This window comes from Allobosea sp. Root381, assembly GCF_001429395.1.
Lineage (GTDB): Bacteria > Pseudomonadota > Alphaproteobacteria > Rhizobiales > Beijerinckiaceae > Allobosea.
In genome coordinates this window covers 1-110751 of the sequence record NZ_LMJT01000043.1, presented here as the reverse complement: position 1 = coordinate 110751, position 110751 = coordinate 1, and the positions used below count along the sequence as shown (strand labels likewise).

Annotated in this window: 110 protein-coding genes, 2 pseudogenes and 1 riboswitch (1 of these 113 only partly in view); of the genes and pseudogenes, 62 read left to right on the top strand and 50 right to left on the bottom strand. The window is 68.4% G+C overall.

Annotation, left to right across the window (positions count from 1 at the left end):
• The 9 genes from ASE63_RS24800 to minE all read left to right on the top strand — a co-directional run.
• On the top strand, positions 1-1159 hold the 3' portion of the coding sequence (locus ASE63_RS24800) for a type I secretion system permease/ATPase (RefSeq protein ID WP_082610278.1). It extends 647 nt beyond the left edge of the window; the window shows 1159 of its 1806 coding nt (coding positions 648-1806); the start codon falls outside the window, past its left edge; its stop codon occupies positions 1157-1159.
• Positions 1159-2559 carry an HlyD family type I secretion periplasmic adaptor subunit gene (locus ASE63_RS24795; protein WP_056808072.1) on the top strand — a complete coding sequence of 467 codons (1401 nt, stop codon included), beginning with the start codon at positions 1159-1161 and terminating at the stop codon, positions 2557-2559. The genes ASE63_RS24800 and ASE63_RS24795 overlap by 1 nt, the downstream gene beginning before the upstream one ends.
• A 64-nt stretch (positions 2560-2623) precedes the next feature.
• Entirely contained in the window at positions 2624-3766 is a 1143-nt protein-coding gene (locus ASE63_RS24790; protein WP_056808070.1) for a helix-turn-helix transcriptional regulator, read from the top strand.
• 2 nt (positions 3767-3768) lie between these two features.
• Positions 3769-4770: a M23 family metallopeptidase gene (locus tag ASE63_RS24785; protein ID WP_056808068.1), complete on the top strand. Its 1002-nt coding sequence runs from the start codon at positions 3769-3771 to the stop codon at positions 4768-4770.
• 144 nt (positions 4771-4914) lie between these two features.
• Positions 4915-6324, top strand: a complete 1410-nt coding sequence (locus ASE63_RS24780; protein WP_082610287.1) for a cytochrome ubiquinol oxidase subunit I — start codon at positions 4915-4917, stop codon at positions 6322-6324.
• Positions 6314-7318 (top strand): cytochrome d ubiquinol oxidase subunit II, encoded by a 1005-nt coding sequence (gene cydB / locus ASE63_RS24775; protein ID WP_056808058.1) that lies wholly within the window; start codon positions 6314-6316, stop codon positions 7316-7318. The genes ASE63_RS24780 and cydB overlap by 11 nt, the downstream gene beginning before the upstream one ends.
• Before the next feature lie 414 nt (positions 7319-7732).
• On the top strand, positions 7733-8494 hold the full coding sequence (gene minC, locus ASE63_RS24770) for a septum site-determining protein MinC (protein ID WP_056808056.1): 762 nt from the start codon (positions 7733-7735) through the stop codon (positions 8492-8494).
• A 34-nt stretch (positions 8495-8528) separates the two neighbouring features.
• Positions 8529-9344 carry a septum site-determining protein MinD gene (gene minD / locus ASE63_RS24765; RefSeq protein WP_056808054.1) on the top strand — a complete coding sequence of 272 codons (816 nt, stop codon included), beginning with the start codon at positions 8529-8531 and terminating at the stop codon, positions 9342-9344.
• Positions 9341-9604, top strand: a complete 264-nt coding sequence (minE, locus tag ASE63_RS24760) for a cell division topological specificity factor MinE (RefSeq protein ID WP_056808052.1) — start codon at positions 9341-9343, stop codon at positions 9602-9604. The genes minD and minE overlap by 4 nt, the downstream gene beginning before the upstream one ends.
• Positions 9605-9650: 46 nt before the next feature.
• Here the strand turns inward: minE and ASE63_RS24755 are convergent, their stop codons facing one another.
• The 7 genes from ASE63_RS24755 to ASE63_RS24725 are packed head-to-tail and all read right to left on the bottom strand — an operon-like array spanning position 9651 to position 18040.
• Positions 9651-10583, bottom strand: a complete 933-nt coding sequence (locus ASE63_RS24755; RefSeq protein WP_082610276.1) for an ABC transporter permease — start codon at positions 10581-10583, stop codon at positions 9651-9653.
• Position 10584: 1 nt separating this feature from the next.
• The gene (locus ASE63_RS24750; protein ID WP_056808050.1) at positions 10585-11553 is read right to left on the bottom strand and encodes an ABC transporter permease; all 969 of its coding nucleotides are present in this window, start codon (positions 11551-11553) and stop codon (positions 10585-10587) included.
• A 49-nt stretch (positions 11554-11602) separates the two neighbouring features.
• Complete coding sequence (locus tag ASE63_RS24745) at positions 11603-13195, bottom strand: ABC transporter substrate-binding protein (protein ID WP_056808049.1); 1593 nt, start codon at positions 13193-13195, stop codon at positions 11603-11605.
• 58 nt (positions 13196-13253) lie between these two features.
• Positions 13254-14861 carry a gamma-glutamyltransferase gene (ggt, locus tag ASE63_RS24740; RefSeq protein WP_056808046.1) on the bottom strand — a complete coding sequence of 536 codons (1608 nt, stop codon included), beginning with the start codon at positions 14859-14861 and terminating at the stop codon, positions 13254-13256.
• A 22-nt stretch (positions 14862-14883) separates the two neighbouring features.
• Positions 14884-16287, bottom strand: coding sequence for a dipeptidase (locus ASE63_RS24735; RefSeq protein ID WP_056808044.1), 1404 nt, complete (start codon positions 16285-16287; stop codon positions 14884-14886).
• Positions 16284-16661: a hypothetical protein gene (locus tag ASE63_RS24730; protein ID WP_056808042.1), complete on the bottom strand. Its 378-nt coding sequence runs from the start codon at positions 16659-16661 to the stop codon at positions 16284-16286. The genes ASE63_RS24735 and ASE63_RS24730 overlap by 4 nt, the downstream gene beginning before the upstream one ends.
• On the bottom strand, positions 16661-18040 hold the full coding sequence (locus ASE63_RS24725) for an acyclic terpene utilization AtuA family protein (RefSeq protein ID WP_056808160.1): 1380 nt from the start codon (positions 18038-18040) through the stop codon (positions 16661-16663). The genes ASE63_RS24730 and ASE63_RS24725 overlap by 1 nt, the downstream gene beginning before the upstream one ends.
• A 134-nt stretch (positions 18041-18174) precedes the next feature.
• On the opposite strand from ASE63_RS24725, the gene ASE63_RS24720 reads away from it, so the two are divergent.
• Together ASE63_RS24720 and ASE63_RS24715 are read left to right on the top strand one after the other, a co-directional pair.
• The gene (locus ASE63_RS24720) at positions 18175-19077 is read left to right on the top strand and encodes a LysR family transcriptional regulator (protein WP_056808040.1); all 903 of its coding nucleotides are present in this window, start codon (positions 18175-18177) and stop codon (positions 19075-19077) included.
• A gap of 122 nt (positions 19078-19199) precedes the next feature.
• Positions 19200-20837 (top strand): FAD-dependent monooxygenase, encoded by a 1638-nt coding sequence (locus tag ASE63_RS24715; RefSeq protein WP_056808037.1) that lies wholly within the window; start codon positions 19200-19202, stop codon positions 20835-20837.
• Here the strand turns inward: ASE63_RS24715 and ASE63_RS24710 are convergent.
• Positions 20809-21123, bottom strand: a complete 315-nt coding sequence (locus ASE63_RS24710) for a hypothetical protein (protein WP_056808035.1) — start codon at positions 21121-21123, stop codon at positions 20809-20811. The genes ASE63_RS24715 and ASE63_RS24710 overlap by 29 nt on opposite strands.
• 389 nt (positions 21124-21512) lie before the next feature.
• Between ASE63_RS24710 and ASE63_RS24705 the strand changes: the two genes are divergently transcribed.
• Complete coding sequence (locus tag ASE63_RS24705; RefSeq protein ID WP_056808033.1) at positions 21513-22658, top strand: amidohydrolase; 1146 nt, start codon at positions 21513-21515, stop codon at positions 22656-22658.
• Between the two features lie 111 nt (positions 22659-22769).
• Positions 22770-23549, top strand: a complete 780-nt coding sequence (locus tag ASE63_RS24700) for an SDR family NAD(P)-dependent oxidoreductase (RefSeq protein ID WP_056808031.1) — start codon at positions 22770-22772, stop codon at positions 23547-23549.
• Between the two features lie 24 nt (positions 23550-23573).
• On the opposite strand, the gene ASE63_RS24695 is transcribed toward ASE63_RS24700, so the two are convergent.
• The 4 genes from ASE63_RS24695 to ASE63_RS24680 are packed head-to-tail and all read right to left on the bottom strand — an operon-like array spanning position 23574 to position 27855.
• Positions 23574-24497 (bottom strand): serine hydrolase, encoded by a 924-nt coding sequence (locus tag ASE63_RS24695; protein WP_056808028.1) that lies wholly within the window; start codon positions 24495-24497, stop codon positions 23574-23576.
• A gap of 35 nt (positions 24498-24532) precedes the next feature.
• On the bottom strand, positions 24533-25345 hold the full coding sequence (locus ASE63_RS24690; RefSeq protein WP_056808159.1) for an ABC transporter permease: 813 nt from the start codon (positions 25343-25345) through the stop codon (positions 24533-24535).
• 4 nt (positions 25346-25349) lie between these two features.
• A complete protein-coding gene (locus tag ASE63_RS24685; protein WP_056808026.1) occupies positions 25350-26285 on the bottom strand; it encodes an ABC transporter permease in 936 nt (311 codons plus the stop codon).
• Positions 26286-26328: 43 nt separating this feature from the next.
• On the bottom strand, positions 26329-27855 hold the full coding sequence (locus ASE63_RS24680) for an ABC transporter substrate-binding protein (RefSeq protein WP_056808024.1): 1527 nt from the start codon (positions 27853-27855) through the stop codon (positions 26329-26331).
• Between the two features lie 117 nt (positions 27856-27972).
• Between ASE63_RS24680 and ASE63_RS24675 the strand changes: the two genes are divergently transcribed.
• The 3 genes from ASE63_RS24675 to pgm all read left to right on the top strand — a co-directional run bounded on the left by ASE63_RS24675 (position 27973) and on the right by pgm (position 31524).
• Positions 27973-28848, top strand: a complete 876-nt coding sequence (locus ASE63_RS24675; protein ID WP_056808022.1) for a LysR family transcriptional regulator — start codon at positions 27973-27975, stop codon at positions 28846-28848.
• Entirely contained in the window at positions 28845-29720 is an 876-nt protein-coding gene (locus ASE63_RS24670) for a LysR family transcriptional regulator (protein ID WP_056808020.1), read from the top strand. Before ASE63_RS24675 ends, ASE63_RS24670 begins: the two co-directional genes overlap by 4 nt.
• A gap of 154 nt (positions 29721-29874) precedes the next feature.
• Positions 29875-31524 (top strand): phosphoglucomutase (alpha-D-glucose-1,6-bisphosphate-dependent), encoded by a 1650-nt coding sequence (gene pgm, locus ASE63_RS24665; protein WP_056808018.1) that lies wholly within the window; start codon positions 29875-29877, stop codon positions 31522-31524.
• 276 nt (positions 31525-31800) lie between these two features.
• On the opposite strand, the gene ASE63_RS24660 is transcribed toward pgm, so the two are convergent.
• The 4 genes from ASE63_RS24660 to ASE63_RS24645 form a co-directional block, all read right to left on the bottom strand.
• Positions 31801-32856, bottom strand: coding sequence for a hypothetical protein (locus tag ASE63_RS24660; protein ID WP_156410593.1), 1056 nt, complete (start codon positions 32854-32856; stop codon positions 31801-31803).
• Between the two features lie 328 nt (positions 32857-33184).
• Positions 33185-33625, bottom strand: a complete 441-nt coding sequence (locus tag ASE63_RS24655) for a hypothetical protein (RefSeq protein ID WP_156410592.1) — start codon at positions 33623-33625, stop codon at positions 33185-33187.
• A gap of 13 nt (positions 33626-33638) precedes the next feature.
• Positions 33639-34136, bottom strand: coding sequence for a hypothetical protein (locus ASE63_RS24650; protein ID WP_056808011.1), 498 nt, complete (start codon positions 34134-34136; stop codon positions 33639-33641).
• Positions 34120-34866 carry a hypothetical protein gene (locus ASE63_RS24645; protein ID WP_056808009.1) on the bottom strand — a complete coding sequence of 249 codons (747 nt, stop codon included), beginning with the start codon at positions 34864-34866 and terminating at the stop codon, positions 34120-34122. Before ASE63_RS24645 ends, ASE63_RS24650 begins: the two co-directional genes overlap by 17 nt.
• A 239-nt stretch (positions 34867-35105) precedes the next feature.
• Here ASE63_RS24645 and ASE63_RS24640 point away from each other — a divergent pair, with 239 nt between their 5' ends.
• The 6 genes from ASE63_RS24640 to ASE63_RS24615 all read left to right on the top strand — a co-directional run bounded on the left by ASE63_RS24640 (position 35106) and on the right by ASE63_RS24615 (position 39304).
• The gene (locus tag ASE63_RS24640; RefSeq protein ID WP_056808007.1) at positions 35106-36092 is read left to right on the top strand and encodes a TRAP transporter substrate-binding protein; all 987 of its coding nucleotides are present in this window, start codon (positions 35106-35108) and stop codon (positions 36090-36092) included.
• A 53-nt stretch (positions 36093-36145) separates the two neighbouring features.
• Complete coding sequence (locus tag ASE63_RS24635; RefSeq protein WP_056808004.1) at positions 36146-36928, top strand: VOC family protein; 783 nt, start codon at positions 36146-36148, stop codon at positions 36926-36928.
• 130 nt (positions 36929-37058) lie between these two features.
• On the top strand, positions 37059-37316 hold the full coding sequence (locus ASE63_RS24630; protein WP_156410591.1) for a hypothetical protein: 258 nt from the start codon (positions 37059-37061) through the stop codon (positions 37314-37316).
• Positions 37306-37617, top strand: a complete 312-nt coding sequence (locus ASE63_RS24625; RefSeq protein WP_056808000.1) for a hypothetical protein — start codon at positions 37306-37308, stop codon at positions 37615-37617. The genes ASE63_RS24630 and ASE63_RS24625 overlap by 11 nt, the downstream gene beginning before the upstream one ends.
• Before the next feature lie 167 nt (positions 37618-37784).
• Positions 37785-38540: a precorrin-6A synthase (deacetylating) gene (gene cobF / locus ASE63_RS24620; RefSeq protein WP_056807998.1), complete on the top strand. Its 756-nt coding sequence runs from the start codon at positions 37785-37787 to the stop codon at positions 38538-38540.
• A gap of 245 nt (positions 38541-38785) precedes the next feature.
• Positions 38786-39304 carry a MarR family winged helix-turn-helix transcriptional regulator gene (locus tag ASE63_RS24615; protein WP_056807996.1) on the top strand — a complete coding sequence of 173 codons (519 nt, stop codon included), beginning with the start codon at positions 38786-38788 and terminating at the stop codon, positions 39302-39304.
• Positions 39305-39316: 12 nt separating this feature from the next.
• On the opposite strand, the gene ASE63_RS24610 is transcribed toward ASE63_RS24615, so the two are convergent.
• Complete coding sequence (locus ASE63_RS24610) at positions 39317-39568, bottom strand: hypothetical protein (protein WP_056808157.1); 252 nt, start codon at positions 39566-39568, stop codon at positions 39317-39319.
• A 104-nt stretch (positions 39569-39672) separates the two neighbouring features.
• On the bottom strand, positions 39673-39957 hold the full coding sequence (locus tag ASE63_RS24605) for a hypothetical protein (protein WP_056807993.1): 285 nt from the start codon (positions 39955-39957) through the stop codon (positions 39673-39675).
• Positions 39958-40123: 166 nt separating this feature from the next.
• On the opposite strand from ASE63_RS24605, the gene dapD reads away from it, so the two are divergent.
• Positions 40124-40966, top strand: a complete 843-nt coding sequence (gene dapD, locus ASE63_RS24600; RefSeq protein WP_056807991.1) for a 2,3,4,5-tetrahydropyridine-2,6-dicarboxylate N-succinyltransferase — start codon at positions 40124-40126, stop codon at positions 40964-40966.
• Positions 40967-41087: 121 nt separating this feature from the next.
• Here dapD and ASE63_RS24595 read toward each other — a convergent pair whose 3' ends face one another.
• A complete protein-coding gene (locus ASE63_RS24595; protein WP_056807989.1) occupies positions 41088-41642 on the bottom strand; it encodes a DUF1269 domain-containing protein in 555 nt (184 codons plus the stop codon).
• A gap of 115 nt (positions 41643-41757) precedes the next feature.
• The gene (locus tag ASE63_RS24590; protein WP_056807987.1) at positions 41758-43266 is read right to left on the bottom strand and encodes an MDR family MFS transporter; all 1509 of its coding nucleotides are present in this window, start codon (positions 43264-43266) and stop codon (positions 41758-41760) included.
• Between the two features lie 126 nt (positions 43267-43392).
• Here ASE63_RS24590 and ASE63_RS24585 point away from each other — a divergent pair, with 126 nt between their 5' ends.
• Positions 43393-43656, top strand: coding sequence for a hypothetical protein (locus tag ASE63_RS24585; protein WP_056807985.1), 264 nt, complete (start codon positions 43393-43395; stop codon positions 43654-43656).
• 15 nt (positions 43657-43671) lie between these two features.
• Here ASE63_RS24585 and ASE63_RS24580 read toward each other — a convergent pair whose 3' ends face one another.
• The 3 genes from ASE63_RS24580 to ASE63_RS24570 form a co-directional block, all read right to left on the bottom strand.
• Complete coding sequence (locus ASE63_RS24580; RefSeq protein WP_056807982.1) at positions 43672-44127, bottom strand: RbsD/FucU domain-containing protein; 456 nt, start codon at positions 44125-44127, stop codon at positions 43672-43674.
• A gap of 126 nt (positions 44128-44253) precedes the next feature.
• Positions 44254-45093, bottom strand: a complete 840-nt coding sequence (locus tag ASE63_RS24575) for an amidohydrolase family protein (RefSeq protein WP_056808155.1) — start codon at positions 45091-45093, stop codon at positions 44254-44256.
• Positions 45094-45098: 5 nt separating this feature from the next.
• Positions 45099-46124 (bottom strand): aldo/keto reductase, encoded by a 1026-nt coding sequence (locus ASE63_RS24570; RefSeq protein WP_056807981.1) that lies wholly within the window; start codon positions 46122-46124, stop codon positions 45099-45101.
• A 185-nt stretch (positions 46125-46309) separates the two neighbouring features.
• Here ASE63_RS24570 and ASE63_RS24565 point away from each other — a divergent pair, with 185 nt between their 5' ends.
• The 12 genes from ASE63_RS24565 (at position 46310) to phoB (ending at position 58204) form a co-directional block, all read left to right on the top strand.
• A complete protein-coding gene (locus tag ASE63_RS24565) occupies positions 46310-47662 on the top strand; it encodes a sugar ABC transporter substrate-binding protein (protein ID WP_056807979.1) in 1353 nt (450 codons plus the stop codon).
• 156 nt (positions 47663-47818) lie between these two features.
• Positions 47819-48751 carry a sugar ABC transporter permease gene (locus ASE63_RS24560; RefSeq protein WP_056807977.1) on the top strand — a complete coding sequence of 311 codons (933 nt, stop codon included), beginning with the start codon at positions 47819-47821 and terminating at the stop codon, positions 48749-48751.
• A complete protein-coding gene (locus ASE63_RS24555) occupies positions 48751-49569 on the top strand; it encodes a carbohydrate ABC transporter permease (protein WP_056807975.1) in 819 nt (272 codons plus the stop codon). The genes ASE63_RS24560 and ASE63_RS24555 overlap by 1 nt, the downstream gene beginning before the upstream one ends.
• A gap of 177 nt (positions 49570-49746) precedes the next feature.
• A complete protein-coding gene (locus ASE63_RS24550; protein ID WP_056807974.1) occupies positions 49747-50643 on the top strand; it encodes a dihydrodipicolinate synthase family protein in 897 nt (298 codons plus the stop codon).
• Positions 50644-50668: 25 nt separating this feature from the next.
• Positions 50669-51346, top strand: a complete 678-nt coding sequence (locus ASE63_RS24545; protein ID WP_244491587.1) for a GntR family transcriptional regulator — start codon at positions 50669-50671, stop codon at positions 51344-51346.
• A 141-nt stretch (positions 51347-51487) separates the two neighbouring features.
• Positions 51488-52543, top strand: coding sequence for an ATP-binding protein (locus ASE63_RS24540; protein ID WP_056807972.1), 1056 nt, complete (start codon positions 51488-51490; stop codon positions 52541-52543).
• A 173-nt stretch (positions 52544-52716) separates the two neighbouring features.
• On the top strand, positions 52717-53742 hold the full coding sequence (gene pstS / locus ASE63_RS24535) for a phosphate ABC transporter substrate-binding protein PstS (RefSeq protein WP_056807970.1): 1026 nt from the start codon (positions 52717-52719) through the stop codon (positions 53740-53742).
• 157 nt (positions 53743-53899) lie between these two features.
• Positions 53900-54871, top strand: a complete 972-nt coding sequence (gene pstC / locus ASE63_RS24530; RefSeq protein WP_056807968.1) for a phosphate ABC transporter permease subunit PstC — start codon at positions 53900-53902, stop codon at positions 54869-54871.
• A 16-nt stretch (positions 54872-54887) separates the two neighbouring features.
• Positions 54888-55775 carry a phosphate ABC transporter permease PstA gene (gene pstA, locus ASE63_RS24525; protein WP_056807965.1) on the top strand — a complete coding sequence of 296 codons (888 nt, stop codon included), beginning with the start codon at positions 54888-54890 and terminating at the stop codon, positions 55773-55775.
• A 58-nt stretch (positions 55776-55833) separates the two neighbouring features.
• Positions 55834-56634, top strand: coding sequence for a phosphate ABC transporter ATP-binding protein PstB (pstB, locus tag ASE63_RS24520; protein ID WP_056807963.1), 801 nt, complete (start codon positions 55834-55836; stop codon positions 56632-56634).
• A gap of 27 nt (positions 56635-56661) precedes the next feature.
• The gene (gene phoU, locus ASE63_RS24515; RefSeq protein ID WP_056807961.1) at positions 56662-57381 is read left to right on the top strand and encodes a phosphate signaling complex protein PhoU; all 720 of its coding nucleotides are present in this window, start codon (positions 56662-56664) and stop codon (positions 57379-57381) included.
• 124 nt (positions 57382-57505) lie between these two features.
• Positions 57506-58204, top strand: a complete 699-nt coding sequence (phoB, locus tag ASE63_RS24510) for a phosphate regulon transcriptional regulator PhoB (protein ID WP_056807959.1) — start codon at positions 57506-57508, stop codon at positions 58202-58204.
• A 90-nt stretch (positions 58205-58294) separates the two neighbouring features.
• On the opposite strand, the gene ASE63_RS24505 is transcribed toward phoB, so the two are convergent.
• Positions 58295-58615 (bottom strand): YnfA family protein, encoded by a 321-nt coding sequence (locus tag ASE63_RS24505; RefSeq protein WP_056807957.1) that lies wholly within the window; start codon positions 58613-58615, stop codon positions 58295-58297.
• A gap of 179 nt (positions 58616-58794) precedes the next feature.
• Between ASE63_RS24505 and ASE63_RS24500 the strand changes: the two genes are divergently transcribed.
• From ASE63_RS24500 to ASE63_RS24490, 3 genes are all read left to right on the top strand, one after another.
• Positions 58795-60033, top strand: coding sequence for a TIGR03862 family flavoprotein (locus ASE63_RS24500; RefSeq protein WP_056807955.1), 1239 nt, complete (start codon positions 58795-58797; stop codon positions 60031-60033).
• A 63-nt stretch (positions 60034-60096) separates the two neighbouring features.
• Positions 60097-60318, top strand: coding sequence for a DUF2945 domain-containing protein (locus ASE63_RS24495; protein WP_056807953.1), 222 nt, complete (start codon positions 60097-60099; stop codon positions 60316-60318).
• Positions 60315-60659 carry a hypothetical protein gene (locus tag ASE63_RS24490; protein ID WP_056807951.1) on the top strand — a complete coding sequence of 115 codons (345 nt, stop codon included), beginning with the start codon at positions 60315-60317 and terminating at the stop codon, positions 60657-60659. Before ASE63_RS24495 ends, ASE63_RS24490 begins: the two co-directional genes overlap by 4 nt.
• 13 nt (positions 60660-60672) lie before the next feature.
• Here ASE63_RS24490 and ASE63_RS24485 read toward each other — a convergent pair whose 3' ends face one another.
• A complete protein-coding gene (locus ASE63_RS24485; protein ID WP_056807950.1) occupies positions 60673-63093 on the bottom strand; it encodes a type IIL restriction-modification enzyme MmeI in 2421 nt (806 codons plus the stop codon).
• Positions 63094-63233: 140 nt separating this feature from the next.
• Here ASE63_RS24485 and uvrB point away from each other — a divergent pair, with 140 nt between their 5' ends.
• Positions 63234-65930: an excinuclease ABC subunit UvrB gene (gene uvrB / locus ASE63_RS24480; RefSeq protein WP_056807947.1), complete on the top strand. Its 2697-nt coding sequence runs from the start codon at positions 63234-63236 to the stop codon at positions 65928-65930.
• A 33-nt stretch (positions 65931-65963) separates the two neighbouring features.
• Here the strand turns inward: uvrB and ASE63_RS27015 are convergent, their stop codons facing one another.
• A complete protein-coding gene (locus ASE63_RS27015) occupies positions 65964-66524 on the bottom strand; it encodes an ImmA/IrrE family metallo-endopeptidase (protein WP_200962619.1) in 561 nt (186 codons plus the stop codon).
• A gap of 2 nt (positions 66525-66526) precedes the next feature.
• Complete coding sequence (locus ASE63_RS27010; protein ID WP_082610271.1) at positions 66527-66871, bottom strand: helix-turn-helix transcriptional regulator; 345 nt, start codon at positions 66869-66871, stop codon at positions 66527-66529.
• 179 nt (positions 66872-67050) lie between these two features.
• On the opposite strand from ASE63_RS27010, the gene ASE63_RS24475 reads away from it, so the two are divergent.
• The 4 genes from ASE63_RS24475 to ASE63_RS24460 all read left to right on the top strand — a co-directional run bounded on the left by ASE63_RS24475 (position 67051) and on the right by ASE63_RS24460 (position 69743).
• Entirely contained in the window at positions 67051-67275 is a 225-nt protein-coding gene (locus tag ASE63_RS24475; protein ID WP_056807945.1) for a DUF2188 domain-containing protein, read from the top strand.
• A 259-nt stretch (positions 67276-67534) separates the two neighbouring features.
• Positions 67535-67957: a DUF2267 domain-containing protein gene (locus ASE63_RS24470; protein ID WP_056807943.1), complete on the top strand. Its 423-nt coding sequence runs from the start codon at positions 67535-67537 to the stop codon at positions 67955-67957.
• Between the two features lie 891 nt (positions 67958-68848).
• On the top strand, positions 68849-69235 hold the full coding sequence (locus tag ASE63_RS24465; protein WP_056807941.1) for a DUF6152 family protein: 387 nt from the start codon (positions 68849-68851) through the stop codon (positions 69233-69235).
• 16 nt (positions 69236-69251) lie between these two features.
• Positions 69252-69743 carry a DUF6644 family protein gene (locus ASE63_RS24460; RefSeq protein WP_056807939.1) on the top strand — a complete coding sequence of 164 codons (492 nt, stop codon included), beginning with the start codon at positions 69252-69254 and terminating at the stop codon, positions 69741-69743.
• Positions 69744-69752: 9 nt separating this feature from the next.
• Here the strand turns inward: ASE63_RS24460 and ASE63_RS24455 are convergent, their stop codons facing one another.
• The 5 genes from ASE63_RS24455 to ASE63_RS24435 form a co-directional block, all read right to left on the bottom strand.
• Positions 69753-70742, bottom strand: coding sequence for a branched-chain amino acid ABC transporter permease (locus tag ASE63_RS24455; RefSeq protein ID WP_056807938.1), 990 nt, complete (start codon positions 70740-70742; stop codon positions 69753-69755).
• Between the two features lie 34 nt (positions 70743-70776).
• Positions 70777-71664 carry a branched-chain amino acid ABC transporter permease gene (locus ASE63_RS24450; protein ID WP_056807935.1) on the bottom strand — a complete coding sequence of 296 codons (888 nt, stop codon included), beginning with the start codon at positions 71662-71664 and terminating at the stop codon, positions 70777-70779.
• A gap of 127 nt (positions 71665-71791) precedes the next feature.
• Positions 71792-72997 carry an ABC transporter substrate-binding protein gene (locus tag ASE63_RS24445; protein ID WP_056807933.1) on the bottom strand — a complete coding sequence of 402 codons (1206 nt, stop codon included), beginning with the start codon at positions 72995-72997 and terminating at the stop codon, positions 71792-71794.
• Positions 72998-73081: 84 nt separating this feature from the next.
• Positions 73082-73825: an ABC transporter ATP-binding protein gene (locus ASE63_RS24440; RefSeq protein WP_056807931.1), complete on the bottom strand. Its 744-nt coding sequence runs from the start codon at positions 73823-73825 to the stop codon at positions 73082-73084.
• The gene (locus ASE63_RS24435) at positions 73815-74579 is read right to left on the bottom strand and encodes an ABC transporter ATP-binding protein (RefSeq protein ID WP_056807930.1); all 765 of its coding nucleotides are present in this window, start codon (positions 74577-74579) and stop codon (positions 73815-73817) included. The genes ASE63_RS24440 and ASE63_RS24435 overlap by 11 nt, the downstream gene beginning before the upstream one ends.
• Positions 74580-75022: 443 nt before the next feature.
• On the opposite strand from ASE63_RS24435, the gene ASE63_RS24430 reads away from it, so the two are divergent.
• The 3 genes from ASE63_RS24430 to ASE63_RS24420 all read left to right on the top strand — a co-directional run bounded on the left by ASE63_RS24430 (position 75023) and on the right by ASE63_RS24420 (position 78188).
• On the top strand, positions 75023-76663 hold the full coding sequence (locus ASE63_RS24430) for a caspase family protein (RefSeq protein ID WP_162261828.1): 1641 nt from the start codon (positions 75023-75025) through the stop codon (positions 76661-76663).
• Positions 76664-76816: 153 nt separating this feature from the next.
• A complete protein-coding gene (locus ASE63_RS24425) occupies positions 76817-77521 on the top strand; it encodes a CoA transferase subunit A (RefSeq protein WP_056807926.1) in 705 nt (234 codons plus the stop codon).
• 13 nt (positions 77522-77534) lie between these two features.
• A complete protein-coding gene (locus tag ASE63_RS24420; protein WP_056808150.1) occupies positions 77535-78188 on the top strand; it encodes a 3-oxoacid CoA-transferase subunit B in 654 nt (217 codons plus the stop codon).
• A 109-nt stretch (positions 78189-78297) separates the two neighbouring features.
• On the opposite strand, the gene bluB is transcribed toward ASE63_RS24420, so the two are convergent.
• The 5 genes from bluB to ASE63_RS24395 all read right to left on the bottom strand — a co-directional run bounded on the left by bluB (position 78298) and on the right by ASE63_RS24395 (position 82782).
• Positions 78298-78918 (bottom strand): 5,6-dimethylbenzimidazole synthase, encoded by a 621-nt coding sequence (gene bluB, locus ASE63_RS24415; protein WP_082610269.1) that lies wholly within the window; start codon positions 78916-78918, stop codon positions 78298-78300.
• Positions 78915-80234, bottom strand: a complete 1320-nt coding sequence (locus ASE63_RS24410; protein ID WP_056807924.1) for a cobyrinate a,c-diamide synthase — start codon at positions 80232-80234, stop codon at positions 78915-78917. Before ASE63_RS24410 ends, bluB begins: the two co-directional genes overlap by 4 nt.
• Before the next feature lie 118 nt (positions 80235-80352).
• Positions 80353-81117, bottom strand: a complete 765-nt coding sequence (gene cobM, locus ASE63_RS24405; RefSeq protein ID WP_056807922.1) for a precorrin-4 C(11)-methyltransferase — start codon at positions 81115-81117, stop codon at positions 80353-80355.
• Positions 81118-81127: 10 nt separating this feature from the next.
• Entirely contained in the window at positions 81128-81517 is a 390-nt protein-coding gene (locus ASE63_RS24400) for a cobalamin biosynthesis protein (protein WP_056807919.1), read from the bottom strand.
• Complete coding sequence (locus ASE63_RS24395) at positions 81514-82782, bottom strand: bifunctional cobalt-precorrin-7 (C(5))-methyltransferase/cobalt-precorrin-6B (C(15))-methyltransferase (protein ID WP_056807917.1); 1269 nt, start codon at positions 82780-82782, stop codon at positions 81514-81516. The genes ASE63_RS24400 and ASE63_RS24395 overlap by 4 nt, the downstream gene beginning before the upstream one ends.
• Between ASE63_RS24395 and ASE63_RS24390 the strand changes: the two genes are divergently transcribed.
• Positions 82781-83545, top strand: coding sequence for a cobalt-precorrin-6A reductase (locus ASE63_RS24390; RefSeq protein ID WP_056807916.1), 765 nt, complete (start codon positions 82781-82783; stop codon positions 83543-83545). The two genes, ASE63_RS24395 and ASE63_RS24390, sit on opposite strands and share 2 nt — an antisense overlap.
• Here the strand turns inward: ASE63_RS24390 and cobJ are convergent.
• Genes cobJ through ASE63_RS24345 form a run of 9 tightly spaced genes read right to left on the bottom strand, consistent with a single transcriptional unit; the run spans position 83488 to position 92924 of the window.
• The gene (gene cobJ, locus ASE63_RS24385; RefSeq protein ID WP_056807914.1) at positions 83488-84279 is read right to left on the bottom strand and encodes a precorrin-3B C(17)-methyltransferase; all 792 of its coding nucleotides are present in this window, start codon (positions 84277-84279) and stop codon (positions 83488-83490) included. The two genes, ASE63_RS24390 and cobJ, sit on opposite strands and share 58 nt — an antisense overlap.
• The gene (locus ASE63_RS24380) at positions 84276-85025 is read right to left on the bottom strand and encodes a precorrin-2 C(20)-methyltransferase (protein ID WP_056807912.1); all 750 of its coding nucleotides are present in this window, start codon (positions 85023-85025) and stop codon (positions 84276-84278) included. Before ASE63_RS24380 ends, cobJ begins: the two co-directional genes overlap by 4 nt.
• 4 nt (positions 85026-85029) lie before the next feature.
• Positions 85030-85662: a precorrin-8X methylmutase gene (locus tag ASE63_RS24375; protein WP_056807910.1), complete on the bottom strand. Its 633-nt coding sequence runs from the start codon at positions 85660-85662 to the stop codon at positions 85030-85032.
• Positions 85659-86933, bottom strand: a complete 1275-nt coding sequence (cobG, locus tag ASE63_RS24370; RefSeq protein ID WP_056807908.1) for a precorrin-3B synthase — start codon at positions 86931-86933, stop codon at positions 85659-85661. Before cobG ends, ASE63_RS24375 begins: the two co-directional genes overlap by 4 nt.
• Positions 86930-90496, bottom strand: a complete 3567-nt coding sequence (locus ASE63_RS24365) for a cobaltochelatase subunit CobN (RefSeq protein WP_056807905.1) — start codon at positions 90494-90496, stop codon at positions 86930-86932. The genes cobG and ASE63_RS24365 overlap by 4 nt, the downstream gene beginning before the upstream one ends.
• A 26-nt stretch (positions 90497-90522) precedes the next feature.
• Positions 90523-91578: a cobalamin biosynthesis protein CobW gene (gene cobW / locus ASE63_RS24360; protein WP_056807903.1), complete on the bottom strand. Its 1056-nt coding sequence runs from the start codon at positions 91576-91578 to the stop codon at positions 90523-90525.
• Positions 91579-91582: 4 nt separating this feature from the next.
• Positions 91583-91969: a DUF1636 domain-containing protein gene (locus tag ASE63_RS24355; protein ID WP_056808146.1), complete on the bottom strand. Its 387-nt coding sequence runs from the start codon at positions 91967-91969 to the stop codon at positions 91583-91585.
• A 19-nt stretch (positions 91970-91988) separates the two neighbouring features.
• Positions 91989-92735, bottom strand: coding sequence for a CbtA family protein (locus ASE63_RS24350; RefSeq protein WP_056807900.1), 747 nt, complete (start codon positions 92733-92735; stop codon positions 91989-91991).
• A 12-nt stretch (positions 92736-92747) separates the two neighbouring features.
• The gene (locus ASE63_RS24345) at positions 92748-92924 is read right to left on the bottom strand and encodes a CbtB domain-containing protein (protein WP_056808143.1); all 177 of its coding nucleotides are present in this window, start codon (positions 92922-92924) and stop codon (positions 92748-92750) included.
• Positions 92925-92960: 36 nt separating this feature from the next.
• Positions 92961-93147: riboswitch (cobalamin riboswitch) on the bottom strand.
• A gap of 120 nt (positions 93148-93267) precedes the next feature.
• Between ASE63_RS24345 and cobU the strand changes: the two genes are divergently transcribed.
• Both cobU and cobO read left to right on the top strand, forming a co-directional pair.
• Positions 93268-93786 carry a bifunctional adenosylcobinamide kinase/adenosylcobinamide-phosphate guanylyltransferase gene (gene cobU / locus ASE63_RS24340; protein ID WP_082610265.1) on the top strand — a complete coding sequence of 173 codons (519 nt, stop codon included), beginning with the start codon at positions 93268-93270 and terminating at the stop codon, positions 93784-93786.
• A 7-nt stretch (positions 93787-93793) separates the two neighbouring features.
• On the top strand, positions 93794-94405 hold the full coding sequence (gene cobO / locus ASE63_RS24335; RefSeq protein WP_056807898.1) for a cob(I)yrinic acid a,c-diamide adenosyltransferase: 612 nt from the start codon (positions 93794-93796) through the stop codon (positions 94403-94405).
• Between the two features lie 4 nt (positions 94406-94409).
• Here cobO and cbiB read toward each other — a convergent pair whose 3' ends face one another.
• On the bottom strand, positions 94410-95390 hold the full coding sequence (gene cbiB / locus ASE63_RS24330) for an adenosylcobinamide-phosphate synthase CbiB (protein WP_056807897.1): 981 nt from the start codon (positions 95388-95390) through the stop codon (positions 94410-94412).
• Between the two features lie 18 nt (positions 95391-95408).
• On the opposite strand from cbiB, the gene cobD reads away from it, so the two are divergent.
• The gene (gene cobD / locus ASE63_RS24325; protein WP_056807895.1) at positions 95409-96431 is read left to right on the top strand and encodes a threonine-phosphate decarboxylase CobD; all 1023 of its coding nucleotides are present in this window, start codon (positions 95409-95411) and stop codon (positions 96429-96431) included.
• A 115-nt stretch (positions 96432-96546) separates the two neighbouring features.
• On the top strand, positions 96547-97518 hold the full coding sequence (locus ASE63_RS24320; protein WP_056807893.1) for a D-2-hydroxyacid dehydrogenase: 972 nt from the start codon (positions 96547-96549) through the stop codon (positions 97516-97518).
• 8 nt (positions 97519-97526) lie between these two features.
• On the opposite strand, the gene ASE63_RS24315 is transcribed toward ASE63_RS24320, so the two are convergent.
• Positions 97527-98033: a hypothetical protein gene (locus ASE63_RS24315; RefSeq protein WP_082610263.1), complete on the bottom strand. Its 507-nt coding sequence runs from the start codon at positions 98031-98033 to the stop codon at positions 97527-97529.
• Between the two features lie 121 nt (positions 98034-98154).
• Here ASE63_RS24315 and ASE63_RS24310 point away from each other — a divergent pair, with 121 nt between their 5' ends.
• Positions 98155-98625: an aminoacyl-tRNA deacylase gene (locus tag ASE63_RS24310; RefSeq protein WP_056807891.1), complete on the top strand. Its 471-nt coding sequence runs from the start codon at positions 98155-98157 to the stop codon at positions 98623-98625.
• Between the two features lie 29 nt (positions 98626-98654).
• Here the strand turns inward: ASE63_RS24310 and ASE63_RS24305 are convergent, their stop codons facing one another.
• A complete protein-coding gene (locus tag ASE63_RS24305; RefSeq protein WP_056807889.1) occupies positions 98655-100304 on the bottom strand; it encodes a GMC family oxidoreductase in 1650 nt (549 codons plus the stop codon).
• 102 nt (positions 100305-100406) lie between these two features.
• Positions 100407-100982 (bottom strand): DUF924 family protein, encoded by a 576-nt coding sequence (locus tag ASE63_RS24300; protein WP_082610262.1) that lies wholly within the window; start codon positions 100980-100982, stop codon positions 100407-100409.
• A 255-nt stretch (positions 100983-101237) separates the two neighbouring features.
• Between ASE63_RS24300 and hemC the strand changes: the two genes are divergently transcribed.
• The 9 genes and pseudogenes from hemC to ASE63_RS24260 all read left to right on the top strand — a co-directional run.
• Entirely contained in the window at positions 101238-102182 is a 945-nt protein-coding gene (gene hemC, locus ASE63_RS24295) for a hydroxymethylbilane synthase (RefSeq protein WP_056807887.1), read from the top strand.
• A gap of 64 nt (positions 102183-102246) precedes the next feature.
• Complete coding sequence (locus ASE63_RS24290) at positions 102247-103254, top strand: helix-turn-helix domain-containing protein (RefSeq protein WP_056807885.1); 1008 nt, start codon at positions 102247-102249, stop codon at positions 103252-103254.
• Positions 103255-103508: 254 nt separating this feature from the next.
• Entirely contained in the window at positions 103509-103832 is a 324-nt protein-coding gene (locus ASE63_RS24285; protein ID WP_156410590.1) for an STAS domain-containing protein, read from the top strand.
• 2 nt (positions 103833-103834) lie between these two features.
• On the top strand, positions 103835-104200 hold the full coding sequence (locus tag ASE63_RS24280) for a response regulator (protein ID WP_056807881.1): 366 nt from the start codon (positions 103835-103837) through the stop codon (positions 104198-104200).
• Positions 104200-106248 (top strand): chemotaxis protein CheA, encoded by a 2049-nt coding sequence (locus tag ASE63_RS24275; RefSeq protein ID WP_056807879.1) that lies wholly within the window; start codon positions 104200-104202, stop codon positions 106246-106248. The genes ASE63_RS24280 and ASE63_RS24275 overlap by 1 nt, the downstream gene beginning before the upstream one ends.
• Entirely contained in the window at positions 106248-106733 is a 486-nt protein-coding gene (locus ASE63_RS24270; RefSeq protein WP_082610260.1) for a chemotaxis protein CheW, read from the top strand. Before ASE63_RS24275 ends, ASE63_RS24270 begins: the two co-directional genes overlap by 1 nt.
• 27 nt (positions 106734-106760) lie before the next feature.
• A pseudogene (locus tag ASE63_RS28850) lies at positions 106761-108125 on the top strand (methyl-accepting chemotaxis protein); the annotation flags it as partial.
• Between the two features lies 1 nt (position 108126).
• Positions 108127-108736 (top strand): annotated as a pseudogene (locus tag ASE63_RS28655) (methyl-accepting chemotaxis protein); the annotation flags it as partial.
• Positions 108737-109270: 534 nt separating this feature from the next.
• Positions 109271-110751: HAMP domain-containing protein (locus ASE63_RS24260; protein ID WP_056807875.1), on the top strand; the 1481-nt coding region annotated here is incomplete at its 3' end.

Genomic DNA, 110751 nt, shown 5'->3' with positions numbered 1-110751 from the left:
CGTCCGGCACGGCAATTTGGTCCGGGCGATGGGCTGGACGCATGGCGCGATCCGCGAATTCGTGCAGCTCAACAACCGGGCCCTGGCGCCAGTGGTACGGGCCAATGACCGCGTCGCGCTGATCGCCTCCGTCGCGCGGCTGATCAGGATCGTGCTCCAGATCGCGGCGGTGGGCACCGGTGCCTGGCTCGTCCTGCATGACGAGGTCCTGGTCGGTAGCATGATGGCGAGCTCGATCATCATCAGCCGTACGCTCGCCCCGGTCGAGCATCTGGTGGCGAGTCTGCGCGTGCTGAGTTCGGCGCGCGATGCCTGGGCCCAGGTCCGTGTCGCGGCTGCCGCGGCCGCGCTCGACCAGCGCAAGACTCTGCTGCCCCCGCCGCTCGGGGCGCTCGAGGTCAGCGGTGTCATCTATCGCAACCAGAATGCCAGGCGCCCGGCCCTTGCGGGCGTTTCCTTCCGCTGCCCGCCGGCCAGCGTGGTCGTCGTGATCGGGCCGACGGGCGCCGGCAAATCGACGCTGCTGCGGCTGATCGCGGCGCTCGACAGGCCGTCGGGAGGGACGATCCGCCTCGACGGCGCCTCGCTCGACAACTGGGACCCCGACCAGCTCGGGCGCTATGTCGGTTACCTGCCCCAGGATGTCGAGCTGCTCGGCGGCACGGTCGCCGAAGCGATCGCCGGTTTCGACGAGGGCGCGACCGACGCGGATGTGGTGGCGGCCGCCCGGCAGGCGAACGCGCATGAGATGATCCTCGGCCTGCCCGGCGGCTACGAGACCGAGATCGGCCAGGACGGCTGCAGGCTCTCCGGCGGCCAGCGGCAGCGCATCGGCCTGGCGCGGGCGCTCTTCGGCAAGCGCAAGCTGATCCTCCTCGACGAGCCCAACTCGAACCTCGATCCGGACGGCGAGGAAGCGCTTTGCGCGGCGATCAGGCAGGCCAAGAAACGCGGCACGACGCTGGTCATCGTTACGCACCGCCCGCGCATCTTCACGGTCGCGGATCTGGTCCTGTTCCTGCGGGACGGCGTCGCGGTCGCCTTCGGCGCGCCGGACGAGGTGCTGCCGCAGACCATGGCCGGTGCCACGCCGATGCGGACCCGGTCGTCGGCCGGGCCCGCCAAGGCCAAGCGCAACAGCATCGACAGGAGGCCGTGATGACCGGGGCCGACCTCACGACCCGGCAGCCGGAGCCACCCGATGTGGCGGGTTCCGCGCTCGCCCAGCCGCTCCGCACGGCGCTCGCGCGCTGGGATGCGGCCGAGGAGCCGCTCCGGACCGATCCCGGGGTGTTCGTATACTGGGGCTGCATTTGCCTGGCGCTGCTGATCGGTGTCTTCGGCGCCTGGGCCGCGACCGTGCCGCTGGCCAGTGCCGTGATCGCGCCCGGCGTCGTGAAGGTGCTGTCGCAGCGGCGCGCCGTGCAGCATCTGGAAGGCGGGATCGTCAAGGCGATCCTGGTTCGCGAGGGCGAGAGGGTCGAGCGCGGCCAGCTTCTCGCGCGGCTCGACACGACGCAGAGCGAAGCGGCGCTGGGCGTGCTCGAGACCAACCTGTTCGCCACGCTCGCCTCGGAGGCCCGCCTGCAGGCGGAGCAAGCGGGGGCGACCGCCATTTCGTTCCCCGAGGAACTGGAGGTCCAGAGTGCCCGGCCGGAGGCGCAGACCGCGATGGAAAGCCAGCTCGCCGAGTTCACCGCCCGCGCGGCCGCCCTGCAGGGACAGCGCAATCGCGTCGATCAGCAGGTTCAGCAGCTCGCCGACACGGTCCGCGGGACCGAGAGCAGCAATGCCGGGCTGACACGCCAGCTCGCCTTCCTCCGGGAGGAGATCAAGGATTCCGAGTTCCTGCTGAAGAAGGGCCTCGCCCGCAAGCCGAAGATCCTCGCTCTCAAGCGGGCCGAAGCCGAGGCCGAGGCGCAATTCGCCACGAACGAGGCTTCCATCGCCCAGGCGCGGGGCAAGCTCGCCGAGCTGGAGGAACAGCGCCGGCAGCTGCTCTATGACCGCCTCCAGGAGATCGCCAAGCAGCGCCACGGCAGCCGCGAGCAGATCGCCGATCTCAGGCACCGCATCGCGGCCGCGCGGGACACGCTGCTGCGCAGCGAGATCAGGGCGCCGGAGAGCGGTGTCGTCGTCGGGCTCGATACCCGCAGCCTCAACGCCGTGCTCCCGCCGCGCGAGACGTTGCTCGGTATCGTCCCGGTGCAGGATCGCCTCGTCGTCGAGGGGGAAGTCAAGCCGATCGACCGCAGCGAGGTTCGGATCGGCCAGCACGCACGCGTTCGCGTCCTCGCCTTCAACTCCCGGCGCACGCCGATGCTCGCCGGCTCCGTCACCATGGTCACGCCCGATGCGCTGGTCGAGGCGAGGACGGGCAGATCCTTCTACAAGGCCGAGGTCGACCTCCGTCAGGCGCCGGAACTCAGCCATTTTTTCGTCTCGCTTCAGCCCGGAATGCCGGTCGAGATATTCATCGAGACCGGCGAGCGGACCTTTGCGGAATATCTGCTCCAGCCGCTGGCGATACGCCTTCATCGTGCTTTCAGGGAGAGTTGAGCGGGCCTGCTCGGCGTTTTGATCACGGCTGCTGGCGCTCGATGCCAGAGGGGAGGGACCGACGATGCGGGACGACGCCATGATGCCGGCGAACGGGGATGAGCCGGCAGCGCCCGCCTTGAAGGGGCTCGAGTCCTTCGGCCGGGCGATCCTCGGTCTGCTGGAATGCAGCCGCTGCTTCGTCTTCGCGCTCTCGCAGGCGAGCGGTTTCGCGGTGCAGGCCGTCCGGGTCGGCTTCGACAGCAGCGTGCAGCCCTCGGCGGACGTGATCACGCGGCTGGCACAGCGGGCGGAATGGCAGACGGCCAGCCTGTTCGCCCTCGATCCCGCCGACACACTCGCTACGGAGTTGCTCGGCAGGGAGCGCGACGAGCCCGAACATGCGCTTGTCGGGCGCCTGCCCGCGGGCGACGGGGGCGATATCGTCTTCCTGGCAGGCTGGCGGGCGGAACCGTTCTCCGCGACGGAGAAGGACTGCGTCTCGCGCGCGGCGGGCATCATCTGGGCGACGATGCAGAGCTTCACGCCGACGCCCTCGGACGATCTGAGCCCGGACCGGCTCGTCGAGGAACTCGCCTTTCCCGCTTTCTCGGTCGACCACAAATGGCGGGTCGTCGAGATGAACGAGGCAGGCCGGCAGCTCCTGCTGGCGAAGACCCCGGTGCATCTCGACCATGGCACGCTCGCCGGCTCGAACACCCTCGTGAACAACACGATGCAGCAGGCCCTGCGCGACACGATCGCGTCCCGTGTCGAGCGGGCCTGGGCGAACACGATCATTCCCCTCTCGACCGACCATCGCGCCTTCGCCTTCGCCTGGATCGGGGCCGCGCCGGCCGAGCGGCACCAGATGGACCGGCTGCTCGTCATCATCCCGCAGATCGATCCGGCGGCCGGCGCGAAGCGGATCGCGACGGCTTTCGGCCTGCCCTGGGCCGAGGAGAGGATCGTGCTATTGCTGTTGCGCGGCGAGCCGCCGGTACGCATCGGCCGCCATCTTGACCTGACCGAGGCGACCGTGCGGACCTACATCAAGCGGATCATGCTCAAGCTCGGCATCAATCGACAGATCGAGTTCTTCCTGCTCTACATCCTGACGCTTTCGCCCTTCGTCGAAATCTGCCGCGACCAGGCGCTGGCGGAGGAGCTCGAAAGCCGCGCCTCGTCCTTCATCCGATTGGACCGGCTGCGGCAGGAGGGTGCCTGAGCATGGCCTTTCGCGACCGGCTTCGCGCCGCATCCCTCGCCTTGCTTCTCGCGGGCGCAACGGGCGCATCGGCCGACGAGCCGCCCCGTCTCGAACTGCCCATCGCCTGTGAGATCGGTCAGAGCTGCTTCGTCCAGAACTATGTCGATGCCGATCCGGGCCCCGCGTCGCGGGACCATCAATGCGGCAGCCTGTCCTATGACGACCATAACGGCACGGATTTTCGTCTGCCGACCATGGCCGCGCAGCGGGCAGGCGTCGATGTGCTGGCGGCGGCTCCCGGCCGAGTGCTGCGGCGCCGCGACGGCGTGGCGGATGTTTCCGTGAACGAGATCGGCCGCGCGGCCGTGAAGGGCTCGGAATGCGGCAATGCGGTCGTGATCGAGCATGCCGATGGCTGGGAAACGCAGTACTGCCACATGGCGCGCGGCAGCCTGCGCGTCGACGTTGGAGACCGCGTCGAGGCGCGCCAGCCGATCGGCCGGGTCGGCCTCTCCGGCCTCACCGAATATCCGCATCTGCATTTCATCCTCCGCCATCGCGGCAGGATCGTCGATCCCTTCGCCCATGAGGCGCCGCCGAATGCCTGCGGGGCCGGCCACATGCTGTGGCAGCCGGCGCTGCAGGCCGGGCTCGCCTACCAGCCGCGCGCGGTCCTGAATACCGGCTTTGCCACCGCCCCCGTGACGATGGCGACGCTGGAGGCCGGCGATGCCGGGCAGCAGCAGCCGACCGGCGATTCGCCGGCGCTGCTCGCCTATGTCCGCGGCATCGGCCTCAGGGCCGGCGATATCCAGTCGCTCGCCCTGACAGCGCCGTCCGGCAAGGTCCTGACCGATCATCGCGCCAAGCCTCTGGAGCGGAATCAGGCCCAGAACCTTGTCTTCGCGGGGGTGAAACGGCCTGCTGCCGGGTGGGAACGCGGCGTCTACCAGGCCCGGTATCAGGTGCTCAGCGAGGGCAAGGTCGTCCTGGAGCGCCGCTTCGACATCGATCTACGCTGACGTCGTCGCGCCATGACGCGCCTGCGTCGCCGTGGCGGCCGGGCACCGGTTCCCTTGTGCCGGTCGTTGATCCACAATCGCTCATTCGGCCGCCGTGGGCCCCCGGGCCCGCATGCGTTGCCGATCCCGATGGGGGAGCCGGCCATGTTGGGAATGAGCGCAGAGCTTCTCGCTCGCATACAGTTCGCCTTTACTGTCTCGTTCCATTTCCTGTTCCCGGCCTTCTCCATCGGCCTCGCCAGCTTCCTGGCCGTGCTCAATGCCCTGTGGCTGACCACCCGGAACCAGACCTATCTGCGCCTCTTCGAGTATTGGAAGGTCATCTTCGCGGTCACCTTCGGCATGGGCGTCGTGTCCGGCATCGTGATGAGCTACCAGTTCGGCACGAACTGGGCGCGCTTCTCCGACAAGGCGGGGCCCGTGATCGGCCCTCTCATGGGCTACGAGGTCTTGACCGCCTTCTTCCTCGAGGCCGGCTTCCTGGGCATCGCCCTGTTCGGGCGAAAGCGCGTCGGCGATGGCCTCCACATGTTCGCCGTCGCGATGGTGGCTCTGGGCACGTTGATCTCGGCGACCTGGATCCTTGCCGCCAACAGCTGGATGCACACCCCTGCCGGTTTCGCGATCGCCGAGAACGGCCAGTTCGTCCCGACCGACTGGTGGCAGATCATCTTCAATCCGTCCTTCCCCTACCGGCTGGTCCACACGGTGTTGGCCGCCTTCCTGACCACGGCCTTCGCCGTCGGCGCGGTTGGCGGCTTCCATCTGCTGCGCGACGGCACGAACCCGTCCGCCCGGACGATGTTCTCCATGGCGATGTGGATGGCAGCCCTGGTGACGCCGCTGCAGGTCGTCGCCGGCGACCTGCACGGGCTCAACACGCTGCAGCACCAGCCGGCCAAGATCGCAGCGATGGAAGGCCATTACGAGACGCAGCGTGGCGCTCCGCTGATCCTGTTCGGCATTCCCGACGACGAGGCGGAGAAGACCCGCTACGCGCTCGAGATCCCGAAGCTCGGCTCGCTGATCCTCAAGCACGAGCTGGACGGCGAGATCCTCGGCCTCAAGGCCTTTCCCAAGGACCGGCGCCCGCCGGCCATGATCCCCTTCGTCGGCTTCCGCATCATGGTCGGGCTCGGCATGTTGATGCTGGCGGTCGGATTGTGGTCGCTCTGGGCGCGGTACCGCGGCACGCTTTTCAGCAGCCGGGCGCTGCACCGCGCCGCGGTCGCGATGGGCCCCTCGGGCTTCGTCGCCGTGCTGGCAGGGTGGTTCGTGACGGAGGTCGGCCGGCAGCCCTTCACCGTCTACGGGGTGCTCCGTACCTCCGACAGCCTTTCCAACATCGATGCCGCGGCGGTGGGGACATCGCTGGTCGCCTTCATCATCGTCTACTTCCTCGTCTTCGGCGCCGGCACCTTCTACATCCTGCGGCTAATGTGGATGTCGCCGGGCGGGGACGGGGACCGGGGCGGGCTGGACGAAGGGCCCGTCCGCGCCGCGGGCATCACGCCGGCCTTCCAGCTCGGCTCGGAGGCTCGCCATGGCCATTGAGCTGAGCTTCATCTGGGCCGGGCTGATCGCCTTCGCCGTCCTCGCCTATGTCATCCTCGACGGCTTCGATCTCGGCGTCGGCATCCTGTTCCCGCTCTTTCCGGAGGCGCGGGACCGCAATGTGATGACGAACTCGATCGCGCCGGTCTGGGACGGCAACGAGACCTGGCTGGTGCTCGGCGGCGGTGGCCTGATGGCCGTGTTCCCGCTCGCCTATGCCACCGTGCTCCCGGCCCTTTACATGCCGATCATCCTGATGCTGCTCGGCCTGATCTTCCGGGGCGTCGCCTTCGAGTATCGTTTCCGCACGGTTCGCTGGCGCCCGCTCTGGGATTGGGGCTTCGCCCTCGGCTCGGCGGTGGCCGCAGCCATGCAGGGCATTGCGCTCGGCGCCCTGGTCCAGGGCATCCGCATCGCGGACCGGCAATATGCCGGCGGCTGGTGGGACTGGCTCACGCCCTTCAGCCTGACCACCGGCGCGGCGGTGGTGATCGGCTATGCGCTTCTCGGCGCGACCTGGCTGAACCTCAAGACCACCGGCGCCCTGCAGGAGAAGGCGCGCCGCATCGCGCTGGCCAGCGGCATCGGCACGCTCGCCCTGATCGGCATCGTCAGCCTGTGGACGCCCTTTCTCGATCCCCTATATTTCGAGCGCTGGTTCGCCTGGCCGACGGCGTTCTTCTCGGCCTTCGTGCCGTTGCTGCTGGCGCTCTGCGCCGCCGGCCTCTGGCACGGGCTGACGCATGACAAACACCTGCAGCCGTTCCTCTGCGCGCTCGGGCTCTTCGTGCTGAGCTTCGCGGGCCTCGGCATCAGCTTCTATCCCTATATCGTGCCGGGCGCCCTCACCATCCGGGAGGCGGCGGCGCCCGACACCTCGCTGTTCTTCCTGCTGGTGGGGGCCGTCGTGCTGATCCCGCTGATTCTCTGCTACACCGGCTACGCCTATTGGGTTTTCCGCGGCAAGGTCGATCCCGAAGAGGGCTATCATTGAGAGGCGCGGCCGCCACGCGCCTGCTCTGGTTCGTTGCGCTCTGGCTCGCCGGAGTGCTGTTGGTCGGTGCCGTCGCCTGGCTGATCCGGCTGGTCCTGGTTTAAAGCTTTCCGATTTTGCGTTGGGCCAGGCCGCCATCCTGGCGACCGGAGGTCGTCCCGGGGAGAGCGCGACGGACGCGTTTCTAACTGACTTCAGCAGGCTTTAGTTTCGGCTGTCGCGACGGGAATGAAACCGTTGTCATCCCCGGATATTCGCCTCGCGAGTGATGGTCGCGCCGCTCCAAGAAAACACAGCACGCTCAGGGCTTGCATTGGCCCTCATGCCGTCTCGCCGCGCTGTGCAGAGGCGGCGGCGATTTACCGACTGTTAACCATTTCGTCGCTAGATCGGGGCAACCGAAAATTTACCAAGATGACCGACGTGTTAACAAAACCCCGGCCCATCCGCCTCAAGGGGCGGAGCTTCCTTGCGCTCGCGCTGACCCCGGAGCTGCCCTTCGCGGATTGGCTGATGAGTCTCGACGATCTCGCCTCCCGCTCGACCGGCTTCTTCATGCGGCGGCCGGTCGTGCTCGATATCGCGGGCCTCGAGGTTGATCGCGCGCAGCTGCGCGAGCTCGTCGACCAGCTCGCCGCCCGGCATGTGCGGATCATGGGCATCGAAGGCGCACGGCCCTCGATGCTCGATGCGAGCCTGCCGCCCGCCATGGCCGATGGCCGCCCGACGGCGGATATCGAGCCGCCGGCGGCCGAACAGGCCGCAACGTCGGAAAAGGCCGAGGCGCCGGAACAGCCCGCGATCGCCGAGAGCGCCGCGCCCGCCATTCCGCAGCTGCCCAAGGCGGTGCCTTCGCTGGTGGTGACCCAGCCGGTGCGCTCGGGCCAGTCGATCATCTTCACCGAAGGCGACGTCACCGTCGTTGGGTCGGTGGCCTCGGGCGCCGAGATCGTCGCCGGCGGCTCGATCCATGTCTACGGCACGCTGCGCGGGCGGGCCCTGGCGGGCACGATGGGCAACGCCACGGCGCGCATCTTCTGCCGCAAGCTCGAAGCCGAGCTCGTCGCCATCGACGGCTACTACAAGACGGCGGAGGACCTGGAGGCCGAGCTGCGCGGCAAGGCCGTCCAGTTCTGGCTGGAAGGCGACACATTCAAGGTTGGGTCACTCGCCTGAGACGACGGCGCGTCCACACAAGCAGGAGAGGTCAATGGGCAAGGTCATCGTGGTCACATCAGGCAAGGGCGGCGTCGGCAAGACGACGTCCTCCGCCGCACTGGGCGCCGCCCTGGCGCAGAACGGCGAGAAGGTCGTGGTCGTCGATTTCGACGTCGGCCTGCGCAATCTCGATCTCGTCATGGGCGCGGAGAGGCGCGTCGTCTACGACCTGGTCAACGTGATCCAGGGCGAGGCCAAGCTGACGCAGGCGCTGATCCGCGACAAGCGGCTGGAATCGCTCTACCTGCTGCCGGCCTCGCAGACCCGCGACAAGGACAACCTCACGTCGGACGGCGTCGAGAAGGTCATCGCGGCGCTGAAGAAGTCCTTCGACTGGGTCATCTGCGACAGCCCGGCCGGCATCGAGCGCGGCGCCACGCTCGCCATGCGCCATGCCGACGTCGCCATCGTCGTGACCAATCCGGAAGTCTCCTCGGTACGCGATTCCGACCGCATCATCGGCCTGCTCGATTCCAAGACGGTCAAGGCCGAGAACGGCGAGCGCATGGAGAAACACCTGCTGCTCACCCGCTACGATCCCGTCCGGGCCGAGCGCGGCGACATGCTCAAGGTCGACGACGTGCTCGAGATCCTCTCGATCCCGCTGCTCGGCATCATCCCCGAGAGCATGGACGTGCTGCGCGCCTCCAATCTCGGCTCGCCGGTCACCCTGGCGGATGGCCGCAGTGCCCCGGCCGTGGCCTATTTCGATGCGGTGCGCCGGCTCAGGGGCGAGACCCTGCCGGTCGCCGTTCCCGGGGAGAAGCGCGGCTTCTTCGGCAAGTTCTTCGGAAGGAAAGCGGCATGAACCTGCGTCGTTTTTTTTCCCGCTCCCAGTCGGCGCCCGCCGCCCGCGAGCGGCTTCAGGTCCTGCTGGCGCATGAGCGTGCCTCGGCCGGCGGCTCGGACCTCGTGACCAAGCTGCGCGACGAGATCCTGCGCGTCATCTCCAAGCACATGCAGATCGACGACGACAAGGTCACGGTCAGGATGGAGCGTGGTCCCCAGGTCTCGACGCTCGCCGTTGACGTGGAGATTCCGTTCGACGCTGGCAAGAAGGCGGCCTGAGGGCCGCCTTGAACGATGGGCCGGGCGCGCTCCGCGGCCGGCCGCCTCAGTCCGCGTTGCGCGGGTTCAGCACGTCGCGCAGGCGATCGCCGATCAGGTTGATCGCAACCACGGTCACGAGCAGCGCGATGCCGGGGTAGAAGCTGATCCAGAACTTGCCCGACAGCATGAACTGATAGCCGTTGGCGATCAGCAGCCCGAGGCTCGGCTCGGTCACCGGCACGCCGAGGCCGAGGAAGGACAGCGTGGCCTCGAGCGCGATCGCGCGCGCGACCTGCACCGTCGCGATCACCATCAGCGGCGGCAGGCAGTTCGGCAGCAGATGGCGGAACAGCACGCGCAGGCCGGACGAGCCGTAGGATAGTGCCGCCTCGACATATTCCTTGCGGCGCTGCACCAGCGCGCTGGCCCGGGCGGTGCGCGCATAGACCGCCCACTCCACGATCACCAGCGCGAGAATGACGTTCCCGACGCCCTTGCCGAGAAAGGCCAGGATCATCAGCGCGACGAGGATGGTCGGGAAGGACAGCTGCAGGTCGACGATGCGCATGATCGCATTGTCGGTACGGCCTCCGGAATAGGCCGCGACCAGCCCCAGCGTCGTGCCGATGGCCGCCGCCGCGATCGCCGAGACGAACCCGACGAGCAGCGAGATGCGCAGCCCGTAGAGGATGGCGGAGAGCATATCCCGTCCCTGCTCGTCGGTGCCGAGCCAGTAGGTCATGCCGGTCGCCGCGGTCGAGCCGGGCGGAAGCTGGCCGTCCATGATGTCGAGCTGCATCAGGTCGTAGGGATTCTGCGGTGCGATCCAGGGCGCCGCGATCGCCAGCGCGACGATGGCGGCCAGCGCGATCAGCCCCAGCATGGCGAGGCGCGAGCCGGCGAAGGCGCGCAGCGCACGCTGCAGCGGTGTACGGTGGAGCGCCCCGGCGCTGCTCTGGGTTGGCGCGGCAGGGGGCATCGGTTGCGTGCTCGCCATCTCAGTTCTCCAGCCGCACGCGCGGATCGAGGACCGTGTAGAGCAGGTCGACGATCAGGTTGATAAGGACGAAGAGCACGACGATGACCATCAGATAGGCCACGATCATCGGCCGATCGAGCAGGTGGATGCTGTCGATGATCAGCTTGCCCATGCCGGGCCAGGAGAAGATCGTCTCGGTCACGACCGAGAAGGCGATCACCGAGCCGAATTCGAGGCCGACGATCGTCACCACCGGGATCAGCGTGTTCTTCAGGACATGGTGGCGGATCACCGCGCCTTCGGCGAGACCCTTGGCGCGCGCGGTCCGGATGTAGTCCTGCGGCACGACCTCGCGGGTCTCCGCCCGCACCAGCCGCATCACCAGGGAGATCTTGAACAGCGCCAGATTGAGCGCGGGCAGGGCGAGATGGCGCAGCCCGTCCGCCGTCAGCAAGGACCACTGCATCCCGAACAGCTCTGCCGTCTGGCCGCGGCCGCCGGCCGGCAGCCAGCCGAGCTGGACCGAGAAGACCATGATCATGACGAGGCCGACCCAGAAGGTCGGCAGCGAGAAGCCGAGGATCGAGCCTGCCATCAGCGCCTTCGCGCCTCTGGAATTTGGCCTGACGCCGGCATAGAGGCCGAGCGGGACGCCGATCAGCACGGCCAGCAGCATGGCGGCGATCGCGAGTTCCAGCGTCGCCGGCATGCGCTGGAGGATGACCGTCAGGGCGGGTTCGTTGAAGACGAAACTCCGGCCGAGGTCGCCACGCAGGGCGCCGCCGAGAAAAGAGAAATACTGCTCCCAGAGCGGCCGGTCGAGCCCGAAGGCCGCGATCACGCGCAGCCGCTCGTCCTCGCCGGCGTCGGGCGGCAGGAGCACCGCGACGGGGTCGCCGATCACGTTCACGCCGATGAAGACGATCACGGTCATGGCAAGCACGACCGCCACGGCCTGGATCAAACGCCTGGCAAGCCAGCTGATCATGACATGGTTCCTTCGCGGCGGGCCAGGGCCCGCCGCGTGCTGCTGGTCTTCACTTCGCGGGACGGGCGTCCACAGCGAGCGTGCGCTCGTCGCGCCGCGGCTCGATGGTGATGCCCTTGCGCGTCACCCAGGCATTGTCGAGGGTGTAGAGCGGGATGATCGGCAGCGTCTTCGCGAAAATCTCGATCGCCGAGACGAAGAGCTTCTCGCGCTTGTCGTCATCGATCGTCGCGAGCGCCTCGACGATCTGCTTGTCGAGCTCCGGATTGCTGTAGCGCCCGTAGTTGAACACGCCGAGCCCGCGCGCGGCATCGTTGGTGGCGGCGACGTTGGAGAGCAGGTACCCCGCCTCGCCGGTCGGGCTGCCCCAGCCCCAGAGGCCGATGCCGAATTCCTGCTTGCCGCCGCGCCCGGTATAGGCGCTCCAGGGCAGGGTCTCCACCGCGGTCTTGACGCCGGCGCGGGTCCACATCTGGGCGATCGCCTGCGCGGTGGCCGCATCGTTGGGGTAGCGGTCGCTCGGCGAGAACAGCGTCACCTTGAAGCCGTCCGGGAAGCCGGCCTCGGCGAGGAGCGCCTTGGCCTTGTTCGTGTCGAAGGCCGGAACGGCGACGCTCGTCGCGTAGGAATAGGTGCCGGGCGGCAGCCACTGGCCCGTCGCCCGTGCCGTCTTGTGCATGATCCGGTCGGCGAGGCCCTCGCGGTTGATGGCGATCGAGAGCGCCTGCCGGACCTTGACGTCGAGAAGCGGATTCTTGGCCAGCGGCTTGCCGTCATTGGCGGTGATGGTGGCGGGCACCGGCTCCTGCGAATGCAAAGCGAGATAGATCACGCGCAGGCCTTCGGTCGAGGCGACCCGGACCCGGTCGTCGGCCCGCAGCTTGGCGAGATCTCCGGCGGGCGGCGTGTCGATCACGTCGACATCGCCCGCCAGGATCGAGGCGACGCGCGCGCCGGGATTGGTGATCATGCGCAGCGTGACCTTGTCCCAGGGCTGCTTCGCCCCCCACCAGGCATCGTTGCGCGTAAGCTCGACGCGGTCGCCCGGCGTATAGCTGACGAACTTGTAGGGGCCGGTGCCGATCGCGGCCTTACCGGAATTGTAGTCCTCGGTCGCCGCCGTCTCGCCGACATGGCGCGAGATGATCGGCACGAAGGCGAGCTCCCGCGGCAGGTTCGGAGCCGGAACGCCGGTGTCGATGCGCAGGGTCAACGGGTCGACGACCTCGACCTTCTTTACCGCGCGCAGGAAGCCGCCGAAGCCGCCGGGGCTGTTCGGCACGTTGCGGGCGCGCTCATAGGTGAAGGCGACGTCGTCGGCCGTGAAGGGCTTGCCGTCGTGCCAGGTCACGCCCGGGCGCAGCTTGAACTCCCAGACCGTGTCCGACAGCGTCTTCCAGCTCAGGGCGAGGCCGGGCTTCAGGCTGACATCCGGGGCGCGGTCGACGAGGCGGTCGAAGATGTGCATCGACACCGAATGGTTCGGCGTCGCGTTGTAGAAATGCGGGTCGATCGAGGTGAAGGCGCCGCCGATGCCGATCCGCAACGGCTCGGCCCGCGCGGAAGTCAGGCTGGCGGCTGTCAGGCTGGCGCCGGTCAGCACGAGGCCTGCGACGAGCAGGCTCTTGAAGGCTTGTTTCATGGTCTCTCCCCGGGTTTTCGGTTGATTTGGCGATCCGTCTGTTCGGCGATTCCTGGGTTCAGCCGCGCAGCCACATGCCGTCGCGCTGCGGATCGGCGCCTGCGGACAGGGTTCCGCCATCGTTCAGGACGGCGTGCAGCGCCGCGAAGGCGAAGCCCTGATAGGAGCGCGCGACCCGGTAGCCCTCGCTCTCCAGAGCGGCGGCGACATAGCGGGGCACGCGGTTCGACACGTCGATGGTGTTGCTGGTCACGCTGATGCGCGGTGCGGCCACGGCATCGAAGATCGGCATGCCGAAGTCGATGACGTTGCTGATTCCCTGCGCCATCGCGGGCAGGATGGCCGTGCCGCCCGGCGCGCCGATCACGATGAAGGGCTGCTCGTCGCGGAAGACGATGCTCGGCATCTGCGAGCTCGTCCGGCCCTTGTTCGGCGCGAGCGATCCGGGCCGGCCCGGCCGCGGATCGAAGGCGCTCATCAGGCCGTTATACATGAAGCCGAGCCCGTCGGTGATGACGCCGCTGGGAATGTTCAGCGTATGCGTGAGGGTGACGGCGTTGCCCTCGCCGTCGACGACGCAGACCTGGGTGGTGTCGTTCGGCTCCGGCTTGAGCTTCATCCGCTCGATCGAGGCCTTTTCACCACGCCCGATGCTGTCGGCGAGGCTGGCGGCGTAGTCCTTCGACAGCAGCCGGTCGACCGGCACCTCGACGAATTCCGGATCGCCGATATGGGTATCCTTGTCCGAGGTGACGCGTTTCAGCGCCTCGGTGAGGAGGCGCAGATGCTCCGGCCCGTTATGCTCCATCTCCCCGAGCGGGAAGCTTTCCAGCACATGCAGGAGCTGGATCAGCGAGACGCCGCCTCCGGGCGGGCGCACGCTGGCGATCCGGTGGCCGCGATAGCTGCCCCAGACGGGAGCGGAGCGGCGCAGCTCGTAATCGGCGAGGTCCTCATAGGCGAGCAGGCCGCCATGGGCCTGCATGTCGGCGGCGATCTGCTGCGCGATCTCGCCGCGATAGAAGATGTCCGGCCCGGAAGCCGCGATGCGCTCGAGCGTGCGCGCGAGGTCCGGATTGGCGACGATGTCGCCCGGCCGCTTGAGGCTGCCGTCGCCGCGGCAATAGACCTGCCGCCCGGTGGCGCTGAAGCGCAGCAGAGTCTCGATCGGTACGCGGCCGAGCGCCGACTGATCGAGCGTCATGTAATAGTGCATGTAGGGGCGGATCATGAACCCGTCCCTGGCATGGCCGATGGCCGGGGCCATGATGTCGGCCAGCTCCATCGTGCCGTAATCGGCGAGCGCGGTGGTGTAGCCCTTGAGGTTGCCGGGCGATCCGACCGCCTGGTGACCGATCTCGTTGACCTGCCCCTCGACGACGAAGGAGAAGCCGTCCGGCGCCTCGCCGATGATCTTGTCCGCCCACATCTCGTCCCGGACGGCGCGGGGACTGCGGGCGTAGAATTCCAGCACCTCGTGCACGCCGCGGCGCGGCATATAGACCTGCATCGAGCCGTAGCCGGCGATGCCGGTCATCTGCGGATCGACCACACCCTGCACGAAGGCGCAGGCGATGGCCGCATCGACGGCGTTGCCGCCGCGCCGCAGCACGAGCGCGCCGGCCTCCACGGCCTCGGGCTGGGCCGCGACGATCATCCCATTCATGTCGGCTCTCCCCGGCATGGCTTCAGCGCCCGTCCTGCCGGAAGGCGGACGGCGGGAACTGCGCCAGCTCCTGCAGGAGCAACGGCCAGGCCCGCAGCCCGAGCGCGATCGAGGGGATGTGGAAGAACTCGTTGGGGGCGTGCACGTCCTCGTCCGGCAGGTTGAAGCCGAACATCAGCGTGTCGAGGTCGAGCATCTCCTTGAAGATCGCGGTGATCGGCACGGTGGCGCCGAGGCGCACATGCACCGGCTCCTGGCCGGAGGTCGCCTGCAGCACGCTCGTCGCCGCCTGGACCAGCGGGTGGTCGGCGGCGAGCGTCGAGGCCGGCGAGCCGCCGCCGATCGTCTCGAAGCGGACAGCGACGCCGGGGCGTGCCGCCGCCAGGATATGATCTTTCAGCGCCTGTGCAACCTGCTCCGGGTCCTGCCCGGGGGCGAGCCGGATCGTGATCTTGGCGCGTGCCTCGTCGGGGATCACGGTCTTGCTGCCGGCGCCGGTATAGCCGCCCCACATGCCGTTGACGTCGATCGCCGGGCGCAGCGTCAGGCGCTCGCGAATGGTGAAGCCCGGCTCGCCTGCGGCGATGCCTCCGACATCGGCGACGAAGGCAACCTCGTCGAAGGGCAGGGCGGCCGTGTCGCGGCGGTCCCGCTCGCCGAGCGGGGCGACCGCATCCATCAGCGCCGGGATGGCGATGGCGCCCTCGCTGTCGTGCAGGCTGGCGACGATCGCGGCGAGCTCATGCAGCGCGTTGCGGACCGAGCCGCCATAGCGGCCGGAATGAAGCTCCTTTGCGGCGGTGCGGACGACGAGCTCCAGCTTGGTCAGGCCGCGCGCCCCGACATTGATCGTCGGCACGGTCGGGCTGGCGCGGCCGCCATCCGCCGAGATCATCGCATCGGCCTTGAGCAGGTCGCCATACCGGCGGACGATCTCGTGCAGGCTCGGGCTGCCGGTCTCCTCCTCGCCCTCGATGAACAGCTTGATGTTGACCGGGCAGCGACCCTGGACCGCGAGGAAGGCGGCTACCGTCTCGATCGCGATGGTGGTCGAGCCCTTCACGTCCGAGGCGCCGCGGGCATAGAGCCGGCCGTCGCGCACCGTCGGCTCGAAGGGCGGCGTCTTCCACAGCGCCAGCGGGTCCGGCGGCTGCACGTCGTAATGGCCGTAGACGATGATGGTGGGTGCGCCCGGCGCGCCGAGCCAGGCGCCATAGACCGCCGGCTGGCCGCCGCCGTCGAGCAGCTGCACGTCGTTGAGCCCGATCCGCTTCAGCCAGTCGACGAGGAAGGCGCGCGTATCGGCCATGCCCTGCGCATAGGCGGGGTCGGTGCTGACGCTCGGCAGGCGCAGGAACGCGTTCAGCCGTTCGAAGACGGCATCGTGCTGCTCGCGCAGGTGCTGGACGACGGGTTCGGCGCTCATCGCGGCTCTCCGGGCATGGGTTGCGGCTGGGGCGGCTCTTCCGCGCCGAGCATGCCGGCTGGCAGCGCGATGCTGGCGGAGAGCAGGAGGAAGGACAGCGTCTTGCCATGGCCGTCCAGCCCGAGGCTGCCGTTGACGCCGCCATCGAGCACGTCGTCCAGGACGAAGTTGAAGGCGCGGAGCTTCGGCAGTTCGTAGCGCCTGACCGCCGAGGGCTGGCGCTCGCGGAAGACGGCCGTGACGAAATCCGGGGTCAGATGCTCGCTGAGCGGCCGGTAGAAGCGCTCCTCGCGGCAGACCACCGCGATGTTGAGCCGGTTGCCCTTGTCGCCCGAACGCGCATGGGCGAGTTGGTAAAGCGGAACCGCCGGCATCAGGGTACCTCCAGCATGGAGACTTGGGGCGAGACGAGGTCGCGCGCGATCAGGCAGGAGGTGCTGCGCAGGCGCGGCGTCAGGCGCTTGCGGACGCCGCCGCCGCCTGCGGGGCCGGCGCAGTAGAGGGCCTCGACCTCGTCGAGCAGGCACTCGGCGGCGGCGCCATCGGTCGTTTCGGCCGCGAAGCGCACGCGCAGGTCGGCGTTGCCGGAGACCGGCGTCGCCGCCGCCAGCATCGCACCCGCACTGTCGCCGAACACGCTGACGCTGCCGATCAGATCGGCGCGGATCTGAAGTGCAGGATGGAAACGCGCCATGCGCTTCGTCACCGTCTCGATGGCGAGCCCGGCGCGCGCGCGGGCATTGGGGCCGGTATAGGAGATTTCGGCCTCGGCCAGGAGGCCGCCATCGATGCAGATGGTCGCCTTGAGCGTATTCGGCGCAGCGTGCCCCCGCGCACCTTTCACGCTGACGCGGTCGCGGCCGATCTCCTCGATCTCGACATCGGTGAGGTCGAGCACGACGTCCGGCGTCAGATAGGCCGCCGGGTCGTGGATTTCGTAGAGGATCTGCTCGGTGACCGTGCGCCGGTCGACCAGCCCGCCCGTCCCGACTGGCTTGGTGACGACGAAGCTGCCGTCGCGCTCGACCTCGGCAAGGGGGTAGCCGAGCGTATCCATGCCCGGCACGTCCTTGATGCCGGGATCGGCGAAATAGCCTCCGGTCACCTGCGATCCGCATTCCAGCAGATGTCCCGCCAGCACGCCGGCCGCGAGCCGGTCCCAGTCGTCATCGGCCCAGCCGAAGCTGTGCTTCAGCGGCCCCAGCACCAGCGCCGGATCGGCGACGCGGCCGGTGACGACGATGTCGGCGCCGCGCGAGAGCGCCTCGGCGATCGCCTCGGCACCGAGATAGGCATTCGCCGCGACGATCTCCGGCTCGCCGCGGAGCAGGTCGCCATCGCTCTCGAACCGGGCGAATTCCGCGGCGGTCAGCTTGCTGCGCAGGTCGTCGCCCTCGACGACCGCAATCTTGATCTCAGGCCAGCCGAGCTCCTTCCCCCATTGCCGGATCTTGGCGGCCGCACCGCGAGGGTTGGCGCCGCCGAAATTGCCGACGATCCTGATGCCCGCGGCGATGCAGGGGGCCAGCGCCGGCATCAGCAGGCGCTTGAGGGCGGGCACCTCGCCACGGGAAGGGTCCGCCAGCCGGTCGAGCTGGGCGAGCGCCAGAGTGCGCTCGGCAAGCGTCTCGAAGATCAGGAAGCGTGGCCCGTCATGGCGGGCGAGCGCCTCGATCAAGGGGCCGGAGGCGTCGGCGCGATCGCCGGCGAAGCCTGCCGCTGCTCCGATCCACACCTGTTGCGCCACACTCACCACCTGTCATCCCACGCTCGCGCCGCCGGGAAGGGCGCGACGCCGGAAAAAGGTGGAGTCCCATTCAAAAAGTCAAATAATGGAAACAGATTTTATCATAGGGTATGCCTATATATCTCTGCCGGAACGCTTCGATGAATCTCACCATCAGGCAACTCGAAATCCTCGTCGCCATCGGCGATACGCTCAGCCTGACCGGGGCCGCCGAGCGGCTCGGAGTCTCCCAGCCTTCCGTCAGCGAGACGCTGCGACGCGTCGAGAGCGAGCTCGGCTGCAAGCTCGTCGACCGCACCACGCGCCACCTCGCCCTGACCCATGAAGGCCAGCACGTCGTCGCCAGTGCGCGCGAGGCGGTCCGCAGCCTGGCCGGCACCTTCGAGGCGATCGCGCGACGGGGGGAGGGCGTCCGCGGCCGGGTTGCGATCGCGGCCTTGCCCTCCGTCGTCTGCACGCTGCTGCCGCCCGTCTTCAGGTCGTTCCGGAAGCTCTTTCCGGGCATCGAGGTCCAGGTTCGCGATACGCTTCAGGACCGGGCTTTGGCGATGCTGGAGAGCGGCGTCGTCGACTTCGCAATCGTCGGCAGGCCGGCGAGCTCCGGGCCCTTTCTCTTCGAGGAGATCGCGAGCGATCGGCTTTCCCTCGTCATGTCGCGCCAGCATGCGCTCGCTGCTCGCGAGAGCGTAGGCTGGACCGAACTGGCCAAGCTTGATTTCATCGCCATCTCGCCCGCCTCCTCGGTCCGGCGGCTGACCGATGCCGGCTTCATTCACGCCAATCTTCCCGTCGCCCCCGCCTATGAGGTCGACCAGATTTCCTGCGCCGCCGCCCTTGCCGCGGCGGATCTTGGCGTCACCGCGCTGCCGACGATGACTTTTGCGATGTTCACGCATGAGGCGCTGTCCATGGTCCCGCTCGTCGATCCGACGATCAGGCGAAGCATCGGGATCGCCTGGCTCAAGAGCCGCCCGCTCTCGGCCAGCGCGATCAAGTTCGTCGCGGCTCTGCGGTCGGACCAGGCGTCGCGGCCGAGCGCCTGAGGCTTCCGAACGCGCAGCTTTTCCGGCGCAGCGACCCGACTGCGGCGAGATGCAGGTTGCGTTGAGGCCCTCCCTTGCCAATTCTGGCCCCGAGTGACCCATCGTCAGCAGGGACATGCCTCATGCCTCGGACTTCCGCATCCATCCTGGTCGTTGGTGCCGGCCCGGTCGGGCTTTCGCTGGCGATCGAGCTCGCCCGGCATGGCGTGCGGCCGACCGTGATCGACATTGCGCTCGAACCCTCGCCCTTTTGCCGGGCGATCGGCGTGAGCCCCCGAACGCTCGAGATCTTCGAGGCGATGGGGGTGGCGCGGGAGGTCGTCGGTGCCGGTTTGCGCATCACCGGGCGCCGCGCTGTCATCCATCGCGGGGCGGATGAGATCGTCCATGACGAGACGGTCGATCTGAGCGACCTGCCCTATGCGCAGTATGGCGTTCCGCAGAACCGGACGGAGGAGGTGCTGCTGGACAAGCTGCGGGAGCTCGGCATCGCGCCAGAGCGCGGGTGCCGGCTGGCCGCTCTCGCCGAGATGGACGAGGGCGTCACGGTCGAGCTGGAGCGGCAGGGACAAGCCGAGCGCCGGCGTTATGACTGGGTTGTCGGCTGCGACGGGGCGCACAGCGCGGTCCGCAAGGCGCTCGGCATCGCCTTCGAGGGCGAGGCCTTTCCCTTCGAATTCATGCTCGGCGACGTCGCGATCGATTGGGACCTGCCGCGCGGCATGACGCTGCAGGCGATCAGGCCCGCGACCGATGCGCCGCCCGACTTCTTCGTCGCCATTCCCTTGCCGGCGCGGGGCCGCTACCGGGTATCGATGATGGCGCCGGTCGAGACTGAGGGCGAGCCGGCCGAGGATGTCGCCCATGGCATCCAGTCGGACCGGCCGGGCGCGACGCTGGCACAGCTCCAGGCGGTCTCGGACCGGCTGCTCCCCGGCCGGCCGCAGCTCTCGGATATGCGCTGGTCGTCGATCTTCCGCATCAGCATGCGGCTGGCGGAGCGCTATCGCTCAGGCAATGTCTTCCTGGCCGGCGACGCCTGCCATATCCATCCGCCGACCGGCGGCCAGGGCATGAACACCGGCATCCAGGACGCCGCGAACCTCGCCTGGAAGCTCGCTCTCGTCTGCCGCGACCTGGCCCCGGCTGCGCTGCTCGACAGCTACGAGGCCGAGCGGCAGCCGGTCGCTCTCGCCGTGATCGAGGACACCGTCAAGCGCAGCGTCGGCCTCGGCAAGCCGGCCGAGCCGCCGCACCGGCTCCATGACACGCAGCTGCTCGTCAGCTACGCCGGCGGCCCGCTGGCGCCGGAAGCGGCCGGTGGCGGCCCGGCGCCGGGGGATCGCATGCCCGACATTCAGGGGCTGCGGCAGGTTGGAATAGGCTTCCCCTTGCGTCTGTTCGACCTGACGCGCAGCCCGGGCTTCACGCTGCTGGCTTTCCCGAAGGCCGGGGAATTCGCGGAGGTCGAGGCGCTCGCCGCACGGCTTGCCGCCGCCTGGCCCGGCTGTTTCGCGACCGTGGCCATCCTCCCGGCCGGTCAGGCCTGGGACGACCCGCCCGGCATCGCCGTCGTCGAGGACGCTGGCGATGCCGTGAACGGCCTGTTCGGCGGAGAGCCGCCCGCTCTCCTGCTGCTGCGGCCCGACGGCTATGTCGCCTTCAAGGGCGCGATGGCGGCCGAGCCGCTGCTCGGTTACCTGCAGGAGGTGATCGCCCTGCGGCCTCCCGTCACGGACAGGCGAAGCCACCGCGCGTAGGCACGCAGCGCGAGCCGTTCGGCAGGTTGAGCGCGCCGGAGCCGTCGCGGCGGACATATTCGCCGTTCGGCAGCGTGAACCCGCCGCGCTGATCGACCTGCACCTGGGTTCCGTCGGGCAGGGTGAGGCCGCCCTGGCCGTCATCGGCGATGAGCTTCGCAGAGGCAGGGCCGCCACCTGCCGGCGCGGGCGGCGCCAAGGGCGCGACGACGCGCGACTGCCCGACGCAGCCGGCGGTGAAGAGGGCAAGCCCGACGGCGCTTGCGACGATGAATCCGCGACTCATGATGAAACCAACCTCCGATTGATTGCGTGCTGAAAATGGCTGACGGCACGGCCCGCCGATGGGCCCGTGACTCCTTGTCGGCATGCCCGGCCGGCCGTCTCCGATAGGTCCAAGCTGCCCCAGCGCGGCCGTTTTGTCAGCCCTTCGTTGTCGATTCGGATTCCGGAGGGGCTCGCCATGCGCGCCGGAGACGCGCATGGCGACGTGTGAGCGCGGCACGCGACGCGTCGATTTCGCCGATATTGCGGGCGGAGGACGTCGGTTTCCCGTCTCGTCGAGGGGGGCGGAAGCATGTCGCCTGCGCGCTCAGTGCGGCTTGCGAAGGGGCGGGCGGCCGATGCAGTCTCCGGCGCAACGAAGCAGGCGGCGCTTACGCCGGGGGAGTTTTCATGTTCCTGACGAATCAGGATGTCGTCGATCTCGTCGCTTTCCGGCAGGCGCTGCATCGCAGGCCCGAAATCTCCGGCGAGGAGCGCGAGACGGCGCTGGCTGTGACACGCTTCCTCGATTCGAGCGCGCCTGACCGCGTCGTCACCGAGCTCGGCGGCCATGGCGTCGCGGCGATCTTCGAGGGCGCCGAGCCCGGCCCCACGGTTATGATCCGCTCCGAGCTCGACGCCCTTCCGATCGAGGAACTGTCGGAGAGCGCGCATCGCTCGCAGGTCCCCGGCAAGGGGCATCTCTGCGGCCATGACGGCCACACCGCGATCCTTGCGGCCGTTGCCCGCGGGCTCGGCCGGCAGCGCCCGAAGCGCGGCCGCGCGATCCTGCTGTTCCAGCCGGCCGAGGAGACAGGCGCTGGCGCCGCGGCGGTGATCGCGGATCCGAAATTCGCGGAGATCGCGCCCGACTACGCCTTCTCCCTGCACAACAAGCCCGGCTTCGGGCTCGGCCACGCCCGGCTCTCGGCCGGGCCGGCGAACTGCGCCTCGCGCGGGCTGAAGATCGTGCTGACGGGGGAGACCTCGCATGCCTCGACGCCTGAGCACGGCGTTTCGCCGATGCGGGCGGTGTCGCAGCTGATGCCGGCGCTGACCGCCCTCGGGCCGGGTGGCGAGCTCGACGCCTCCTATGCGCTCGTCACCGTCACCCATGCGGTCATCGGCGAGGCCGCCTTCGGCATCGCACCTGGCCGGGCCGAGATCTGGGCGACGCTGCGCACCGTCGCGGATGCGCAGATGGGGGCGCTCTGCGAGCGTGCAGAGGCGCTGGTCCGCGAGATCGCCGCCGCCGACGGCCTGCAGATCGCCCTGGAGTATCACGACGTCTTCCACCACTGCGAGAATGACGCCGAGGCGGTGGCGCTGCTGCGCCAGGCCTTCGACGAGGAGCGCATCCCGCATGATGAGACCGAGCCGAGCCGCGGCTCGGAGGATTTCGGCCTGTTCGGGCGGGGGGCGAAGTCGGCGATGTTCCAGCTCGGCTCGGGCGAGAATTCCCCGAAGCTGCACAATCCGGATTTCGACTTCCCCGACGCGCTGATCGATCCGGGCTCGCGCGTCTTCATGCGCGTCCTGCGCAACATGCTGGGCTGAGGCCCCGGCAAAGTGCGCCGAGCTTGACGCGCCGGACCGTGGCGGGCCCTATTCCTGCGGGGCTTTTCCTCCCCCGGACCAAAACCGACCAAGACCGCCTGGAGCCGGCTGATGAGCGCGACCTATGATCTCTCCGGCCGGTTCGCCATCGTCACCGGCGGGGCGGGCGGGCTCGGTCGTGGCATCGCCCGCGCCCTGCTCGGCGCCGGGGCCAAGGTGGAGCTTTGGGACGCGAATGGCACGGCGCTCCTTGAGGCCGCGGCGGATCTCGGCGGGGAGGTCGCAGTCCGCATCGTCGACATCACCGATGCGCTGGCGGTCGACCGCGCGGCCGGGGCGGCATTCGACGGCCATGGCCGGGTCGATATCCTGATCAACAATGCCGGCGTGCTCGGCGAGGTGAAGCCGATCTGGGAGACCTCGCCGGAGAATTTCCAGCGTGTGCTGCAGGTCAATCTCTTCGGCGCCTATCTGGTGACGCGCGCTGTCGTCGGGCGCATGCGCCAGCAATCGACGCGCGCCTCGCTCACCCCGCATCCGCTGCGCGGCCATGTCGTCAACATCGCCTCGATCCAGGGCAAGGAGGGCATGGCGCGGGCCGCGGCCTACTCCGCCTCCAAGGCGGGCCTGCTCGCGCTGACCAAGAGCGTCGCCAAGGAGACGGCGCAGGACGGCATCGTCGTCACCGCCATCACGCCTTCCGCCGCAGAGACGGCGATGGCGAAGGAGATCTCGGAGGAGCGCCGCGCCGAGATCCTCGGCCGCATCCCGATGGGGCGCTTCGTCGAGGTCGAGGAGGTGGCGCGGATGGTGCTCTGGCTCTCCTCGGACGAGTGCTCCTATGCGACCGGCGGCATCTTCGACCTGTCGGGCGGCCGGGCGACGTACTGAGCCGCAGTCGTCGCGCGGACGACGTTAGCCTGTCTTTGCGATCTCTGCCGCCGCGATCGCGCCGAGGGCCGGCAGGAAGCCGTCATCCTCGGCGATCGCCTCGCCCTGCGTGAAGACGGTGAGCACGAAGTCCTGCCCGCCGGGCAGGATCGCGCGCAGGGCGTCGTGCCGCCGGAACTGGGCGCGCTCGTCGCCGAGCCAGCGCGTCCGCCCGGCCTTGGACCAGATCTGGGTTCCCTCCGGCAGCGTGCTGCCGAGATAGCCGAGCAATTGATAGGCGCCGCGGCCGCGGTCCGGGCTGTTGGCGTCGCGGGCGAGAAAGTCCCGGATGATGGCGAGCCGCGCCGGCGGCAGCAGGGCGGATTCGCTGAAGATCTCGTGCATCAGCCGTGCCATGGCGATCGGCGTCAGGCAGTTGTGCCCGACAGGCGAGTGGTCGAGAGCCTGTTTCTCGCGTCCGTAGCGCAGGTCGTCCATCAGCTTCTGGTCGAGGTTGATGCCGGCGAGTTCAGACCAGCCCAGCCCGGCGAAGATGCGGTTGATTTCCTGGCGCCGCTCGCGCCAGCGCTCCATCTCCGCCTCGTCAAGGAGCGTGTCGCCGGTCGTGCCGGTGAGCAGGTCTATGATGTAGTTCGTCGCCGAATTGGACGACCACAGGATCATGTCGCGCATGGCGCGGTCGAGTTCGGCATGCGCGGAAAGCCGGCCGTCCTCGAGCCGTAGCTGCGCGGCGACGAGGTGGAACACCTTCACCAGCGAGCAGGGATAGGCCCGCCAGTCGGCGCGCAGGGCCGCGCCTTGCGGCCTGCCGCCATCCGCTCCGGGCCGGAGCAGGACATAGGCGAACTGCTCGATGGGAATGTTACGCGCGGCATAGATCGGGGCGGCATGCGCCTCGAGCAGCGCGCCGATCCGCTGCAGTTCGGCATTGTCGGTGAAGAAGCTCATGGCCGTCTCGCGATATGGCGGAAGGAAGAAGCGCCTCAGCCCTTGGGCCGGAGCGCGGTGTCGAGGCCCTCGCCGATCAGGGCGAAGGCGACGCCGGTGTAGATGATGGCGAGGCCGGGAGCGGTCGCGATCCACCAGGCGTCGAACAGGAACTGGCGGCCGTCGGCGATCATCAGCCCCCATTCCGGCGTCGGCGGCTGGATGCCGAGGCCGAGGAAGGAGAGCGAGGTCACGGCCAGGATCGTCAGCACCACGTCGGCCATGGCGAAGACGATCGCGGGCGTCACCGCATTGGGCAGGATATGCGCCGCGATGATGCGGCGGTCGGTGGAACCGAAGCTGCGCGCGGCCTGCACATATTCGAGCTCGCGCAGCACCAGCACCTCGCCGCGGGTGATGCGCGCAAACGAGATCCAGTTCACCAGCAGGAAGGCGAGGTAGAGATTAGCCTCGCCCGGCCCGAGCACGCCGACGATGGCGATCACCAGCACATGGAAAGGGAAGGCCCAGAAGATGTCGGTGATGCGCATGATCACCGTGTCGACGCGCCCGCCGACGAAGCCGGACAGCGCGCCGATCGCGATGCCGAGGACGGCCGGGGCCGCCACGCAGACCAGCGCGACCCGCAGGTCCACCAGCCCGCCGGCCATGACGCGCGAGGCGACGTCGCGGCCGAGATCGTCCGTGCCGAACCAGTGCTTCGCCGAGGGCGGCTGCAGCGTGTTGCCGTAGTCGACCAGGAAGGGGTCGTGCGGCGTCCAGAGCTGCCCGAGCCCGACGAACAGGCAGAGCAGCAGGAGCATGGCGAGGCCGACGAGGAGCGTCGGATCGAGGCGGCGCTTGCTCATCGCGTCAGTCCAGCCGGATGCGCGGGTCGGCCAGCGCATAGGCGATGTCCGTCGCGAGATTGATCAGGACCACCAGGACGGCGAAGACGACCGTCAGCCCCTGGATCATCGGGTAGTCGCGGGCGAAGATCGACTCGACGAAGAGCGAACCGAGCCCGGGCAGCGCGAAGACCGTCTCGATCACCACCGTGCCGCCGATCACCCAGCTGGTATGGGCGCCGAGCACCGAGATCGAGCTGATCAGCGCATTGGGCAGCACATGGACGCGCATCGTGCGCGCCGTGGCGTTGCCCTTGGCGCGGGCGGTGGTGACGTAGTCCGAGCCCAGCACGTTGAGGATGCCGCTGCGCAGGCTGCGGATCGTCAGCGACGCCGTCGCCAGCGCGATCACGAAGGCCGGCAGCGTCAGGTGGTGCAGGCGTTCGAGCGCGCCGTTGCCGTAGCCCGAGGTCGGGAACAGCGGCACCCAGATGGCGAGGACGACGACGAGCACGAGCCCGAGCCAGAAGGAGGGGATCGCGAGCAGAACCGTGAAGACGAGCTTGATCAGGATGTCGGCCGGGCGGTCGCGCTTCACCGCGGACCACAGCGCCAGCGGGATCGTCAGCACGACCGCGATCACGGTCGAATAGGCCACGAGCCACAAGGTCGCCGGCAGGCGCTCCAGCACCAGTTTCGTCACCGGCTGGCCATAGACCACCGAGCGGCCGAGGCTCCCGGAGAGGATGTCGCCGAGGAAGAGCAGGTATTGCCGCCACAGCGGCAGGTCGAGGCCGAGCCGCTGCTTCATCGCCGCGATCTCCTCGGGCCCGCCGCGCGCGCCGAGGAGAAGCGTTGCCGGATCTCCCGGCAACGCCCGCAGCAGGAAGAAGCAGGCCAGCGTGATGCCGAAGAGCACCGGCACGAGCTGGACGAGTCGCTTGAGGATGTAGGTCAGCATGATCAGCAGCCAGGGGGCAGGGCGGCGCGAGGCCGCCCCGGCCTCACTTCAGCTTGACGTCCTCCAGCCGGAAGTTGCCGGTCGGCAGCACCTCGAACCCGCTGACATTGCTGCGATGGGCGTAGGATGTGCCGGGATAGAACAGGAAGATCGAGGGCGCGCCCTCATGGGCGAGCTTGACCATCTCCTTGAACATCGCGCCGCGCTCCGGCCCGTCCTTGGTCGCGCGCTCCTTCTCGTAGAGCTCGTTGACGCGCTCGCTCTTCCACTCGGTGTGGTAGGCATTGGCACGCTCGGGATTGACGATCAGGAAGCCGGCCATCTGGTCAGGGTCGATCGTGTCGCTCGAGGCATAGGAGACCGCCATCTCGTAGTCGCCGGCCTTGGTGGTCGACCAGTGGGTGCCGCCCTCGACGAGCCGGATTTCGGCGGTGACGCCGATCTGCCCGAGCGCGCTCTGCAGCGCCTGTCCGAGCTGGCGGTGCAGCGGCCGGCCGGAATGTACGAGCAGCGAGGTCTTGAAGCCGTCGGCATAGCCCGCTTCCTTGAGCAGGGCCTTGGCCTTGGCGACATCATGCGCATAGGGCTTGAGGTCGGGGTCGGCATAGGCCATCGGCGGCATCGGCGAGTTCGCGACCTTGCCTGCGCCGTAGAGCAGCGCCTTGACCAGCCCTTCCTTGTCGATGGCGTAGTTCAGCGCCTGGCGGACGCGAACGTCGTCGAAGGGCTTCTTCTTGGTGTTCAGCAGCACGAAGTCGGTGCGAAGCACGTTTGCGACCTCGGTCTTGATCGCACCGGAGCGGCCGAGGCTCTGCATCTGGTTCAGCGGGATCTCCAGCGCGGCGTCGATCTCGCCGGCCTGCAGCTTGAGCACGCGGCTGTTGCCCTCGGGCAGGACGAGGATCTCGGCGCCGTCCAGGCTCGGCTTGCCGGGCTGCCAGTAATGCGCGTTCTTCTTGAGCGACAGGCCCTGGCCCTTGTTCCAGGCGGCGACCGTGAAGGGGCCGGAGCCGATCGGCTTCTCGAAGAACTTGTCGGGCGCCGCCTCGAAGGCCTTCTGCGGCAGGATCGCCGAAGAGAACAGCGCGAGATTGTTGAGCAGTGGGGTGAAGACCTTCTTCAGCTTGAGCACGACGGTGCGCTCGTCGGGCGTCTCGACCGTGTCGATGCCGGAAAAGAAGCGCTTCCAGTTCGAGGCGTCGCTGCCGGCCCGCTTCAGGGAGAAGGCGACGTCGGCGGCGGTCACCGGCGTTCCGTCCGAGAACTTCGCCTCGCGGAGTTTGAACGAATAGGTCAGCCCGTCCTCGCTGACGGTCCAGCTCTCGGCGAGGCCGGGCTCCAGCTTCGTCGCGTCCGTGCTGGGGCGCAGCAGCGTGTCGTAGATCAGGAGCTGCGCGTGGATCGAGGGATTGTCGCTCGTCGCGATCGGGTCGAGCGAGATCAGGTCTTGCGTCTGCGCCAGTTTCAGCACGCCCTGTGCGGAGGCCGAGAAAGGTGCGACGATCAGCGCCGGGCCCATCACGGCGAGCGCGAGCGCGGCGGCCGACACCATGGAGCGGAATGTGGTCATGGAGATCCCCTGATTTTGGCCGCTGCTGCGTGGCGGCAGCTTGCACCCTCCCACAGCCGTGCCTAGTCTCGCCAATGAAACATTCGGCAAGTTCTTCGACCGGATGGAATAGGCGCGATGAAGCTCAACGCCCTGCATGTGATCGACGCCTTCGTCCGGCTGGGTGGCACCGGCGAGGCCGCACAGGGCCTCGGCATCAGTCAGTCCGCCGTCATCAAGTCGCTGCGGCAGGCGGAGCAGGAGCTCGCTCTCAGTCTCGTCGCGACCGTCCAGGGGCGGCTGACCCCGACGCCCGAGGCGCTGGAACTGACCCGGCTGGCGCGGCCGAGCTTCGCGGCGCTGCGCCGGGCGCGCCACGAGGCGGACATGATCCGCGTCGGCATGGCCGACCGGCTCCGCATCGCGACCGTCCCGGGCCTGGCCCACAGCATCCTGCCGCCTGCCATCGCCGGCGCGCGCCTGGCCTTGGATGACCGCGCCGCCGTCGAGGTGATGTTCGACCATGTCCGCGACCACCTCAGCGCCGCCGAGGCCGATCTTGCGATCTCCTACGGCCCGATGGCGGTCGAGGGCCTGAGCGATATCGCGCTGCGCTGCAGCCCGCTGGTCTGCGTACTCGACGAGGCGCATCCGCTTGCCGAAAGCGAGGTGCTGACGCGCGGCGATCTCGAAGGCGCGCGGCTGATCAGCTACGGCCCGGACGGCGTCAGCCGGTCCGACAGCTTCCAGGAGGCGTTGGGCCAGGCGGGCCTCGCCGACCGGATCGCGATCACCGTCCGGCATACCGACACGGCCTGTCATCTGGCGCGCGAGGGCGTCGGCATCGCCGTCGTCGACGGCTTCGTCATCAGCAGCGGCCTGACGGAAGGGCTCGCCGTCCGCCCGCTCGAGAACAGCCCCCTGGTCACCGCCTATGCGCATCACCGCGACGGCGCCCCGCTCGACCGCGCCGCACGCATCCTGCTGGACCATCTTTCGGCGGCGGGCGCATGAGCACGCTGACGCCCTCCCACGCCATCGTCCTGCGCACGGTCGAACGCTGCGGCACGACGGTGGAGGCCGCGCGCCAGCTGCACCTGACGCAATCGGCGGTCAGCAAGATCATCGCCCGAAGCGAGGCCAGCCTCGGCATCGCGGTCTTCGACCGCCGCGACGGCCGCCTCGTGCTGCGCCCGCAGGCGCGCGCCCTGTTGCAGGCGCTGGGCAGCGTCGAGGGCGAATGGCGCGCCCTGCGCGACGCCGTCGGAGACCTGCGCTCGGGCCGGGCGCTGCCGCTGCGCATCGCCTCGACGCCCAGCATCGGCCAGGGCCTGATCGCGCAGGCCATCCGGCGGCTGGTCACCGAGTATCCGCAGGCCCGCATCGAGCTGATCATGGGCGATGCGCCGACCGAGCTGTCGCAGGGCTCGGCCGATCTCGGCGTGATGTTCTCGCCCCGCGTCACCGACGACATCGCGCTGACGCCGCTGGCCCGCGCCTCGATCATCGCTCTCGTCCGCGAGGATGATCCGCTAGCGAACCGCGGCGCGGTCAGCCTGCCCGAGCTCAGGCAGCGGCGGCTGATCTGCTTCGACCGCGAGAAATCGCCGCTCGGCTGGCTGATCGCCCGCGCGCATGAGGCGGCGGGGCTCGACTACGCCCCCTTCATGACGGTGCCCTACAGCATCTCGGCGGCGCATCTCCTGGCCAGGCAGGGCGACGTCATCCTGATCGACAGCCTGCTGACGCAGGCGCAGCGTTTCGAGGGGCTGGTCAAGCTCACCGTCACGCCGGAGCTTCCGATCACGATCTGCCTGATGACGCCGCGCAGCCGGCCCCTGTCGCGGCTCGCCGCCCGCTTCGTCGAGATCCTGACCGAGGCGTGAGCATTCTGGGGCGATGCGAGAACCTTGCTCGCGCCACAAACTCGCCCCCCTGCTCGCGCAGTGAGGCGCTCCGCCCCGCTTCCGCCGGCGGGAACGGATACTTCATATCGGCATTGTAGAAGCCGCCATGCCGATCTGCCGCTGAGGAAAATCGATGACGTCCACCGTTAGCCCGCTCGCCGGAAAGCCCCTCGATCCCAGCCAGCTCGTGGACGTCGCCAAGCTGACGAAAGCCTATTTCGACCGGCTCGACCCGGCCGAGGTCGCCCAGCGCGTCGCCTTTGGCACCTCGGGCCATCGCGGCTCCTCATTCCTGCTTTCCTTCAACGAGGCGCATATCCTGGCGATTGCCCAGGCGATCTGCCTCTACCGCGCGGAAAAGGGCATCGACGGCCCGCTCTTCCTCGGCATCGACACCCATGCCCTGTCGCGCCCGGCCTTCGAGACCGCGCTCGAGGTCTTCGCCGCCAACGGCGTCGTCACCATGGTCGACGAGAACCTGCGCTTCACGCCGACGCCGGTGATCTCGCATGCGATCATCACCCATAACCGCGGTCGCTCCTCGGGGCTCGCAGACGGCGTGGTCATCTCGCCCTCGCACAACCCGCCGGCCGATGGCGGCTTCAAATACAACATGCCGCATGGCGGCCCGGCCGACACCGATGCCACCGGCTGGATCGAGCGCAAGGCCAATGCCCTGCTGGAGGCGAAGCTCGTTGGCATCCGGCGGATGCCCTACGAGAAGGTGCTCGCCTCGGAATACGTCCGGCGCCACGGCTATCTCGCAGCCTATGTCGCAGACCTCGCCAGCGTCGTCGACATGGACAGGATCCGCAGCTCCGGCGTCAGCATCGGCATCGATCCGCTCGGCGGCGCCGGCCTCGACTATTACGCGCCGATCATCGAGCGCTACGGCCTCAACGCGACGGTGGTCGACGCCACGCTCGACCCGACCTTCGGCTTCATGAGCGCGGATTGGGACGGCAAGATCCGGATGGACTGCTCCTCGCCCTATGCGATGACCAGCCTGATCGGCATGAAGGACCGCTTCGACGTCGCCTTCGCCAACGACACCGACGCCGACCGGCACGGCATCGTCACCCGCAGCGCCGGGCTGATGAACCCGAACCACTACCTCGCGACCGCGATCGACTATCTCTTCACCCATCGCCCCGGCTGGCGCAGCGACGCCGCCATCGGCAAGACCATCGTCAGCAGCGCGATGATCGACCGCGTCGCCGGCAAGCTCGGCCGCCGGCTGGTCGAGGTCCCGGTCGGCTTCAAATGGTTCGTCGTCGGCCTCTCCGACGGCAGCTTCGGCTTCGGCGGCGAGGAGAGCGCCGGCGCCTCCTTCCTGCGCCTCGACGGCACGAGCTGGACCACCGACAAGGACGGTATCATCCTTGGCCTGCTCGCCGCCGAGATCACGGCGGTCACCGGCTCCGATCCCGGCGAGCGCTACGCCGCGCTGACCCGAGAGCTGGGCGCGCCGCTCTATGCGCGGGTCGATGCGCCCGCGACGCGCGAGCAGAAGGCCGTGCTCAAGACGCTGTCGCGCGCGCAGGTCGCGACCGATACGTTGGCCGGCGAGCCGATCACCGCCGTGCTGAATGAGGCGCCGGGCAACGGCGCCGCGATCGGCGGGGTCAAGGTCGTCACCGCCGATGGCTGGTTCTGCGCCCGTCCCTCGGGCACGGAGGAGGTCTACAAGATCTACGCCGAGAGCTTCCGCGACGAGGCGCATCTGCGCGCGATCCAGGAAGAGGCGCAGGCGATCATCAACGCCGCCTTCAAGGCGGCTTGAGCTGTTCGTCATTGCGAGAGCAGCGAAGCGATCCCAGGGGGCGTCTAGCTCTGCACTCCTGGATTGCTTGGTCGCTTCGCTCCTCGCAAGGACGGTGAGGCGGGCCCAACCACCCACAGCCCTCATCCTGAGGAGCGGGCGAAGCCCGCGTCTCGAAGGATGCTCCATGGGGCGCGGGAGCCTGCTGGACCATCCTTCGAGACGCCGCTTCGCGGCTCCTCAGGATGAGGGCTGACGGACCTTTCTGATCAGGACTTCAGCAGAGGCTGCAATGCCTTACGCACCCGATGCGGCCTTCATCGGCGGCTCGAACCCGTCCGGCGCCATGGCCTCGGCCGCCTGGCGGCTGCGCGACATCGCCTCGATCAGCTGGCGGTTGGAGTGCTCGAGCGTGCCGACATGGTCGATATGGTGGCGCAGGTCGTTGCGCAGCTGGGTGTTCACCCCGGTCAGGAAATCGGCCTTGGACTGCAGCGCCGAGACCTTGATGTCGAGGTCGTAGACGCGCTTGTCGCGCTGGGCCAGATCTTCGGTCAGCCTGCGTTCGCGCTCGGCCGATGCGGCGGCCTGGACCTGGAGTTCCTTGATCGTCTGGGCCGAGACGACGATGCGGGCCTGGGCCTGGGTCGATGCCTCGCCGGCGGCTTCGCGCTCACCGCCCATCTTCTCCGTCAGGCCGGTCAGGTCGCGCTGCAGGCGCTGGTTTTCGCCGTCCGCGGCGACGAGGTCGGAGCGCAGGATCGCGACCTCGCGCGACAGGTTCTGCGCCACCGAGGATTTTTCCTGCAGCTTCTGCTCGATCACCTGGCGCTCCTCCGCCAGTCGCTGGAAGCGCGAATCCGCGGTGGCGAGCTTCTGCAGGAGCCCGTTGAACTCGCCCTGCAGCTTGCCGTGGTCGGTCTCCAGCGTGGCGAGCGAGGCCTGCGTCTGGTCGAGCGTGGCCCGGCTGCGCTGCAGCTCCTCCTCGTAGCGCATCGCCAGCGGGCGGTAATGGCCGAGCTCGCTCTGGAGCCCCGCGATTTCGCGGTCCTGCCGGTTGGTGATGCCGCGCAACTCCTCGATCAGCGCCGCCTGGTCCTGCGAGGTCTGGATGAATTTCGGCAGGATCTGCTGCATGGTCGCGGTGCGCGTCATCAGCAGGTCGAGCTGCACGGACCAGTTCGAGATCTTGGCGAACTCGCTCTGGAGCTCGTTGGACTGCTCGTTGATCGCGGCCATGAGCTGGCCGACCTCATGGGTCCGGGCTGGCGACGGCGCCTCGGCAATCGGTGCGGGCTGCTCGCCTGCCTCGTTGGCGGCGCCGTGCGGCGCGAAGGCCTGCGGCTGTCGCATCGCGGGTTCGCCGCCCTCCATCGGCGCCGGCAAGGCGGCTCGCGGAAGCGCGGGGTCGCGAGGGGGCGCGTCGCCGCGTCCGCCCATCAGACGTTTGAGACTCGTGCCGAACATCGAAGCCACCCCGAACATGCCCAAGCGGCCGCGCGCCGCTGCCTTCCCGAGCACGCCTCTGAGGACGCTGACGACGCATCGAGAAAGCCTTGCAAGCTGACGGTGCGCGCTGCCGCAAGGCAATCGTCAAGAAGGGAGGCGCGAGAGTTGCGAACAACTTCTTTCGTGACGCAAGTGACGAAGTCGTCATGCGCGCGATCGCGCAGCCCGCCCGTCACCCCTGGCGCAGCCTGTGCTCCAGCATATGGGCGATCTTCACCGCCTCGCGCTCGCGCAGGATCGCCTTCTCCAGTATGGCCTGCTGCGTGTGCAGTACCTGCTTGGCCTGATCGAGCGTCGCCTCCGCCTCGCGGGCGCGCCGGCTCCAGCCTTCCACCTCGCCCGTCAGTGCCGCGATCTCGTCGCGCAGTTGGTCGCGCTCCTGCTCGGCCTCGTCGAGCGATGCCTTGGCCTTTTCCAGCACCGTCAGCAATTGCAGCTGCACGGTCTCGAAGGCCTCGCCGGCGTCGAGCACCAGGGTCAGGGTCTCGGCCGGGTCGGGCCGCTTCGAGCGCAGAGGCGTCACGGCGCGCTCCGGCGCGGGGGCGACCGCGGTCAGGCGCGGCGCCTCCCGAAGCTCCGGCGAACTCAGCATCGCGCGCATCAGGCTGGACATCCGCCGGCCTCTCTCAGCCGCGCGACGGCGCGCGGTTGGCCCGTGCGAAGGAGCTGGTCACGGCGTCGTGCAATCGCGCCAGCCAGGCCTCGGCTTCCAGCGCGCGCAGCTCCGCCTGCCGGGCCCGTTCCTCGGCGCGCCAGAGCTGGTCGTTGGTCGCCGCGATCTGCGCTTCGAGCTCGCGGATACTGGCCGCGGCCTGGCCAGCGGTCTGATGCAGGCGCTCTTCGAGCTGGGCATAGCGCTGGTCGCTGATCCGCATCGCCTCGCTGGTTTCCTCGATCAGCGCCAGCGCCGAGGGCCAGTCGCGCTGCGGTGCGGCAGGCAATGGTGCGGGAACGCCCGCGGCTGAGGCCGCAGGCGCATGGGGCGCCGGCTGGGCGGCGAGCGCATGGGGCGCGACGGCCGGGAACGCCGCGATCTTGTCGGCCGCGCTCTGGAAGGGCTCGGACGCCGATACGCTCGGCCGCAGCGCGGTGATCGTGGCGAAGTCGCTAATGGCAGACTGCATGATGGGCTCCGTTGGGGCTGGGCAGCAGGGCTGCATCGGCAGGGGGATGTTCGGGGTGCGCAAGAGTGGGCGGAACGGTCGCTGTCGCTGCCGCCGCCTGGACGGCGCAGGGCAGGGGCTCCCGCCGGTCGATCTGGTCCTGCAGCGCCCGCCGGCTGGCGCGCGCCAGTTCGAGCGCGCGCTGCAGCAGCATCCGGTCCCGGCGCTCGCCCTGCAGGGCCTCTTCCAGGCGCAGGCATTCGCGCAGCAGCGCGTCCGAAGCGTTGCCCTGCTTCGCCCTGGCAGAGCGCTGCTCGGTTTCGGCCGCGGCGACGGCGTCGTTCAGGCGCTCGATTTCGCTCATCTTGCCGGCCAGCACGGACGTTGCCGCGGCGATGCGGCGTTCCTGCCGAGCCCTGTCCAGCGCCGCCTCCTGCAGGTCCCGCTTCAGCCGCTCGATCTCGGCGGCGTCGGCCTCATGGCGTCGCAGTGCAGCGCCGTTCGTCTCGCGCTGGCGCTCCAGAGCCCTTTCGGCGCTCAAAGTCGCAGCCTGCGCCTCACGCGTCTGCAGCCGCTGCGCCTCGAACAGGGTCGTCATCGCCGTCAGCCGGCCGAGCGCGGCCTCGAGCCGCAGTTCCAGGAAGCCGTGCTGCGTCGTCGCGAGCCTGTCGAGGCTCTCGGCATTCTGCGCCTCCGATGGCGGAGCCTCGCCGGTCCAATCGTTCGAGCGGGCAATCGGAAGGGCGTTCAAGGTTGGCCTCGAAGACGAGCCTGCGGAATTTGGGGGAACGCCAACGCGAATCAGTCTGCAGACCGTATCGACTCTTCAGGAGCGGTATCAATACGAGAGTTGCCCTTAGGACGCCTGGCCACGGGCTATGCGCCGCGCGGGCTGCGTCAAGTCGCAGCCTTGGATTGGGGCGATGCGCCGCCTTATCTTGCAAACGGCCGCGATACGGCCGAGGCAGGCCCGCTAAAGGAGTTTCCCGGATGTTTCCGAGCCGCCGCATGGTGGGAGCCGGCCTACTGGCGGCCCCCGCGCTCGTTCTCGCCGGCCGGACCCAGGCCGCCGGCCGCCCGGTGACGGTCGCCTCGCTGTTTGGCGAGGACAAGCCGGAGACGAAGATCTGGCGCCGCATCGCCGAGACGCTGAGCCGGACGGCGCCGGGACGCTTCGACCTGCGCATCGTCGGCAATGCCGCGCTCGGCGGCGAGAAGGAGGTGGCGGAAGGCCTGCGCCTGAGCTCGGTCCAGGCCACGCTCTCGACGATCTCGGCGCTGTCCGGCTGGGTCCCGGAGGGACAGATCCTCGACCTGCCTTTCCTGTTCCGCGACCGCGACCATCTCCGGCGCGTTTTGGCAGGCCCGCTCGGCACGGAGCTCAAGGGCCGGTACGAAGCGCAGAGCTTCGTCGTGCTCGGCTTCATCAACTACGGGGCCCGCCATCTGCTGGCGAAGGAGCCGCTGACGACGCCCGCCGCCATTCGCGGCAAGCGCATCCGCGTCATCCAGAGCCCGCTGCACACCGAGCTCTGGTCCGGCTTCGGCGCCCATCCGACGCCGATCCCGATCCCCGAGACCTACAACGCCCTCAAGACCGGCGTGGTCGACTGCATGGACCTGACCAAATCGGCCTATGTCGGCTTCCGCCTGCACGAGGTCGTGCCGTGGCTGATCGAGACCGGCCATATCTGGGCGAGCGGCGTCGTCATGGTCTCGGCCGGCTTCTGGAAGGGGCTGGCGCCGGCCGACAGAGAGGCCTTCGCCGCGGCCGCCGCCGAGAGCACGGCCTATTTCGACGCGCTGATCGTCGCCGACGAGGAGGCCTCGATGGCCAAGGCGGCATCGGACGGCGGTAAAGTCGCCCAGCCCGAAGACAGGACCGCCTGGGAGGCGGGCGCCCGCAAGGTCTGGACGAGCTTCGCCCCCAGGCTCGGCGGCCTCGACAAGATCGAGGCCATCGCCCGCAGCGCCTGATCCGTCCCCGTCATTCCCCTCAACAAGACCGCCAACGCGCAAGGAGGCCCTTCATGCCTTTGTCCATCGACCACATCGTCATCGCCGTGACCGATCTCGACCAGGCGATGCGCGACTACGAGGCGTTGGGCTTCACGGTGCTGGCCGGCGGCGAGCATCCGCGCGGCTCGCGCAACGCGCTGGTCGTGCTGGCGGACGGCGCCTATCTCGAGATCATCGCCTTTGCCCGGCCGGTGCCGGATTTCCGCTGGTGGAACGTGCTGAACGATGCCGGCAGCGGCCTCGTCGACTACGCCCTGCTGCCGGCGGATACGCTCGATACCGATCTCGCCCGCGCGCGCGCCGCCGGCATCGAGATCGACGGGCCGATCGACGGCGCGCGGCTGAAGCCTGATGGTACCGACATCGCCTGGCGCTCGGCCCGGCCGCCCGAGCCCGACATCCCCTTCCTCTGCGAGGATGTCACGCCGCGCGCGCTGCGCGTGCCGGAGGGCACCGCCCGCGAGCACGCCAACGGCGTCACCGGCATCGCTGGCGTCACCGTCGCGGTGCGCGATCTCGCCGCTTCGGTCGCCCGCTACAAGGCGCTGACCGGGCTGGAACCGGCGGCTTTCGGCACGGTGCCGGGCCTCGGCTTCGGTCTGGCCCAGTTCAGGCTCGGCCGGCAGGTGCTGTCGCTGACGGAAGCGCGCAGCGACGCCTGCGAGGGGCTGACGCGCCATCTCGACCGCCGCGGACAGGGCGCCTTCGCGATCTCCTTCTTCGGCCCGGCCGACCGCCCCCTCGACCGGGCGCTCGCCCATGGCGCCAGGCTCGAGATCGTCGGCGAGCACTAGATTCGTATTCGGGAAGAGTGGGGCGTACATTCGAATAGTTCTATTTATTCAATAAAAACAATTACTTGATAGCTCATGGCTTCGCGCCTATCTGTTCGCCGTGATGGAATCACAGCGAATGGAGATGTCGATGGCTGGAGTAAGCGAGGCGGATGTCGCCGCTGCGATCGGGCGCATCGACGAGATCATCATCCGCGAGGTCGTCCGCACCGAGGCGAGTCGCCTCGAGCTGCGCCGCGCCGTCGCGCTGGCGCGGCAGCCGTTGGGCATCGAGGCGAGCCAGGCCCTGCCCCCGCGGATGCAGCGGCTGGTCGATCTGCTGACCGTGGCCTTGCCCGAGGCGGAGTTGTCGCGGCGCGCGGTCGGAAGGGTGCGCCATGCTGCCTGACGCCCGTGCACTCCGGCAGGATGCGCGCGCCGAACTGCGCCAGCTCGTGATGGCTGCGTTCTGCGGCGTCCTGCACGAGAGCCGGCTTTCGCCGCAGGCGGTCCTCGAACTCGCTGCCGAAGCCATCGGCTCCGTCTATCGCGAGGTCGCGGACGCCCATCTCGGCGATACCTCCTGCCCCTGTGGCTGGCAGCCCGAGCCGGCGGCCGACATCGCTGCGCTCCAGGCAGCGCTGGCGCGTGTCGCCGCGGCCCGGCCCGACTTCGATCTGGCGCAGGTCGAGGTCGCCGGCCGCGCCTGACGCGCGGCGATCCCCAGCCCTCATCCTGAGGAGCCGCCCGAGGCGGCGTCTCGAAGGATGCTCCAGGAGGCTCCGGAACCATCTGGAACATCCTGAGGCAGCCCTTCGGGGTTCCTCAGGATGAGGGCTCGCTCTATGAGGCGTGCTCCACGGATCGCGAGGCGGGGATGCGCAAACTTCTGATCGTCGGCATCGGCGCGGGCGACCCAGACCTGATGACGGTCCAGGCCATCAAGGCCCTGAACCGGGCCGATGTCGTGTTCCTGCCGGACAAGGGCGAGGAGAAGGCGGCGCTGCGCCACCTGCGCGAGCAGATCTGCGACCGCTTCATCGAGAAGCCCTATCGGACCGTGACGATCGAAACGCCGCAGCGCGCGCCGGCAGGCAGCGACTATCGCGGCGTCGTCGATGACTGGCACGGCCGCATCGCCGCGAACTACGACCGCCTGTTCCGCGAGGAACTCCCGGCGGGGCAGTTCGGCGCGCTGCTCGTCTGGGGCGATCCCGCGCTCTATGACAGCACGCTGCGCATCGTCGAGCGCGTGCGCGCCGGCGGCCTCGCCCTCGACTGGGAGGTGATCCCCGGCATCAGCAGCATCCAGTTGCTGGCGGCGCGTCACAAGATTCCGCTCAACCGCATCGGCGAGCCCGTGCTGATCACCACCGGGAGAAAGCTCGTCGCCGGCTTTCCGGCCGGGCAGGACAGCGTCATCGTCATGCTCGACGGCGAGCAGGCCTTCCGGCAGATCGCGCCCGAGGACCTCGAGATCTACTGGGGCGCCTATCTCGGCACCGAGCACGAAATCCTGATTGCCGGCCGCCTCGCCGATGTCGCGGACGAGGTCGAGCGTGTCCGTGCCCAAGCCAGGCGGAAGCAGGGCTGGATCATGGACACCTATCTGCTGCGGCGGGCGAAGGCCTAGGGTGCTGATTTTACACGGAAACATGGACGTCATCCCGGGCCAGGCCCGGAAGCCATCGAAGGGTGGCGAGCTCTACGATGGATCCCTGAGCTGCGCTGCTTCGCAGCTTGTCCGGGATGACGGTTTGGTTCCGAGAAAGCCCGGCAGGTTCTAGCGGCGCCACAGCTCTTCCGCTGCGACCTCGCGCCGCTTGCTCCGGGCGCCGAGGCGGGGTCAGATGGCTGCGGGCCATTGCAGGGTGGGGCATGCCTTCGACGAAACGCAGCGGGGCCGCCGGATCAGGCGGTGTTGACCGGGACGTTCTGGATCTCGGCGCCTACGTCCCGTACTTTCTGACGGCGATCTCCAATACCTGGTCGCGCAGTTCGTCGCGGCTTTATCTCGAGCGTTTCGGCGTCGGCGTCACCGAATGGCGGCTGATCTCGCAGCTCGCCATCGAGCCCGGCATCGCGGCGCAGCGCATCTGCGAGATCATCGGCCTGGACAAGGGCGCCGTCAGCCGCAGCGTCGCGGCGCTGGTCGCGGCGGGGCATGTCGCGGAAGGTGTGGACGGGCGCGACGGCCGTCGCCAGCTCCTCGAACTGACCGCCAGCGGCTATGCGCTGCACGACCGGCTGATCGCGCTGGCGACGCGGCGCGAGCAGATCCTGCTGGACGCCCTGACGCCGGAGGAGCGCGATCAGTTCACCGACTTCCTGCGCCGCATCCATGCGCGCCTGCCGGCGCTGCGGGAGTTTCGGCCGGAGGCGAAGGACGAAGCCTAGCGCTGCTGCGCCTCACCAGCGCCTGTAACCATAGCCATAGCCGAACCCGACATAGGGCCCGCCAAAATCGCGATAGGCGAGGGCCCGCCTGTCGGCCGAGCGGTTGAGGTCGATTGCCTGCAGGCATTCCGCGAAGGCGTCCGTTCGGCCACGGAAGCCGAAGCCGTGGCATTTCTCGACATCGAGCGCGCGCTGCTCCTCAGCGGTGATGCAACCCCCGGCAGCGAGCGTCAGGGCCAGGGCCGCGATCGGCGCGATCTTCATCTCCGGCATCCTCGTCTAAAATCCAGCGACATCAGAAAAGGCCGCAATTGCGTCGAGATTGCGAAGATTTGCGCTCGCGCAGGCGCGCCCGCTGCCGAATATCCTCAATCCCAGCGCATATCGGTCTTGCAGCGATAACCGACGAAGCAGCTCGGCGTGTCGCGGCTCGGCACCCAGGCCGGGTCGAGAATATCGCCGTGCTGGCAGAAGCTGAGGTCGTTGACGAAGCGGTCATAGGTGTAGCCGCCCGTGCCGAGCACGATCGCGCCGTTGGAGGCCACGCTCTGCCGGTTGGCGGCGCAGGTCCGCTCCGGCGAGGATGGCCGCGGCTGGGCGAGTGCCGCGCCAGTCGCCAGCACCAGCATCAGGGAGAGGACGATACGCTTCATGGGGACCTCCGGCAGCAACGGTTCCAAGCCCTCAGTCTAACACGGCACGCGCGGCGGCGTTCCCCGCGCAGGCGGCTTTTCGGGCGCCCGTGCCTGACGCACATGCTTGACGCAGCAGTCGGCATCCGCCATCGCTCCGGCGTCTCGTGAAAGCCGGAGCCGTGCCATGTCGCTGACCGATCTCGCCGCCACCATCGACGCAGCCTGGGAGGCCCGCGCCGAAATCGGCATCAACACCAGGGGTGCCGTTCGCGATGCCGTCGAGCAGGCGATCGAGATGCTCGATTCGGGCGAAGCCCGCGTCGCCGAGAAGCAGGGCACTGAGTGGGTCGTGCATCAGTGGCTGAAGAAGGCGGTGCTTCTCTCCTTCCGCCTGACTGACAACATGATCATCGCCAACGGCCCGGGAGAGGGCGTGTTCTGGGACAAGGTGCCGTCCAAGTTCGAGGGCTGGGGCGAGAACCGCTTCCGCGCCGCGGGCTTCCGCGTCGTGCCGCCGGCCGCGGCGCGCAAGGGCTCCTACATCGCCGCGAACGTCGTGCTGATGCCGTCCTTCGTCAATATCGGCGCCTATGTCGATTCCGGCACCATGGTCGATACCTGGGCGACGGTCGGCTCCTGCGCCCAGATCGGCAAGAACGTGCATCTCTCGGGCGGCGTCGGCATCGGCGGGGTGCTCGAGCCGCTGCAGGCCAACCCGACCATCATCGAGGACAACTGCTTCATCGGCGCCCGCTCCGAGGTCGTCGAGGGCGTGATCGTCGGCGAGGGCTCTGTGCTCTCGATGGGTGTCTTCCTCTCGGGCTCGACCAAGATCGTCGACCGCGCCACCGGCCAGGTCCATATCGGCAAGGTACCGCCCTATTCGGTGGTGGTGCCGGGCTCGCTGCCGGGCAAGCCTTTCCCGGACGGCACGCCCGGCCCCTCGCTCTCCTGCGCCGTCATCGTCAAGACCGTCGACGCCCAGACGCGCTCGAAGACCGGCATCAACGAGCTGCTGCGCGACTGAGATCGCGGCCTCCTCGTCCTTGCGAGGAGGGGCAGCCGACGAAGCAATCCAGGGGCGGCAGAGCTCCGTATCCCCCTGGATTGCTTCGCTTACGCTCGCAATGACGGCGAAAGCTGCCGGCTCAACCCACCGGGCTCGGCGCACCTGCTCCTTCGGGCGCGGGGCCGTCCGGGCGCGGGGCGGCGGTGCCGGTCGTGGCGGCCAGCGCGTCGCGCAGGGCCTGCTCGCGGTCATGGTCGAGCGAGGTCTTCAAAACCACGCCGCCGGTGCCCTTGATCGCCTCCAGCACCTTGTCGCCGGTCACCTTCCGGACCAGCACGAACAGCGCCGCATTGCCGGGCTGCAGGCTGTTCGAGAGTTCCTTCATGAACTTGTCGTCGACGCCGTAATCGGTCAGCGCGCCGCCGAGCGCGCCCGACGCAGCGCCGATCGCCGCACCGAAGACCGGCATCAGGAAGATCGCACCGATCAGCAGGCCCCAGAAAGAGCCCGAGACGGCGCCCATCGCGGTGGTATTGAGCAACTGGTTCAGCTTCACCTTGCCGTTCTCGTGCATCACGGCGATGGCGGCGTCGCTGATCTCGATCAGGTATTCCTTCTGCAGCGTGAACAGCTTCTGGCGCATCTCCTCGGCGCGCGCCTCGGTCGGATAGACGATGACGACGAGATCGGACATGGGGGCTCTCCTGCCACTTTGTGGATGTCGACGCTGGACCGGGTGACGGTCGGTAACGCGAGCAGGCTAGCCCAAAGCGGCGCGTCCGTCTTGGCCTGGATCAAACGACCTGCGGTCAGTCGCCCGAAAGCGCCTCCGCCGCGGCCTGGGTGCTGGTGCGCAGCGGCAGCTCCTTCATCCGGATCAGGAAGGCGAGCGCGCAGGCGAAGCCGGCGAAGGTCGCCCAGAAGACATAGCGGAACAGCACGACCATCGTCTCGCGGTCGACGGCGTCGAGCTTCATCGTCTCATGCGACATGCCGGAGCCGGACATGCCCGCCCCGCCCAGCACGATCGCGCCGAAAACCGCGACGATCAGCGCCCCGCCGATCTGCCGGAAGAAGTTGGCCGTCCCCGTCGCCGTACCGAGCTGATGCGGCTTGACCGCGTTCTGGATCGCGACGGTGGCGACCGGCAGCATGGTGCCGAAGCCGATGCTGATCAGCCCGAGCAGCAGGCAGAAGGGCAGGAGCGGCATGCGGCCGGCATAAATCGCGAGCAGCGCGACGCCGGATGCGGCGAAGGCGAGCCCGATCACGGGCACGCGCTTGTAATGGGTCAGCCGCGCCATCGCCCGGCCGGACGCCGTCGCGCCGATCACGGTGCCGCAGGTCAGCGGCAGCAGACCGAGCCCGGAGGAACCGGCGCTCAAGCCCATCACCATCTCGAAATAGACCGGCAGGTAGATCGTCAGCCCGATGAAGGTGCCCATGCCGAAACCGGCAGAGATCGTGCCCATCCGCACCACCGGGTTGGCCAGCACGTCGAGCGGGATCAGCGGCTCCTTCGCCGTCCGCAGCCGCCAGGCGAAGCAGAGCCAGAGCGCGAGAGAGAGGGCCAGCAACCCGCCGATCGGCGCCGAGCGCCAGGGGTAATAAGTCCCGCCCCAGGACAGGGCGAGCAGCAGTGTCACCGTCGCAGCCGTGATCAGCACCGCGCCGAGGATGTCGAGCTCATGCGGCCGCTCATGCCGCGGCAGCCGCTTCAGCGCCGAACTCGTCATCCAATAGGCGCCGAGCCCGAGCGGCAGGTTGATCCAGAAGATCACCGACCAGTGCAGCTTCTCGGCGATGATGCCGCCCAGCACCGGGCCGAGCAGCGAGGACGACATGAAGACGGCGGCGAAATAGACCTGGTAGCGCCCGCGCTCCTTGGGCGAGACCATGTCGGCGATGATGGTCTGAGCCAGCGCGATCAGCCCGCCGCCGCCCAGCCCCTGGATGAAGCGCGCCAGCACCAAAAGCCAGAGCGAGGGCGCAATCGCGCAGGCGATCGAGCCCGCGACGAAGACGACGATGCCCGACAGCAGCACGACCCGCCGGCCATGGATGTCGGCGAGCTTGCCGTAAAGCGGCGTCACCGCGGTCGAGGCCAGGAGATAGGACGTTACCACCCAGGACAGATGCGTGGTGTCGCCGAGCTCACGCCCGATCGTCGGCATCGCGGTCGCGACGATGGTCTGGTCGAGCGCCGCCAGGAACATCGCCAGCATGATGCCGAACAGGATGCTGCGGATGTCCTCATGGCGCATCGACGGAGGGGCGGTCGCCGCCTCGCCTGCCTGCGTCGCGCTGCGCTGGTCCATGAAAACCGAACTTGTCCTGCAGATTTGTTGGACTCAAGTTTAGAAGCGGCCTAGGCCATGCACCAGATGCGGGGCCGGTCTGGCGGCCATGCCCTGAGAGGCAGTCACCCGCGATGGAGCCCGATCATGGCGAAGAAGACCCCGGAGCAGCTCGCCCGCGAATTCGAGGGCCGCAAGGCCAAGGGGCTGGCCAAGGGGGCGGCCGCCTTCTGGCCGAACATCATCGCCAATGCCGTGCTGAAGCTCACCGCCGCCCGGGCCGAGATCACCGTGGCCGCACTGACCGAGCTGATCACCAAGGATGCCGAGTCGAACGACGTCACGCTCAGCGCCGGTGCGACCGAGGCGCTGGCGCGGCTGCGTCAGGCGGTGGCCAAGGCCGCCGACTGATCGAGAGAGGCGCGCTCAGCCCGGCTCGCCGGCGATCACACCCTTGCGCAACAGGAAGCAGCCATAGGGCCGCGGATCGCCGACCTGCACAACCGCGAAGGCGGCTTTCGCAGCCTCGTAGAAGGCGAAGCGCCCGATGCCGGCGAGCGGTTCCGGGCGTCCGAGCGCCTGGTCGATCTCGCGCTGGACCGCCGCCTGCACCTCGGGGATTGCCTCCGCATCGCCAACCACCTGCATACGACGTAGCGGCTCAGGCTCGAAATCGTCGATCGGCAGAACCGAGAGAATGGCCCGTGCCGCCCGCTCCATCGTCAGCCCGGGTAGCCGGACGAGCCGCCCGGACGTCGTCGCCCGCGCGATCGTCTCGGCCGGGTGGTTGGCATCGACCAAGGCGAGGTCATCACCATGTCCCATGGCGGCCAGCAGCCAGAGCAGGTCGGCGGAGAGCACGGGGTCGAGGTTCTTCAGCATGGTCGTCTTCCAGAGTTCACGGTCGTCATTGCGAGGAGCGTTAGCGACGAAGCAATCCAGGGGGACGTAGAGCACTGCCGCCCTGGATTGCTTCGCTGCGCTCGCAATGACGGCAAGGTCCGAGGTTCACTTACGTCCTCCTCGCGAAAGATAGACCCGCGCGGCATTGCCACCGAACACCGCCTCGCGTTCGCCGTCGGTGCAGCCCTCCAGCAGCGCCTCCGCGGTCTCGATCCAGTGCGAATACTCCGCCCGCAAGGTCAGCACAGGCCAGTCGCTGCCGAAGATCAGCCGCTGTGGGCCGAAGGTCGCGAGCAGATGCGCCACGACGGGGCGCAGGGTCTCGATCGTCCAGTCCGCTGCGGACTCGGTCACCAGGCCCGACAGCTTGCAGACCACATTGGGATGAGCGGCGAGCGCGGCGATGCCCGCGCGCCAGTCCGCGAGATCGCCAGTGACGAGGTCGGGCTTGGCGGCATGGTCGATCACGACCGGCAGTTCGGGCTCGCGGGCCAGTATGGCGAGCGCTGCCGGGATGTGGCGGGGCAGCAGCAGCGCGTCGAAGACGAGGCCATGCGCGCGCATCGCTGCGAAGGCGGGCGCGAGCGCAGGCTTCGCGAGCCAGTCGTCGTCCGCGATGTCCTGGACCATCGGACGCAGGCCGACGAGACCGTCATGGCTCGCGAGAAGTTCGATCCGCCGCGCGATGTCGGGCGCATCGAAATCGGCCCAGCCCACCACGCCCGCGACGAACGGCGTGCGCGCCGCGATGCCGAGCAGGAAGCGCGTCTCCGCCTCGGTCGGTGCGGCCTGGACGAGGATGGTCCGGTCGATCGCGTGGCGTGCAAGCAGGGGCGCGAGGTCGGCTGGCCCGAAATCGCGATAGATCGGCCCGAGCGCCGGCCTCAGCCAACCGTAATCGGCCCGCGCGAGCTGCCAGAAATGCTGATGGGCATCGATCCGCATCGGCTTCACGCCGGCACCGGTACGTCGCGGCCGAGCAGCCCCTCGGCCTTGAGCTCGGCCCAGAGCGCAGCTGGCACGGGCTGCGAGAGTTCGGCGATCTGATCCTGTACCTCCGCCGGCGAGATCGCTCCCATGACGAGGCTCGCCACCGCCGGATGGCCGAGCGGAAAATGCAGCGCTGCCCGGCGCAGCGGAACTCCATGGCGGGCGCAGACCGCCTCGATCGCCGCGACCCGGGCGAGGATATCGGGCGGGGCGGGGTTGTAGTTGTACTTCGCCCCCGCCACCGGCCCGGTCGCGAGGATACCGGAATTGAAGACGCCGCCGAGCATCAGCCCAATGCCCTTCTGCTCTGCCAGCGCCATGAAGGAGGCGAGCGCCGGTTGCTCCAGGAGCGAGTAGCGCCCGGCCAGCAGCATCGTGTCGAAGTCGCCTTCGCGCGCGAAGCGCTCGCACATCTGCGCCTCGTTGACGCCGACGCCGATTGCCTTGACCGCACCGGCCGCCCGCAGGCGCTCCAGCGCACGATAGGCTCCCGCCATCGCCTCGGAGAAACGCTGCTCGACCATCGCTTCGCCATGCGTCCAGGCATCGACGTCGTGGATCAGCACGATGTCGATGCTGTCGACGCCGAGACGCAGCGCGGATTGCTCGAGCGAGCGCATCGCGCCGTCATGAGAGTAGTCGAAGCGCATCCCATGCGGCAGTCCGCCCCGATAGCCGGAGCCGTCGCCACGCCCTGCGAAAGGCTCGGCGACGCGGCCGACCTTGGTCGAAAGCGCGATGCCATCCCGGCCCGCGCGGCGCAGGGCGGTGCCGATGCGGTGCTCGGAGAGGCCGTGGCCATAGAGCGGGGAGGTGTCGATCAGCGTGACGCCGCCTGCGATCGCGGCCTCGACGGTCGCCACGGCCTCTTGCTCGTCGAGATGGGCATAGAGGTCGCCGAGCGGGGCAGCCCCGAAGCCGAGCATCGAGACGGATAATCCGCTGCGGCCGAGCGGGCGCGGGGCGAGGGGGCTGGCGGGCAGCATGAGAGGAGCGTTTCCGTTATCGTTGCAGCACTATGTGCATACCAACATGTTAGCTTGCAACCGTCTTCGGGTCGGGGTAGCGTCGCCGCCAAGATGGTTGCCGGAGACCGGGTCGAAACCCGGCGCGGACGATCAGATCAACAGGCCCGCGAAGGGCAGGCAACAGTCCAGGGAGGACGTTTTCCATGAGCGACATCATTCTCAAGCCGACCCGTCGCGCTCTGATGCGTGGCGCCGCCGCTCTAGGGGCGGCCGGCGCCATCGGCTCGCCCATGGTGCTGCGCGAGGCGCGGGCGCAGGGTGCGTTCAACTGGAAGCGCTTCTCCGGCACCAGCATCGACGTGCTGCTGGTCAAGAACCCGCGTTCGGACCTGTTCCAGGCGGCCGAGAAGGAGTTTACCGAACTCACCGGCATCAAGGTCTCCTCCGAGCAGGTACCGGAGCAGCAGCAGCGCCAGAAGGCGGTGATCGAGTTCGCCTCGGGCAGGCCCAGCTTCGACGTCAGCGGCATCTCGCTGCATGTGCAGAAGCGCATGGCGGCGAAGGGCAAATGGTTCGCCGACCTGACGCCGATGATCAAGGACGCGGCGCTGACCTCGCCGGACTTCAACTTCGAGGATTTCGGCGCCGGCGCGGTCGCCTATGCCCGCCAGGCCGATGGGGCGCTCGATACGCTGCCCTTCTTCGTCGATTACTGGATGGTCTACTACAACAAGGAGCTCTTCGACGCGAAGGGTGTGGCCTTCCCCAAGACGATGGACGAGATGGCGGTCGCCGCCGCCAAGCTGAACGACCCCGCCAAGGGCGTCGCCGGCTTCGTCTCGCGCGGCCTGAAGAACGCCAACGTCCCGGTCTGGGCCTGCCTGCTGCTCGGCCAGGGCATCGAGACCACCTCCGCAGAGGGCAAGCTGCTCACCGATACACCGGAGGCGATCTGGGCCGGCGAGCTCTACAAGAAGCTCAACAAGGACACCGGCCCCGTCGGTCAGGTCGGCTTCAACTGGAACGAGTGCCAGACCACCTTCATGCAGGGCCGCGCCGCGATGTGGCTGGACGGCATCGGCTTCGCGACGCCGCTCGAGGACCCGTCGAAGTCCCGCATCGTCGGCAAGGTCGGCTATGGCGTCACCCCGCCCGGCCCCAAGGCGCATCACGCCGGCATGTTCGGCGACGGCATCGGCATATCGCGCGGCTCGCAGAAGAAGGAAGCCGCCTGGCTCTACATCCAGCACATGACCAACAAGGCCCAGCAGCTCGCCATGCTGAAGGCGGGCGCCGGCGCACCGGCCCGTTCCTCGGCCTATGTCGACAAGGCGACGATCGAATCCTCCAAGTTCGGCAAGCAGTATTTCGACTGCCTGCTCGACTCGGCCAAGATCGCCCGCGCCGCGCTGCCGCAGATCGTCCCGGTCACGGAGTTCCGCGACGTCTTCGGCGTCGGCCTGACCAACATGATCGGCGGCGCCGATGTCGCGGCCGAGCTGAAGAAGGCCACGGAAGCCTTCGCGCCGGTCCTCGCCAAGAGCGAGCAGGGGTAAGCGAGCAAGGGTGAGCGAGCGGAACAGCGCGGCGCCACAGCGTCATGGTGGGGCTTGTCCCGACCATCCACGTCTTCGCCGATGACGCGCAGTGTTCAAGACGTGGATGCTCGCCACAAGGGCGAGCATGACGGGTTGGTTCGAGCGAATTCAGTCATGACAGCTACATCACTGCCTACAGCGACGATCACGACCTCTCCGCAGCCGGCCTCGGCACATGCATCCGCCGATTTCACGCCGCGCTACTGGCTGTTCGCGGCCCCGGCGGTGCTGGTCGTGGCGGCGGTGATCGTCTTCCCCTGGCTGTTCACGCTCTACATGTCCTCGCAGGACTGGAAGATCGGCGGCGGGCCGGAATTCGTCGGCCTGCACAATTTCCGCGAGCTTTTCAACGACGCGCGCTTCATCGAGTCGATGGGGCACACGGCCTATTTCACGATTCTCGCCGTGGTGCTTCCCATCGTGTTCGGTACGGCGGCGGCGCTGGTCTTCCACCGCGAATTCCCGTTCCGCGGCCTGCTGCGCACCATCTTCGTGATGCCGATGATGGCGACGCCGGTCGCCGTCGCGCTGGTCTGGACGATGATGTTCCATCCCCAGCTCGGCGTGCTGAACTACCTGCTCTCGCTGGTCGGCATCGGGCCGCAGCCCTGGGTCTATTCGCCCAATGCGGTGATCCCGACGCTGATCCTGGTCGAGGTCTGGCACTGGACGCCGCTGGTCATGCTGATCGTGCTCGGCGGCCTCGCCGGCCTCCCGGCCGAGCCCTATGAATCCGCGCTCATCGACGGCGCCAATGACTGGCACATGTTCCGGCACATCACGCTGCCGCTGGTCTGGCCCTTCATCATGGTGGCGATCGTGATCCGTACCATCGATGCGCTGAAGGCCTTCGACACGATCTTCGTCATCACCCAGGGCGGCCCGGGTACGGCCTCCGAGACGCTGAACATCTTCCTCTATCTGCAGGCCTTCCAGTTCTACAAGATTGGCTACGCCTCGGCCGTGGTGGTGATCTTCTTCGTCATCATCATCATGCTCTCGCTGCTGCTGCTCTACGCGCGGCAGAAGTCGAAGTGGAACGCGTGATGACCCGCCTCCTTAAGCGCATCGGCTTCTGGGCCTCGGTCTTCGTGCTGGTCTCGCCGGCGGTGCTGGTCTTCCTCTGGATGATCTCGCTGTCCTTCAAGAACGAGCTCGACAACACCGCCTTCCCGCCGGTCTTCATCCCGAACCCGCCGACACTGAAGAATTACGTCGACGTGTTCGAGAAGAACGATTTCGCGCTCTATCTCTGGAACTCGATCCTGGTCACCGGCGGCGCGGTGCTGATCGGCCTCGCCGTCGGGGTGCCCGCCGGCTACGGCATCGCCCGCGGCAAGGCGACGAAATTCGCGATCCTGATCCTGGTTGCGCGGATGACGCCGGCGCTGTCCTACCTCATCCCGCTCTTCCTGCTGTTCCAGATCACCGGGCTCGTGGGCACCATTACCGCGCTGGTGATCACCCATCTCGTCATCACCATCCCGATCATCGTCTGGATCATGATCGGCTATTTCGAGAACGTGCCGATGGAGCTGGAGGATGCCGCCCGCATCGACGGCGCCACCACCTGGCAGGCCTTCCGCCATGTCGCGCTGCCGCTGGCGCGCCCAGGCATCGTCGTCGGCGGCATCCTCGCCTTCATCTTCTCCTGGAACAACTTCATCTTCTCGGTCGTGCTCGGCGGCAAGGCGAGCCGTACGCTGCCCTCGGCCGTCTACAATTCGCTGACCTTCGAGCAGATCTCCTGGGGGCCGCTGGCCGCTGCCGCGCTGCTCGTCACGCTTCCGGTGCTGCTGGTCACGGTGCTGGCCCAGCGCGAGATCGTCGCCGGGCTCTCCGCCGGAGGGCTGAAAGATGGCTGATCGTCATTGCGGGCGCAGCGAACCAGTCCCGGGCCGGCGACGCTCTACAGCTCCCTGGACTGCGTCGTCGCTCCGCCCCTCGCAATGACGGCGGAACACTTGTTTTGCGCATGTGTGCAAACTAACATGTCAGTCGAAATTCACTTTGGCGCCTTCCTCTCCCGAAAGTCCTGAATCATGGCCCTCGATCCCAACCGCTTCGGCCTCTCCTGCGCGATCACCACCCCGATGCGGGAGGGCGGTAGCGTCGACCTGCCGCGCCTCGTCAAACACGCCCGGCACGTGCTGGCGCAGGGCTGCGACAGCGTCACCTTGTACGGCACGACGGGAGAAGGCGCGGCGCTCGGCTTGCCCGCCCGCGGGGCGATGATGGGCGCGCTGATCGGCGCCGGGCTCGATCCGGCAAAACAGATCTATGCCGGCGTCGCGGCGTCCTCGCTCAACGAGTCGGTCGAGCAGGGGCGCCATGCGCTCGATGCCGGCGCCAGGGGGCTGCTGGTGGCGCCGCCCTTCTACTTCAAGGGCGTCAGCGACGAGGGACTTTATCGCTGGTTCTCGCAACTCTTCGAAAAGCTCGGCCCCGGCTTGCGCAACGTTATCCTCTACCACATCCCCTCGGTCACCGCTGTTCCGCTCAGCGTGGCGCTGGTCGGCCGCCTCAAGCAGGCCTTCCCGGGCGTGGTCGTCGGGGTGAAGGATTCCTCCGGCGACTATGCGACGACCGAGGCCTTCCTGAAGGCGCATGGCGAGCTCGCCATCCTCGTCGGCGACGAGCGTCAACTGGCAAGGGCGGTGCGCAACGGCGCCCAGGGAACGATCTGCGGCGTCGCCAATCTCGTGCCGCATTTGCTGCGGCCGATCGTCTACGAGGGCAAGGACGATCCGACGGTCAATGCGCTGGTCGACGAGATCTGTGCGCATCCCGTGCTGGCGGCGGTCAAGGCACTGGTCGGCCATCTGCATGGCGATCCGGGCTACGGCGCGATGCGCCCGCCGCTCGAGGCGCTGGAAGAAGCCACCCGCAAGCGGCTCTTCTCCGCCTTCGATTCGATCGTACAGGCCAAAGCGGCGTGAGGCAGGCCGCCTGAAAGGAGTGACGGTGAACCAGATTGAGCCGGAGGAGCGCGAAGGCGAACCGCTGAAGCTGAGGGAGCGCGCCTATGCCTCCTTCACCGAGCGGCTGCTCGCCCGCGAGATCAAGCCCGGCCAATTCGTGACCCAGCGCGAGCTCGTCGCGATGACGGGCTTCCCGCTGGGCGCGATCCGCGAGTTGATCCCGCGGCTGGAGGCCGAGGGGCTGATCAAGACGGTGCCGCAGCGGGGCATGCAGGTCGCCCATGTCGACCTCAACCTGATCCGCAACGCCTTCCAGTTCCGGCTCTTCCTCGAGAAGGAGGCGACGGCACTCTACGCCGTCAATGCGACCGACGAGGAGATCGCCGAGCAGCGCGCCCGGCACGAGGCGATCATCGTCCGCGCCGAGGCCGGCGGCGACGAGCAGCTGATCGAGGATGCCGAGGATGTCGACCGCCTGCTGCACGAGGCGATCATCGACCATCTCGACAACGACATCGTCAGCCAGGCCTTCCGCGTCACCTGGCTGAAGATCAGGCTGATCCGGCAATACGAGACCCGCATCCAGAACCACATTCTCGTTCCGGTGATGCGCGACCATCTGAAGATCATCGGCGCGATCGAGACCCGGGACCCGATCCGCGCCGCGGAGGAGATGAGCATCCATATCGGCAACGCCCGCACCCGGGCGATGAACTACTGACGGCCGCGGCCGCGGCAGCGCCGCCGTTCGCGACGGCGTCGAACGGGAATTGACGCGGGCGGTGCCAGCGATCAGGAAGGGCGGCCTGTTCTTCGACCCGTCCTCGGCCGTCCACCGAGGGGATCGCCGAGGTTCCCGCCGATGCTCGATACCGTCGACCCGAACGCCCCCGCGACGCAGGCCCTGATCGAGGGGATGGGTGCGGCCGTGGTCCTGCTCGATGCGCAGGGCGTCGCGCGCGCGCTCAGCCCCGCCATGCGCGCCCTGATCCCGGCTCTGGGCACGGGGAAGCTGCTCACCCTTGTCCTGCGTGATCCGGACCTGATCGAGGCGATCGACGGCGTCGCCCGCCACGGCGGCCGGGAGGTCATCGAACTGATCGAGCGCGTGCCGGTCGAGCGCACCTTCAAGATCCATATCGCCGCGCTGCCGGGCGGCGTCTGGCGCAGCCCCGTGCTCCTGACCTTCGAGGATCTGAGCGAACAGCGCGTCATCGAGCGGATGCGGGTCGATTTCGTCGCCAATGCCAGCCATGAGCTGCGCACGCCGCTCGCCTCGCTGCTCGGCTTCGTCGAGACGCTGCAGGGGCCGGCCCGCAACGATGCCGGCGCGCGCGACCGCTTCCTCGCGATCATGCGCGAGCAGGGGCTGCGCATGGCGCGCCTCGTCGACGATCTCCTGTCGCTCTCCCGCATCGAGCTGCGCGCCCATCTCGCGCCCGAGACACCGGTCGATCTTGTCGGCATCTCGCGCGAGATCGTCGATTCGCTGACGCTGATGGCCCGCGGGCGCGACGTCACGCTGACGCTGCGTGCGCCGGCCGCGCCGGTTCGGGTCGCGGGCGACCGGGACGAATTGCTGCGGCTGATGGAGAACCTGGTCGAGAACGCGATCAAATACGGCAAACGCGGCGGCGAGGTCGTGATCGACGTCCAGGACGGCCCCGTCGAGGCCAGCGTCGGCGTGCGCGACGACGGCCCGGGCATCGCGCCCGAGCATCTGCCGCGCCTGACCGAGCGCTTCTATCGCGTCGATACCGCGGCGAGCCGCGAGGCCGGCGGCACCGGGCTCGGCCTCGCCATCGTCAAGCATATCGTCCTGCGCCACCGCGGCCGGCTCACGATCGAGAGCGCGCGCGGAGAGGGCGCGACCTTCAGGGCCGTGCTCCCGCGGTTCGAGGCCCAGCGGGCCGGGTAGATACGCGCTGCGCTTTTTGCGGAATGACGGCCGCCGCTTGCCGGCGTGCCGCACCTGGCAAGCGGGCTGAAACCCTTTGTGACAGCTTTCGTGACGAACTGTCATGAAGCTGTCATCCAGACAGTGTTCTGAACGGCTCGCTAAGAACTGCCTTGCGACCCAGAGGACATCTCATGCGCAAAATTCTCATTCTCGCGGCTGCGACGATCGGTCTGTCAGGCGTGGCCCAGGCCGCCGACATCACCGGCGCCGGCGCGACCTTCCCCTTCCCGATCTACGCCAAATGGGCGGAAGCCTATAAGAAGGAGACCAATATCGGTCTCAACTACCAGTCGATCGGTTCGGGTGGCGGCATTCGCCAGATCAAGGCCAAGACGGTCGCCTTCGGCGCCACCGACGCTCCGCTCAAGGGCGAGGACCTGACCAAGGACGGCCTGATCCAGTTCCCGACCGTGATGGGCGGCATCGTTCCGGCGGTCAACATCGCCGGTGTCGCCCCCGGCCAGCTGAAGCTGACCGGCGAGATCATCGCCCAGATCTATCTCGGCGACATCAAGAAGTGGAACGACCCGAAGATCGTCGCGCTCAACAGCGGCGTGACCCTGCCCGACGCCAACATCAACCCGGTCTACCGTTCGGACGGGTCGGGCACGACCTTCCAGTTCACCGACTATCTGAGCCGCGTCTCGGCCGACTGGAAGTCCAAGATCGGCAACAACACCGCCGTTCAGTGGCCGGTCGGCATCGGCGGCAAGGGCAACGAGGGCGTCTCGGCCTCGGTCAAGCAGGTCGCCAACGCCATCGGCTATGTCGAATACGCCTATGCCAAGCAGAACAAGCTGGCCCATGCCCTGGTCCAGAACGCCGAAGGCCAGTTCCCGGCGCCGGACGACAAGTCGTTCCAGGCCGCTGCGGCCAACGCCGACTGGAACGCGGCCCCCGGCTTCGGCATCTCGCTGAACAACCAGAAGGGCGCCAACGCCTGGCCGATCACCTCCGCCACCTTCCTGCTGGTCCACGCCAAGCCGGAGAAGCCGGAAGAGACCCTGGCCGCGCTGAAGTTCGTCGACTGGACCTACAAGAACGGCGACCAGATGGCTCTGGAGCTCGACTACGTGCCGCTCCCGACCAACGTCAAGGATCAGGTCCGCAACGCCTGGAAGGGCATCACGGACGGCGCCGGCAAGCCGGTCTTCTGATACTGATAAACCGTGGCGAGGCGGGATACCGCCTCGCCACGGCCATTCCCGGCCTTCATCCCGAGGCGCGTGCCGCGCGCCTCGGGATGAAGGCCGGGGCAGACCGGGCCGTCCGAGCGGTCCGGTGCAGCCTCGGCAATGATTGGAGCTCCCGCGGATGACCGCCGTGACCGACATGACCAGCGCGCCGTCAGCGCCCGCCATCCGCAAAACGCCGAAGGCGACCTTCGACTTCGTCTTCCGCAATGCCAGTTTCCTGGCGGCGCTGCTCGTCCTCGTGCTGCTCGCCGGCATCATGGTCTCGATGGTCATCGGCGGGTGGCCGGCTTTCCGCGAGTTCGGCTTCGGCTTCATCACCTCGAGCGTCTGGGACACCCAGAACGAGCAGTACGGCGCCTGGCCGGCCATCGTCGGCACGCTGGCGACCGCTATGATCGCGCTGGTCATCGGCGTGCCGCTCTCGCTTGGCATCGCCATCTATCTCACCCAGCTGGCGCCGCCCTGGTTCAAGGGGCCGGTCTCGACCGCGATCGAGTTGCTCGCCGCGGTGCCCTCGATCATCTACGGCATGTGGGGCCTCTTCGTCTTCGTGCCGCTCTTCGCGCAATATGTGCAGGTGCCGCTCTCGAACATCGTCGAGGGCATGCCGCTCATCGGCACGGTGCTCTATGCGCGCTCGCCCTCCGGGCTCGGCATCTTCACGGCGGGCATGATCCTCGCCTTCATGATCATCCCCTTCATCGCCTCGATCACGCGCGACATGCTCGAGCAGATCCCCTCGGTGCTGCGCGAGAGCGCCTATGGCATCGGGGCCACGACCTGGGAGGTCGTCCGCCACGTCCTGGTCCCGCAGGCCGGCGTCGCCATCATCGGCGCGATCATGCTCGGTCTCGGCCGTGCGCTCGGCGAAACCATGGCCGTGACCTTCGTGGTCGGCAACGCCAACCGCCTCTCGGCCTCGATCCTCGACCCCGGCTCGACGATCGCCTCGCGCATCGCCAACGAGTTCAACGAGGCGATGGGGCTGCAGCTCAACGCGCTGATCGCGCTCGGCTGCATCCTGTTCTTCGTCACCTTCATCGTCCTCGTCATCGCGCGCCTGCTGGTCTCGCGCGTGAAACGCTACTGAGCGGGAAGCCCGACCCATGACCATGACGAGTCAGACCCCGCGTGAACTGCCCCATGCCGAATGGGGCCGCGTCCGCCAGAGCCGCCGCACCGCCGACCGCGCGATGAAGATCATCACGACCGGCTTCACCTTCATCGCCATCTTCGTGCTGTTCTGGATCCTTGGCATGCTGGTGGTGAAGGGCATCGGCGGCCTCTCGGCCGCCACCTTCACGGCGGTGACGCCCGGCCCCGGCAGCGAGGGCGGCGGCCTCGCCAACGCCATCGTCGGCTCCTTCGTGCTGACCTTCCTCGGCATCGCCATCGCCACGCCGATCGGCGTGCTCGCCGGCACCTGGCTGGCGGAGTACGGCCGTGGCAAGCAGCTCGCCAACCTGATCCGCTTCATCAACGACATCCTGCTCTCGGCGCCGTCGATCCTGATCGGCCTGTTCGTCTACGTCATCCTGGTCGAGCCCTTCCGCGGCTATTCCGGCTGGGCCGGCGGCGTCGCGCTCGGCATTATCGCGATCCCGGTGATCGTGCGCACCACCGAGGACATGCTGAACCTGGTGCCCGCCCCGCTGCGCGAGGCCGGCGCGGCGCTCGGCGCGCCGCCCTCCGTCGTCACTACCGCGGTGACCTGGCGCGCCGCCAAGGCCGGCATGGTCACCGGCATCCTGCTGGCGCTTGCCCGCATCGCCGGCGAGACCGCGCCGCTGCTCTTCACCGCGCTGAACAACAATTTCTGGTTCTCGCCGACGCTCGTCGGCGGCGTCTCCAACCTGCCGGTGACGATCTATCAGTTCGCCTCCGCCCCTTACGAGAACTGGCAGCAGCTCGCCTGGGCCGGCTCGCTCATCATCACCATGTCGATCCTCCTGCTTTCCGTCGCTGCACGCCGTATCGTGCGCGGCAGCAAGTAAAGCCAGGACCTGAAACCCAACCCGACCCGGTCGCGACCCGATCCGAAGGAACCCGTCGATGCTTTCGACCCTCGAACTCTCTCCGCGGACGCTCGACGCCCAGGCGCCGGTCCGGATCTCCGTGAGGAACCTCGATTTCTACTACGGCGAGCACAAGGCGCTGAAGAACGTCAATCTCGACTTCCGCGACCGCCACGTCACGGCGCTGATCGGCCCGTCGGGCTGCGGCAAGTCGACCCTGCTGCGCATCTTCAACCGCATCTACTCGCTCTATCCGGAGCAGCGCGCCGAGGGCGAGATCCTGCTCGACGGCCGCAACGTCATCTCGAAGGATGTCGACGTCAACGAGCTGCGCTCGCGCGTCGGCATGGTCTTCCAGAAGCCGACGCCGTTCCCGATGTCGATCTACGACAACGTGGCCTTCGGCATCCGCCTCTACGAGAAGCCGCCGAAGTCGGAGCTCGACGACCGCGTCGAGGCGGCGCTGCGCCGCTCGGCCCTGTGGGACGAGGTCAAGGACAAGCTGAAGAGCTCGGGCATGGGCCTCTCCGGCGGCCAGCAGCAGCGCCTCTGCATCGCGCGCACGATCGCGCAGCGCCCGGAGGTGATCCTGTTCGATGAGCCGACCTCGGCGCTCGACCCGATCTCGACCGGCAAGATCGAGGACCTGCTGGAGCAGCTGAAGAGCGACTTCACCATCGTCATCGTCACCCACAACATGCAGCAGGCGGCCCGCATCTCGCAGTACACCGCCTTCATGTATCTGGGCGAGATCATCGAGTTCGCACCGACCGACACGATCTTCATGAACCCCACCAAGAAGCAGACGCAGGACTACGTCACCGGCCGCTTCGGCTGAATCGCAGGCTGCACAGGATCAACGCCGATGACCGACCATATCGTCCGTTCCTACGACGCCGAACTCGAGGGCCTGCGCCGCAGCCTCGCCGAGATGGGCGGCATGTCCGAGCGCATGCTCGGCGATTCGACCGTGGCGCTGGTGCGCCGCGACACCACGCTCGCCCAGAAGGTGATCAGCGCCGACCAGCGCCTCGACAACCTGCAGCGCGATGTCGAGGAGCGCGCGGTGCTGACCATCGCCCGCCGCCAGCCGCTCGCCCAGGACCTGCGCGAGCTGATCTCCGCGATCCGCCTCGCCTCGGACATCGAGCGCGTCGGCGATCTCGCCAAGAACATCGCCAAGCGCGCCGTCGCGATCTCCGGCCAGTTCCAGCCGCCGCACCGCGCCGTGGTCGGGCTCGAGCATATGAGCCGCCTCGTCCAGGCCCAGCTCAAGGACGTGCTCGACGCCTATGCCGCGAGCAACGAGCAGAAGGCGATGGAGGTCTGGCACCGCGATGGCGAGATCGACGCGCTCTACACCTCGCTGTTCCGCGAGCTGCTGACCTACATGATGGAAGATCCGCGCAACATCACCTTCTGCACGCATCTCCTGTTCTGCGCCAAGAACGTCGAGCGCATCGGCGACCACACCACCAACATCGCCGAGACGATCCACTACCTCGTCACCGGCGAGTCGCTCGACATCAACCGTCCGAAGCTCGACACCACCGACATCAGCGTCGAGGCGGTCACGGGAAGCTGATGGCAGCGCGCGTCATGGTCGGGCTTGACCCGACCATATTGGGAACCAGCGCCGGCTGGTCCCGGGATTCTCGGGGCGAGCCCGCGAAAGACGCCTCGGGAAAGGCGAAGACTGGAACCCCCTCATGCCCGCACGCATCCTGATCGTCGAGGACGAGGAGCCGCTGACCCTGCTCCTGCGCTACAACCTCGAGGCCGAGGGCTTCGAGGTCGATACCGTCTCGCGCGGCGACGATGCCGAGCTGCACCTGCGCGACTCGACCCCCGATCTCGTGCTGCTCGACTGGATGTTGCCGGGCCTCTCCGGCATCGAGCTCTGCCGCCGCCTGCGGGCGCGCCGCGACACCGAGCGCGTGCCGATCATCATGCTGACCGCGCGCGGCGAGGAGACCGAGCGGGTGCGCGGGCTGGCCACCGGCGCCGACGACTACGTCGTCAAGCCGTTCTCGCTGCCGGAGCTGATCGCGCGCATCCAGGCGCTGTTGCGCCGGGCAAAGCCCGGCCATGTCGCAGGGCTGCTGACGGCGGGCGATCTCGAGCTCGACCGCACGACCCGCCGCGTCCGCCGCGCCGGGAGCGAGCTGCATCTCGGGCCGACCGAGTTCCGCCTGCTCGAATTCCTGATGCAGGCGCCGGGCCGGGTCTATTCGCGCGCCCAGCTGCTCGACGCCGTCTGGGGCCGCGACGTCTATATCGACGAGCGCACCGTCGACGTGCATGTCGGGCGGCTGCGCAAGGCGATCACACCTGGCGACTCCAAGGACCCGCTACGCACCGTACGTGGCGCCGGCTACGCCTTCGACGAGACTTTCGCGCGGGCTTGAGCAGGCGTCATTCTCGGGCGAAGCGTAGCGCAGACCCGAGAATCTCTTGCATGAGATGCTCGGGTCTAGCCCGAGCATGACGCGCGCCTGTCACCGCGGTCCGGCGATGATCACCGCGGCGCCAGCGAGGCAGATCGTCCCGCCGATCAGGTCCCAGCGGTCCGGCCTGAATCCTTCCGCGATCCACAGCCAGGCCAGCGACTCCGCGATATAGACACCGCCATAGGCGGCGTAGGCGCGGCCTGCCGCCTCGCTCTCGACCAGCGTCAGAAGCCAGGCGAAGAGCGCCAGCGAGACGACCCCCGGGATCAGCCACCAGACCGGCTTGCCGAGCCTGAGCCAACCCCAGAAGGAGAAGCAGCCGGCGATCTCGAAGAAGGCTGCGCCGAGATAGGCGGCGATGGTCGGCATGGGCGGGCAGAATCCGAGGCTCAGGGTTACGGTGGCGGTCGCGACAGTCTATGCCGTCATTGCGAGCGAAGCGAAGCAATCCAGAAGCGGCCGCGCGCGGCGCCCCCCGGATTGCTTCGCTTCGCTCGCAATGACGGGTGAGCGCCGCCGCCGTGACGGCATGGCGCGGAGAAACGAGCATGCCCTCGCGCGACATTGCCATCATCGGCGCAGGCCCGGCCGGGTTGATCGCGGGAGAGCGGCTGGCGCAGGCCGGGTATCGCGTCACCATCCATGAGCGGATGGCGTCGCCGGCGCGCAAATTCCTGCTAGCCGGGCGCGGCGGGCTGAACCTGACCCATTCCGAGCCGCTCGACGTCCTTCTCGGCCGCTATGGCGCCGCGCGCACCTGGCTTGAGCCCGCCATCACGGCCTTTCCGCCGCAGGCGCTGCGCGACTGGGCCGACGGGCTCGGCGCCGAGAGTTTCGTCGGCTCGAGCGGGCGCGTCTTTCCGAAGGCGATGAAAGCCTCGCCCCTGTTGCGCGCCTGGCTCGGGCGGCTGGCGGCGCTTGGCGTTAGGCTCGAAGCCGGCCGGCTCTGGACCGGCTGGGCGGAGGATGGCGCGCTGACATTCGAAGGCCGTGACGGCGGTCGCGCGACCGCCACACCCGATGCGACCTTGCTGGCGCTCGGCGGGGCGAGCTGGCCGCGGCTCGGCTCGGATGGCGGCTGGGTGCCGCTGCTCGCGGAAAGGGGCGTCGCCATCGCCCCGCTGCAGCCGGCCAATGCGGGCTTCGCGGTGAACTGGTCGCCGCAGCTGCGCGAGCGCTTCGCCGGGGCGCCGCTGAAGCGCATCGTGATCCGCTTCCGGGAGCAGGAGGTCGCCGGCGAAGCGATGCTCGATCCGGCCGGCATCGAGGGCGGCGCGATCTATGCCTTGTCGGCGCCGCTGCGCGAGGCGATCGCGCGAGACGGCTTCGCAGAGATCGCGCTCGACCTGCGGCCCGATCTCGATCGCGCCAGGCTTGCGGAAAAGCTCGGCCGGCGTCGCAAGGGCGAGACGCTGAGCAACCATCTGCGCAAGGCAGCCGGGCTGTCGCCGGCGGCCGTAGCCGTATTGCGCGACAGTGCCGGCGGCGCGCTCGACGAGGCTCCCGAGGCGTTGACGGCCGCGATCAAATCCGCCCGGCTGCGGCTCCTCGGCCAGATGCCGATCGCCCGCGCCATCTCCACCGCCGGCGGCATCGCGGCCACCGAGGTCGATGCGGATTTCATGTTGAAGCGCATGCCCGGGACTTTCGTCGCCGGCGAGATGCTGGATTGGGAAGCGCCGACCGGCGGCTATCTCCTGCAGGGCTGCTTCGCCACCGGCATCGCCGCCGCGGCGGGAATGCAACGCTGGCTTGCTGGTGCCAGCCCGGCCGCGCCGCTGACCTAAACGCTGCGAACCAATGCCGTCCTGCTTCGTTTCGTTCGCGAGTACACCGCGCGGAGGCGAGGCATGACACACACACTGAAACCGGGAACCGATGTGAGCTGGCGCTGGGGCGCGCATCGCGCCAAGGGTCGTGTCGAACAGGTCTTCACGCAGCCGGTCAGCCGCACCATCAAGGGTACGCGCGTGCGCCGCAACGCCTCGCCCGAAAAGCCGGCCTATCTCGTGACCCAGCCGAATGGCGGCTACGCGCTCAAATCGCATAGCGAACTGGAGCGGCTGCAATGAGCCATATCGACCTCATTCCGCCCGAGAACGTCGCCAAGGCCGCCGCCCTCGGGCTGCGCCTGCGGCAGGAGCATCACCGCGGCGGCACGCAGATCGGCGTCGCTCGCGCCCGCGACCTTAGCCACCGGCGTCGGCTGAGCGAAGACACGATCCGGCGCATGGCGAGCTATTTCGCCCGCCACGCTGTCGACAGGAGCGCCGAGGGCTTCGGCGACAAGGACGCCCCATCCGCCGGCTGGATCGCCTGGCTGCTATGGGGCGGCGACGAGGGCCGCGCCTGGTGCGAGCGCAAGAAGGCTGAGCTGGAGCGGGCGGCCGAAGGCAATCGCAAGCGGGCCTGACGAGCCTCCCGGCTCAACCCGTCGCCGTGAGGCGCCGGGCAAAGCTGCGGCCGCCGTCGCCGGTCGCAATCTCGCCGACCCTGGCGAGCGAGACGAGGATGTCGCGCACCGCGCGCTCGACCCGGCGGCCCTGCTTGAACCGCGATGCGATCTCGCCGGCGTCGAGGGCGCCGGATGCCGTCGCAAGCACGAAGAGAACGGCGGCGACGCGCTCGACCGGCTCGGCCGGAAAGGTCTCCTTGGCGGCCAGGGCAGGCGCCAGTGCGACAAGGCCGCCGGCCTCGATCTGCTCGCCGCCCCGGCCGTCGCGGGCGAAGCGCGGGCGCTGATAGTCGGGCCTGAGCCAGTGGATCTCGCCGCGAGCTTCCTCCGCCGCGCGTTTCCGGTTCAGCGCGACGAGGCGCGCGAGAATGTCCTGTTCGCCAAGATCGGCAGGCCAGCCATAGGCCGAGGCGACGGCGGCATCGATCGCCGCATGGTGCTCGTTCAGGATCAGCACCAGCCCGCGGTCCCGGATGCTCGCTTCCGCCGGCGTCAGCACCCGCCCGGCCAGGATCGCCTCGCGGACATTGTAGAGCTTCGTCAGCGTCAGCTCGGGGTGATCGTCCAGCACCTGCTTGCGCAGCGCGTCGAGCGCCTCGGCCGGCCGGCGGATGGCCTCCTTCTGCGCCTCTGTGGCATCCGCCCAGAGCGCCTGCGCATAGACGTCGCCGAGCCGTGCGCGCAGATCCTTGCCGCCGATGAAGGGCGGGTTTCCGACGATGAACTCGGCCTCCGGCCAGTCCGGCCGGCGCGGATTCGGCAGCGCCTCGCCGCCGTCCTGCCATTGCGGGATCGGCCAGCCGTCCCATGCCAGCACTGCGTCGCGCTTGTGGATGTGGTCGAGCTTTTCCAGGATCGGTTCGCGCGGAGCATAGCCGCGCGTCCGGAAATGCCATTGCAGATGGCCGATCCAGAGCACGAGATCGGCGATGGCAACGGCACGCCTGTTGGTCTCCATGCCCAGGAACTGATGCGGGCCGACGGCATGGTCGGCGAAGCCGCCGAGGCGTTCGGCGCTGCCGAGTTCGCCCGCCGCCTCCAGCACCTCGCCTTCGAGCTTCTTCATCAGCTCCTGCGCGACATGCAGGAAGTTCCCGGTGCCGCAGGCCGGGTCGAGCACCCGCGTGCGGCAGAGGCCGGCATGAAAACCTTCTACCAGCGCCAGCGCCCGCTTCGCCTCGCCGGTATCGCGCAGTTGTTGCGCGGCGCCTAGCACGGCGCGCCAATCCGCCCGCAGCGGGCCGATCACCGTCTCGACCACCAGCCGCTCGACATAGGCGCGCGGCGTGTAATGCGCGCCGAGCCGGGCGCGCTCCTGCACATCGAGCGCCTGTTCCAGCAACGTGCCGAAGATCGCGGGCTCGACCTCCTTCCAGTCATGCTCGGCGGCGGCGAGCAGTTCGCCTATCTCCTCGCGGCCGAGCGGATAGACCTTGGCATCCTCGTAGAGCTTGCCGTTGAAGCGCTTCATCCGCTCGCGCACCGAGGTCGAGTATTCGCCCTTGTCCATCGCCTGCCAGAGTTCGGAAACCAGCGGCAGGAAGGAGGCGGGATCATCGCGGCAGTCGCGCAGCAGCGTCTTGAAGGCGTCCTTGCGGATCAGCCCGACATCCTCGGCGAACATCGTGAACAGGCAGCGCATCAGGAAGAGCGCGACCTCTTCGGGGTCGTGCTGGCGTTCGAGCGCCTTGGACACCGCAGCCAGCCGTTCGGCGATGGCGCGCGTCACCCGGGCCGCATGGCGGGCAGGATCGAGCGAGAGCGGCGCATCCCAGATCGCGGCGAGGCGCTTGCGCACGGCTTCGTCGCGCAGATCGTCGAGATAGACCCGGTAGCTCAGCCGGTCCGGAAACTGGACGTAGTTCTTACCCTGGCCGGTGAAGTCGGCATAGAACTCGAAGCAGTGGCCGACATCGCAGATGATCAGGAAGGGCGGCCAGCCATGCGAGGCCGGCAGCGCCTTGGCGTAGTCCTCCGCCTGCCGCCGCGCATTCAGCATCAGCACGTCCCAGGCCCGGTCGGCGCCGCGCCGGCCGCGCGGCCCGGCCGGCTCGGCGAAGGGCAGGGCGCCCTGCGCCGGCAGCACCTCCTTGGCCTGGCCCTTCCAGCGGCTCTGTTTCGCCTCCAGCACGAAGGCGCCCTTGCGGTAGAGATCGATGCGGCCGGTGCTGGAGCCGCCCGCAGCATCGCGGAAGCGCACCGGATATTCGAAGCGATAGGTCACCGCGTCGGAATCGCTGGTCGGCGGCTGCGGCGGCTCGACGCCGATCAGCTCGCAGAGCTCGCGCAGGAACAGCGCATAGGCGGCCCGCTCCGCCCCCTCCGACATCCGCCAGCGCGCGATGAAGGACTCGACCTGTCCCGCATCGGCCCCGGACCCGCCCCCCGACATGGCTCACTCCCAAAGATTGCATCGTATATATAATACAATCTAAGATTGCGTGGCGCGACCCTGTCAACTCCTGTCACCAATCGTCGCCGGGGAGCGCCTTGCCCCTCGCATCGCGGCGGCTTCGGGCCCATATTGCCGCCATGCCCAAGAGTCCCGACACCCCTGCCAAAGCCAAGCCCGCGAAGAAGCCGTCTTCCGCCCGCACGCCGAACTCCAAGGCGACCAAGCCGGAGCTGAAGCCGCTCGAGGGTTATCTCGCCGACCTGCTCAACCCCGCGATCAACCGCGGCACGGCGGTTCCGGGCGGGGCCTCGGGCTTCAAGGACACGCCCCAGGCGGGCTACGAGGCCAAGCCGAGCTATGCGCTGGAACGGCCCGGCGGCGAGGAAAGGCCGAAGCGCAAGCTCTCGAAGAAGGCCGATTCCGCCTTCGCTGGCGCCGAAGGCGCGGCCGCCGCGACCGCGACCTCGCTGCAGGCTCTGCTCGAGACCGGCAGCCCCTTCATCCAGCCCGGCAAGCCCTGGACGCCGCATCGGCCCGAGCGCCCCGACAAGTCGGAAGGCGGCATCCGCTTCCGCATGAACTCGGAATATGAGCCGGCCGGCGACCAGCCCACCGCCATCGCCGATCTCGTCGAGGGTATCGGCCGGCAGGAACGCGACCAGGTGCTGCTCGGCGTCACCGGCTCGGGCAAGACCTTCACCATGGCGCAGGTCATCGAGAAGACCCAGCGCCCGGCGCTGATCCTCGCACCCAACAAGACGCTGGCGGCGCAGCTCTATGGCGAGTTCAAGAGCTTCTTCCCCGATAACGCGGTCGAGTACTTCGTCTCCTATTACGACTACTATCAGCCCGAGGCCTATGTGCCGCGCTCGGACACCTATATCGAGAAGGAATCCTCGATCAACGAACAGATCGACCGCATGCGCCATTCGGCGACGCGCTCGCTGCTGGAGCGCGACGACGTCATCATCGTCGCCTCCGTCTCCTGCATCTACGGTATCGGCTCGGTCGAGACCTATACGGCGATGACCTTCTCGGTGAAGCTCGGCGAGCGCATCGAGCAGCGCCAGCTCATCGCCGATCTCGTCGCCCTGCAATACAAGCGCACCCAGCATGATTTCGCGCGCGGCACCTTCCGCGTTCGCGGCGACGTCATCGAGCTCTTCCCGGCGCACTATGAGGACCGCGCCTGGCGCATCGGCCTGTTCGGCGACGAAGTCGAGAGCATCCAGGAGTTCGACCCGCTGACCGGGCAGAAGACCGGCGAGCTCGAATTCGTGAAGGTCTACGGCAATTCGCACTACACCACGCCGCGCCCGACGCTGACCCAGGCGGTGAAGTCGATCAAGCAGGAGCTGAAAGGCCGCCTCGACGAGCTCAACCGGATGGGCCGCTTCCTCGAGGCCCAGCGGCTCGACCAGCGCTGCACCTTCGACATCGAGATGATCGAGGCCACCGGCTCCTGCAACGGCATCGAGAACTATTCGCGCTACCTCACCGGCCGCCGCCCCGGCGAGCCGCCGCCGACCCTGTTCGAATACCTGCCCGACAACGCTCTCGTCTTCACCGACGAGAGCCATGTCACCGTGCCGCAGATCGGCGGCATGTATCGCGGCGACTTCCGCCGCAAGGCGACGCTGGCCGAATACGGCTTCCGCCTGCCCTCCTGCATGGACAACCGGCCGCTGCGCTTCGAGGAATGGGACGCGATGCGGCCCCAGTCCGTGCATGTCTCGGCCACGCCCGGCGGCTGGGAGATGGAGCAGACCGGCGGCGTCTTCACCGAACAGGTCATCCGCCCGACCGGTCTGATCGACCCGCCGGTCGAGATCCGCCCCGCAAAACACCAGGTCGCGGACCTGCTCGACGAGATCAAGGAGGTCACCGAGAAGGGCTACCGCACCCTCGTCACCGTGCTGACCAAGCGCATGGCCGAGGATCTGACCGAGTACCTGCACGAGAACGGCGTGCGCGTGCGCTACATGCACTCCGACATCGACACGATCGAGCGCATCGAGATCCTGCGCGACCTGCGCCTCGGCGCCTTCGACGTGCTGGTCGGCATCAACCTGCTGCGCGAGGGCCTCGACATCCCCGAATGCGGCTTCGTCGCCATCCTCGATGCCGACAAGGAGGGTTTTCTGCGCTCCGAGACCTCGCTGATCCAGACCATCGGCCGTGCGGCGCGAAACGTCGACGGCAAGGTCATCCTCTATGCCGACCACATCACCGGCTCGATGGAGCGGGCGATGGCCGAGACCACCCGCCGGCGCGAGAAGCAGGAGGCCTATAACCTCGAGCACGGCATCACGCCGCAGACGATCAAGCGCGCCATCGGCGACATCCTCGGCTCGGTCTATGAGCGCGACCACGTCACGGTCGACACCGGACTGGCGGCGCCGGGCTCCGGGCACAATTTCAAGGCGGCGCTGGCCGATCTCGAGAAGCGCATGCGCGAGGCCGCGGCCGATCTCGAATTCGAGACGGCGGCCCGCCTGCGCGACGAGATCAAGCGCCTGCAGGCGACGGAGCTGGCGATCAGCGACGACCCGCTCGCCCGCCAGGGCGACGTCGAGGCGAGCGCCGGCAAGTACAAGGGCGAGCGCAGCTACGGCAGCAGCGCCAACCTGCCGCCGACCCGCGCCCGGAAACCGACCGACGAGGACATGGGCCCGCATAATTTCGGCGGCGGCGAAGGCCGGCCCAAGCGGGGCGAGAAGCCGAACCCGCTGCTGACGGGGACGTCACGGGTGCGCAAGCCGACGCTGGACGAAATGGGCCCGCGCCCGGACACGCTGCCGAAGGGGGCTGAAGAACGAAGGCGGCGGAGGTAGGCCTACCGCCTATCCTTGGCTAACGACCTACCGTTACCTTCGACGAAAAGCCATGCGCTTCTCGACGCCTGTCATTCGGCATCGCCACGCGCAGAGTTCTTCGCTGACACCGAAAATGTCCGATATTTCGGCGAAACTGAGCCCGTTTGAGCGATAGCGTAGAAGCGCGATCTCTGGGAGCAAAAGGGCAGCACCCAGCCAATCAGCCTCTTCCTCTTGATCAGCGGAGTAATCTGACAACAAGGTCAATCCGCTCGGTGACAGATTTACGCTCGCGGGGACATGTTCAAGTAGTAAATGTGCGAGCTCGTGCATGAGCGTCGATGCTTGCCGCTTTTTTCCATGCGAGCTGTTCAGCACTATTAGCCGAATCTCATCTTCATCCAGTGTCATCCCTGACCAGCTGTCAGCGTCGTGCTCTAACAGTTGTTTTGCATGGACTGGCGGAAGGTCAAGTTCGTCTGCGCCCACGACCACGATATCCAATGCGGCGGCGTAAGCCCACGGGCAGAGCTTTCCGATGAGATCCAAATCAAGCAATGCCCGTGCAGCTGCGGCGCGTCGCTCTGCTTCTGCTTTGAATCCGCGGCGCATTTCTATCTGCGTTTCAGTGCCAGTTGAGCGTTTTTTGCCCGTTGGGCTGCCAGAATTAGCTCGGCAAGCGACTGCGCGGTATCAGGAGAAACAGTCTTCTTTTTCCGAAAGTGCACCACGGCTGGTTGAGGCGGCTTGGGCGAAACCTCAACGCCAAGAAAAAGCGCCGGATCAACTTCCAGCCATCGGCAAATTTTCGCGAAGGTCGCGAGATCAGGAACGTTGCCGTTCTCTACTCGCGAAAGTGTCGCGGGGCTTACATCTGCTTCAGCCGCCGCGGCGCGAATGCCTTGGCCGCCGCGCCTTCTGGATATCAGGCGGCCCAATTCCTCAATCGGAAGTGCCATCCATGCTCCTTTTGACGGTCGCTTGACGGGAGCCCATCAATACCATAGCGTCTCATACGTGAGACGGTTCGTCTCTGTCGTGAGACTGCCTCTTTAGAGAGACGGGAATCATGTCTGGCGCACGGTGTCAAGGAGTTGCGTTGGTTTTCCTCGGTTGGCCAAGTCAAAGGACGAAGTTCATGACGAAGAAGAACCAGTACGTTGTTCGGAACGGAGAAGGGTGGGGCGTACGCGGCGAAGGTAATAGCCGTTTGACCGGCGCCTTCGACACGCAGGCGCAAGCCATCGAGCGGGGCCGCGAAATTGCCCGGAACCAGGGATCGGAGCTTCGGATTCAGGGCAAGGATGCGAAATTCCGCGAAGCTTGGTCGTATGGCAATGATCCTTATCCGCCCAAGGGCTGAGAGTAAGCCGCGCATCGGCGCGGCTTACTTTTTATGGGAGCTGCAAAATGCGTAAGATCAGGCCGCTCAAGCCGCTTCGGCCTTTGAAGCCGCTGGACCGGCTGCAAAACATGAAGACGTTGCGCCCGCTAGGGAAGACCAAATGGGTCCGAGCTCACTGGCGCTACGATTATAGTCGAGGTCAGTGGGAATGGGTCTTGGGGCACTGGGCGAAATAGCGCAGTGGCTGGCGAGGACAGCTCCGCCTATCCTCGCCGCCATGACCGTCCCCTCCACCTTCGTCCACGCCTCGCGCGATCTCGAGCGCTTCCTGCTCGATGCGCGCGATGAGCTGAGCCATGCCACCACGCACCAGACTTGGCAGTCGGTGCTGGCCGTGCTCGTCACCTTCCCTGCGCGGCTGACGGCCGAGCAGGGGCTCGTCTTCGCCGACGCCCTGCCGCCGCTGCTGGCGGCGATGTTCCTGCAGGACTGGGATCGCTCGCAGCCGCCAAAGCCCTTCGCGGGGCGGGCGGAGCTGGCCCGGGAGGCGATGGCGTTTCGCGGCGACCACAACATCATTCCCGAAAGCGGCATCGCCGACGTCGCCCGGGCGCTGCGTCGGCATGTCGAGCCGCAAGCCTTCGAGCGCGCGCTGGCCGAGCTGCCGCCGGGCGCGCGGGCGTTCTGGGCGGTGGAGTAGGGCGCGCGTTGAAGGTGACGCGCGAGGAACCCTTCTCCCGTGTGGGAGAAGGGCAGGGATGAGGGACTGCCGCTGATCGTCAGGCGGTAACGGAGTCGCCGCGCCTTCTGCGACACCCGCACACCCTCATCCGGCGCTCCGCGCCACCTTCTCCCATCCGGGAGAAGGAAGGCCGTTGCGGTCCCTCGCCAAAACTAATCCCCGCCCTTGCGCCCCACGCCTATCCTCGGCCCACCTCATCCCCGAGGGGCAGCCATCCGGAGGTATGCCAGAGGCGGGATGAGGGCGGCGCCTGCGGGTGGAGTTACGATCCGCTCCCGGGAGGCTTCGGGGCACCGCCCTGGGGGTACTACGGCCCCTGTGCGAGGAGCTCGCTGGGAGGATCGGCGGGGAGGCAAAGCCCGGCCCGAGATGCGACGAGGCGAAGAGCCGAACTGGCATCGCGGGACGAGGGGACGCCGAGCTGCCGGACGAGAAGCGCGGCCCGGAGTTATAAAATCGCCGATGGCGGAGCGCCACGGGGCGTGCGGAAGGTGGCTCAATCCTTCCGCGCCGCATCCTGGCTCAATGGAAGCGGCCTATATCCCCCGCGCCTCGCGGCGCTCCGCTGCCCCTCATTCCCACCGAACGCGGAAACGCGGGCGGGCGAAGGCGTGTGCGTCGTTCTCGGGCGACCGAAGGTCGACCCGAGAATCTCAAGGACCAGCGGGCGCGGGAGCCTCCTTCGGCCAGAGATGCTCGGGTCAAGCCCGAGCATGACGCGGGGAGAAGGCGCTGGGCGTCGCGGCTCCCACCCCCAACGCAGATGTGATGGCCCGGCTGCAACCCGTCCGTGCCAGTCTCGTTGCAGATCGCAGCGCCTGTGCGGCGCGCACAACGAGGAGAACCGCCATGACGATGCTGAACCGTCGCCGTTTCGTGCTCGCGCTCGCCGCGGCCGGCACTCTCGCCGCGCTGCCGGTGTTCGCCCATCACGGCTGGGCCTGGGCCGAGGGCGAGCAGATGACGCTGCAGGGCAAGATCAGCAAGATCTCGATGGCGCCGCCGCATCCGATGCTGATGGTCGAGTCGGAGGGCAAACTCTGGCAGGTCGATCTCGGCAATCCGAACCAGACCGAGCGTTCCGGCTTCCGCGGCGACAGCGCCAAGGTCGGCGATGCCATCACCGCGCTCGGCAACCGCCATCTCGACAAGGCCAAGCTGCACATGAAGGCGGTGCGCATCACCATCGCCGGCAAGAACTACGACATGTACCCCGAGCGCATCCGCACGAACTGAGCCGCGGGCTGGCGGGATGGGGGGGCTGAGCCGGATGGGGCTGATCGAGGCGCTGGGACACTGGCCGGGCGCGCTGTGGCTGCAGCGTTCCGGCACGGCCTATCTCTTCGTCAACGCCGCCCATATCCTCGGGATCGGCCTGCTCGTCGGCGCCATCCTGCCGCTGGATCTGCGCCTCGCCGGCCTGCTGCGCGGGGCTGCGCCGCTCGCGGTGCTGGGGCCGTTCCTGGTCCGCGCCGCCGGCTTCGGCCTCGCGCTGGCGCTCGCCACCGGCGCCTGGCTCTTCACGGTGAAGCCGGCCGAATATGCTGCCAACCCGGCCTTGCTTGCCAAGCTCTCTTTGCTTGCGCTGGCGCTGGCCAACATCGTTTTCCAGCATCGCGGCGGCAAGCTTGCCGAGGCGCTGGCGACGCAGCGGCCGTCATGGCGCGTAAGGGTGAGCGCGCTCGCCTCCTTCACGCTCTGGCTGTGCGTGCTCGTCGCCGGCCGCTGGATCGGTTTCGTCTAGCGCCCTGGCTCAGAGCGGCTTCTTGATCCACTTGCTGATGACGCCGACGATGCCTTCGCGGAAAGTCAGCACGCAGATCACGAAGATCACGCCCTGCACCACCGTCACCCAGGCGCCGAGCGAGGCGAGGTAGTTCTGCATCGAGACGATGACGATCGCGCCGGCGATCGGCCCGAAGACGGTGCCGAGACCGCCGACCAGCGTCATCAGCACGACCTCGCCCGACATCGACCAGTGCACGTCGGTCAACGACGCCAGCTGGAAGACGATCGCCTTGGTCGAGCCGGCGAGGCCGGCCAGCGCCGCCGAGAGCACGAAGACGGCGAGCTTGTACTGGTTGGCGCGGTAGCCGAGCGAGATCGCGCGCGGCTCGTTGTCCCGGATCGCCTTGCAGACCTGCCCGAAGGGCGAGTGGATGATGCGGTAGATCGCCAGCAGGCCGGCCATGAAGATCGCGGCGACGAGCCAGTAGAGCGTCCGGTCGTCGGCGAGGTCGATGACGCCGAAGAGCCTGCCGCGCGGCACCGCCTGGATGCCGTCCTCGCCGCCGGTGAAGCGCGGCGTCTGCAGCGAGAAGAAGAACACCATCTGCGCCAGCGCCAGCGTGATCATGGCGAAGTAGATGCCCTGCCGGCGGATCGCCAGCGCGCCGAACAGGGCGCCGAGCCCGGCCGCGACCACGGTGCCGAGCAGGATCGAGAGCTCCGGCGTCAGGCCCCAGTTCTTGGCGACATAGGCGCAGACATAGCTCGCCATGCCGAAATAGGCGGCGTGGCCGAAGGAGAGCAGGCCGCCATAGCCGAGCAGCAGGTTGAAGGCGAGCGCGAACAGCGCGAAGCACAGCACCTTCATCACGAAGACGGGGTAGGCGACGAAAGGCGCGATCACCAGCGCGACCGCGAGCCCGATCATGATGGCGCGGTGCAGGCGCTGCGTGGCCCTGGCGGCCTCGTCCGAGAGCGGGGCGGCGGCGGCGTCGATGGTGGCGATATCGGCCATGGTCAAATCCTCGTCTCGTCGTGGCGGGCGGCCATCACGCGGCCCGTCCGAACAGCCCGGCCGGTCGCACCAGCAGCACCAGGACCATGATGATGAAGATCACCGTCGCCGAGGCCTCGGGATAGAACACCTTGGTCAGCCCCTCGATCACGCCGAGCGAAAAGCCGGTGACGATGGCGCCGAGGATCGAGCCCATGCCGCCGATGACGACGACCGCAAAGACGACGATGATCAGGTCTGCGCCCATGTTCGGGTTGACCGAGTAGATCGGCGCGGCGAGCACGCCGGCGAAGCCCGCCAGCGCTACGCCGAAGCCGTAGGTCAGCGTCACCAGCAGCGGCACGTTGATGCCGAAGGCCTGGGTCAGGGTCGGGTTCTCGGTCGCGGCGCGCAGATAGGCGCCGAGCCTGGTCTTCTCGATCAGGAACCAGGTCGCGAGACAGACCACGAGCGAGGCGACGACGACCCAGCCGCGGTAATAGGGCAGGAACATGAAGCCGAGATTCTGCCCGCCGCGGAGCTCCGCCGGGATCTGGTAGGGCAGGCCCGACGAGCCGTACTGGTTGCGGAACAGGCCCTGGATGATCAGCGCCAGGCCGAAGGTCAGCAGCAGCCCGTAGAGATGGTCGACATGCGCTATGCGCTTGAGCAACAATCGCTCGATCGCGACGCCGGTAACGCCGACGATCAGCGGTGCGATCAGCAGCGCCGCCCAGTAGTTGATGCCGAGATAGTTCAGGCACATCCAGGCGACGAAGGCGCCCATCATGTACTGGGCGCCATGGCTGAAGTTGATGATGTTGAGCAGCCCGAAGATCACCGCCAGCCCGAGGCTGAGGATCGCGTAGAACGAGCCGTTGATCAGGCCGAGGAGGACCTGGCCGAACAGCGCCTGGGGCGGAATACCGAGAAGCTCGAACATGCAGGACTCAGATCGTTAAGGCGGACGCTGGCGCGTCATGGTCGGGCTTGGCCCGACCATCTCGACAACCAGCGCCCTCGGGTCATGAGATTCCCGGGTCAAGCCCGGGAATGACGTTCATGGATGCTCACTTCTTGACGAGCGGGCAATCGCCATCGGCGAGCGGGCGGAAGGCCTGCTCGGCCGGCAGCACGGCGATCTGCTTGTAGTAGTCCCACGGGCCCTTCGACTCGGCCGGCTTCTTGACCTCGAACAGATACATGTCGTGCATCTTGCGGCCGTCGGCGCGCACCGTGCCCTTCCCGAACAGCGGGTCGTCCGTCGGCAGCTCCTTCATCTTGGCCATCACCGCGGCGGTGTCCTTGCTCTTCGCCGCCTCGACCGCCTTGAGATAGTGCAGCATACCGGAATAGACGCCGGCCTGCACCATGGTCGGCTTCTTGCCGCCATTCGCCTTGGCGAAGCGCTCGGACCAGCCGCGGGTCTGGTCGTTGGTGTCCCAGTAGAAGGATTCGGTCAGGACGAGGCCCTGCGCGGTTGCGAGCCCGAGCGAATGCACGTCGGTGAGGAAGACGAGCAGCCCCGCGAGCTTCTGGCCGCCTGCGACGATGCCGAACTCGCCCGCCTGCTTGATCGAGTTGATCGTGTCGCCGCCGGCGTTCGCGAGCCCGATGACCTTGGCCTTGGAGGCCTGCGCCTGCAGCAGGAAGGAGGAGAAGTCCGTGCCGGGGAAGGGCGTGCGGACGGCGCCGAGCACCTTGCCGCCGTTCTTGGTCACGATCGCCGCCGTGTCGCGCTCCAGAGCATGGCCGAAGGCGTAGTCCGCGGTCATGAAGAACCAGGTGTCGCCGCCGGCCTTCACCATCGCGCCGCCGGTGCCCTGGGCCAGCGCATAGGTGTCATAGGTCCAGTGCACGGTATTCGGCGTGCAAAGCTTGCCGGTGATGTCCGACGAGGCGGCGCCGGAATTGATGTGGATCTTGTTCTTTTCCTTGGTGATCTGGTGCACCGCCAGCGCAACCGAGGAGGTCGGCACGTCGAGGATCAGGTCGACGCCGTCCTGGTCGTACCAGGTGCGGGCGATGGTCGAGCCGACATCGGGCTTGTTCTGGTGGTCGGCCGAGACGATCTCGACCTTGATGCCCTTGTCGGCGGCCTTGAAGTCCTCGACCGCCATGCGGGCGGCGATGACCGAGCCTTCGCCGGAAAGGTCGGCATAGAGGCCGGAGCGATCGTTGAGGACGCCGGCCTTGATGCTGATCTGCTGGGCGAGCGCGGGCGCCGCCAGCAGCGCGGCGAACGCGGTCGTGGTCAGGAATGTCTTGAGTTTCATCTGTCTCTCCCCTGAAATGGCGTCGTTTTCGACGTGTTGTCCGATTTGCCTCGGATTGGGAGCCTCTGATCGCCGTTGCGGCGATCAGACCCCGAGATAGCCGTGCAGCTTGTCGATATTGGCGTCGAGTTCGGCATTGGGGATCATGTCGATCACCTTGCCCTGCTCGACGACATAGTGGCGGTCCGCCACCGTCTGGGCGAAGCGGAAGTTCTGCTCGACCAGGATGATCGTGTAACCCTCCTGCTTGAGCTTGCGGATGGTGGCGCCGATCTGGTCGATGATGACGGGGGCGAGGCCTTCGGTCGGCTCGTCCAGCAGCAGGAAATGCGCGCCGGTGCGCAGGATGCGGCCGATCGCCAGCATCTGCTGCTCGCCACCCGAGAGCTTGGTGCCCTGGCTCTTCAGCCGCTCCTTGATGTTGGGGAACAGCGTGAAGATCTGCTCGAGCGAGAGCCCGCCCGGCCGCACCCGCGGCGGGAGCATCAGGTTCTCCTCGACGGAGAGCGAGGCATAGATGCCACGTTCCTCCGGCACATAGCCGATGCCGAGCCGGGCGATGGCGCGCGACGGCAGCGAAATGGTTTCCTGACCTTCGAAAACCACCGAGCCCTTGCGCTTGCCGATCACGCCCATGATCGACTTCAGCGTCGTGGTCTTGCCGGCGCCGTTGCGGCCTAGCAGCGTCACCACCTCGCCGGGCGCGACCTCGAAATCGATGCCGTGCAGCACATGGCTCTCGCCATACCAGGCCTCGAGCCCGCGCACCTTCAGCAGCGGCCCTTTGGCGGTGCCCGCCACCGGCCGCTCCAGCGTTTCAGTGACCATGACCGACCCCCGAACCGATATAGGCCTCGATCACGCGCGGGTCCTTCGAGACATGGGCGTAGTCGCCCTCCGCCAGCACCTGCCCGCGCGCCAGCACGGTGATGCGGTCCGACAGCGAGGCCACCACGGAGAGATTGTGCTCGACCATCAGGATGGTGCGGTTCTTCGAGACCTTGCGGATCAGTGCCTCGATGCGCTCGACATCCTCGCGGCCCATGCCGGCCATCGGCTCGTCGAGCAGCATCATCTCCGGCTCGAGCGCGAGCGTGGTCGCGATCTCCAAGGCGCGCTTGCGGCCGTAGCTGAGCTCGACCGCCGGCAATTCGGCGAAGGCGGAGAGGCCGACCGCCTCGACCAGCCGCAGCGCTTCCTCGTCGAGCGGCTTCAGCACCTCCTCCGAGCGCCAGAAATCGAAGGAGTCGCCGCGTTTGCGCTGCAGCGCGATCCGGACATTGGTCTTGACGCTGAGCTGCGGGAACACCGCCGAGATCTGGAAGGAGCGAACCAGCCCCAGCCGGGCGATCTCGGCCGGCTTCTCGCGGGTGATGTCGCGGCCGTTATAGACGATCGAACCCTTGCTCGGGCTGAGAAACTTGGTCAGCAGATTGAAGCATGTCGTCTTGCCGGCGCCGTTCGGGCCAATCAACGCGTGGATGGTTCCGCGCTTCACCTTCAGGTCGACGCCGTTGACCGCGGTGAATCCACGAAATTCCTTGGTGAGGCCCGAGGTAGATAGAATAATATCCTCAGACATGCGTATCGCTTGTGATGGTCATCTTGTTCATTCTTGTTATTGCCGTTTCCCTTGTAGCGCATGCTGCACCGCGCTCAGGGCATAAGTCAACGCTGCGGCTGCGAGAAAGGGGCCTAGTGAGGCCGGGCTTATCCCTTGGTAGTAGGCGCGATGCCCCTCTGTTCGGAGGGGGCTTTCGCCTCATGCATATGCATGATGTCCCGGCTCGCCCGGCGGCTGCAATCTGCCGCATCATGCGCGATCCGTCGGTGCGAGCTGGTGGACGATAGGGCAGGTGGATGACCTTGGGAAAAGCTGGTTTGCGAGCAAATGCGGTTTGGAGTAATGCATCAGGCCATTTCCGGTCTTTCATTGGGCATTCCTGTGACGGCACGGGCCGATTGCGCGTTTCCGCCCGGGCGCGATCGAGCATTCGCTGCGGCGGCAGAACAAGGGAGGGTGCTTTGAACTTCTCGTGTCTAGGTTTGGCGTTCCGCGCCCGCATCGCTGCAGCTCGCGCGCTTGCGTCACGTGTCGTCGGATTCGGTGTTCTCGGCGCCGCGATACTGGGGGCTTCGGTTTCGGCCGAGGCGGCGGCGGACCGTCGCGTCGCTCTGGTCATCGGCAACAGCGCCTATACTGCGGTTCCCCGCCTCGCGAATCCGCAGCGCGACGCGACCGCGATCTCCGCCTCGCTGAAGCGCCTCGGCTTCGAGGTCGTCGAGGGTTACGATCTCAAGATGGACGAGATGACCGGCATCGTCCGGGAATTCGCCCAGAAGCTGGACGGTGCCAAGGCGGGCGTCGTTTACTATGCCGGCCACGGGATCGCGGTCGGCGACGAGAACTATCTGATTCCGGTCGACGCCTCGCTGAAGTCGGAGGCCGATCTCGACTTCAGGGCCGTCAACGTTCATCTCATCCTGCGCCAGATGCAGCGCGACGAGCGCGTCAACATCCTCATCCTCGACGCCTGCCGCGACAACCCGTTCGCGACGCAGCTTGCCGCCAAGTCGCGCTCCGTCGCCCGCGGCCTGACCGCGATCGAGACCCAGTCCGCCTCCGGCATCCTGATCGCCTTCGCGACCGACCCGCGCGCGACCGCGCTCGATGGCGAGAAGGACGGCAACAGCCCCTTCACCGCGGCGCTGCTCAAGCATATCGAGACGCCCGAGGTGTCGATCACCACGGTGATGGACCGCGTCCGCGCCGATGTCTGGGAGTCGACCGGCAAGAAGCAGAAGCCCTGGACCAACTCCTCGATCATCGGCGAGTTCAGGATGAACCCGGCGGTGAAGCTCGCGGCGGTCGATCCGTCCGTGTCGATCAAGGCGATCGACGGTGCCGTGCAGATGCCCGCCACGCCGGTGCCGGTCGGGCTCGACCGCGCCCAGATGGACGTGAAGATGTGGGAGATCGCCGAGCGCGGCAACTCGCCGGGCGACTACAAGGCCTATCTCGACGCCTTCCCGACCGGGCAGTTCGCGGCCTTCGCCAAGAACCGCCTCGCCAGGCTCGAGCCGGCCGCCCCGGCCGCCATTTCGCGCGACACTGCTTTGCCTTCGCCCGCGATCCAGGCTGGCGTCGACGAAGAGGCGATGAAGGTCGAAATCGGCAGCGCCGAGACGGAGGCCGCGCTCAAGCTGTCGGCCAACGATCGCCGCGAGTTGCAGCGGCGCCTCACCCTGTCCGGCTTCAAGCCGGGCAAGGCCAGCGCCAGTTTCGGGCCGAGCCAGCGCAAGGCGATCAAGGAGTGGCAGGCCACTCGCGGCATCGCCGACACCGGCTTCCTCGCGCCGATCCAGCTCAGGGGCCTCCGGGCGCAGAGCGAGCCTGCCTACCAGCGCGCGCTGGCCGAGGACTCCGCCAGGGCGGCCCGCGCCCGGCAGGCGGCGAAGGAGCAGTCCGACGGGCAGGCGACCCGCACCACCCGCGGCGTCGATCGCAGTCTCGAAAACGAGAAGGACCCGGTCATCCGCCGCGACCTCGCCCGCGAGCGCGCCGGCCGGCCGGACCCCAACGCCACCAATGCCGGGGCCGCGGTCTTCGGCACGATCGTCGGCGGTGCCATCGGCGGCGTCCTCGGCGGCGGTTTCCGGCGCTGACACCAGCTGCAGAAATCTCCAAAGCTAAGCGAAGCCGGCCCTCGGGGGCCGGCTTTCTCATTTGCGCAACGGGTGGTTGCCACCGCGGCGCCGGCTCGGCTAGTTTTTCGGCGAGCCGTCCGGCGACATCAATTTTCGACAAAAGGCGATGTGATGAAGAAGGTTTTTCCTGACGCCAAGGCGGCGCTCGCCGGCGCCATCAAGGACGGCATGACGATCATGGCCGGCGGCTTCGGCCTCTGCGGCATCCCGGACGTGCTGATCGAGGCGGTGCGCGAGAGTGGCGCCAAGGACCTGACCTTCGTCTCCAACAATGCCGGCGTCGACGGCGCGGGCCTCGGCGTCCTGCTCGAGACGCGCCAGATCAGGAAGATGATCAGTTCCTATGTCGGCGAGAACAAGCTCTTCGCCGAGCTCTATCTCAGCGGCCAGCTCGAACTCGAATTCACCCCGCAGGGCACGCTGGCCGAGCGCATCCGCGCCGGCGGCGCCGGCATCCCGGCCTTCTTCACCAAGACCGGCGTCGGCACGCTGGTCGCCGAGGGCAAGGAGGAGCGCGAGTTCGACGGCGAGCGCTACATCATGGAGCGCGGCATCTTCGCCGACGTCTCGCTGGTCCATGCCTGGAAGGGCGATACCGAAGGCAACCTCGTCTACCGGAAGACCGCCCGCAACTTCAATCCGATGATGGCGACCGCCTCGCGCTTCACCGTGGCCCAGGTCGAGCATCTGGTGCAGGCCGGCGAGATCGACCCCGACCACATGCACACGCCCGGCATCTTCGTGAAGCGCATCGTGCATGTGCCGAACGTGCAGAAGCGCATCGAGCAGCGCACCGTCCGCAAGCGTGCGGCCTGAGGAGACCGAGACGATGGCATGGACCCGCGAACAGATCGCCCAGCGCGCTGCCAAGGAACTGAAGGACGGCTTTTACGTCAATCTCGGCATCGGCATCCCGACGCTGGTCTCGAACTACATCCCCGACGGCATGTCGGTTCAGCTCCAGTCCGAGAACGGCATGCTCGGCATGGGCCCCTTCCCCTATGAGGGCGACGAGGACCCCGACCTGATCAATGCCGGCAAGCAGACCATCACCGAGCTCAAGACGACGAGCTTCTTCTCCTCGGCCGACAGCTTCGGGATGATCCGTGGCGGCCATATCGACCTCTCGCTCCTCGGCGCCATGCAGGTCGCCCAGAACGGCGACCTCGCCAACTGGATGATCCCCGGCAAGATGGTGAAGGGCATGGGCGGCGCCATGGACCTCGTCGCCGGCGTCAAGAAGGTCGTGGTGGTGATGGAGCATGTCGCGAAGAACAAGGACGGCACGGAATCGCCGAAGCTCCTGCAGTCCTGCGACCTGCCGTTGACCGGGGCCGGCGTCGTCGACATGGTGATCACCGATCTCGGCGTCTTCGCCATCGACGAGAACGGCGCCGGCATGACGCTGGTCGAACTCGCCGACGGCGTCACGCTGGAAGAGATCACGTCCAAGACCGGGGCTGCGTTCAAGATCGCGGTGTGAACCTCGACGTCATGCCCGGGCCTGACCCGAGCATCTCAGGAATGTCGGCCTTTGCCTGAACGAGATTCTCGGGTCCGTGCGACGCACAGCCCGAGAATGACGGCAAGCGTTACCGCCCCTTCTCCCAGCCCGCCCGCACCAGTTCCGGCACGTCGCTCTCCCCCTCCGGCCAGCCGATGCAGAGCCAGGCGATCAGCTTCCATTCGGGGGGCGTCCCGAGCGCCCGGCGCACCGCTTCGGGCTCCAGGATCGAGACCCAGCCGACACCGAGGCCACTGACCCGCGCCGCCAGCCAGAACTGCGTGATCGCGGCGACGACCGAGTAATCGAGCGTCTCGGGCATCGTGCGGCGGCCGAGGCCATGCCCCTGGGCTGTGCCGTGGTCGCAGAACACCGCGATCTGCTCCGGTGCCTCGCGCATGCCTTCGAGCTTCAGCCGCGCATAGAGCTGCGCGCGCTCGCCCTCATAGGCCGCGAGCGCCTCGGCATTGCAGCGCAGGAAGCTCTCGCGCACGGCCTCGCGCTGCGCTTCCTCGGCGACCCTGACCCAGCGCCAGGGCTGCGAATGGCCGACCGACGGCGACAGCTCGGCCTGCGCCAGCAATTCCTCGATCAGCCCTTCGGGCAGCGCATCGCACCTGAACCGCCGCACGTCGCGGCGCCATGCCAGCAGTTCCGCAAATTGCGCGGCGAAGTCCGCATCGAAGCGGGGAGGTGGGCCTGCGCTCACCCTGCCACCGCGATCGCGTGGAAGAACGAGCCGGTGACGCTGCCGCGCCGGCTGCCGGCAGGCGCAGGCGCCGAGCCATGCGGATCGGTGACCAGCGCCAGCGGCGGGTCCTCGCCCTGTGCGATCACCGTCGCGTAATGGAACTCATGGCCCGTCAAAGCGTCGCCGGCGCGGCCGAGCGGGCCGTCGGCCTCGAGCACCGCCCGGCGATAGCCGAGATTCATCTTCCGCTTTGCGAAGCTCGTCTCGACCGAGAGCAGCCCCGCCATGGCGTGGCTCGCGCCGTCGGCATCGACCAGCGTGCGCCCCAGCACCATGTAGCCGCCGCATTCGCCATGGACGGGGTGCCCGCTCGCCGCGAAACCGCGCAAGCCTGCCATGAAGCGCTCCGCTCCCGCGAGCTTTCCCGCATGCAGTTCCGGATAGCCGCCCGGCAGCCAGCAGGCGTCGCAGTCCCCCGGCGGCGGCTCGTTGGCCAGCGGCGAGAACGGCACAAGCTCGGCGCCGGCCGCGAGCCAGCCGGCCTCGACATGCGGATAGACGAAGCTGAAGGCGGCGTCGCGGGCGATAGCGATGCGCCGTCCGGGCGCGGGCAGGGGCGTGATGGATGCCGAAGGCGGGAGGGCCGTCGGCCCGGCCGCTGTGACGACCGCATCGAGATCGACGGCGCCCGCGACCGCTTCCGCCAGCGCATCGAGCCGGGCGTGGAGATCGGCGGTCTCGCCGGCCTGCACCAGCCCGAGATGGCGTTCGGGCAGGATCAGGCTGGCCTCGCGGGGCAGGGCGCCGAGCACGGGCACGCCGATGCGTTCCATGCCCTGCGCCACCAGCCGGCGGTGCCGCTCGCTCGCGACCTTGTTGAGGATCACGCCCGCGATCCTGATCCGCGGGTCGTAATGCATGCAGCCAAGCGCGATCGCGGCGGCCGATTGCGCCTGGCCGGAGACGTCGACGACCAGCACGACCGGCCAGCCGAGCAGCGCGGCGATGTCGGCGCTGGCGCCGGTATGGCCCTCGGGGCCGGGCACCGCGTCGAACAGCCCCATCGAGCCTTCCGCGATGACGATGTCGGCGCCAGCCGCGGCATCGCCAGCGATCTGCCCGAGCAGGGCGTCCGACATGGCGAAGGAATCGAGATTGGCGCTGGGCGCCGCGGTCGCGGCGGCGTGGAAGGCCGGGTCGATATAATCAGGCCCGCATTTCAGCCCGCGCACGGTGAGCCCGCGCCGCACCAACGCGCGCTGCAGGCCGAGCGTGATCGTGGTCTTGCCCGAGCCGGAACGCGGCGCGGCGATGAGCAGGCCGCGCGCGGTCATGGGCGGGCTCCACCGTCATTGCGAGGAGCTTCAGCGACGAAGCAATCCAGGGGGGCTCGCGGCCCGTCTTTCTGGATTGCTTCGCTGCGCTCGCAATGACGTTCGAGTGCAAACTTCATCATACCCCACCCCGCGGCCGGAAGCGGCGGTCATAGCCAGTTGAATAAAGCGCGCTCTCGCCGAAATCCGAGGAGGCCAACGCAGGCCCCACCAAAATCAGCGCGGTGCGTTCCAGCGCCGCCTCCCGCACCTGCTCCGCGATGGTGGCGAGCGTGCCGCGCAGCGCCCGCTCATCCGGCCAGGAGGCGCGGAAGACCACCGCGACCGGGCATTCGGCTCCGTAGAAGGGGCTCAGCTCCGTGACGACCTGCTCGATCACATGAATCGAGAGATGCACGGCAAGCGTCGCGCCGGATGCGGCGAAGGTCGCTAGCTTCTCCTTTTCCGGCATTGCCGAGGCGCGGCCCGAAGTCCGGGTCAGCACCAGCGATTGCGCCAGCCCCGGCAAGGTCAGCTCGCGCTTCAGCGCGGCGGCGGCGGCGGCGAAGGCCGGCACGCCCGGCGTAGCGCTGTAGGGAATGCCGAGCGCGTCGAGCCGGCGCATCTGTTCGCCCGCCGCGCTCCAGATCGAGAGATCGCCTGAATGCAGCCGCGCGACCTCCTGCCCGGCCTCATGGGCAGCCTGCATCTCGGCGATGATCGCGTCGAGATCGAGCGGGGCGGTATCGACGATGCGGGCCCCCGGCGGGCACCAGTCCAGCATCGCGCGCGGGATCAGCGACCCCGCATAGAGGCAGACGGGACAGGCCGCGATCAGGTCGCGCCCGCGCAGCGTGATCAGGTCCGGCGCGCCCGGTCCGGCACCGATGAAATGGATCGTCATGCGGCGTGCTTCATGTCGTTCTGGCCAGGGCGCAGGTGACGCGGGCCGTCGCGATGCGCGGCTGCACCAGCGTCCCGCCCGGCCCGGCGGCGGCAAGCGCGGCGGCTTCTGCCACCGAGCCGACGCCATAGAGTGAGGCGATCCGCGTCGAGCGCGTGGCGCAGGCGGCCTCGAAGCCCTTGAGGGCCTCGTCGGGAATTGCGACGAGTTCGGCCTTGCGGCTGGCGGCAGCCGCCGTCAACCCGGGCTCGTCCATGCGGCTGGCCAGTGTAGCGAGACGGCACGCGCCTTCAGTTGCGAGGCCGGCAAGCGCCAGCGCCTCGTCGAGACAGGCGAGGATCTCGGCTTCGCTGGTGCCAGGGCGCAGCCCCAGCCCCGCGACGAGGCGGCCGCTGCTCAAGGCTTCTCGACCCGCCACTGCGTCACCGGCATCGCCGGGCGCCAGCCATGCTTGCCGCCGACAGGGGCGAGCCGGTCGATCGAGATGCGCCGGAGCGAGCCGCCATGCTCGGCATGCAGCGCGGCGAGCTTTGCCTCGCCCTCGATCGTGACGACGTTCGCAACGAGCCGTCCGCCCGGCTTCAGTGCCGCCCAGGCGCCCTCGAACAAGCCTTCCACCGTGAGCCCGCCGCCGATGAACACCGCATCCGGCGCGGGCCGCCCGATAAAGGCCGCCGGCGCCTCCCCGGTCACCTCCACGGTGAGACCGCCGAGCTCGACCTTGTTGCGCGCGATCCGGTGAGCCCGCTCCGGCTTGGATTCAAAGGCGACCGCCCGGTTGCGGACATGGCGCTGGCACCATTCCACCGCGACCGAGCCGGAGCCGGCGCCGACATCCCAGAGCAGTTCGCCCCCGCGCGGAGCCAGCGCTGAAAGCGTGATGGCGCGGATCTCAGACTTGGTGATCTGCCCGTCATGGGCGAACCATTCCTCGTCGAGCCCCGGCGCGAGCGGCAGGATGCGCGAGTCGCGGGTTGCCACAACATCGACCGCGATCAGGTTGAGCGGCACCACCTCGTCGAGCACGAAGGCATCCGCCCGGCTTTCGCGGATGCGTTCCTGCGGGCCGGCAAGCTGTTCCATCACGACGATCCGGCTGGCACCGAGGCCACGCGCCGTCAGCAGCTCGGCCACGGCGCGCGGCGTAGTCTCGTCCCAGGAAAGGGCGAGGATGCGCGCGCCGGGCTGCAGATGCGGGACGATCCGGTAGAGCGTGCGGCCGTGCAGCGAGACGAGCGAGCATTCCTCCTGCGGCCAGCGCATCCGCGTCGCAGCCATGGCAAAGGAGGATATCTGCGGGATGATCCTCATCTCCGCGGCGGGAATCGCGCGGCTCAGGCTGTTGCCGATGCCGTAATGGAACGGGTCGCTGGTCGCGAGCACGCAGACCTTGCGGCCGCGTTCGGCCAGGATCTGCGGCAGGGCGTTGCGAAAGGGCTGCGGCCAGGGGCGCAATTCGCCGGGAACCGAGCCGACCAGCGCGATGTGACGGTCACCGCCGAAGACGATCTCGGCCTCTTCCAGAGCAGCTTTCGCCTCGGGGCAGAGCCCGGCCGGGCCGTCCTCGCCGAGGCCGATCAAGGCGAGCCAAGGGGTGGGCGGGGTGGCAGGTGAGGCGGTGCCGCGGCTCGACAGCTCGTCTGAATCAAGCGTAACTAGGGGCATGACCGTGCTCATTCTTGGTGGAACCAGTGAAGCGGCAGCGCTCGATCAGCATCTCGCTGAACAGGCTCCGGAAATTCGCGCCATTATCTCGCTCGCCGGACACACCGTCGACCCCCGCCCGTCGAACCTGCCGGTCCGCGTCGGCGGTTTCGGTGGCATCGAAGGCCTGCGGCAATATCTGCGTGAGGAGGGCGTCACCGCGGTGGTCGATGCCACACATCCCTTTGCCGCGATCATGCCGTTCAATGCCGAGCATGCCTGCAAGGCCGAGAACGTGCCGCTGCTCGCGATCCGGCGCGAGCCCTGGCAGCCGCAGCCCGGCGATCGCTGGGAGGAAGTGCCCGATCTCGAGGAGGCGGCCCGGGCGCTGGGGCCTAAGCCGCGCCATGTCTTCCTGACCATCGGCCGGCTCGAGCTGCCGGTCTTCGCCGATGCGCCGCACCACCACTATCTGGTCCGCGCCATCGAGCCGATCGGCAACCGCCTGCCCGTGCCCCATGTCAAGGTCATCCAGCAGCGCGGGCCCTTCCATGTCGACGACGAGGAGGCGCTGCTGCGCAGCGAGGGCATCGAGGTCGTCGTCAGCAAGAATTCGGGCGGCGACGGCACGGCCGCCAAGCTCGTTGCGGCCCGTCGCCTCGGCCTGCCGGTGATCATGGTCGAGCGCCCGCCCAAGCCCGATGTCGAGACCGTCGCCCATGTCGATCAGGTCCTGCCCTGGCTGGTGGCGCAGGGGCTCTTCGTCACCGAACGGGGCGTGTAGACATAAGGCCGGTCGCCCGGCCGCGTGATCAACCGCGTGCTCGTGGCGCCGATGGTTACCAGCGTCGCCATGTCGGCCGTGGAGGCTGCCACGACCGCCTCGGCCAGCGTCAGGATGCGCAGAGTCTCGTCGGCTCGTCCGACGGCGCGCGCGAAGATCACCGGCGTATCGGGCGGCCTGATCCGGGCGGCAAGCGAGAGCGCTTCGCCGAGCTGCCAGGGCCGCGCCTTCGAGATCGGGTTGTAGAGGCAGATCACGAAATCGGCCCGCAGCACCGCCTCCAGCCGCGCCGTCACGACATCCCAGGGCTTGAGGTTGTCCGAGAGCGAGATCGCGCAGAAATCGCCGCCGAGCGGCGCGCCGGCCTTGGCGGCGGAGGCGAGCATCGCGGTGATGCCGGGCTCGACCGTGATCGGCAGCGAAAGCCAGGCCGGATCGCCTGCCTCCAGCGCCTCGAACACGGCGGCCGCCATCGCGAAGACGCCGGGATCGCCACCGGAGACGACCGCGACATTGCGCCCCTCGGCCGCCAGCCGCAGCGCATGGCCGGCCCGGTCGATTTCGACGCGATTGTCGGAGGCGTGCTTGGTCTGACCCTCACGCGCCGGGATGCGGTCGAGATAGGGCCCGTAGCCGACCAGGTCGCTCGCGGCGTCGAGCGCGGCCTGCGCTGCCGGCGTCAGCCAATGCGCCTCGCCGGGGCCCAGACCCACGATGGTCAGGGAGCCGCTCACAGCCTGCGCCCTTCGCCGGGAACCAGCACCATGGAGAAATACGGCGCCTCGTCGTCGCCCTTGTCGCCGAGCCGGGCCACGACCTGCTCTGCCATGGTAGCGCGCTCGACATAGATGGCGCGGTCGATCAGCCCCGCAGCCTCAAGTGCGCGGCGCACCTTCGGCAGGTTGCGGCCGAGCTTCATGATCACCGCAGCGTCGGTGTCGGCGAGGCGCCGGGCGAGCTCGGCTTCCGGCAGGGTGCCGGGCAGCACGGTCATGATGTCGTCGCCCCAGGTGATCGGCGCCTGCGCCCGCGTCCAGGCGCCTGCCATGCCGGTGACGCCGGGCACGACTTCGGTCGGGAAGCGGTGTGCGAGGCGGCGCCACAGATGCATGAACGAGCCGTAGAAGAACGGGTCGCCGTCACAGAGCACCGCGATGGTCCGCCCTGCCTCCATCTCAGCCGCGAGCAGCGCGGCGGATTCGTCGTAGAAGGTGCTGATCGGCCCGCTATAGCCCTCGTCCTCGACCGGCACCTCGATCGTCACCGGGAAGGCGAGCTCGATCTCGCGGGCGGCGTCGGGCGCGACGATGGCATCGGCGGTGACGCGGGCATTGCCGCGCCGGCCGCGCTTGCAGAAATGCACCAGCCGGTCGGCCGTGACGATGATGTCGCGGGCGCGGACGGTCATGTAGTCCGGGTCGCCCGGCCCGAGGCCGACACCGAACAGCAGGGTTTTTCCGTTAGCCGGTTCGATCTTCACCGGCTCACTCCTTCTCTTGCGCCAGCGCGTTGACGGCGGCCGCCGCCATAGCCGAGCCGCCGCGCCGGCCATGCACCACGAGGAAGGGTACGCGCCCGTCCTGCGCCAGCGCCTGCTTCGATTCCGCCGCGCCGATGAAGCCGACGGGGATGCCGATCACGGCGGCCGGCTTCGGCGCGCCGGCATCGAGCATCTCCAGCAGGCGAAACAGCGAGGTCGGCGCATTGCCGATCACGACCAGCGCGCCTGCCAGATGCGGCCGCCACAGCTCCATCGCGGCGGCCGAGCGCGTCGTGCCGAGTTCCTTGGCGAGGCCGGGCGTCGCCGGATCGTCGAGCGTGCAGATCACGCGGTTGCCGGCGGGCAGCCGCGCCGGCGTCACGCCGTTCGCCACCATCTTGGCGTCGCAGAGGATGGGAGCGCCGCCCTTCAGAGCGGCTTCGGCGGCCGCGGCGAAATCCGGCGACATCTCCACATCGGCCGGCAGGTCGGTCATGCCGCAGGCATGGATCATCCGCACGACGACATGCGCCGCCCGGCCCGAGAAGCGCGAGAGGTCGGCCTCGGAGCGGATGATGGCGAAGGAGCGCTCGTAGATCGCAGCCCCATCCTGGATGTAGTCGTAATGCGTCTTCAAGCGCGTCGTCCTGCGAGCCGGCCTGCCATCGGCAGGCGGGCGTGAATCTCCTGTCCGGGCTGCAAACGCGCCAGGATCGCGGAAAGGTCAAGCTCGGCCAGCGCATGGTCCCGCGCCGTCCCCGCGATCACCACGCCATAGCGGCCGGCCCGCCCGACCAGGGTAAGGTCCGCGGCGCCCGGCTGCGCGCAGGATTTGACGCATCCCGAGACGTGCAAGGTCAGCCCGGCGGCGAGCAGAGGCGCGATCTCCTGCGCCAGCCGCGCCGCATCGGCCATCGCGGCGGTCTCCGCCCGCAGGCAGGCGGGAGCCCCGGCACAGGCCTGTACCGAAAGGCGCGGATCGTCGTCGCGGACGATGAGGCCGAGCTCGCAGGCGGCGAAACCGAGCAGCGCCTCGGCATCCGCCTCGGCCAAGCCGCGAAAGGCGATGCCACGCCAGGGCGAGAGGCGGATTTTGCTGCAGCCTTGCGCCTCGGCCGCTGTGGCGAGTCGGTCCAGCGTCGCAGCATCCGCGCGTCCGAAGGGCAGGCCGACGAGCGCGGCGAAGCCGTCGGAACCGAGCGGAAACAGCCCGGCCCGCCGCGGCGCCGGGCGCTCCGGCGGGGCAGGCGCGGCCGGAAGGTCGGACAGCGTCGGCAGGGCCCCCGGCGGCAGGTCGCGCAGGCGGCGGATCGCGTCCGGCGCTTGAGCCCGCAGGGCGGCGAAGCGGGCGAGCATGGTCGCGACGGCCTCGCCGGCTTGCCCCTCGTCCACCGGCCCGAGCCAGACGCGGTCCGCCAGTCCGATCGCGGCAATGCCCGGCGCGATCCCGACGACGCGCAGATCGCCGGCGAAGGCATCGAGCGATTGCGCCCCGCCATCGTCGACGACCACGGACAACTTCGCCGGCAGCCCGGTGATGTCTCGCGCCCGCGCCTCGATCTCGGCGGCGAGGGCGATGCCAGCGCCCGCCAGCGGCGAGGTCAGGGTCAGGCGCTGCGGCCCGGCGCCGTCATGCTCGTCGACCAGGCGCTCGGCCAGCAGCGTCGCGACGAGACGGGGATGGCTTTCGGCCGTGACGCCACGCAACTGCATGTTGCCGCGCGCCGAGATCTCGATCAGCCCGTTGCCATATTGGCGTGCCAGCGCCGCGATCCGGCGCAGTTCGGCGGGCGTCAGCCGCGCGCCCGGCGGATGCAGCCGCACCAGCCAGCCATCGCCGGTCTCCATCGGCTTCAGCGTGCTCGGGCACCAGCCGCGTCGCAGCGTCTCGGGCGAGGGCGCGTTCATTCGGCAGCCTCGCTTGCAGGAGGCTCACCGGCCAGAAACGCCCCGACCGAATTGCGCCGGCTGGTCCAGAATCCGCGCCGCGCCGCCTCGGCCAGCCGCGCCCGGATCGAGGCCGCGGCCGGCGCATTGGCGGCTTCGATCGCGGACCAGATCTTCGGATCGGCGCACCAGGCCTGGAAGACCGCGTCGAAATGGCCGGCCGGAACCGCATCCGTGCTGGCCGCGAAGACGAAGAGCGTGTCGAGCGCTTCCGCGAGTTCGGCTGCGCCGCGCCAGCCATGGGCGAGATGGGAGCTGATCCAGCGCGGATGCGTCAGCCGGCCATGGACGATGCGGGCGATGTCCTCCGCGAGCGTGCGCGGTTTCGGCGCCTCGGGATCGGAGGTGTCGAGGCTGTAGAGCGCCGGATCGGCGCCCAGCGCCTGAGCCGCCGCCGCCAGCCCGCCGATGACGTCGGCGGCGCTCGACGCCTCCAGGATGTCGCGCCCGGCCGTGTCGCTGACATGGACGAAAGCCTCCGCCGTGCGGATGCGTGCCTCGAACCCGTCATCGGCGCTGCCGCTGCCATCCGCCCCGCCATAGGCATGGCTGGAGGCGGCGAGATAGGCGCTACCCAGCTCGTCCCGCGCCGTCCAGGCGCCGTCGAGGGCGCGGTCGGCCATCGCCGCGCCATAGCGGCCTGGCGCGGGGCCGAAGACGCGGGCGCCCGCCTCGCCGCGGCGCCGGGCCGCGGCGGGCTCGTTCCAGTCGTCGGGCTCATCGAGCGCCGCGACGGCGCGCGCGGCCGCATCGAGCAGCGCGACCTGCTGCGGGAAGGTGTCGCGGAAGGCCCCCGAGATGCGCATCGTGACGTCGGCCCGCGCCTGGGCGAGTTTCGGCTGCGGGATGATCGAGAAGCCCGTCACCCGCGTCGAGGCGTGGTCCCAGAGCGGCTCGGCTCCCATCAGGGCCAGCGCATGCGCGATGTCTTCCCCGCCCGAGCGCAAGGTCGGCGAGGCCCAGAGATCCATCACGATCCGCCGCGGCGCCTCGCCATGCTCCTGCAGATGGCGCGCCACGACGGCCTGCGCCGCCAGCGCACCCAGCCGCGCCGCCGCCCGGGTCGGGATGGCGCGCGGATCGAGCGTCGAGAGGTTGCGCCCGGTCGGCAGCACGTCCGGCCGGCCGCGATGCGGCGAGCCGGCCGGGCCCGGCGGCACGAAGCGCCCGTCCAGCGCCCGCAGCAGCCCTTCGCGCTCGGCCTGCGCCGAGGCGGGATCGAGTTCCGAGCGCCCGAACACATGCAGCCCGTCGCGGAAGGGCAATTCGGCGATGTCGCAGAGATGCGCGTCGAGCCGCGTCAGCGCCTCGCTCATCGGCTGGTCGGCGGTGACGCCGCAGGTCGCGGCGAGCCCGCTCGCCTCGGCGCGCGAGCGGATCTCGCGGGCGACGATGTCGGCGCGGCGCGGATCGAGCACCTGCGCCTGCGAGAACTCCTCGACGAGATCGCGCAGCAGAGCGACTTCGCCCGAGGCTTCTGCCTCGGCCAGAGGCGGCGGCAGATGGCCGAGCGTGATCGCCGAGAGCCGTCGCTTGGCGGGCGCGGCCTCGCCGGGATCGTCCACGACATAGGGGTAGACGACCGGCAGCCCCTGCGTGACGAGCCGCGGCCAGCAGGCGGAGGACAGCGCCACCGCCTTGCCCGGCAGCCACTCCGTCGTGCCATGTGTACCGAGATGGATCAGCGCGTCGATCCCGGCGGTCTCGCGCAGCGCGAGGTAGAAGGCGAGATAGGCGTGACCCGGCGGCGCGTCGGGATCGTGATAGCGCGCCTTGCGGTCGGGCGTCGCATCGCGCGCCGGCTGCAGGGCGATGGTGAGCTTGCCGTCGCGGACGGCGCGGAAGCGGAAGGCGCCGTCCCGGCAGGCGGGGTCGGCTTCGGGTGCGCCATGGGCGGCGAGCAGGGTCTCGCGGGCCTCCGCCGGGATGGTCGCGAGCCAGGCGCGATAGGCGGCCAGCGGCAGGGCGAAGTCGGCGGGGCCGGCGGTGAGGGCCTGCATCAAAAGGTTGGAGGATGCGGCATCGAAAGTTGCCGTGCCCGTCTTGCAGGCCGTTTCCCTCCCCCCGCTTGCGGTGGGGAGGGTTAGGGTGGGGGGCAGTGCCGCTCGGCGCGCCGTCGAAGAAGTAGCCTGCTCGGCTTTCCGCCCCCCCATCCCTAGCCCTTCCCCACCGCAAGCGGGGGGAAGGGGACAGGTCGGCGCTTCCGATGCCTGACCAGCCAAGTCATATCCCGCCTCCGCCAGCAGCTTCCGGATCGTCTCAACGCTCGCTGGCGTGTCCAGGCCGACGGCAAAGCCGGCCCGCCCGCCGCGCGCCGGATAGTCCGACATCACCAGCGCCAGCCGCCGCTCCGCCACCGGCTTCGCGGCGAGCGCGATCCAGCCGGTGGCGAGATCGGCCAGCGCGGCGATGCCCTCCGCATCCGGCACGAGCCGGCGGATGCCGAAGCCGGTTGCGGTATCGACGACCTCCGCCTTGAAGGCGACGGGAACGGCCCCCAGCCGCCCGTCGAATTCCGGCAGCGCGACCTGCATGGCGAGGTCGGCGGCCGAGAGCCCGCGGGGCGATGCGGCCCAGGCCTCGCGGGCGCTGCCGACCGGCATCGCCTGGAGCACCGGGCTATCGGCGGCGTCCAGCACGAAATCGGCGCCCTCGCGCGCCGAGAAGGCGGTGGTGGTGACGATCACGGCCGGCCGGTGCGTCGCGACCAGCGCCGCGAGTTCGGCCGTCACGGCCGGGTCCTTCAGGCTGGTCAGGGCGAGGATCAGTGGGGCATGGCCGCGCGCCGCCAGCGCGGTTGCGAGCGCCTCGCCCATCGCAGTGTCTCCGGCGCTGACGGCCGAGCGGTAGACCAGGATTGGGACGAGTGGCCTGTCGGTGGGCAGGACAGCGAGCGCCGCGCGCCAGTCGATGGGAGTGGCGTCGGCGCCGAGCGCGAAGAGCGGTGGCAGCTCGAGCGGGGCGAGATCGCGCGCTTTCGCCTGCAGCGAGGCGCGTTTCTCGGCCTTGATCGAGTCTCGTGACGCGGATGACGGAAGTTTGCCTTCACAATGTCCCGCAATCCGTCCCAGCAGCCGCCGCATGTTCTCCGCGCCGCCGCCGGCATGGAAATAGCCGAGCAGTTCCGCCGCGAAGGCTGGATCGACCGTGCCGTATTCCGCCAGCCGCTCGTCGGTCCGGTCGTCGCCGGGCAGCACGGCGAGCGCGATGCCGCTCGCCCGGCAGGCGGCGCCGAGCTGCTCGATGCCGTAGCGCCAGTAATCCAGCCCGCCGAGGCAGCGGATCAGCACGAAGCGGCTCTTCGCCGCCGTCTTCTCGATCAGGAAGTCGATCGAGAGCGGGTGACGTAGGCGCCGCAGCGAGGCGAGCCGGACGGAGATCCCGCTGTCGGCCGCCGCCGCCGCCAGCGCCGAGAGATCGCTGTCGGCATAGGACAGGACGAGCATGTCTCCCGGCGGCAGCCCGAGATCGACGGCGTCTTCGCCGTCGTCGAGCCTGACCTCGCTGGTCGGGAGAAGATGCATGCCGGTCCTCCGCTGCCGAGACGGCCTCAGCCCTTGGCGAGCGCAGCCTCCACCGCCTTCAGGTCGAAGCCCTTCAGGCCGATCACGGTGAGCCGGCCGTCGCGCGCCTCACCTTCGGCCCAGGCGCGGTCGAAATGATGGCTGACGCGCCGGCCGACGCCCTGGACGACGAGCCGCATCGGCTTGCCTGGGACGCCGGTGAAGCCCTTCAGCCGCAGCACGCCCGCGGCCTCGGCGGCCTTCGCGACGCGGGCCGAAAGCTCGTCGGGCGACAGGCCCGCGGGAAGCGGCAGCGCGACCGAATCGAAATCGTCATGGTCGTGGTCGTGCTCGCCCTCGCCGTGATGGGAGGGGCGGGAGGCGAGGTCCGCTTCGGCCGCGGCGCCGAGGCCGACGATCAGCGCCGGCTCGACCTTGCCATGGCTGGTCTCGACGATCTTGATCGCCTTGGGCAGGTGCCCGGCGATCTCGGCCTTGACGCGTGCCTTGGCGGCTTCGTCGATCAGGTCGCTCTTGTTGAGCAGGATCAGGTCGGCGCAGAGGATCTGGTCCTCGAAGACCTCCTCCAGCGGGTTGTCATGCTCCACGGAGGCATCCTGCGCGCGCTGGGCGGCGAGCGCGTCCGGATCGTCGGCGAACTGGCCCTCGGCGACCGCCGGCCCGTCGACCACGGCGATGACGCCGTCGACCGTGACGCGGGCGCGGATCGCCGGCCAGTTGAAGGCCTGGACCAGCGGCTTCGGCAAAGCGAGGCCCGAGGTCTCGATCAGGACGTGCTCCGGCGGGTCGGCGCGGTTCAGGAGCTTTTCGAGCGCGGGCACGAAATCGTCGGCGACGGTGCAGCAGATGCAGCCGTTCGGCAGCTCGACGACGTCCTCCTCGGTGCAGCCGGCGATGCCGCAGCCCTTGAGGAACTCGCCGTCGAAGCCGAGATCGCCGAACTCGTTGACGAGCACGGCGAGCTTCTTGCCCTGGGCGTTCTCGAGGAGATGGCGCACCAGCGTCGTCTTTCCGGCACCGAGGAAGCCGGTGACGATGGTGCAGGGAATCTTGCCCAGCGACGGGTTTTGGGGGGCGTTCATGCTGTCATCCTTGCTGGCGCGCCGGCAGAGGCGGCACGCGTGCGACCACGCCCTTGCGGAAGCAGGCGGGTCGTTCTCTCCAGGGAACGATGCCGTCGGCGCTGGCCGCATAGAGCTCGGCCGCGCCGACGATGTCGTCGAGATGGATTTCGGTTTCGAGATCGCCGATCAGATAGGTCCATTTGCCGTCGGCGGCGAGCGCGATGGTGCAGGGGCGCTTGCAGACCGAGAGGCACTCGGCGGTCGCGACCGTGATCGCGCTGCCGGCATCCCGCAGGCGCTGCGCCAGCGCATCCGCAAGCGCGGCACCCGGCCGGTCGAAGCCGTCGGGCAGGTCCTCGCGGACGCGCCTGCACACCGTGCAGACATGGATCGTCGGAGCGGCGGTCATGGTCGTGCTGTCGCCATGGTCACCGGGCGTCGGCGCGGCGGATGAACCACGGCCATAGCCGGCCGACGGCAAAGCCGGTGATCAGCCAGAGCGCGGCCTGCACCGCCAGCGAAAGCGCCGCGAAATGAGCCGCGACCTCGGCCGGCACCTTGCTCTCCGGTGCGGCCGGATGCGGCGCGCCGATGACATGCGGGACCAGGATGGCCAGGACCGCGAGCGCGCGCAGCCACGGCGCCTCCATGCGCAGGAAGACGAAGATCGCTCCCGCCGTCACCAGCGCCGTGAAGATCCACCAGAGCTGGCGGCTTTCCAGCGCGGCGGCGGCGGCACCCGGCAGCTCAGGTGCCAGCCCGATCGCCGGCACGAGGCCGAAGGCGAGAAAGCCGCAGGCCGCCCAGGTCAGCGCGCGCCGCTCGTCGATCGTGTCGTTGGCGGCGATCATCCCGCCGAGCAGCAGGGCGGCGAAGCCGATCGCGGTGGCGATCGTCACCAGGCTCGTGAACAGCGTGCGCTGGAAACCGTCCTGCGGCGCCCAGGCGTCATGCTCTCCATGGGCGTCGCCGCCATGGGCGAGCACGATCTTCGCTTCACCCGAAAAACCCTGCTCCGTGAAGGCGGCATAGGACGGTGCGACGGCGCGCAGCGCCGCCTCATAGGTCTCGGCCTTGAGGATCAGCGGGGTGGTGGTGACATGCTGGAGTGCGGCGACGACGAGCCCAGCCAGAAGCCCGGCCAGAAGACTGACCGCGAGAACACGATTGATCATGATGGCCTTCCCTCAGTGGCAGGGGAAAGCGATGGCGTGGCGGGTGTCGTGCGCCGCGTTGTGGACGCTGGCCGACGCCGCGAAGCCGACCGTGTAGATCAGCACCATGCCGAGCGCGAGCGCTGCCGCGGCGGCCTTGACGCGTTCTGAGACGCTGGCCTGCTGGGTGGAAACGGAAGCCGTATTCATCATCGTTCTCCTGGCCGCCCCGCCGGCGGCCTGTTGGATTGCGGATCGGACGACGGCAGGTCTCCTGGCTTGCGGATCAAGGCGTCCGGCGCCGCCTTCCCGGGATCGCTCCCAGTGGCCGATGGCGCAGAACTCACCGCTCACAGTTGCGGGGGCAGCCGCGGTATCGCACCGCGTTCCCTTTTCACCTCCTCGCGAAGGCACCGTCGCCCGAGATCATTAGCCATGTGCGGTTGGCTGTGCAATGCAGTGCGCCGTCATTCCCGGGCGGAGCGAAGGCGCAGACCCGGAAATCTCTTGCAGGAGATGCCCGGGACAAGCCCGAGCATGACGGCGGAGGTCGCTGCCCGTGGATATTCCCCACCTCACCCTCGTTCTCGGCGGCGCGCGCTCGGGCAAAAGCCGCCATGCCGAGGCGCTGATCGAAGCCTTGCCGGCGCCTTGGGCCTATGTAGCGACCGCGCAGGCCTGGGACGAGGAGATGCGTGCCCGCATCGTCGAGCACCGGGCGCGCCGCTCGGCGGACTGGGCGACCATCGATGCGCCGCTGGCGCTGCCCGATGCGATTCGCGGCCTGCCCGCCGGGCGGCCGGTGCTGGTCGACTGCCTGACGCTCTGGCTGACCAATCTGATCCTCGCCGAGCATGACACATCCGCGGCCGGCTCCGACCTGATCGAGGCCTGCGCGCAGGCCTCCGGCCCGGTGGTGCTGGTGTCGAACGAGGTCGGCCTCGGCATCGTGCCTGACAACGCGCTGGCGAGACGCTTCCGCGACGAGGCCGGCCGGCTTCATCAGGCCATTGCCGCCCGCGCCGGCCATGTGGTCTTCATGGTGGCGGGCCTGCCGATGCAGGTGAAGTGAGGTCAGAATGACAAGCGCAAGCGACGCCGCCGCCCGCCACAAGGCGAAGATGGAGAAGCGCAAGGCGGTACAGGACGCCGAGGTCGCCTCCAAGACGGTCGAGAAGGGGCTTCTCATCGTCAACAGCGGCCCGGGCAAGGGCAAGTCGACGGCAGCCTTCGGGCTCGCCCTGCGCGCCCTCGGTCATGGCTGGCGGATCGGCGTGGTGCAATTCATCAAGGGCGCCTGGGAAACCGGCGAGCGCAAGGCGCTGGACGCCTTCGGCGACCGGGTCTCCTGGCACACCATGGGCGAGGGCTTCACTTGGGAGACGCAGGACAAGGCCCGCGACATCGCCGCGGCCGGCCGCGCCTTCGACAAGGCGAAGGAGCTGATGGCCGATGAGAGCATCCGGCTGATCGTGCTGGATGAGCTCAACATCGCGCTGCGCTACGATTATCTGCCGCTCGCCGAGGTCGTCGCCACCTTGGCGGCGCGTCGCCCGGACCTGCACATCATCGTCACCGGCCGAAACGCAAAGCCGGAACTGATCGAGGCCGCCGACCTCGTCACCGAGATGACGCTGGTGAAGCATCATTTCGCCGCCGGGGTGAAGGCGCAGGAAGGGATCGAGTTCTGAGGATTCAGGCGAGCAGCCCGGCCGCGGCACCCGCTGCGGCCAGCCCCCACAGCAGGCCGCAGGCTTTTCGGTAGAGCCGCAGGGCCCGCCGGATGTCGGCTGCGGTTGCCTCGGCCCGCCCGTCGCCCATCCAGTGGTCCTCGACGCGGGTATCGCCGTAGATTCGCGGCCCGGCGAGACGAAGGCCCAGAGCGCCCGCCATCGCCGCCTCCGGCCAGCCGGCATTGGGCGATTTGTGCTTGCCAGCGTCGCGCCGCACAGCGCGCCAGGCGGCAGTCGCGTCGCCATCCCGGCCGAGCGCCGCCGCCGCGACCAGCAGCAGTGCGGTCAGCCGCGAGGCCGGCAGGTTGACGAGGTCATCGAGTCGCGCGGCCGCCCAGCCGAAGGCGAGATGGCGCGGTGTCTTGTGGCCGATCATCGAATCGGCGGTGTTGATCGCCTTGTAGAGCGCGATTCCGGGCAGCCCCGCCGCGCCGAGCCAGAAGGCCGGCGCGACGACGCCGTCGGAAAAGTTCTCGGACAGGCTCTCGATCGCAGCGCGCGCGACGCCGGCCTCGTCGAGGCTCTCGGGATTGCGCCCGACGATCATCGCGACGGCCTTGCGTCCCTCGGTGAGCCCGCCGCGCTCAAGCCCCTCGGCGACGCGCGCGACATGCTCGTGCAGACTTCGCTGTGCCAGCAAGGTCGAAGCGAGCAGGGCGAGGGGCAGCAGGCCAAGCGGCCCGAGCATCCGGCACAGATCCGTCAGCGCGAGGGCAACGGCCAGCGTCGCGGCGAGTAGGACGAGGAGCGCGGCGATGCCCGCAGCCTTGCGCGCCGCGAAGCCCGCCCGCTCCCGGTTGAGCGCCTGGTCGAGACGCGAGATCAGGGCACCGAGCCAGGTGACGGGATGGCCGATCAGCGCATACAAGCGCTGCGGATAACCGATCGCCGCCTCGACGACGAGCGCGGCCAGCAGCAGAAGCAGGGTATCGGGCAAGGCCATGGGCGGGCGGGGTGAAGCGTGACTGAGGGTATCTGGCATGGCGGTGACTTAGCCCGGGCGCGGGCGCAGTTTCCTGACGCGCCCAAACCCTGGATCGATCTCTCCACCGGTATCAATCCCATCCCCTATCCGCTTCCGGCGCTGCCGTTAAGCCTGTGGCAGCGCCTGCCCGGCGCCGATGACGAGGCCGCGCTGCTGGCGGCAGCCCGAAAGGCCTATCGCGTGCCGGCCGGGGCAGGCACCATCGCCGCGCCCGGCACCCAGATCCTGATCGATCTGCTGCCGCGCGTGCTTCCCGATCTCGTTAGCGCCGGCCCGGTCGCCGTGCTCGGGCCGACCTATGCCGAGCATGCGCAGGCCTGGCGCAAGGCCGGGGCCGATGTCGCCGAGGCTATGACGCCGGCCGATACGATGCAGGCTGCGAGCATTGTGGTCGTCAACCCGAACAATCCCGATGGCCGCTGCCTCCCGGCCGGCGAACTCGCCGCAATGGCCGCGCGCTGCGCCGGGCGCGGCGGCATGCTGATCCTCGACGAAGCCTTCTGCGACTTCACGCCGGAAGCCAGCCTGCTCCCGGCGCTGCCTCCGGCGACCATCGTGCTGCGCTCCTTCGGCAAGACCTATGGGCTCGCGGGCGTCAGGCTCGGTTTCGCCATCGGCGACGGCGGTGCTGTGGCGGCCTTGCAGGCTGCGATGGGCCCCTGGGCGGTGGCGGGCCCGGCGCTGGCCATCGGCGCGCAGGCGCTGGCCGATACCGAATGGCTGGCGCAGGCGGAAGCGGCGCGAGCCGCCGACGCGGCGCGGCTAGATGCCCTGCTGTCGCCGCTCGGCCGGGTCGTCGGCGGCACGACGCTGTTTCGCCTGCTCGCGACGCCGGCAGCGCCCGCTCTCTTCGCCCATCTCGGCCGGCAGGGCATCTATGTCCGGCGCTTCCAGAACGACGCGACATGGCTGCGCTTCGGCCTGCCGGGCAATGCCGCCGGATGGGAGCGGCTGGAGGCGGCGATGCCGTCCGCGGTCTTGCTTTCGCAGCGCGCCTAAGTCTTGCATGTGCGCCGGTCCCGCATGAACGCCATGCCGGGACGGCGCCGGAACCGCCGGCCAACCCGACGAGAAGCCTCTCCAGAACAAGCCTCGCCTGAAGGGAACGACCGACATGCCCGCATTGCCGCCCGACGCCGATCTGACGATCTGCTTCGCCCATGCCGCCTATCAGTTGCAGGACGAATTCAAGACACGCGGGCATGCCGCGAAGAGCTTCGAGGTTCGCTCCCTCGACGAATTCAAGGCGCGCGCTGCCGAGGCGGATGTCGTCGTGGTCTCCGGTCTCTGGCGCAACGAGCTGCTCTCGACCTGCCCGAAGCTGCGCTTCGTCCAGTCGATCAGCGCCGGCACCGACCAATACGACAAGTCAGCCTTCGCCGCTGCGGGCGTGCGGCTCGCCAGTGCGCAGGGCGCCAATGAGCGCGCGGTCTCCGAGCACGCCATGGCCCTGATCCTCGGCCTGACCCGCCAGATCCACCTCGCCCGCGACAACCAGACGGCGAAGAGCTGGCGTCCGATGATCGGCGACCGCGCCCGGCGCGAGGACGAGCTCGACGGCAAGACGCTGGTGATCGTCGGGCTCGGCCGCATCGGCCTGCGGCTCGCCAATCTGGCGAAGGCCTTCGGGCTGCGCGTCGTCGGCATCCGCCGCAGCCCCGGCCCGCAGGCCGGTGTCGATGCGATCGTGCATCCCGACAAGCTGCACGACGCGCTGGCCGGGGCCGACATCGTCGCATTGACCTGCCCGCTGACGCCCGAGACGGAGGGGCTGATCGAGGCGCGGGCGCTTGCTGCGATGAAGCCGACGGCGCTGCTGATCAATGTTGCGCGCGGCAAGGTGGTCGACGAGCAGGCGCTGGCCGCAGCCCTGAAGGAGGGACGCATCGCCGGCGCCGGGCTCGACACCTTCCACGAGGAGCCCCTGCCGGCGAGTTCGCCCTTCTGGGCGATGCCGCAGGTCATCGTCACCCCGCACAGTGCCGGCGAGACCCGTGCCTATGAGGGCAATGTCGTCGACGTGCTGATAGAGAATCTCGAGCGCCTGGCGCGCGACGAGGCGGCGCTTCGCAATCAGATCGTCTGAGCGGCACCTTAGGCGCGCAGCGAGCGCCACCAATGCCGGGCCGCGTCCCGGCTGCGCAGCGCGAACGCATAGGCCGCGCTGCTCCTGACCCAGTCCAGCAGCTTGCGCCGCAGCCGGTCTAGCAGGCCCATGGCCCAGGCGAGCCAGCGATAGGTGAGCAGCTTGTGGCGGCCGGCATGGTAGATTCGCTCGACCAGCAGGAAACTGACCAGATGGGCGAAGGCGAAGACGACGAGCCCGGTCCTGAAGCGGTCCTGCGCCATCAGGACGAGGCCGAGCAGCTTCAGCGGCTCGGCGACGGCGAAGGGGATCGCGAGCAGGACCAGGATGGCGAGCCGTGGCAGGCGTGCGATGGCAGCCTCGATCCGCCTGACGATACGCAGTGCGGCCAGCCGGCGGATCAGCGGCCGGTAGAACGGCCTCGCGATCTCGTCGATGACGATCAGGACGGTGAGGATGGCCCGCAGGACGAAGAGCAGGCCACGTGTGACGGGGCCTCTGTCGGGGCGCGGCAAGGGGCCTGGTCCCTGGCCGATCCCGTCTGTTTCAGGCCTGTCCATTTGCCGTTGACTTCCCGGGTGATGAGAGGAGGATGATGTTTCGACGCGTCGCCACGCAAGACAGGGGGCGCCTACGATGACAATCGCACAGAAGCTTCGGGCCTATATCGACGGCGAGGGCATCGCCTACGATACCCTTTCGCATCATCGCACCCGGACCAGCAGCCAGTCGGCGATGGCGGCGCATGTTTCCGGCGGCAGCCTGGCCAAATCCGTGGTCGTGCACCATGAGACGGGATACGCGCTCGCTGTCGTGCCGAGCACGCACCGGATCGAGCTCTCGACCTTGCAGGATGTCATGGACAGGCGGCTCGGCCTCGCCTCCGAGGACGAGGTCGGCGCGCTTTTCACCGATTGCGACCTCGGCGCGATCCCGCCCATCGGCTCGGCCTACGACGTGCCGGTGATCCTGGACGAAAGCCTCGGCAACGCCAGCGACGTCTATTTCGAGGGCGGCGACCACAAGACCCTGGTGCGCGTCAGCGGGGCCGACTTCCGCAGCCTGATGAAGGATGCACGGGTCGCCCGGTTCAGCCACCCGTCATAGGGTCGCCGTGTTTGCTCGGAACCGCGCCGTCAACGGCTGCGCGCGTCCTCCAGCATCATCGCTGCGCCCTTTTCTGCTATCATCATCGTCGGGTTCGCGGTGTTGCCGGAGGTTATGGCGGGCATAACCGAGGCGTCGATGACGCGCAGGCCCGCAACGCCGCGCACCCGCAGCCTTTCGTCGAGCACTGCGCGGGGGTCGTCCTCGCGGCCCATTTTCGCCGTCCCGACCGGATGGAATATCGTGGTGCCCAGCCGCCCGGCCGCCTCGAGCAGATCGGCATCGCTTGCGGCGGCCGCGCCGGGCAGGTGCTCCTCCGGCCGGAAGCGGGCGAGCGGTGCCTGCGCCACGATCCGCCGTGTCAGCTTCATGGCGTCGATCGCGACCTGCCGGTCGGCTGCCGTGTCGAGATAATTCGGTGAGATCGCTGGAGCGTCCTCGGCATGGGGGGTCTTGATATGGATATGGCCGCGGCTGGTCGGGCGCAGGTTGCAGACGCTGGCCGTGAAGGCGTCGAAGGGATGCAGGCCCGAACCCCAGCTATCCAGCGAGAGCGGCTGGAAATGATATTGCAGGTTCGCGGTTGCCTGCTCGGGCGAGGATTTCGCGAAGGCGCCGACCTGCGAGGGCGCCATCGTCAGCGGCCCGCTGCGCATGGCGGCATATTGCAGCGCCATCAGCGGCCGGCGCCAGAGCTTGGCATAATCGCTGTTCAGCGTCCGCACGCCCTCGACCTTGTAGACCGGCCTGAGCTGCAGATGGTCCTGCAGGTTTTCGCCGACGCCCGGCAGATGCGCCGTCGTCGCGATGCCGAGCGCCGAGAGGCGCGCCCCGTCGCCGATGCCGGAGCGCTCCAGCAAGGCCGGCGAGCCGACGGCACCGGCGCTCAGCACGACCTCGCCCGTGACCTCGACGCGCAGCTTCTCGCCGGCATGGGTGAATTCGACCGCCTTGGCGCGCCCGTCCTCGACCACCACGCGCTCGACTAGGACGCCGATCTCGAGCCGCAGATGGTCGTCGCGCCGGTCCAGCACCGGCCGCAGGAAGGCGTTGAAGGCGCTGAGCCGCCGGCCGCGCCGCTGGTTCACCTGGAAATAGGAGGAGCCTTCGTTGTCGCCGGTGTTGAAGTCGTCGATGCGGGCGATGCCGGCTGCCTCTGCGGCTTCGCGGATCGCATCGAGGATGGCCCAGCGCACGCGTGGATGCTCGACGCGCCATTCTCCGCCGGAGCGATGCAGGCTGCTTTCGCCCGGCCCGATATGGTCCTCATGCTTGAGGAAATAGGGCAGCACGTCGTCCCAGCCCCAGCCGGAAAGCCCGAGCTGGCGCCAGCCGTCATAGTCGGCGGCCTGCCCCCGCATATAGACCATGGCGTTGATCGCGGAGGAGCCGCCGAGCACCCTGCCGCGCGGATAGGGCAGGACGCGCCCGCCGAGCCCGGCTTGCGGCTCCGTCGCGAACATCCAGTCGGCACGGGGATTGCCGATGGCGAAGAGATAGCCCACCGGGATGTGGAACCAGATCCAGTCGTCGCGGCCGCCGGCTTCCAGCACCAGCACGCGCTTCCGCGGATCGCGCGACAAGCGGTTGGCCAGCACGCAGCCGGCCGAACCGGCGCCGATCACGACATAGTCGAAGGTGCCGATCGTCCGGCGTTCGGCATCGTCTGGCTCAGTCATGGCGTTCCCTGCTCGCGGCGGCGGGTGCTCTCCCGCTCTGACCGGACGAGGGATAAGGCGCGTGCCGCGGCGCGGCAATGGAACTGTCGTCGGGGTTCCCCCTCAGCCCGCGAAGCCGCCGCCGTCGATGAAAGCCTTCTCCTCGGCGGTCGTCTCGCGGCCGAGCAGGGGATTGCGATGCGGGAAGCGCCCGAAGCGACGGATGATCTCGCGATGGCCTTCGGCATGCTCGCGCGCCGGTCCGCCGAGCGGCGTGCTCAGCCGCACCGAAAGGTCCTGGTCGGCGAGATTCTCCGAATGGCAGAAGGGCAGATGCAGGAAGAGCCTGAGCTCGGTATCGAGGGCCTCGCCATGGGCTTCGGCTTGGGCGCGGCGCGCGAAATACAGCGCCAGCGCGTCGGTCGCATACATATGCGCCGTGCCGCGAAAGGCGTTGCGCGGGAACTGGTCGAGGAGGAGCGCGAGCGCGAGCGAGCCCTGCGCCGTCTCGGCCCAGTGGTCGAGCTCGCGGCGCCCTGCGGCGAAGTGGAGCGCGAGGAAGCGCTCGCGGAAGAGCGTGTCGAAGGCGGCGTCCTTGTTGAACCAGCGCTCCGGCCCGGCATCGCGCCAGAAGTCGACGACCTCCTCGGGCGTTGCAGTGATCGTGGCTCGCGGCCTGTTCGCGGTCGTGATGTCCATGGCGGTCTCCCTGCGCCGTCCATGGGTAGCGGCGCTCCGACGTCTCGGTTTCATGTCCGGCCGCTAGGCCTTGCCCGGGCAACCCGGACGGCCCGCGAGGCTATGCCGATCTTGAGCGATCGCAAAGGAATCGCGGGACAGCGCTGGTAAGCTGCACTCGCCGCAATGGCAATCCGCTGATATAGACCCGCTCAAATCGATGTGAGGCTGGCCCGCGGGAGCGGTTCCGGGCTCCTGGACGAGGCAGTTTCCCTGATGCACCTCAAGATCGGCACGCGACGCAGCCCGCTGGCGATGGCGCAGACGAACTACATCGCCGGGCTGATCAAGGCGAAGCACCCGGATACGGAGTTCTCGCTGGTCCCGATCGCGACGATGGCCGACAAGGACCGCGTCTCCGAATTCCATCAGTTCGGCATCGTCGGCGTGTTCTCGACCGAGCACGAGGAGCAGTTGACCTCGGGCGAGGTCGATATCGTCGTCCATTCGCTGAAGGACCTCCCGACCACCCTGCGCGATAGCCTCGCCCTGGCCGCCGTGCCCGGGCGCGAAAACCCGCGCGACGCGCTTTGCGGTTCGACGCTCGGCGAGCTGCGGCAGGGCGCGCGCGTCGGCACCGGCTCGCTGCGCCGCCGCTCGCAGATCCTCAGCCTGCGGCCGGATGTCGAGGTCGTGCCGATCCGCGGCAATGTCGGGCCGCGCCTGGCCAAGATCAACGGCGATGACGGGCTCGATGCGGTGATCCTGGCCCAGGCCGGGCTGGAGCGGCTGGGGCTCGCGGAAGCCACCACCGAGCAGCTCGACCCGATGCTGTTCCCCCATGCGGTGGGGCAGGGGGCGTTGGGCGTCCAGGCGCGGACGGCCGATGCGGCGATCCTTGCCTTGCTCAAGGACATCGAAGACGAGAATACACGCGCCGAGGTCGATGCCGAGCGGGCGATGTTGCATGCGCTGGGTGCGGGCTGCAGCCTGCCGGTCGGCGTCTGCACGAGCTGGCGGGACGGGCGGCTCGCCCTCCATGGCCAGATTACCTCGCTTGACGGACAGCAGCGCCTGACCGCGGATGCCGAGCGCCCGCCCGAGCAGGCTGTCGAACTCGGCCTCGAGGTGGCGGAGACCTTGCGCGTCGCCGGCGGGGTTGCCATCCTCGAATCCTCCTATCGCAGCTTCGGCAGCCACTTCAAATTCGTCGGCGCCTGAGCCGCAGGGTTTCCGCGACGCCCGCGGCTTGACCGCGGCCGCGGCCGCGGTCACAGGAAGAAGGGTGAAGAGGCGTTCGTCAGGGTCGTCCGATTCGCGGGGGCGACCCGCAGCCCGCGAAGGCGGGGACGAATTCGTCAGCCGCGATGCCGGCGAGACGCAGGCCTATCTCGTCCATCTCCTGCGCCGGGACCTCGTGCTCGCGCCGCTTCGGACCGGGAGCTTCGAGGCCCGTCTGACGGCGCACGGGATCAGTGGCGCCCATCTCGTGCAGGCCCGCTATCCGCAAGGCATGAGGCTCGGCCGCGGCCTGCCGCATGACAATCTGACGCTCCGTCTCGTCAGGGCGGGCGGCACGCTCTACTCCGTCGGGCGGCAGACCCATGCGGCCGTACCGGGACACGGCTTGATCCTCAATACCGCCCTGGCCGAGAGCGGCGAATATGCCGCGGGTAGCGACCATTCGACCTTCACGCTCCACGCCGAGCAGGTGATGCGGACCCTGCAGGCCGCGATCGAGCGTCCCGTGACCGAGCCGCTGGACTTCGCGACGTCCTTCGACGCGTCCTCGGCCTCCGGTGCGGCGCTGGTCGGCATCCTGGCTGCCATCGAAGCCGGGCTTTCGAACGCTCAGCTGGCAAGCGCGCCGCATGCCGCGCGGATGCTGCAGGACGCCCTGATCATGCTGATCCTCGAGCGCTTCCCGCATCGCTATTCCGCCTGGTTCGAGCGGCAGGCGGCGGCGCCGGCGCCCTGGCAGATCCGGCGCGCGCTCGAGCTGATCGACGGCCACAAGGCGGGGCCGCTCACGGTGCAGGAGGTCGCGGACACGGTGGGCATCGGCCTGCGCTCGCTGCAGGAGGGGTTCCGCCGCCACAAGAAGACCTCGCCGCACGACTACATCAAGCAGGCTCGCCTGGCGCATATCCGCGCCGAGTTGCTGGACCCGCTCTCGTCGCGCTCGATCGAGGAGGTCGCGCGGCACTGGGGCTTCGTCAATCGCGGGCATTTCGCCGTCGATTACCGGCTCGCCTTCGGCGAGCTGCCCTCGCAGACGCGGCGCCGGGGCTGATAGCCCAGTTCGCCTGACGCCTGCCTTTCCGCATTTTTCGCGCTGCAACAAAAAGCGGCGGGCACGGCCTGCCATGGTTAACGGAGTATTGCCGGCCGCGCTTCCCCCGACTCGCCGAGCGCAAGCCCGACTCAAGCTACGCATGATAATAAACAATAGATGAAATGGATATGCTGTAGCGTTAAGTGAATTATAAGTTCATGCTCTTATATATCTTGGCATGAAAGGTGTGCGCTTCGGCATGCTTCGTATTGGTGCGATACGAGATGAGTAGTGAATCTGTTGGAGTCGTCACCAGGGTCGGTGCAGGCTCGGATTGTACGCTTCGGAATGCAAGGGCGCTGACTGATTCCCTTGTTGGCCTGGTTAATGCCGGTTCCGGTGTCGAAGTCGACTGTTCCGACGTCGCGCAGGTCGATATCACCTTCGTCCAGACGATCGTCAGCGCCGAGCGCAGTTTCGCCGCGCGCGATCTCTCCTTTGCGATGCTTGCGGCTCCGGAGTGTGTCCACTCCGCCTTCGCGCGGGCCGGCATCGCGATGCCCGGCACGGGCCGCTTCGAACCATCCAGGAACTGACCATGGCCAATATCCTCACCGTCGACGATTCGCCGAGCGTCAGGCAGATGATCAAGCTCGTCCTTGGGCCGGCCGGGCACAATGTCGTCGAGGCCGGCGACGGCTCGGAAGGCCTTGCCAAGGCCAAGGCGCAGGCTTTCGACCTCGTCATCACCGACCTCAACATGCCGGTGATGAACGGCATGCAGATGATCAAGGCGCTGCGCGGCCTGCCGAGCTTCATGGGCGTGCCGATCGTCTTCCTCACCACGGAATCCGACGACGCCGTCAAGCAGGAGGCCAAGGCCGCCGGCGCGACCGGCTGGATCACCAAGCCGTTCAAGCCCGAGCAGCTTCTCGCCGTCGTCGCCAAGCTGGTGCGCAGCTGATGATCGAACTCGATCCCGCAGAGACCTTCCGCCAGGAAGCGGCGGACTTGCTCGACAGCCTCGAGACGATCCTGCTCGACCTGGGCCAGACCCCGCAGGACCGCGACCTGATCGACGCCGCCTTCCGGGCGCTGCACACGATCAAGGGTTCGGGCTCGATGTTCGGCTTCGACCGGGTCGCTGCCTTCACCCATGATTTCGAGACGGCTTTCGACCTGATCCGCAAGGGCAAGATCGACGCGAACCGCGACATCGTCACGGTCTCGCTCGCGGCCAAGGACTACATCCGCACGCTGATCGACGACCCCGATTCCACCGACCCGATCATCGGCGAAGCGATCGTCGAGGAACTGCATCGCCTGATCGACGGCGGCACCGAGGCCGTACCGGCGGGCGGGATCGAGCCCGCCCCGGAGCCGGCCGCGGCCTCGGCGGGGTGGCGGATCGAGATCGCCTTCGAGCCGGGAATCCTGCGCAACGGCACCAATCCGCTCGTTCTGCTCGACGATCTGCGCGCGCTCGGCCCCTGCGAGGTCGAGGCCGATCTCGGCAAGGTGCCCGAACTCGATGCGCTCGACCCGGAAAGCTGCCTGATCTCCTGGGTCGTGACGCTGCAGAGCGCCTGTTCCCGGGACGAGATCGAGGACGTCTTCATGTTCGTCCGCGACGAGATGAAACTCGTCGTCACGCCCCTCGACGAGGCCGCCCCGATATCGTTTCCCCCGCTCGACATGTCGCTGCCGGCCGACGAGCCGGAGCCGGGCATGACCGCGCCCAACGCTGCCCTCGCGCCCAAGGCTGCTACCGCGCCGGAGCGCCCGGCCATCGCGTCGGAGAAGGCCGAACCCGGCCGCCGCAACGAGGACAAGGGCTCGACCGTGCGCGTCCAGGCCGAGCGCCTCGACGAGCTGATGGACCGCGTCGGCGAACTCGTCATCGCCCAGGCCCGCCTGAGCCAGATCGCCCATTCCGGCACCGACCTTGCGATCAAGGCGATCGCCGAGGAGATCGAGCGGCTGGCGTCGGGCCTGCGCGACACCACCATGGGCGTGCGCATGGTGCCGATGGGCTCGCTCTTCGGCCGCTTCCGCCGCCTCGTCCACGATCTCTCGCGCGATCTCGGCAAGCCGGTCGACTTCGTCACGGTCGGCGAAGAGACCGAGATGGACAAGACCATGATCGAGCGCCTCGCCGATCCGCTGGTCCACCTGATCCGCAACGCCATCGACCACGGCATCGAATCGGCCGACCGACGCAGCCAGACGGCGAAATCCGCCACCGGCCGCATCGAGCTTGCCGCCCGCTATGTCGGCGCGCAGGTGCTGGTCACGGTGCAGGATGACGGTGCCGGCCTCGATACCGCTCGCATCCGCGCCAAGGCCGAGGAGAACGGGCTGATCCAGCCCGGTGCCAGTCTCAGCGAGCATGAGATCCACCAGTTCCTGTTCCATCCCGGCTTCTCGACCGCCAAGACCATCTCGGCACTGTCGGGCCGCGGCGTCGGCATGGACGTGGTCAAGCGCACCATCGAGGCGATGCGCGGCACCATCGACCTGACCACGATCCCCGGCCACGGCTCGTCCGTGACGCTGCGCCTGCCGCTGACGCTCGCCATCATCGACGGGCTGCTGATCCGAGTCGGCGAGGGGCGCTACATCATACCGCTCTCGGCGGTGGAGGAATGCATCGAGCTCACCGCCGCCGACGAGGCGCGCGCCAAGGGCCGCAGCTTCCTCAGCGTGCGCGGCGAGCTCGTGCCCTTCCTGCGCCTGCGTGACCTCTTCGAGGCCGAGGGCGAGGCCGACCCGCACCAGAAGGTGATCGTCACCTCGATCGGCGACACCCGCATCGGCCTCGTCGTGGACCAGATCATCGGCAGCCACCAGACGGTGATCAAGTCGCTGTCCAAGCTCCACTCGGACGTCACGATGTTCTCCGGAGCGACCATCCTCGGCGATGGCTCGGCCGCGCTGATCCTCGACGTCGCCCAGCTCGTGACGCTCGGCCAGGTCCGCGCCGAGAGCGACAGAACGCCGGAGGCCGCATGATGGGCCAGCTCCAGATGCCGCAGGCCGCCGCAGCCGGCGCGCCGCCCGTGCAGGACGCGAGCCTCCAGGTGTTGATGGTCGGCCTCGGCAACGAGATTTTCGCGATCGAGACCGACATGGTGCGCGAGATCATCGACCCGGTTCCGGTGACGCGCGTCGCCGGTGCCAGGCCCTTCCTGCCCGCTCTGGTCAATGTCCGCGGCAATGTCGTGCCGCTGGCCGATCTGCGCATCCGCTTCGGCATGCCGCGCACGCAGCAGACGGCCGACACCCGCATCGTCGTCATCGAGGCCGAGATCGACGGCGATGCCGTCACGCTCGGGCTGCTGGCCGACAAGGTCTACGAGGTCACCGAGGTCTCGGGCCGGCAGGCCCAGCAGACGCCGCGGCTGGGCAACCATTGGCGGCCGGAGTTCATCCGCTTCATCACCAAATGGAACGACGAGTTCGTGATCGTTCCCGACATGGCCCGGATCCTGGGCTGACCGCATTCGAGACTGGGGGGTACGACGATGCGCTTTACCATTAAGGCGAAGCTTGCAGCGACATTCGGAATGGTCATCGCCTTGTCGATGGTCGCCGGCGGCGTCGCGTATTACGAGCTGACCGAGGTGGCGCGTGCGGAGGTCGAGATCATCGACCAGGGCAAGCGCATCAGCAAGGTCGCGGCCCTGCAGCATGAGCTGCAGGCTCAGCTCCGCGCCGAGAAGACGCTGCTGATCTCCAGCACGGACAAGGATATCGAGGCGGCCGCGGTCGAGATCGCGACGATGCGCCAGCACGTTTCCAGGCTGGCCGGCGAGATCCAGGCCGCGGCGAGCCCCGAGGGCCGCCGCCTGATCGACGAGGCCATCGTCCGCGCCAAGGCGTTCAACGACCTTCAGGACGACGCCATCCGCAATGCGAAGCTGAACTCCGGCGACAAGGCCATGGCGACCTGGCGCTCGGAAGGCGCGACCGCCATCGCCGGCCAGTCCACCGCGTTCGCCGAGGTCCTCGGGGAACTCGACAAGTTCGCAGCCTCGGCCGAGCACATCGCCGCTTCCAGGCTGGTCTGGGCCGCGCGTTTCGAAACCGCCCGCACCCTGCGCATGGTCGCCGAGACCTTCAGCGCCGATACCCTGGCCGAGCTCGAGGAGCGGCGCCGCGTCGCCGAGGGCGAGATCGCGGCCGGACGGCACGCGCTTCAGACGGCTGTCGGCGCCCTCAGGCCGCTCGGCGTCGCCACGCAGGGGCTGGAGGCCGCGACCGAGCGGGTCTACGCCCTGTCGACGCAGGTCCTCGACATCGCCCGGGAAGGCGGCAGCATCCGCGCCATCGAGATCAGCCGCGGCGAGGGCCAGCGCGCCTTGGCCGCCGCCATCGCCGCGTTCGATGCCTATGGCGCGCTCGCCGAGCGTCAGATGAACGAGATCGGCGCCAAGGCGATCGAGGCCGCCGCTTTCGCCAAGACGCTGCTGATCGCGATCCTCGCCATCTCCTTCATGCTCGCCATCGCCGCCGCGACCTGGATCGCGGTCAGCATCGGCCGCGGCCTGGCCAGCGCCGTCGAGCTCGCCAATGGCGTGGCCGCCGGCGACCTGACGCGCACCATGGCCGTGCGCTCGAATGACGAGGTTGGCGACCTCGTCACCGCGCTGAACGGCACTGTCGAGAAGCTCCGTCATGTCGTCGGCGACGCGCTGCAGGCTGCGGAGAACGTGTCGTCGGGTTCGCAGGAGCTTTCGGCAAGCGCCGAGCAGCTGTCGCAGGGCTCGACCGAGCAGGCCTCCTCGACGGAGGAAGCCTCGTCCTCGATGGAGGAGATGGCTGCGAACGTGAAGCAGAACGCCGAGAACGCCGCGATCACCGAGAAGATGGCCGGCCAGTCGGCGAAGNGAGGAAGCCTCGTCCTCGATGGAGGAGATGGCTGCGAACGTGAAGCAGAACGCCGAGAACGCCGCGATCACCGAGAAGATGGCCGGCCAGTCGGCGAAGGATGCGGAAGCCTCGGGGGTCGCGGTCGGCAAGGCGGTCGACGCCATGCAGACGATCGCGGCGAAGATCAACATCGTCCAGGAGATCGCCCGCCAGACCGACCTGCTCGCCTTGAACGCTGCGGTTGAAGCAGCCCGTGCGGGTGAACATGGCAAGGGCTTCGCGGTCGTCGCCTCGGAAGTGCGCAAGCTCGCCGAGCGCAGCCAGGCCGCCGCGGCCGAGATCGGCACGCTCTCGACCGACACGGTGAAGGTGGCGCAGGAGGCGGGCTCGATGCTGGCCAAGCTGGTGCCGGACATCAAGAAGACGGCCGAGCTGGTCGAGGAGATCACTGCCGCCTGCCGCGAGCAGGATGTCGGCTCGACCCAGATCAACCAGGCGATCCAGCAGCTCGACAAGGTCACCCAGCAGAACGCGGCGGCTTCCGAGCAGGTCTCGGCCACCTCCGAGGAACTCGCTGCCCAGGCCGAGCAGCTCCAGGCCACCATCGCCTTCTTCCGGACCGGCGAAGNGCCGGACATCAAGAAGACGGCCGAGCTGGTCGAAGAGATCACTGCCGCCTGCCGCGAGCAGGATGTCGGCTCGACCCAGATCAACCAGGCGATCCAGCAGCTCGACAAGGTCACCCAGCAGAACGCGGCGGCTTCCGAGCAGGTCTCGGCCACCTCCGAGGAACTCGCCGCCCAGGCCGAGCAGCTCCAGGCCACCATCGCCTTCTTCCGGACCGGCGAAGGCCAGGCCGGCACAGGCCCTTCGCTTGAGCGTGCGGTCGGGCGGCTCAAGGCCAAGGCTGTCGAGATGAAGGCCGCCGAGAGCAAGGCGGCCCGGACGAAGGTTGCCACAGCGAGGGCATCCGATGTCCCGGCTCGCGCAGCCAAGGGGTCCAAGGGCGGCTTCGCTTTCGACCTGACCGATGCGGGAGACGAGCACGACGCACAGTTTCGCCGCGCCTCCTGACCACCGCCTGCCTTTGCCGAGCGGGAGGCGACCGCCTCCCTGCCTCATCCTCCCCCTAACCATCACTCCTGTCGCGAGTTTTTGAGTCATGCGTTTCACGATCAAGGCCAAGTTGGCCGCAGCATTCGGCGTCGTCATCGCCCTGTCGACCGTCGCAGGCGGCTTGTCCTACCAACAACTGTCCAACATGACGGAGACGCAGAACGAGCTGATCCGCTGGAGCAACCGGCTCGATCTCGTCAGCGACATCAGGACCTACTTCAACCGCTCGATCCGGGCCGAGAAGAACGCCGTGATGGCCTCGTCCGACAAGGACATCGCGACCTATGCCGAGGCGGCCACCAATGCCCGGGTCGAGGCGCTGAAGATCCGCGATCGGCTGCAGGCCAGTGCCGACGAGGATGGCAGGCGCCGTTGGGACGCGCTGGCGCCGAAGATCGCCCGTTTCATCACGGTCCAGGACCAGATGCTCGGCTTCGCGCGGCAGAATTCGAGCGCCCGCGCCTTCGAGGTCTGGACCAACGAGACGAATCCTCGCATCGCCAACATCACGGCGACGGCGAACGGGATGCTGGCCGACCTGCTGAAGCCTGGCGCGGCGGCCGCCGCCCTGCCTGCCGCCTATGAGTTCCAGGGTGCCCGGCTGGAATGGATGCGCCTGACCCGCACGGCGACCCAGCTCTTCGGCGCCACGACGCCGGACGACGTTCAGCGCCTGAGCAAGGCGACCATGGATCAGATCCAGACGGTCCGCACCGCGCTGGCGAAGGCGACCGGCCCGATCGCCGAGGCCGGCACTTCGACCGAACAGACGCTTGCGGCCTTTTCCAGCGCGCTCGAATCGATCGCCAGGGTTGCCCAGATCGCCAGCGAGGCCGGCAATATCCGCGCCGCCAACATTTCGATGGGCGAAGGCGCGACCGCCATCACCGAGATGATGGCGCCGCTCGACGAGTATGGCGACTTCATCAAGGCGCAGGCTGGCGAGGCCGCCAAGCAGGCCGCCGAAAGCGCCGCCTTCGCCCGCAACCTGCTGATCGCGATCCTTGCCGCCTCGCTGCTGATCGCCATCGCCGCCGCCACCTGGATCGCGCTGAACATCAGCCGCGGCCTGTCGAGCGCCGTCGGCCTCGCCAATGCCGTTGCCATCGGCGATCTCAGCCAGAAGATCGACGTCAAGAGCAATGACGAGATCGGCGATCTGGTGACCTCGCTCAACACCATGACGGCGAACCTCAATGCCACCGCCGCCGTCGCCGACGCCATTGCCAATGGCGACCTGACGGTCGAGGCCAAGCGCCTCTCCGACAAGGACACGCTCGGTATCGCGCTTGAGAACATGCTCGAGAAGCTGCGGACCATCGTCACCCAGGCCATCCAGGCTGCGGAGAACGTGTCGTCGGGTTCGCAGGAGCTTTCGGCGAGCGCCGAGCAGCTGTCGCAGGGCTCGACCGAGCAGGCCTCGTCGACCGAGGAAGCCTCGTCCTCGATGGAGGAGATGGCTGCGAACGTGAAGCAGAACGCCGAGAACGCCGCGATCACCGAGAAGATGGCCGGCCAGTCGGCGAA

What these genes read in the sequence shown, in the direction of transcription:
- ASE63_RS24795 (WP_056808072.1), top strand. Translation starts at nt 1,159, where the DNA reads ATGACCGGGGCCGACCTCACGACCCGGCAGCCGGAGCCACCCGATGTG.
- ASE63_RS24790 (WP_056808070.1), top strand. Translation starts at nt 2,624, where the DNA reads ATGCGGGACGACGCCATGATGCCGGCGAACGGGGATGAGCCGGCAGCG.
- ASE63_RS24785 (WP_056808068.1), top strand. Translation starts at nt 3,769, where the DNA reads ATGGCCTTTCGCGACCGGCTTCGCGCCGCATCCCTCGCCTTGCTTCTC.
- ASE63_RS24780 (WP_082610287.1), top strand. Translation starts at nt 4,915, where the DNA reads ATGTTGGGAATGAGCGCAGAGCTTCTCGCTCGCATACAGTTCGCCTTT.
- cydB (WP_056808058.1), top strand. Translation starts at nt 6,314, where the DNA reads ATGGCCATTGAGCTGAGCTTCATCTGGGCCGGGCTGATCGCCTTCGCC.
- minC (WP_056808056.1), top strand. Translation starts at nt 7,733, where the DNA reads ATGACCGACGTGTTAACAAAACCCCGGCCCATCCGCCTCAAGGGGCGG.
- minD (WP_056808054.1), top strand. Translation starts at nt 8,529, where the DNA reads ATGGGCAAGGTCATCGTGGTCACATCAGGCAAGGGCGGCGTCGGCAAG.
- minE (WP_056808052.1), top strand. Translation starts at nt 9,341, where the DNA reads ATGAACCTGCGTCGTTTTTTTTCCCGCTCCCAGTCGGCGCCCGCCGCC.
- ASE63_RS24755 (WP_082610276.1), bottom strand. Translation starts at nt 10,583, where the DNA reads ATGGCGAGCACGCAACCGATGCCCCCTGCCGCGCCAACCCAGAGCAGC.
- ASE63_RS24750 (WP_056808050.1), bottom strand. Translation starts at nt 11,553, where the DNA reads ATGATCAGCTGGCTTGCCAGGCGTTTGATCCAGGCCGTGGCGGTCGTG.
- ASE63_RS24745 (WP_056808049.1), bottom strand. Translation starts at nt 13,195, where the DNA reads ATGAAACAAGCCTTCAAGAGCCTGCTCGTCGCAGGCCTCGTGCTGACC.
- ggt (WP_056808046.1), bottom strand. Translation starts at nt 14,861, where the DNA reads ATGAATGGGATGATCGTCGCGGCCCAGCCCGAGGCCGTGGAGGCCGGC.
- ASE63_RS24735 (WP_056808044.1), bottom strand. Translation starts at nt 16,287, where the DNA reads ATGAGCGCCGAACCCGTCGTCCAGCACCTGCGCGAGCAGCACGATGCC.
- ASE63_RS24730 (WP_056808042.1), bottom strand. Translation starts at nt 16,661, where the DNA reads ATGCCGGCGGTTCCGCTTTACCAACTCGCCCATGCGCGTTCGGGCGAC.
- ASE63_RS24720 (WP_056808040.1), top strand. Translation starts at nt 18,175, where the DNA reads ATGAATCTCACCATCAGGCAACTCGAAATCCTCGTCGCCATCGGCGAT.
- ASE63_RS24715 (WP_056808037.1), top strand. Translation starts at nt 19,200, where the DNA reads ATGCCTCGGACTTCCGCATCCATCCTGGTCGTTGGTGCCGGCCCGGTC.
- ASE63_RS24710 (WP_056808035.1), bottom strand. Translation starts at nt 21,123, where the DNA reads ATGAGTCGCGGATTCATCGTCGCAAGCGCCGTCGGGCTTGCCCTCTTC.
- ASE63_RS24705 (WP_056808033.1), top strand. Translation starts at nt 21,513, where the DNA reads ATGTTCCTGACGAATCAGGATGTCGTCGATCTCGTCGCTTTCCGGCAG.
- ASE63_RS24700 (WP_056808031.1), top strand. Translation starts at nt 22,770, where the DNA reads ATGAGCGCGACCTATGATCTCTCCGGCCGGTTCGCCATCGTCACCGGC.
- ASE63_RS24695 (WP_056808028.1), bottom strand. Translation starts at nt 24,497, where the DNA reads ATGAGCTTCTTCACCGACAATGCCGAACTGCAGCGGATCGGCGCGCTG.
- ASE63_RS24690 (WP_056808159.1), bottom strand. Translation starts at nt 25,345, where the DNA reads ATGAGCAAGCGCCGCCTCGATCCGACGCTCCTCGTCGGCCTCGCCATG.
- ASE63_RS24685 (WP_056808026.1), bottom strand. Translation starts at nt 26,285, where the DNA reads ATGCTGACCTACATCCTCAAGCGACTCGTCCAGCTCGTGCCGGTGCTC.
- ASE63_RS24680 (WP_056808024.1), bottom strand. Translation starts at nt 27,855, where the DNA reads ATGACCACATTCCGCTCCATGGTGTCGGCCGCCGCGCTCGCGCTCGCC.
- ASE63_RS24675 (WP_056808022.1), top strand. Translation starts at nt 27,973, where the DNA reads ATGAAGCTCAACGCCCTGCATGTGATCGACGCCTTCGTCCGGCTGGGT.
- ASE63_RS24670 (WP_056808020.1), top strand. Translation starts at nt 28,845, where the DNA reads ATGAGCACGCTGACGCCCTCCCACGCCATCGTCCTGCGCACGGTCGAA.
- pgm (WP_056808018.1), top strand. Translation starts at nt 29,875, where the DNA reads ATGACGTCCACCGTTAGCCCGCTCGCCGGAAAGCCCCTCGATCCCAGC.
- ASE63_RS24660 (WP_156410593.1), bottom strand. Translation starts at nt 32,856, where the DNA reads ATGCGACAGCCGCAGGCCTTCGCGCCGCACGGCGCCGCCAACGAGGCA.
- ASE63_RS24655 (WP_156410592.1), bottom strand. Translation starts at nt 33,625, where the DNA reads ATGTCCAGCCTGATGCGCGCGATGCTGAGTTCGCCGGAGCTTCGGGAG.
- ASE63_RS24650 (WP_056808011.1), bottom strand. Translation starts at nt 34,136, where the DNA reads ATGCAGTCTGCCATTAGCGACTTCGCCACGATCACCGCGCTGCGGCCG.
- ASE63_RS24640 (WP_056808007.1), top strand. Translation starts at nt 35,106, where the DNA reads ATGTTTCCGAGCCGCCGCATGGTGGGAGCCGGCCTACTGGCGGCCCCC.
- ASE63_RS24635 (WP_056808004.1), top strand. Translation starts at nt 36,146, where the DNA reads ATGCCTTTGTCCATCGACCACATCGTCATCGCCGTGACCGATCTCGAC.
- ASE63_RS24630 (WP_156410591.1), top strand. Translation starts at nt 37,059, where the DNA reads ATGGCTGGAGTAAGCGAGGCGGATGTCGCCGCTGCGATCGGGCGCATC.
- ASE63_RS24625 (WP_056808000.1), top strand. Translation starts at nt 37,306, where the DNA reads ATGCTGCCTGACGCCCGTGCACTCCGGCAGGATGCGCGCGCCGAACTG.
- cobF (WP_056807998.1), top strand. Translation starts at nt 37,785, where the DNA reads ATGCGCAAACTTCTGATCGTCGGCATCGGCGCGGGCGACCCAGACCTG.
- ASE63_RS24615 (WP_056807996.1), top strand. Translation starts at nt 38,786, where the DNA reads ATGCCTTCGACGAAACGCAGCGGGGCCGCCGGATCAGGCGGTGTTGAC.
- ASE63_RS24610 (WP_056808157.1), bottom strand. Translation starts at nt 39,568, where the DNA reads ATGAAGATCGCGCCGATCGCGGCCCTGGCCCTGACGCTCGCTGCCGGG.
- ASE63_RS24605 (WP_056807993.1), bottom strand. Translation starts at nt 39,957, where the DNA reads ATGAAGCGTATCGTCCTCTCCCTGATGCTGGTGCTGGCGACTGGCGCG.
- dapD (WP_056807991.1), top strand. Translation starts at nt 40,124, where the DNA reads ATGTCGCTGACCGATCTCGCCGCCACCATCGACGCAGCCTGGGAGGCC.
- ASE63_RS24595 (WP_056807989.1), bottom strand. Translation starts at nt 41,642, where the DNA reads ATGTCCGATCTCGTCGTCATCGTCTATCCGACCGAGGCGCGCGCCGAG.
- ASE63_RS24590 (WP_056807987.1), bottom strand. Translation starts at nt 43,266, where the DNA reads ATGGACCAGCGCAGCGCGACGCAGGCAGGCGAGGCGGCGACCGCCCCT.
- ASE63_RS24585 (WP_056807985.1), top strand. Translation starts at nt 43,393, where the DNA reads ATGGCGAAGAAGACCCCGGAGCAGCTCGCCCGCGAATTCGAGGGCCGC.
- ASE63_RS24580 (WP_056807982.1), bottom strand. Translation starts at nt 44,127, where the DNA reads ATGCTGAAGAACCTCGACCCCGTGCTCTCCGCCGACCTGCTCTGGCTG.
- ASE63_RS24575 (WP_056808155.1), bottom strand. Translation starts at nt 45,093, where the DNA reads ATGCGGATCGATGCCCATCAGCATTTCTGGCAGCTCGCGCGGGCCGAT.
- ASE63_RS24570 (WP_056807981.1), bottom strand. Translation starts at nt 46,124, where the DNA reads ATGCTGCCCGCCAGCCCCCTCGCCCCGCGCCCGCTCGGCCGCAGCGGA.
- ASE63_RS24565 (WP_056807979.1), top strand. Translation starts at nt 46,310, where the DNA reads ATGAGCGACATCATTCTCAAGCCGACCCGTCGCGCTCTGATGCGTGGC.
- ASE63_RS24560 (WP_056807977.1), top strand. Translation starts at nt 47,819, where the DNA reads ATGACAGCTACATCACTGCCTACAGCGACGATCACGACCTCTCCGCAG.
- ASE63_RS24555 (WP_056807975.1), top strand. Translation starts at nt 48,751, where the DNA reads ATGACCCGCCTCCTTAAGCGCATCGGCTTCTGGGCCTCGGTCTTCGTG.
- ASE63_RS24550 (WP_056807974.1), top strand. Translation starts at nt 49,747, where the DNA reads ATGGCCCTCGATCCCAACCGCTTCGGCCTCTCCTGCGCGATCACCACC.
- ASE63_RS24540 (WP_056807972.1), top strand. Translation starts at nt 51,488, where the DNA reads ATGCTCGATACCGTCGACCCGAACGCCCCCGCGACGCAGGCCCTGATC.
- pstS (WP_056807970.1), top strand. Translation starts at nt 52,717, where the DNA reads ATGCGCAAAATTCTCATTCTCGCGGCTGCGACGATCGGTCTGTCAGGC.
- pstC (WP_056807968.1), top strand. Translation starts at nt 53,900, where the DNA reads ATGACCGCCGTGACCGACATGACCAGCGCGCCGTCAGCGCCCGCCATC.
- pstA (WP_056807965.1), top strand. Translation starts at nt 54,888, where the DNA reads ATGACCATGACGAGTCAGACCCCGCGTGAACTGCCCCATGCCGAATGG.
- pstB (WP_056807963.1), top strand. Translation starts at nt 55,834, where the DNA reads ATGCTTTCGACCCTCGAACTCTCTCCGCGGACGCTCGACGCCCAGGCG.
- phoU (WP_056807961.1), top strand. Translation starts at nt 56,662, where the DNA reads ATGACCGACCATATCGTCCGTTCCTACGACGCCGAACTCGAGGGCCTG.
- phoB (WP_056807959.1), top strand. Translation starts at nt 57,506, where the DNA reads ATGCCCGCACGCATCCTGATCGTCGAGGACGAGGAGCCGCTGACCCTG.
- ASE63_RS24505 (WP_056807957.1), bottom strand. Translation starts at nt 58,615, where the DNA reads ATGCCGACCATCGCCGCCTATCTCGGCGCAGCCTTCTTCGAGATCGCC.
- ASE63_RS24500 (WP_056807955.1), top strand. Translation starts at nt 58,795, where the DNA reads ATGCCCTCGCGCGACATTGCCATCATCGGCGCAGGCCCGGCCGGGTTG.
- ASE63_RS24495 (WP_056807953.1), top strand. Translation starts at nt 60,097, where the DNA reads ATGACACACACACTGAAACCGGGAACCGATGTGAGCTGGCGCTGGGGC.
- ASE63_RS24490 (WP_056807951.1), top strand. Translation starts at nt 60,315, where the DNA reads ATGAGCCATATCGACCTCATTCCGCCCGAGAACGTCGCCAAGGCCGCC.
- ASE63_RS24485 (WP_056807950.1), bottom strand. Translation starts at nt 63,093, where the DNA reads ATGTCGGGGGGCGGGTCCGGGGCCGATGCGGGACAGGTCGAGTCCTTC.
- uvrB (WP_056807947.1), top strand. Translation starts at nt 63,234, where the DNA reads ATGCCCAAGAGTCCCGACACCCCTGCCAAAGCCAAGCCCGCGAAGAAG.
- ASE63_RS27015 (WP_200962619.1), bottom strand. Translation starts at nt 66,524, where the DNA reads ATGCGCCGCGGATTCAAAGCAGAAGCAGAGCGACGCGCCGCAGCTGCA.
- ASE63_RS27010 (WP_082610271.1), bottom strand. Translation starts at nt 66,871, where the DNA reads ATGGCACTTCCGATTGAGGAATTGGGCCGCCTGATATCCAGAAGGCGC.
- ASE63_RS24475 (WP_056807945.1), top strand. Translation starts at nt 67,051, where the DNA reads ATGACGAAGAAGAACCAGTACGTTGTTCGGAACGGAGAAGGGTGGGGC.
- ASE63_RS24470 (WP_056807943.1), top strand. Translation starts at nt 67,535, where the DNA reads ATGACCGTCCCCTCCACCTTCGTCCACGCCTCGCGCGATCTCGAGCGC.
- ASE63_RS24465 (WP_056807941.1), top strand. Translation starts at nt 68,849, where the DNA reads ATGACGATGCTGAACCGTCGCCGTTTCGTGCTCGCGCTCGCCGCGGCC.
- ASE63_RS24460 (WP_056807939.1), top strand. Translation starts at nt 69,252, where the DNA reads ATGGGGGGGCTGAGCCGGATGGGGCTGATCGAGGCGCTGGGACACTGG.
- ASE63_RS24455 (WP_056807938.1), bottom strand. Translation starts at nt 70,742, where the DNA reads ATGGCCGATATCGCCACCATCGACGCCGCCGCCGCCCCGCTCTCGGAC.
- ASE63_RS24450 (WP_056807935.1), bottom strand. Translation starts at nt 71,664, where the DNA reads ATGTTCGAGCTTCTCGGTATTCCGCCCCAGGCGCTGTTCGGCCAGGTC.
- ASE63_RS24445 (WP_056807933.1), bottom strand. Translation starts at nt 72,997, where the DNA reads ATGAAACTCAAGACATTCCTGACCACGACCGCGTTCGCCGCGCTGCTG.
- ASE63_RS24440 (WP_056807931.1), bottom strand. Translation starts at nt 73,825, where the DNA reads ATGGTCACTGAAACGCTGGAGCGGCCGGTGGCGGGCACCGCCAAAGGG.
- ASE63_RS24435 (WP_056807930.1), bottom strand. Translation starts at nt 74,579, where the DNA reads ATGTCTGAGGATATTATTCTATCTACCTCGGGCCTCACCAAGGAATTT.
- ASE63_RS24425 (WP_056807926.1), top strand. Translation starts at nt 76,817, where the DNA reads ATGAAGAAGGTTTTTCCTGACGCCAAGGCGGCGCTCGCCGGCGCCATC.
- ASE63_RS24420 (WP_056808150.1), top strand. Translation starts at nt 77,535, where the DNA reads ATGGCATGGACCCGCGAACAGATCGCCCAGCGCGCTGCCAAGGAACTG.
- ASE63_RS24410 (WP_056807924.1), bottom strand. Translation starts at nt 80,234, where the DNA reads ATGACCGCGCGCGGCCTGCTCATCGCCGCGCCGCGTTCCGGCTCGGGC.
- cobM (WP_056807922.1), bottom strand. Translation starts at nt 81,117, where the DNA reads ATGACGATCCATTTCATCGGTGCCGGACCGGGCGCGCCGGACCTGATC.
- ASE63_RS24390 (WP_056807916.1), top strand. Translation starts at nt 82,781, where the DNA reads ATGACCGTGCTCATTCTTGGTGGAACCAGTGAAGCGGCAGCGCTCGAT.
- ASE63_RS24395 (WP_056807917.1), bottom strand. Translation starts at nt 82,782, where the DNA reads ATGCCCCTAGTTACGCTTGATTCAGACGAGCTGTCGAGCCGCGGCACC.
- cobG (WP_056807908.1), bottom strand. Translation starts at nt 86,933, where the DNA reads ATGAACGCGCCCTCGCCCGAGACGCTGCGACGCGGCTGGTGCCCGAGC.
- ASE63_RS24365 (WP_056807905.1), bottom strand. Translation starts at nt 90,496, where the DNA reads ATGCATCTTCTCCCGACCAGCGAGGTCAGGCTCGACGACGGCGAAGAC.
- cobW (WP_056807903.1), bottom strand. Translation starts at nt 91,578, where the DNA reads ATGAACGCCCCCCAAAACCCGTCGCTGGGCAAGATTCCCTGCACCATC.
- ASE63_RS24355 (WP_056808146.1), bottom strand. Translation starts at nt 91,969, where the DNA reads ATGACCGCCGCTCCGACGATCCATGTCTGCACGGTGTGCAGGCGCGTC.
- ASE63_RS24350 (WP_056807900.1), bottom strand. Translation starts at nt 92,735, where the DNA reads ATGATCAATCGTGTTCTCGCGGTCAGTCTTCTGGCCGGGCTTCTGGCT.
- ASE63_RS24345 (WP_056808143.1), bottom strand. Translation starts at nt 92,924, where the DNA reads ATGAATACGGCTTCCGTTTCCACCCAGCAGGCCAGCGTCTCAGAACGC.
- cobO (WP_056807898.1), top strand. Translation starts at nt 93,794, where the DNA reads ATGACAAGCGCAAGCGACGCCGCCGCCCGCCACAAGGCGAAGATGGAG.
- cbiB (WP_056807897.1), bottom strand. Translation starts at nt 95,390, where the DNA reads ATGGCCTTGCCCGATACCCTGCTTCTGCTGCTGGCCGCGCTCGTCGTC.
- ASE63_RS24320 (WP_056807893.1), top strand. Translation starts at nt 96,547, where the DNA reads ATGCCCGCATTGCCGCCCGACGCCGATCTGACGATCTGCTTCGCCCAT.
- ASE63_RS24310 (WP_056807891.1), top strand. Translation starts at nt 98,155, where the DNA reads ATGACAATCGCACAGAAGCTTCGGGCCTATATCGACGGCGAGGGCATC.
- ASE63_RS24305 (WP_056807889.1), bottom strand. Translation starts at nt 100,304, where the DNA reads ATGACTGAGCCAGACGATGCCGAACGCCGGACGATCGGCACCTTCGAC.
- ASE63_RS24300 (WP_082610262.1), bottom strand. Translation starts at nt 100,982, where the DNA reads ATGGACATCACGACCGCGAACAGGCCGCGAGCCACGATCACTGCAACG.
- hemC (WP_056807887.1), top strand. Translation starts at nt 101,238, where the DNA reads ATGCACCTCAAGATCGGCACGCGACGCAGCCCGCTGGCGATGGCGCAG.
- ASE63_RS24280 (WP_056807881.1), top strand. Translation starts at nt 103,835, where the DNA reads ATGGCCAATATCCTCACCGTCGACGATTCGCCGAGCGTCAGGCAGATG.
- ASE63_RS24275 (WP_056807879.1), top strand. Translation starts at nt 104,200, where the DNA reads ATGATCGAACTCGATCCCGCAGAGACCTTCCGCCAGGAAGCGGCGGAC.
- ASE63_RS24270 (WP_082610260.1), top strand. Translation starts at nt 106,248, where the DNA reads ATGGGCCAGCTCCAGATGCCGCAGGCCGCCGCAGCCGGCGCGCCGCCC.